Genomic DNA, 83,085 nt, shown 5'->3' on the forward strand with positions numbered 1-83,085 from the left:
CATCCTCGTTGAGGGATACATGGATGTGCTGGCGCTCCACCAGGCCGGCATCACCTCAGCCGTGGCATCATGCGGGACATCACTGACCCGATACCAGGCCAGAATCATAGGGCGCTACGCCAAAAGCGTGCTCTTCGTCTACGATGCGGACCCTGCCGGAAAGAAGTCCATGATGGCGGGCATCGACATCCTGCTTTCGGAAAACATCACCCCCGTCATCCTCATGCTGCCACCGGGAGACGACCCTGACAGTTTCGTCAAAAGGGAAGGCAGGGAGAAGTTTCTGGCGTTCGCCAGAAAAGAAAGCCTCAGCTTCCTGGATTTTCAGATCCGGTTCCACCAGGATGCAGGCGCATTCAGGACCCCGGAACTGAAGGCCGATGCGATCGGCAGCATGGCCCGAACCATCGGACTCACTGGAGACCCCGTCCGCCGGGAGCTATACCTGCAGGAACTTTCCGAAAAAATCGGGATCAGCCTGCAGGCCCTCCACGAAGTGCTCCCTGCCGGAAATTCCGGAAAAAGAGAGAGCGCTCCCCCGCCGCCGCCCGGGCGAGCGAAGCAGGTGAAACCGGTTAACACCGGCCCTATTTCCGTGCTTGAGAAGACCTTTGTGAAAGCGCTCCTTGAAAGCACGGCATACGGCAATGTCGTCCTTGAGTTCGCCGCATCTCACGAAGCGATGCTGACACTGCGGAACCCGGCCGCCCAGCATATTTTCCTGCACATGATCCGCCGCTACCACGAAATCTCCGCCGACCCGGATGCCCGCATCGACGTGGCGACCGAAATCGGCCTCTTCGGCCGGCCGGATGCCGAAGACCTGGCCACGGGACTCCTCATGGACCAGCCGGTAAGCAATAAGTGGCTTGAAAAAACCGACCTGCACGGCGACAGCGCAAGACGGTGCCTCGGGATGTTTCTCGATGCCTTCAAAAACCTGATCCTTGAGCCGCTGCTTGACGAAAAGGACCGGCTGACGGAGGCGATACGGACCGAGGCGGAAACCGAAAAGGAAATCGCCCTTTCCAGGGAAAAAATCACCCTCGACAAAAAGATCCGCACCACCGCTCTCGAACTGAGCGAGATGATCTCCGCCATCCTCGAGCGCCGCCAGTAGGCCCTTCACACATAAAAAAAGCCGCCCCGGTGAAAACCCCGGAACGGCTGTAAGGCTGCAGAAGGAAATGGGGCCTCAGGGAGTCACGCCATAGCCTTCAAGCGGGTTTTGGAGGCAGAGCGAACGGATCTCAGCCTTCACCTCTTTGCAGGTCGCAGCGATAGTGCTCCCGGCTGCTCCGGTGATCACCCGGTCGATGAGTTCGGCAATGAGTGTAGCATCGGCTTCCTTCATGCCCCTCGTTGTCATGGCGGCAGTTCCGATGCGTATGCCACTGGTCACGAAGGGGGACTTGTCGTCGAAAGGCACCATATTCTTGTTGACCGTGATGCCCGCATCGTGCAGGAGGTTCTCGGAAACTTTGCCATTGACATCCTTGTTGCGCAGGTCAAGCAGCATGAGATGGTTCTTTGTGCCTCCGCTGACGATATTGTATCCGAGGGAAGTAAAGCGCTCCGCCATCGCTGCGGCGTTTTTGCGCACCTGCACGGCATATTCGCGGAATTCGGGACGAAGCGCCTCACCAAAAGCGACCGCTTTTCCGGCGATGATATGCATAAGCGGACCGCCCTGGATGCCGGGCATGACCTCGGCGTCCATCACCTCCGACATCATCTTCACCCTCAAGCCGTTCTTCGTCTTGATGGTGATGCCCATCGGGTTCTCAAAGTCCTTGCCCATCATGATCATCCCGCCACGGGGACCACGGAGGGTCTTATGAGTGGTGGTGGTCACGAAATGGCAGTGCGGCATCGGGTCCGTAAGCAGTCCTGCGGCAATGAGACCTGCAGGGTGTGCGATATCAGCCATGAGGAACGCACCGACCTTGTCGGCGATGTCGCGGAAGGCCTTGAAGTCGAACCCCTGGGAGTAGGCACTTGCACCGCAGATGATCATGCGAGGCTTGAACTCAAGAGCCATCTCCTCGACCTTGTTCATGTCGATGATGCCACTCTCACGGTCCACCCCGTATGAGCGGGCGTCGAACATCTGGCCTGAAAAGTTCACGGAGCTGCCGTGGGTCAGGTGGCCCCCATGGGAAAGATCAAGGCCCATGATGCGGTCGCCGGGCTTCAGAACGGAAAAAAGCACCGCCATATTGGCACTCGAACCCGAATGCGGCTGTACGTTGACATACTCGCACCCGAACAGTTTCCTGGCACGCTCACGGGCCAGATCCTCGGCGATGTCGACAAACTCGCATCCGCCATAGTATCGCTTGCCGGGATAGCCCTCGGCATACTTGTTGGTCATCACCGAACCACAGGCCTGCATGACCGCACGGCTGGTGAAGTTCTCCGAGGCAATCAGCTCGAGAGTTTCCATCTGGCGGACCGTTTCACCGGCAATCGCATCAAAAACCTCACGGTCCTGCATCTTCAGGATATCGGTGTCCATCGTGTATCGTTCCTTTTTCCGTTACGGAAGTTTATGGTTGAATTGAAGTTTCAGTGGCCTTTGTGGCATGAGCAGCTGATCATGTGACCCATCTTGTCCCGCTTGGTCTCCAGATAGAACTGGTTCACTTCGTTCGGGGCAATTTCAAGCGGTACGCGCTCGACGATCTCAAGCCCGTAACCCTCAAGGCCGATGACCTTCTTGGGGTTGTTGGTAAGGAGGCGCATCTTGCGGACACCGAGGTCCTGAAGAATCTGGGCACCTATGCCGTAATCGCGAAGATCGGCCTTGAAACCAAGCTGCTCATTAGCCTCGACGGTATCGAACCCTTCGTCCTGCAGGTTGTAGGCCTTGAGCTTGTTGATGAGGCCGATCCCCCGTCCTTCCTGCATGAGGTAGACCAGCACCCCGCGACCCTCTTTTTCGATCATGCGGAGTGCCGAGGCCAGCTGGTTGCCGCAGTCGCAGCGAAGCGATGCGAAGGTGTCCCCGGTCGCGCACTGCGAGTGCACCCGCACAAGCACCGGCTCGCCGCTGGAAACATCGCCCTTCACGAACGCCATATGGTTGTGGTGGTCGATGAACGACTCGTAGGCGATCAGACCGAAATCTCCATAGGCGGTCGGAAGCTTCGACTCGACGGCGCGCTCGACGAGTTTATTGCGCTGCATACGGTAAGCCACCAGATCCTTGATGGTGATGAGCTTCAAACCGAACTTCTCCTTGAACTTCAAAAGCTCAGGAAGGCGGGCCATGCTGCCGTCGTCGTGGAGGATCTCGCAGAGCAGTCCGACAGGGCTGCAGCCGGCAAGCCGGGCGAGGTCTACAGCCGCTTCGGTATGGCCGACCCGGCGCAGCACCCCGCCATCCATGGCACGGAGCGGGAAAATGTGTCCGGGACGTGAAAAGCTGTCGGCATGCGAGGCCGGGTCGCCGAGCATCTTGATGGTCATCGCCCGGTCGTATGCGGAGATCCCTGTAGTCACCCCTTCGGCAATGGCGTCAACGGATACGGTGAAATTGGTTTCATGCTGCGAGGTGTTGCGCTGGACCATAGGATCAAGCTGGAGCTCCCGGGCCCTCTGCATCGTGACGGCGACGCAGAGCAGTCCGCGTGCCTCGCGGGTGATGAAATTGATCATCTCCGTTGTCACATGGTCAGCCGCGGCAATGAAATCGCCCTCGTTCTCCCGGTCCTCGTCATCAATGACAATAACCAGTTTGCCCTGCCTGATATCATCTACCGCCGACTCTATCGTATCGAATTTGATGGTGTCCATGTGGGGTTGTACGCTGTTGGTTCTGGCCGTCGGCCTGTAAAAGTCCCTGTAATGTAAAAAAAATCCCCGTCCATTTTCAGCCTGCAGCCCTCCACTTTTGTTATCGGACCGCATTTTCGTATACTCTTCGGGCTTTATTATAAAGCACTGAATCATTACCTTTACCGTCAGCCCCGTCTAAGAGCCATTAAACCATTCGAGACTGCATGAGCACACACGCTTCCGCCCTCAGCGCCGAGGTTGCCGCACTGGCGGCGAAACTCCCTCTGGACCGTCTCCGCAAAGCCAAGGAACACGGTTTTTCCGATACCCAGATCGCCAACATATTCAGCACTGAGGAAGCCGTTGTTCGGCAGCTCCGAAAGCAGTACGGCCTCGACTCGGTCTTTAAAACCGTCGACACCTGCGCTGCGGAATTCGACGCAAAAACTCCCTACCACTACTCCACCTATGATCTGGAGAACGAATCCATCTCTTCAGACAGGAAAAAGGTGATAATCCTCGGCGGCGGCCCGAACCGCATCGGTCAGGGCATCGAGTTCGACTACTGCTGCGTGCAGGCGGTCTTCGCCCTCAGGGAAGCCGGCTACGAGACCATCATGGTCAACTGCAACCCCGAAACCGTCTCGACCGACTACGACATCGCCGACAAACTATACTTCGAACCGCTCACCTTCGAAGACACCATCCGCATCATTGAGCACGAGCAGCCTCTCGGTGTCATTGTCAGCTTCGGCGGACAGACCCCCCTGAAGCTCTCCGGCAGACTGCACGAAGCGGGTGTAACCATCCTCGGCACCTCACCGGAAGGCATCGACCTTGCCGAAGACCGGAAGAAGTTCGGCGCCCTGCTCGACCGCCTCAACATCCCGCACCCTGAATACGGCACAGCCGTCTGCCTTGAGGAGGCCCAGGCCATTACCCGTCGGATCGGTTATCCGGTCCTCGTCCGCCCAAGCTACGTGCTCGGCGGCCGGGCAATGAAAATCATTTACAGCGACGACTCCCTGAAGGAGTACGTCGACCAGGCGCTCTTCATCACTGAAAAGTACCCGCTCCTCGTCGACCGCTTCCTGGAAACCGCCGTCGAGTTCGACATCGACGCCATTGCCGACGAGAGCGACTGCGTCATCAGCGGCATTATGCAGCATGTCGAGGCCGCAGGCATCCACAGCGGCGACTCCACCTCCATCCTCCCCTACCACAACATCAGCCCGGAGGTCATCGCAAAGATGAAGGAGTACACCCGCATCATGGCCCGGAACATAAAGGTGGTCGGGCTCATGAACGTGCAGTACGCAGTGCAGAACAACAGCGTCTATGTGATTGAAGTGAACCCGAGGGCCAGCCGCACCGTGCCGTTCGTCGGCAAGGCGACGGCCATCCCCGTCGTGAAAATCGCAACCCGGGTCATGCTTGGCGAAAAGCTCTCGGACCTTCGCCGCGAATTCGATCTGAAAGACTGCGACGAACTCGGCATGAAACACATGGCCATCAAGGAACCGGTCTTCCCCTTCTCGAAATTCGTCAAGTCCGGCGTCTACCTCGGCCCCGAAATGCGCTCTACCGGAGAGGCCATGAGCCTTGCCGAAGAATTCCCCGAAGCGTTTGCCAAAGCCTACCAGGCGGCAAACATGCACCTCCCGCTCTCAGGCTCTGTCTTCATCAGCGTCAACGACCAGGACAAGAACCACCGCATTCTCGACATTGCCCGTTCGCTGTACCGGATGGACTTCGACCTCGTCGCAACGGAAGGCACCTACCGGTTCCTGAAAGACAACGGTATTGAATGCAAAATGGTGTTCAAGGTAGGCGAAGAGGGCCGGCCAAACATTTTTGACATCATCAAGCACGGCAAGATCAACTTCGTCATCAACACCCCGAGGGGTGAGCAGGCGCTCCACGACGAAGAGGCCATTGGTGCGGCCTCGGTGCTCAGCAACGTGCCGTTTGTCACCACCATAGAAGCTGCTGAAGCCTCCGTGCAGGCAATCGACTGCATCCGCCATCAGGAGTTCGGAGTGAAAAGCCTCCAGGAATATGCGTCCTACCGCAATACCAAATAAACCATCAGGGGCCATGAAGGAAACCTACCACCGGCATCTGGACGAGTCGATCCAGCTTGAGCTCAATCTGGCAAAGCTCTATACCCTCTACCACGACGCATCGGAAGAAGATGAAGACTTCTGGTGGCAGCTTGCCATGGAAGAGCGTGGCCACGCCTCGCTCCTGCAGCAGGAAAAAAAACAGCCGCAGCCTGAGACGTTCTTTCCCGGAAACCTCCTCGCAAAAGACCTGGAGGTTCTCCAGAAAGCCAACAACCGAATCAAATCCCTCATAGACGCATTCCAAAAGCAGCCCGTCCCGAGAGCAGAACGATTTATGGCGGCCCTTGAGCTTGAGCTTTCAGCAGGTGAATCACACTATCAGGAATTTCTCGACAGCCCTACTGAATCAGCTGCGGCAAGCATATTCAAGCAGCTGAATCAGGAAGACCGCGACCATGCCCTGAGAATCAGGGAGTACATGGAAGGAAACGGGCTTGGAGCCTGATCCCTCCGTTTTTTCAGGACATCACCACAAACCGCTGGGAAAACTCACCCGAACCCGCAACCTCGAGCAGACTGTAGCGCTCGGGGCTGTAGCGGAAACTTCCCCCGTTGATGAACCGGACGCCGCCGAGAGTGTAGGACTGGAACCGGTGAAAATGTCCGTGCAGCACAACCTGCGCACCTATATCGCGCATAACACCGAGAAACTCCTGACGGTTCTTCAGCTCCATCGTCCAGTCGAACGCCTGGTCAAGCAGCGAGTCGGTGCCATATACTTTCAATGCATGATGGCAGAGGCCGAGGGTAAAACACCCATCAAGCGCCTTCTTGACAGCAGGAGAGCTTACCGCCCGCAGCTCTGAAGGCTCTATGTACCCTCTTGAGCCGAGCGGATTATCCGTCGCCGACCATGCGTTGACGGAATTGAAGGCGGCAATGGCCAGTTTGAGGGTGGGGAATCGCAGGACCTTGATGAACGGAAACGCAGCGTCACCAAGCTCGTCTCCCGTCACCAGCTCCTGGAAAAAACGGCAGAACCGTGCAGCCTTTGCAGTGCAGGCACGATGCCGCATGCCGGGAAGAGGATTCAGGGCATTGTAAAACCGCATCTCCTCCTCCAGATTGATGATGTCGTGGTTACCGGGAATCACGGTCGTGCGTCCCCAGTGATACCAGCCGTGCCGCAGAAGAAGCTCCCTTACGATTTCCCAGTCCGCCTCTTTAGCCCGGTCGGAAAGGTCTCCGGAAATGACCAGATGGTCAACCCCTGAACTGCTGAAATGGCCGAGCATCCGGTCGAGATCCTGCAGCTGGCGACGATCCCCCCGCCCAGCAATGTGCAGGTCGGAGATATGTGCAATTTTTACTTCTTCACCCATCAATTGCAGAAGATTGCGGTTTTCAATTCTAAAAGAGTAAATTGAGCCATTGAAATTATGAGGCACATAAAAATGCCGTAATAACCCTCACTGCAGGAAGATACTTCCTTTCATCCAATCCGCGGCAGCAATGCCTGCAAAATACCCCACACAACCATGCAAAAAAAGATAATTGCACTGAAAGAGCTCACCGGAAACCTCTGGTGGTCATGGGATACCGAAGCTAAACAGATTTTCGAAGACCTCTCCCCCCTGCTCTGGGAGCGGAACAACCACAACCCGGTCGAACTCCTCCGCCACATATCCAACGATGAACTCGCAGCCCGCTGCCAGTGTCAGCTCGGCGAACGCATTGAGGGCGTGCACGCCCGTTTCTGCGAATACATGGAGAAAAAAGACACCTGGGCCGCACTGAACGCACCGGAACTGACAAAGAACCCCGTCGCATACTTCAGCGCCGAGTTCGGCATCCATGAAAGTGTTCGCATCTACTCGGGCGGACTCGGCGTCCTTTCCGGCGATCACATCAAGTCGGCAAGCGACCTCGGCATCAACTTCGTCGGCGTCACCCTCTTCTATAAAGAAGGCTATTTCCGCCAGTACCTCAACCACGACGGCTGGCAGATGGAGGACTACCCTCTCCAGTACCCTGAAAGCCTTCCGATCGAAAAAGTCACCGGCCCCGACGGCAAGGACCTCATCATCTCGGTCAACATTGCCCAGAGCGAAGTCTTCGCCCAGGCGTGGAAGCTGAAAGTAGGGCGTGCCGTGCTCTATCTGCTCGACACCAACATCCCGGCAAACGAATCGCACTACCGCGACATCTGCTGCAGGGTATACGGCGGTGACCAGAACATGCGCATCAATCAGGAGATCGTTCTTGGCATCGGCGGCGCAAAACTTCTCGGCGCACTCGGCCTGACCCCTTCGGTCTACCATATGAACGAAGGCCACTCGGCATTCCTTACCCTTGAGCTCCTTGCCTCTGAACTTGCAGCCGGAAAGAAAAAAGAGGCTGCCATGGAGGCCGTCCGCTCCCGTTGTGTCTTCACCACCCATACCCCCGTCCCTGCCGGCCACGACCGGTTCTCCAGAGACATGATGCATTACACCTTCGACAAGTACCTCGCCCTGACAGGCATGGACTTCGAAGACCTGATGCTGCTTGGTTCCGAAGACCCGAAAAACACCCAGGGGCTCTTCACCATGACGGTGCTTGCCCTCCAGCTCTCGCGCGCAGCCAACGGCGTTTCAAAACTGCACGGACAGGTGTCACGTGAAATGTGGCAGCACCTCTATGCCGGCAAAAAAGTCGAAGATGTACCGATCGGCCACATCACCAACGGCGTGCATGCTCCCAGCTGGGCATGCGGCTACACCGAAACCTTCTGGAACCGCGTATCGACGGGCATTGAAGACATGACCCTCTCGAGAGAAGCCGCCGAAGCCGCGCTCGCGAAGGTCTCCGACGAAGAGCTCTGGTCGCTGCGCTATACCCTGAAGCGGAACCTGATCGACTTCATCTACCGCTATCTGGCAAACCAGCTCTTCCACCAGCACAGCATGTCGGGCTACAACCAGTACGACGCAATGCGCTCGGACAAGAACACGCTCTCTCCCGATATTCTCACCATCGGATTCGCTCGCCGCTTTGCGACCTACAAGCGGGCCCCGATGATCTTCAGCGACCTCGATCGCCTGAACAGAATCATCAACAATCCGAAAATGCCGCTGCAGATCGTATTTGCAGGAAAGGCCCATCCGCACGACGACGCCGGAAAGGACTTCATCCGCCAGATTGTCGAGCACTCTCGCCGTCCGCAGTTCACCGGCAAGGTCATCTTCCTCGAAAACTACAACCTCGGCGTGGCAAAACGCATGGTCTCGGGCGTCGACATCTGGCTGAACAACCCGGTGCGTCCGATGGAAGCCAGCGGCACCTCGGGCGAAAAGACTGTCCTGCATGGCGGACTGAACTTCAGCGTTCTTGATGGTTGGTGGCCTGAAGCATACAACGGCGAAAACGGATGGTCGATCGGTCACGGCGAAACTTTCGAGAACTACGAGGAGCAGGACCGTTTCGACGCCGAGCAGATGTACCAGGTGCTGGAAAACCAGATCCTGCCGACATTCTACGAACGGAATGCAAACAACATCCCGACCCGCTGGATCAAGAAAATCCGCAACGCAATCGCCACCATCGCACCGGAATACAACACCCACCGCATGGTCCGCGATTACGCAAACCAGTACTACCTGACGAAAGAAGGGAAATGAGCTGTGCCTCACGGGGCAGCTGAACGGAACAGGAAACAGGGGGGCTGCCGGCACATGAACCGGCAGCCCCTTTTGTGTTCTGCCCGAGTAACGGGCATCAACCAGAAACAGCACGACATGGCGAACAAACATGCAACAGCGGCAGCCATCGACCTCGGCCGTGGCCTCTGCCTCAAATCCCCCGTTATGCTCGCATCGGGCACGGTATCTTACGGCGAGGAGCTCTGCCGGCTCACTGATCTTTCCAAAATCGGCGGCATTGTCACGAAAGCCATCTCGCTTGAGCCGCGTGCCGGCAATCCGCCGCAGCGCATCGCCGAAACCCCTTCGGGCATGATCAACGCTATCGGGCTGGCAAACGTCGGCATCGACCGGTTCATCTCGGATAAAGTCCCATTCCTCCAAACACTCGGCACCGCGATCGTCGTCAACATCGCCGGCCGCTCGATCGACGAGTATGCTGAAGTGGTCTCGCGCCTCGACGCCGTCCCGGGCCTTGACGGGTATGAGATCAACCTCTCCTGCCCGAACGTGAAAGGCGAATGCATGATTATGGGGGTCAGCCCCGATGCCACCCGAGAAATCGTCACCGAACTCAGGAGCATCACTGAACGCCACCTCATGATCAAGCTCACGCCGAATGTGACATCAATCAGCTCCATCGCCCTTGCGGCCGAAAAAGCCGGAGCAGACTCGGTATCGCTGATCAATACCCTGGTAGGAATGGCCATCGATTGGAAGGCACGCAGACCGCTCCTGAAAAACGTCACCGGCGGTCTCTCAGGACCAGCCATCAAGCCGGTCGCGCTCGCAAAGGTATGGGAGGTCAACAATGCCGTATCCATCCCCATTGTCGGCATGGGCGGAATCGCATCGTTCGATGATGCGATGGAGTTCCTGGTAGCAGGTGCCGGCGCGGTGCAGATCGGCACCATGAACTTCGTTCAGCCCGATATCGGCGAAAAGATCGCCACAGCGATGGAGGCGTTCTTCGGTAAACCCGGCGCGCCATCCATGGAAGCATTCCGCGGATGTCTCGTCACCGGCTGACAGAGCTCTTCACAATATCGCTACAGACGCATGCTCCGGCGGGTGGAAAGGAACCGGCTCCGACGCCGGCCGCCGGTTTTGGAGCCCATGATCCGGTACTGACGGATGATGCGGTTCTTTGACATGAACGCCGTGTTGGTGAGCTGAGCGATGATGCGTGACTCCGTTTCACTGACGTCGACATCCGAGGGACCCTGATCACTCAGCAGCTTCACAATCAAAGGGGCGCACTCAAGCGCGATGAAGAGCATCGTGATGAACGCAATGGCATTGGCCGATGAACGGCTGGCGTCATCATCGGAGTGAGCCAGTTCCCCTAGAGCCCAATTGCGGTCGGCAAACCCAGCCGTTGCCGCTTTCCCGGCGAGCATCCTTTCAGAAAGCATCATCTGGCTGTTGAGCCCCTCGGCATGTTTCCGACTGTTGAGATATTCCTCAAGCCGGGTGACCTGCACCGCAAGGAATGCCAGTCGCTGCTGCTTGGCCTGCACCACCTCTTCCTTGTTCTTCGCATAGGTACCGTATCCCGGCACGCCTGAGGTGGTGCTGCTGCTTGTGCCGAACACCTCCCGTTTCAGTTCCTCCCGCAGCCGGTCCACATCGTGGGATAGGGTGTCGTACTCTTTCTGGAACCGCTCGAGCTGTCCGGCCTCCATACCGTATTTCTGCATGAAGGCGTCCTGCACCCCCGCAATCTGAGCCTGCTCTGCCGCCAGGTACTTTTCCTCAAGACGCGCCCGTATTTCCTTGTCAAAAATCTTCAATTCAAGCGGACGGGCGATGACGATGGCAATAAGAACGGCAAACACCAGCCGTGGAGATGCCTGATAGAACTGCCTCAGCCCTTTCGAAGTCTTCTTGATGCTTGAAACGATGTAGCGGTCAAGATTAAAAATGGCAAGCCCCCATACCACCCCGAAAAGCACCGCCCAGAGGGAACCGAGCGGGTTGCCGGAAAAAACAAAAAAGAGTGCGTAGCCGCCGGAGAGGGAGGCAAAAAGAGCTGTAAAGAAAATCGTTGCACCGATACCGGTGTACTTGCTGTGCTCGGTGGGGTATTTTTCTATGATCTCAATCGGCGTGCCGGACGCGATACAGAAAAAACGCTGAAGGCGGTATAAGCGGGACATGCTCATGGGACCCTGCATCGGGGGGTGATGTTACAGAAAAGCCCGTGTTCATAAATGTACGTCACCGTTTCGAAAAACCAATCCCCGGTGAGGGTTCTGATATTCACCGATTTATCCTATCTTAAAGGTCAGCTGCAACACCAACAAAACCCCGAAGCGTCATGCGTATTGGAATCGGTATCGATGTACACCCCTTTGCTGAAGGCCGCAAACTCATCGTCGGCGGCGTCGACATTCCCTCCCCGAAAGGACTTGAAGGGCACAGTGATGCCGACGTGCTGCTCCACGCAGTCAGCGACGCGCTCCTCGGAGCTGCCGCTCTCGGAGACATCGGCCTGCACTTTCCCAATACCAGCGCCGAGTACAAGGACATCGACAGTATGATACTCCTGAAGCATGTCGGAAAACTCCTGACGAAAAACGGGTACAGGACGGTCAATGTCGATGCCATGCTGCTTCTTGAAGCCCCGAAAATCGCCCCCTACGTTGCAGACATGCGCCGCAACATCGCACGCTGCCTTGATATTGACACATCCCTTGTTTCCGTGAAGGCGACCACCAACGAAAAACTCGGCTACATCGGCCGTGAAGAGGGCGCAGCAGCCCATGCCGTCTGCATCATCGACACACTCTGAGGTACTGCCCGGAAGGGCACATGCCGAATCTCAGACCTCTCCGCGAAGGACCTGAACCGGCATGTACCGGGTAGCCTTGCGTGCAGGACTGATAGATGAAAGGACTGCGATGAAGATGCCGAAGGCGATCACCAGAAGATGCGCATCGGGTGTTTCAAGGATGTTGATCCGGTCCGCCTTCAGCACCCCGGCCGTCGTCGCCGTAAAGCGTATTGACGACACGAAATGACAGATCACATGACCGATCGGGCTTCCGACAAGGACCCCGAGAATGCCGATCATGAGTCCTTCGAGCATGAAGATTCCGGTGATGCTTCCCGCCTGCACCCCCATTGAACGCATGATGGCGATATCCTTCACCTTCTGCAGCACCACGGTGGTCATCACCGAAGACACCCCAAGCCCGGCAACGATAAAGACAAACCCCACAAGCACAAGGGTGATGGCGGCGTTGCGGTTGTAGAAATCAATCACGTTGCGATTGGTCTCATCCCAGCTTTCGCTCCGGTAGCCTGTTGCAGCCTGGACGGCAGCCGCCGTCATGGAAGCCTGCTCGACATTATCCACCGAAAGACCGATACCCGTCACGGCGTTCGGCGCAACAGACTCCATACGCCGTGCGAGCGGAAGGTTCACAAACGCTTCCCGCTCATCCTTTGCATTGAACCCGCTGCTGAAGCGACCCACAACTGTTGCTGAAAACTCCCTGCCATCACGGTTCACGAGCACGATTCTGTCGCCATGGGATGCGTGGAGTTTTGCGGCCAGAAGGTCACCGAGAATGATGCCCTCAGAAGTATAGGCAAGTTCTGCAAGGGCGTTCACCTCCAGAAGGTTCTTCTCAAGCCCGGCAATATCTGCCTCGAGTGAAGGCACCACGCCCTTCACCACGCAGGCGGTGAACCGGCTCCGGTTGCGGGCAATTACCCTGCTTTCGACAAATGGAGATATCCCCTTCAGGCCGCTCTCACGGGAAATACCCTCGACTACGCCCAGATAGTCCTTGATCACCAAAGGGCGGTCGGGTATCACATTCTTCACCACCATCGACACCCTCCCGGACCCGGGAGGGATGATGTTGTCAGGCACGGCAACCCTCACCCGCTCAGCACGGACGACAACGTTCGGCACCGTATCGATCACTTTCGACACCACATTGGCCGAGGAGCCCTTCGCAACGGAGATGGTCGTCACGAGCATAGCCGAACCCACGGCGACACCGAGCGCGGTAAGGAGGGTCTGACGCTTCCGCTCCCTGAGATGCACCCAGGCAATCCTGAAGAGATCGGTCCAGTTCATGGGAGAATTAGCGTTGAAAAATCACACAAAAAATCTATTTTGACTGCAGTACAGCAGCACCGGCCAATGGAAACGCAGCATTGGCAGATCACATCACAGTATACATAAATCAGGGCATCATAATCCACCCCTAAAGAGACACAAGGAGATCGTTACGGTGAAAAAAATTGGCATTCTCACGAGCGGCGGCGACTGCGGTGGACTCAACGCGGTCCTGAAAGGCGCAGCCCTCATGGCACAGGCGAAAGGCCTTGAGCTCTTCGTCATTCCCAACGGCTACGCAGGCCTTTACAACCTCATAGATCAGGAAAGCCTCGTTCAGCTTGATCAGCAGCGCCTCGATAAATTCGACGCAACATTCGCCGGTTCCGAAGCTGGCCACTCCCGCGTCAAGATCAAAGCGATCAGCAACCCCGAAAAATACAACCGCATCAAGGCCGGCATGAAGAAGTTCGACCTTGACGGCCTCGTCATCAGCGGCGGCGACGACTCCGGCAGCGTCATGGTTGACCTCAACCAGAACGGCATCCAGTGCATTCATGCACCAAAAACAATGGATCTCGATCTGCAGACTTATTCGGTCGGCGGCGACTCCACCATCAACCGCATCACCGAGTTCGTCCACGACCTGAAAACCACTGGCAAGACCCACAACCGGGTACTGGTCACCGAGGTATTCGGACGCTATGCGGGTCATACTGCATTCCGCAGCGGCGTTGCCGCAGAAGCGGACTGCATCCTCATACCTGAAATCCCCGCTGACTGGGACGTCGTATACCGGCACCTCGCCGAGCGTTTCACCCGCAGGATCCGCCAGAGCGATGTCCACAGCGGAACCTACACCATCGTCGTCGCCGAAGGCCTGAAAAATGCAGACGGAAGCGACATTGTCGACGAGTCGGCAGGCATCGATGCATTCGGCCACAAGAAGCTTGCCGGAGCCGGCAAGTTCACCTGCCAGGAGATCCAGAAGCGGATGAAAGCCGACCCGGCAATGCCGCTCTTCATGAAAGAAACAGGCATGTTCGTCGAAGGAATCTACGAGATCCCCGAGGTCCGCGAAATCCATCCCGGCCACCTTGTCCGCTGCGGAAGCTCGTCAGCCTACGATACCAACTTCGGGTTCGAAGCCGGAGCCGCCGCCGTCCTGCTCCTTCTTGAGGGCAAAACCGGTGTGACCGTGTCAAAGGTGAAGGGACGCAAGGTCGAGTACATCGAATCGGAAAAAGCCATCGTGCAGCGACATGTCGATCTCGAACAGGTCGCCATGTATGAGGCACTCGGCATCTGCTTCGGCCGCAATCCGGTTGAGTACGAACCGATCATGCGCGAAGTAGAGGGCGTGTACGAGCGGATCTACTGATTCATTCCGCATTGATTGCAGCCCCGCAGGCGACTGCGGGGCTTTTTTTTGGATTTGTAAAAACCCCGAAACAAAACCTATCTTTGAGCTGATTACTCAGGCAACGAACAAACACACCAACGACCGCATCATGAACAAGTCTCTTAAAATCTGGATGAACGGGGAACTGATCGACTGGAACGACGCGAAGATCCACATCCTCTCGCATGTCGTCCACTACGGGTCGTCCATCTTTGAAGGCATCCGGTGCTATGAAACCGCAAAAGGATCTGCCATCCTGTTTCTTGATGAGCACATCCGCCGCCTTCGGGACTCGTCGAAGATCTACCGCATTGAAATCCCCTATTCGGAAAAAGAGCTGAAGGATGCAGTCATCAGCACCATTCACGCCAACAGCCACAAGTCCTGCTACATCCGCCCGATCGTATACCGCGGCCAGGGCGCTCTTGGCGTCAACCCTCACCGCGCCTCAATTGAGGTATCCATCGCCACCTGGGAATGGGGCACCTACCTTGGTGATGACGTGCTTGAAACCGGTGTCGACGTCCGGGTCTCTTCATGGAACCGCGTTGCGCCGAACACCCTTCCCTCGTGGGCAAAAGCCGGCGGCAACTACCTGAACTCGCAGTTGATCAAGATGGAAGCCCTGATGGACAACTACGCTGAAGGACTCGCGCTCGACGTCAACGGCTATGTATCCGAAGGCAGCGGGGAGAACATCTTCGTCGTCCGCGACGGCATCATCCATACCCCCATGTCGGGTCAGTCGATTCTTCCGGGATTCACCCGTCAGGCGGTCATGCACATCGCCGGGGAGCTTGGCTATGAGGTGAAGGAAACCATGATTCCGCGTGAAGCGCTCTATGTCGCCGACGAGGTATTCCTGACAGGAACAGCTGCCGAAATCACACCCGTCAGAAGCATCGACAAGTATCCGATCGGCGATGAAAAACGCGGGCCCGTTACCGAAGCACTCCAGCATCACTACCTGAAAATCGTCCAGACCGGCGAAGACCCTTACAACTGGCTCACCTTCATTTGAGGGGATCGGCAGCATGAGCTGGAACAGGGTCATCGGCCAGAAACAGCAGGTCCGCGTCCTGTCGAACGCCCTTGAAAAAGGGCGTTTGGCTCATGCCTACCTCTTCAGCGGCCCGGAAGGCTCCGGAAAGGAGATGACGGCGCTGGAAGTGGCTGCAGCGCTGAACTGCCGATCACCCGACGCAGTGAGGAACGGCGCCTGCGGGACCTGCCCCGACTGCCTGCAGATCAGGGAGTTCATGCACCCGAACGTTGAATACCTCTTCCCTGTCGAGGCGGCACTGCTCGAAGGGGGTGACTCGCAGAAAAAAGACAACAAAAAGTTCACTGAAGCCCGGGAGCAATTCCTCGCCCTCATCGAAAAGAAAAAAGAGAACCCCTACTTCTCACCTGCAATGGACCGCTCAATGGGCATCCTTACAGAGCAGGTCGTCGCGCTCCAGCAGAAAGCCTCATTCATGCCGCGTGAAGGCACAAGAAAAGTCTTCATCATATCCCAGGCCGAAAAGCTCCACCCCTCGGCCGCAAACAAGCTCCTGAAGCTGCTCGAGGAGCCACCGGCGCATGTCCTCTTCGTTCTGGTGACTTCGCGCCCCGACTCCCTTCTGGCGACAATCCGTTCACGGTGCCAGGAAATCCGTTTCCAGCGTGTCGCAGCAGTTGACCTCCGGAAATGGCTCGAAGAGAACCGTCCGGAGATTGTGGATCCGGAGCTGGGATTCATCGTAAATTTCTCAAGGGGCAACCTCAAGCTTGCATGGGAGCTCATCGCAGGAAAGGATGAGGCCTCTTCAGAGCCCGCAACCATTGCAATCCGCCGGATGGCGCTCGATTACCTCCGTAAGGTGCTTGCACCGAAACGTTTTCACGAGGCCCTCACGGCCTCGGAAGAGCATGCCAAAAACCTTTCCCGCACCGAACTGGTCCTCTTCATCGGAGCCATCCTGCTCTTTCTGCAGGACACCTGCCACCGCAGGATAACACCGGAGTTCAGAAACCTGAACAACCCCGACATCACGGACGCCGTCGACCGGTTCGCGAAAAACTTCCCGAACCCGGACTATCTCGGAGTCTCCACCCTGGCCGAGGAATCCATCCGCGCCATCGAGCGCAATGCCAGCCCGCTCCTCGTCATGGCCGCCTTCACCGCTGCCCTCAGGCCCCTCCTGCAGCGGGCCTGACACCCAATTCCCCGTCCTGCAGCGGGCCTGAGGGCCAACGCGCCCATTCTCTGGCAGACAGGACCCGTTCGCACCGGCTCCTTACAGCTCAATCAGTTCCTTCGTGAACCGCTGCAGGGGTCTTGCTCCATCCGCCTCCATCACCACCGTGTCTTCAATGCGAACCCCGAACCGGCCCTCCAGATAGATGCCGGGTTCAATGGTGAATACCATACCCTCTCGCAGCACCGCCTCTCCCTTCAAGCTGATGCGCGGCTCCTCATGCACCTCTAAACCGATCCCGTGGCCGAGCCCATGGCCGAAAGCCTCACCGTACCCGTGACCGGCAATGAACGAGCGGACAACGGCGTCCAGCTCTCTTGCCTTCATCCCGCACCGGGCCGAACGGATGCCAAGCTCCTGTGCCTCGCGGACGATTTCGTAGACCCGGCGCGCCTCGTCCGGCACCCGTCCGAGACCAATGGTCCTGGTCTGGTCGGAGGCATAGCCTCCCGCCATGCAGCCCATGTCGATGACTACAAGCATCCCCTCCCGGAATCGCTCTCCGGTCGGATGGGCATGCGGCATTGCGGACCGCACGCCGCCAGCGACAATGGGATCAAACGAATCTTTCTCACCGCCATGCTTCCGGTGAAGGCAGGAGATCTCAGTGGCGATATCACATTCACTCACGCGCTCTGAGAGCATCGGCACCACCGCGTCCAGCACCTTCCCGCTGATGTCGGCTGCGTCCTGCATGAGACTCAGTTCAAACGGATTCTTAACCATCCTGAAGTCATTGAAAAAACCCGCCACAGGCTGCAGACGGCAGCACCCGCTGAGTGTATCAATGAAACGAGTCGCCTCAAGCCAGCCGATGCTGTCTGACTGCAGCGCGACCGGTTCCAGTCCCCGGAGCGGATGGCGACCCGAAGCCAGCTCGGAGGCTACCGATTCGGACACAACAACAGTCTCAGCAACAGCAACCTCCCCTCTAGCCTGCTCTGCGTAACGGAAATCCGTGAAAAGGCGACAGACTGTCGGTGTCACGAGCACCCGGGCACTCGAGCCGGAAAAACCCGTCAGCCAACGGATGGTCGAGAGATCGGTTATGATGAACCCGGCAAGCTCCCGTTCCTCCATTGCACTGCGGACGGTGGCGAGCGATGCCTTCCGGTAATCCTCGATTCCTGACATACCCATGGAAACCTGAATATTTTTTAGTGAAAAAGACGTACCCACCCCCCCGATACGCTTGCATAGCCGGCAATTCTTCTTATTATTGGGGATTTACGAATATTTCCACCCATTTGCCAACAAATCAGTGTAATGCCGCATCAGGAATTACTTGAAAAGCTTCAAGCAGGACAGCAGCTGAGCTACGATGAAACGAAACGCTGCATGGACGGCATCATGGAAGGGCTTTTTTCCGAAGAGACCATCATCTCCCTGCTGACGCTCCTGCAGAAAAACGGCATTACCGCCGATGAAATCGCAGGAGCCAGAGACAGCATCATCGAGCGCGCCACCCCTATCCATCTTGACGAGCGCGCCATCGACACATGCGGCACCGGCGGCGACAGCGCGGGCACCTTCAATATTTCCACTGCGGCAGCCATCATTGCAAACGCCGCAGGCGTCAGCATCGCCAAGCACGGGAACCGCTCCGTCACGAGCCGCTGCGGCAGCGCCGACGTACTCGAGGAACTCGGGTTCTGCATCGAACTCCCACCCGAGGCGACCGAAGAGCTCTACGGCAGGACAGGGTTCGCCTACCTGCACGCGCCGCTCTATCACCCTTCGATGAAAGCGGTAGCCGCCATCCGCAAAAAAATCGGGACTCGGACCATTTTCAACATCCTCGGTCCCCTGCTCAATCCTGCCGGTGTCAAACGTCAGATGGTCGGGGTGTTCAATATTGAACTCATGGAGCTATACGCAGAAGCGCTCCGAAAAGCGGGCTGCTACCATGCCCTCATCGTGCACGGTGAAACCGACCAGGGACAGCCGCTTGATGAACCGAGCATCTGCGGCATAACACGGATCATTGAGCTCCACAACGGCGAAACAGCTTCCCACATCGTCCGTCCAGGAGAGTTCCACCTGCATGAATGGCCTCTCGGCGACATCGCCGGTGGAAGCCGTGAGGAAAATGCTGAAATCATCAGAAAGATCCTCAACGGAACAGCCTCCGATGCGCACCAGGAAGCGGCCATCTTCGCCTCCGCCATCGCCTGCTATGTCGGAGGCGTCGCCAACTGCATCGACGAAGGAGTATGCGTTGCCCGGGAAGCCATCAGCCACGGGACGGCAAAACGCAACGCAGAAGCCATCATCGAAGCAAGCCGGGAACTGAACGCCAGATACCGCAGGACGGGCGACTGAAAAGCCATACATTTTTTTCAAAAAACTTGTATACTGTCTTTCATGGCCTTTTTTGATTGACGGTCCATGCTCTCGGGGGGAGTCAGCCGTCCATCAGGGAGACAACCGGAGGCCGCCCATGAACGCTGAAGTGAGAAGAATTGCACCCCATGAACGGTTCCACAATGCCGCAGACCGACATACAGCAACCCCTCAGTGAAAAGCTCCGCCGCTCCGGCATCAGCGATTCTCGCCGGGAGCTGATAGCCGAAGCGCTTGACAATGTAAACCGTCCGGGGTTTAGGATTGAACCGGGGGCAATCCTGCCCCTGATGAAGCCCGTCACCTGGTTTCCCCCCATGTGGGCATTTGCCTGCGGAGTTGTCTCTACCGGTGAAAGCATCACGGACAACTGGTCCATCCTCCTTCGGGGAGTCATCCTCGCCGGTCCGCTCATGTGCGCCATGTCGCAGACCATGAACGACTATTTCGACCGCGAGGTCGATGCAATCAACGAACCCGAACGCCCCATCCCATCGGGAAAGATATCGAAATCAGCCAGCTGGCTGATTACCTTCAGCCTCATCCTCACCGGCTTCCTCGTTGCACTCTCCATCCATCCCTACGTGATGGCGATAGCCTTTGTTGGCGTATTGATGTCGCATGCCTATTCAGGCCCCCCGCTGCGGGCCAAACGCAACGGATGGTTCGGCAACCTTATCGTAGGACTAGCCTATGAAGGGGTGGCGTGGCTGACCGGCAGCTTTGCCATCACTCAGGGCATTCCCTCCGGCGAAACCATCGCTCTGGCCCTCATATTCTCCCTCGGAGCGCATGGAATCATGACGCTCAACGACTTCAAGTCAATCGTCGGCGACAACATCCGCAAGGTGGCCTCCATTCCAGTGCAGCTCGGGGAACGCAAAGCAGCCATCCTTGCCGCAGCCGTCATGGATCTGGCACAGGTCGCGGCGATGGGCATCCTCCTCTACAAAGGATCCACCAGCATGCTTGCCATTGCCGGAGTCCTTCTCATAGCACAGCTTCCGATGCAGCGGATCCTCATCGCCAACCCACGGGATAAAGCGGTCTGGTACAACGCCTTCGGCACCCTGCTCTATGTGCTCTCAATGATGGTGGCCGCCGTTGGCATCAGGCCTTAGGAACATTACTTTTCCTTTTTCTGAAAACAATTAGTATATTCCGGTTCATTTTTTCAACTCCATTAGAGATCGCACTCATGTCCAAAGTCTGTGTACTGACCGGTAAAAGGCCCAAGTACGGCAATACAGTCTCCCATGCCAACAACCACCGCCGCACCCGTTTCGAACCGAACCTCCATACCAAGAGGATCTGGATTGAAGAGGAGAAGCGCTGGGTGAAAGTGAAGCTTTCAGCCAAGGCAATGAAAATCATCGCAAAGACGGGAACCGCCGAACTCGCGAAACTGATAAAGTAACACCAGCCCCGTCCAATCGGGGGATCTCTGTCAAACAGTTCTTGAAAGGCTCAACCGGAAAGGGTTGAGCCTTTTTTGTCGATGCAGAAAAAAATCACCATCTATACCGACGGGGCATGCAGCGGCAATCCCGGCAAAGGCGGCTGGGGGGCCATGCTTATGTATGGCGACGCCGTGCGTGAGCTTTCGGGCTACTCTCCTGCCACCACCAACAACCGGATGGAGCTGACCGCCGCAATCGAAGCTCTCAGGGCGCTCAGGGAACCCTGCAAGGTGGAACTCTTCAGCGACTCAAGTTACGTGGTCAACGCCTTCAGGGAAGGCTGGCTGGAACGCTGGACCCGCAACAACTGGAAAACCGCGGCAAAAAAGAATGTCGAAAACACCGACCTCTGGAAAGAGATTCTCGAGTTGACGGCACGCCACAATGTCACCTTCCACAAGGTCAAGGGGCACAGCGACAACCCCTACAACAACCGCTGTGACGAACTGGCCCGCCAGGCCATCCAAAAGAAACCATAACCAGCCGACAGATGAAAAGCAATCCCGCAGACACGGGTGCACCGCTGAAGCGCTCACTGAAGAAAGGATCCGGGCTCCTCATGGTGATGAGCCTCCTCGGCTTTCTCGGCTTCCTTTCCATCGTACTCTGGATCAACTGGCCGAAACCGCGCCCCGAGCCCGAGCCCCTGTCACCAGCTGTTAAATCACTGATAGAGCGCATCCCGGGCAACTCCGATGCCATCATATACCTGGGCATGAAAGATGTCCGGAAGAGCCGGTTCTGGCAGGAAGTGCTTCCCGACTCACTACGGGACATGCCGCTCTTCGAAGCCCCTGAAACCCTTCAGAAACTGATGACAGCGGCAGCCATCATTCCCGCCCGTGACATCGACACCCTCCTCGTCAGTTTCCGCAAAAGCGGATACCGTGACCAGCATTTCCTCTGCGTGGCGAAGGGTCCTTTCGCCTCCAAACTCTCTCCTGAACTGCTGCGGCGCGCCAGCCGGGAAACTGACATCATTGCCGGGCAGCAATGCTACGGCATCGACAGCACCCTCTGGATCTCCAGGACAGGGCCGGGCGAAGCGGTACTGGCCGACAACAAAACGATGCTCAGTGGCTACCTGAACCCCGAGGGCAGTTTCCTTGCCCGCGACTCGCTTGCCGTAGCCATGATTGAGAAGGTCGCCTATAAGTCACACCTCTGGTTCGCACTCCCCTCGGCAGCATGGACATCGAGTGCACTGAAAAGTTTGACATCGAAAAACACCGATGTCAACGCCCTCGGCAACCTGAACCGCATACAGCACCTGGCCCTCTCGGTACAAATGAATGACGGGATCAAAACCGAAACCGAGTGGGTATACAAAACAAAGCAGGCTGCCTGGTTCGCATCGACCTTCCTCTGGGGCGCAGTGAAGCTCTCCGCCATGTCGACGGAAAGGACAACTCCTGAAACAAGAGCCCTGCTCGAAAAGATCCAGATCCAGCAGAACCTTGAGTCAGTAATCGTCAGGGCCGATCTTCCGCTGGAAACCTTCACCCAAACGACCGAAAGCAGCGACAGGAATAACTGAAACTGATCCCATCCGCCACCCTCAGGACAGCCGGCAAAGGAAACAGAGCCGGCTGTCCTTCCAGAGAACCTCAATCCCTCTCGACAGCTCGACCCTTCTACCCGGCTGCAGCCCGAGAAGACCAGTCAGCCGACTGAGTACTGCACTGTCGATTGAAAGACCGAGCTCCGAAAGTGCCCGTTTGAACACCTCTTTCTGCTCAAAGGCCGTCAACTGCCGGAGAGCTTCCACTCCAAGCCATCCCTGTCCTGTAGAGAGCTCCGGGGTCCCTGCAAGCAGCCGATCGAAATAAAGCTCAAGAAACGCCTCCAGTTCCCCCGACTGCTCCGAGAGACGCTGCATCGAAGACAGGAATCTGCCGTGGAATCGCTCCTCGATGAGGGGGATCACACGGTTCCTGATGAAGTTCCGGTCGTACCGGTCGTCGGCATTCGTAGCATCGGTCCGGTACCCTATCCCCTGCTGCACAAGGTACAGTTCGATCTCCGCCCTGTGCATGAAGAGAAGCGGCCGGATGATACATCCCCGACGGGACCGGATGCCCCGCAGCGAAGGCAGCGTCACACCCCGGAACAGGTTGAAGAGCATGGTTTCGGCATTGTCACCCACATGATGGCCGGTAGCAACCTTCGTATACCCCTCCCTCTCGATGAGTTCCTGGAAATACCCGTAGCGGAGTACCCGGGCCTCCTCCTCCACCGAGCGCCTGCAGGCCCCGGCAGAGGTCAAGGTATCGAACTGCCGCACAAAACAGGGCAGACCCATCAATCGGGCGCGCTCACGAACGAACGCTTCATCGGCATCACTCTCAGCGCCCCGGAGGCCGAAATTGCAGTGGACGACGGCAAGGGTGCAGCCGAGAGCAGGTTGCACCGCAATGAAAAGCGTGAGGAGGGCTATTGAATCCGCACCACCGGACACGGCAACAAGCACCCTGTCGCCCTGTTCGACAAGGCGATGAACGGTGATCTGTTCCAGGAACCGTTTTTCCAGAGTGTTCAATCCATACGTTTTTTTCATTGCCCTGCCGCTACTTCCTGCCAATATACGCAAGCAGTGCTGAAAGCGCGGCGCTGAAAATCCTCCCTCGTTGTTGCGGGGGAACCCGATAAATTCATTATCATGCTACCAAACAGACATCAAGCCCCCCCTGTCATGCTCACACCCTACGGACGCTCCACCATCCTGAAAACCACCATCCTTGCGACAGCCATCGCCGTCTCAGGGCTCTTCTTTCCGCCCGTCGCCACAGCATTCCTCGTCTTCTCGGCCGCAGCCATTCTGGGTTTTGCATTCTGGTTCTTCCGCGACCCTGACCGGACGCCGGCCGAAACCGGCCGAGTCATCCTTGCACCTGCCGATGGCAGGGTGATACTTGTCGAAGAGCACGACCACCCGTTCACCGGCAGCCGTTCAACCCTCATCAGCATCTTCATGTCGCCACTGAACGTCCATGTCAACCGCATACCTCAGAGCGGCAGGATCACCCTTCTCCAGTACCATCCGGGCTCGTTCAACATGGCATTCGACCATAAGAGCATGGAGGAAAACGAACGCATGGACATCGGCATTGAATCGGACAGCCTCAAGGTATTCTTCAGCCAGGTCTCGGGGTTCATTGCACGCCGCATCGTCTGCCCCCTCCGGATGGAAGAGTTGGTGGAGGCAGGAAAACGGTTCGGAATGATCAAGTTCGGCTCGAGAGTAGATATCTTCATCCCGCAGGGATCGACTCCCGCAGTAGCGGTTGGTGGAAAGACCCGCGCCGGAGAAACCGTTATTGCCCGCTGGTGACTACCCTTAGCCCCGGAAGGCCGGAGGAGGGGGAAGGCCCGCAGGAAAATGCTTGTATAAAGCGGCCCTATTGAGTATATAGGTATCTACGGATACAAGATTTACTATTTAACCCCTTGCGGAGGACTGAAGATGTTTGGACTAGGTGGCCAGGAGCTCATACTGATACTCATGATCATTCTCCTGCTGTTCGGTGCAAAAAAACTCCCCGAGCTGGCAAAGGGGCTCGGCAAAGGTATGAAGGAGTTCAAGAAAGCCCAGAACGAGATGGAGGATGAGTTCAACAAGGCCATGGACGACGAGACCCCGAAGAAAAAGGACTTCGGTCCTGACAGGGAATAACGCCAGAAAAAGCCCGACACCGGGCTTTTTCTACCACTCCCATACCCACGAACCATGCTTCACAGCCTGTACATCAGAAATTTTGCACTGATCGAAGAGCTGTCCCTGGAGTTCCAGGAGGGCCTCACCGTCATCACCGGTGAAACCGGTGCAGGCAAGTCGATCCTGCTCGGCGCCCTGGGCCTCGTTCTTGGTGATCGGGCAAGCAGCGAACTGGTGCGGAGCGAGGCCCCCAAGGCGGTCATTGAAGCCGTCTTCCGCCATGACATTCCTGCTGCAATGGCACCGCTTCTGGAGTCCGCCGGCATCGAAGCAATGGAGGAACTCATCCTCCGCAGGGAGCTTTCCGCCACCGGACAGTCGCGGAGCTTCATCAACGATACACCCTGCAACGCCGGCACACTCCGTCTTGCCGGAGACCTCCTCATCGACCTGCACGGGCAGCATGAGCACCAGATGCTCCTCAACCCCGCCACCCACATCGGCATGCTCGACGACTTTGCCCTCACCGCTGCCGAAGCATCAGCATGCACCGCCATGCAGGAAGAGCTCGGCAAACTGCGCCGCCTGTGCCGCGAAATCAGGGAAAATACCGCTGCAATGCAGGAAAAACGGGATCTGCTCGAATTCCAGCAGCGCGAACTCGCCGACATCGGCCTCGGTGCTGGAGAAAGTGAGGAGATAGACCGGGAGATCAACCTGCTGGAAAACGCCGAGACGCTTGCTGAACACACCGAGGCACTGAGCGCCATCCTCTATGAAGGAGACGGCGCCATCTATCCGGAACTCGGCAGGGCCCTGCACATCATCGAAAAACTCGCTGCAGTGGACCCTCGCTTCGAGCCGCTCTGGCTGGAGGCACAAAGCGCCACAGGAATTGTCGATGAGCTGTATCGCTTCAACCGCAGCTACGCATCGTCCATCGACTTCAACCCGACACGACTGGAAAGCCTCAGGGAACGACAGCACAAAATCCAGCGGACGGCAAAAAAATACGGGGTTGCTCCTGATGAGCTCCCCGATATGCTCATGCGCCTTGAAGCCCTGCTTGCCGAAGAAGGAGAAAGCGAAGAACGCCTGAAGGAAAAAGAAGCCCTCGCGGAGGAACAGAAAGTAAAGCTCTCACTGGCAGCTGCAGCGCTATCAAAGAGACGGCAGGAGGCTGCCGGGAGGCTTGAAGAAACCGTCATGCGGAACCTCACGGAACTCGGGATACCGAAAGCTGTATTCCTGACCCGTTTCACCCATGATGAGGATCCCGAAGGGGAGATTACACTTGAAGGAAAGAGTTACCGTCTTTCGGGGGGAGGATACGACACGGTTGAGTTCATGCTCTCGGCCAATCCGGGTGAAGCGCCACGCCCGCTTGCAAAAATCGCTTCGGGCGGGGAAATATCAAGAGTCATGCTTGCCATGAAAAGCGCGCTTGCGGGAATGGCGGAGCTGCCGATTCTCATCTTCGATGAAATCGATACCGGCATCAGTGGCCGTATTGCCCAGAGCGTCGCAAAAAAACTGCAGAACCTCTCCCGCCTTCACCAGATCATTGCCATCACCCACCTGCCGCAGATCGCAGCCATGGGGGAACACCACATGTCTGTCCATAAAGCGGTGGAGAACGGCAGAACCGCAACACGGGTAACCCCGCTTGACCGGGAGAGCCGCCGTGAGGCAATCGCCGCACTCATCAGCGGAGAAGAGGTCACTCCTTCATCACGCAATCTTGCCGACGAGCTGCTTCAGGGCGCCCGGTCCAACCCCCCGAACAAGGATTGAGGGCCAGCCGTTTAGAAAATCGCGAAGATTGCCTTATACTTCGGGCACCCTGAACATTCACGACAGAAAAAAAGAATAGAGCATATGTCCACACGACACCTGAGAGGCTCCGCCGTTGCGCTGGTCACACCTTTCCATAAAGACCTTACGGTCGATGTCGAAACACTCACCCGCCTCGTTGAATTCCATCTGGATGCCGGTACCGACATCATCATTCCCTGCGGGACCACAGGTGAATCGCCGACCCTCACCGAAACCGAGCAGGCCACCATCATCCGAACCGTCCGTGATGCATCGAAGGGAAGGATCATCGTCGGAGCAGGAGCCGGAACCAATGCAACCGTCGAGGCCGTCCGTCTAGCCAAAAACGCCGAGACCGCCGGAGCGGAAGCCATACTTTCCGTAGCACCCTACTACAACAAACCATCGCAGGAAGGCATCTACCAACACTACCGCCACGTCGCAGAAGCCGTATCGGTGCCCATCATCATCTACAACGTCCCAGGCAGGACCGGATGCAATGTCGATGCGGCCACCGTTCTCCGCCTTGCCGGCGACTTCGAAAACATCACGGCAGTCAAAGAGGCCACCGACAACATGCAGCAGATCGCCGAACTCCTCGACGGCCGGCCGGACCACTTCTCGGTTCTCACCGGCGAAGACCCGCTCATCCTCCCGTTCATGGCCATGGGTGGCGACGGAGTCATTTCCGTAGCAGCCAACCAGATTCCGGGAGCAATCAAGCGGCTTGTCGACAGCGTCAGTGAAGGCAATCTGGAAGAGGCCAGAGCGCTCAATCGGAAATACCGCCGCCTCCTTCGGCTCAACTTCATCGAAAGCAATCCCGTTCCGGTGAAATACGCCCTTATGCGAATGGGCATGCTGGAGGAAACATACCGTCTCCCCCTCGTTCCCCTCTCAGCGGCGTCAAAAGCCGCAATGGACCGCGAACTCGAAATCCTCGGACTGGTCTGAAAACGCAAAAAATGACTAATAAAGAAAGGCCAGCAGAACCGGCCTTTCTTTATTGGGTACGTCCATATCGCCTGTAACCCCGGCCTCAGCCAAGTTCGCCAAGCGCATCGGCAAACATGTCGAGCTGTGCTTTCGTGCGTTTTTCAGTCACCGCGACAAGCAGACCCTCATCTCCAAACTCCCTGAGGTCGCAACCGGCAAATACTTTTTTCTCCAGCATCTGTCGAACCACCTCGGAGGGCGCAATGGGCGTATTGACGACAAACTCATTGAAGAACGGCGCATTATAGCGGATCGAGAATCCTGGAATGGCGGCGATCCTGCCGGCAAGGTAGTGCGCCCGTGAGAGCGACTGACCGGCAACTTCACTCAGGCCCTGTTTTCCGAGAAGAGACAGGTAGACCGCTGCCTGCAGGGCGTTGAGTGCCTGGTTTGAACAGATGTTCGAAGTGGCTTTCTCCCTGCGGATATGCTGTTCCCGGGTCTGGAGCGTCAGAATGAATCCGTCCTGCCCGTTCGAGTCCTTCGTCATGCCGACGAGCCTGCCGGGAAGCTTGCGCACGAGTTCCTGACGGACGGAAAAGATTCCGAGGTACGGGCCGCCGAAACTCTGTGAACTGCCGAGGGGCTGGCCCTCGCCGACCGCGATGTCGGCTCCGTATGCGCCGGGAGCCTCAAGCACGCCGAGCGAGACAGGATTGGCAGAGACGATGAAAAGCGCCCCGTGCTCATGGGCAATTCTTCCGATGGATGCAACGTCCTCCAGGCATCCGTAGAAATTCGGCTGCTGTACAACAACGGCAGCAACCGTTTCATCCATGAGAGCCCGGAGGGCATCGACGCTGCCGACGCCGTCTTCCACGGCATTCTGCACAACGGCACTGTGACCCGAGGCCTCAAGATAGGTTTTGAGCACCGAACTGTTCCAGGGATGCAGCCTGCCGGCCACAACCACTTTCTGACGGCCATTGACGTTCATGGCCATCAGCACCGCTTCAGCAAGAGCCGTAGCCCCGTCGTACATCGATGCATTGGTCACATCCATCCCATAGAGGCGGCAGATGAGGCTCTGGTATTCATAGATGGCCTGCAGCGTCCCCTGGGACACCTCAGCCTGATAAGGCGTATAAGCCGTATAAAACTCACTACGGGAGACAATCGCCTTTATTGCGGAGGGAAGGAAATGGTCGTAGGCGCCGCCTCCGAGGAAGCTGACATAGTCAGCCGTGCTGCGGTTGGCGGCTGCCATGCTTTCGAGCATGGCGCGGACATCCATCTCATCGGCAGCGGGTGCGAGTTCAAGAGCTTTATTGAGGCGGACTTCACGGGGGATGTCGACGATCAGCTCATCGAACGAGAAAACCCCTGTGGCATGGAGCATCGACTCCCTGTCCGCATCGGTATTAACGATGAATGGCATGTCGCTTACCCTCCGATCAGTTCGCGGTAGGCGGCAGCGTCGAGAAGGGTCCCGACCGAGGCGGGATCGGCGAGTTTCATCTTCACCATCCAGCCGCTGCCGTATGGGTCCTGATTCACCGTTTCGGCGCTGTCAAGTCCGGCGTTCACCTCCAGGATCTCACCGGCCACGGGAGCGAAAAGATCGGCAACTGTCTTGACTGCCTCAACCGTTCCGAAAATCTCATGTTCCTTCAGGGCCGTACCTGCAGGCTTCAGTTCCACAAACACGATATCGCCAAGCTCCGACTGGGCGAAATCCGTGATGCCGACAAGCGCGGTTGCGCCATCGTCGAGCAGCTGTATCCATTCATGGTCTTTGGTATAGCGGAGATCGGCTGGAACGTTCATGACAGAAAAGGTTAAGTGATTGAAAACAGCTGATGCGTAAGGATTAAGTTAATACTTTTTTTCAAACAAATGCGACGAGGGCCGCCCCCCAACATCTCCTCAGGACAGGCGCTGGCGCATGGCCTCATACAACATCACGCCCGCCGAAACGGAGACGTTCAGCGACTCAACGCAGCCAGCCATCGGAATGCGCACCACCCGGTCGCAGAACTCCATGGCTTCGGGAGCAAGTCCGGAGCCTTCCGCGCCAAGAACTATGGCGGTTGGTTTCCTGAAATCGGCATCGGTATAGTTTGTTTCAGCCTCCATGTCGGTGGCAAGCACCTGAACCCCCTCGCGGTGGAGAAGCTCAAGGCATCGCACCAGGCTTTTCACCTTGGCAACCCGCATGTGCGACAGTGCACCGGCCGAAGCCTTATGTACAACGGCGTTGACCGGGGCGCCCTTGCCTTCAACGAGGATGACCCCGTCAGCCGCAACTGCCTCGGCGGTCCGGATGATAGCTCCGATATTGTGGGGATCGTCGAGCCCCTGCAGGACGACAAGGAGGGGCGCACTGTTACGTGGTGTCGAGAGCAGTTCCTCGGCGCTATAGTAGGTGAGGGTGCTGACAAGGGCGGCAACCCCCTGATGCTTCGTAGTCCCGGCGATGAGCGAAAGCTTCTCCAGACGGGCCTTTCCCGTCACGATCTTCTGGCGCCGGGCAGTGATGAGAATCTCCTTCAGCTTCGGATGAGAAGTATTGAACTGGAAATAGATCTTCTCGATGCTCCCGGGCTTTTCGCGGAGAAGCTCAAGAACAGCGTTGCGTCCGTAGACGATATTTTCGGGATATTCCCCTTCAATCATGAGTCTGAAAAATGGCAGAATTATGCAAAAGAATCGGCCCGCAAAAAACGGCCCGAAATGAGCCCCCGCAAGCGGGAGAGGGACACCTGAATGTAATTAAATTCAGCAATATCAGATTTTTTTTCTATCTTGTCATTCGCCTCGAAACGATTTTCTCCCCGGCGGAAGCAACTAATTCCACTCCATCCGCAGTTGTTTCTGTCGTACAGTACTTGTACATGCCTTTCATTAATTACAAATCCAGTGACTGCCAGTATGAGCCGGACATATAAAACCATGGAAGGAAATGAAGCACTCGCTTACGTCTCCTACCGCACCAGCGAAGTAATCTGTATCTATCCAATCACACCGGCATCACCGATGGGCGAGTATTCGGATGCCTGGTCAGCCGAAGGGAAAAAGAACATCTGGGGTACCGTTCCGAAAATCGACGAACTGCAGAGCGAGGCAGGTGCAGCTGCCGCAGTGCACGGCGCACTCCAGACCGGCTCACTGACCACCACCTTTACTGCATCGCAGGGGCTTCTTCTGATGATCCCCAACATGTACAAGATCGCAGGCGAGCTCACACCCTGCGTCATCCATGTCTCGGCCCGTTCACTGGCAGCCCAGGGCCTCTCCATCTTCGGTGATCACAGCGACGTCATGTCCGTCCGCGGCACGGGCTTCTCGCTTCTGGCTTCAAGCTCGGTTCAGGAGGCCATGGACATTGGCCTCATCTCCGCAGCCGCGACGCTTGAATCGCGCGTCCCTGTCATGCACTTCTTCGACGGGTTCCGCACCTCTCATGAGATCGCAAAAATCGAGGTCGTTTCCGACGACGTCATCAAGGCGATGGTCCCCGAGGATCTCGTCATCGCACACCGCAGCCGCCGCATGACCCCCGATGCCCCGTTCATCCGCGGCACCTCGCAGAACCCCGACACCTATTTCCAGGGCAGGGAGACGGTGAACAGCTACTACACGGCAGCATCAGACATCACCCAGCGGATGATGGACAGGTTCGGTGAGCTGACCGGCCGCAACTATAAAATCTACCAGTACTACGGTGCGCCTGACGCAGAGCGCGTTGTCGTGCTTATGGGCTCCGGCGTCGAAACCGTCCGCGAGACCGTTGAATACCTGAACAAAAACGGCGAAAAGGTCGGCGTCATCAATGTCCGCCTGTTCCGTCCGTTCGATATCGAACGCTTTGTCGCGGCATTCCCCAAGACAGTCAAGTCCGTTTCGATCCTTGACCGCGTCAAGGAACCGGGCAGTGCAGGCGAGCCGCTCTACCTCGACGGCGTCAACGCCCTCATGGAAGGTGTCTCCAAAGGTCTTCTTCAGGCCATGCCGAACGTCACCGGAGGCCGTTACGGTCTCTCCTCGAAAGAGTTCACCCCCGCCATGGTCAAGGGCGTGTTCGACAATATGGCCGCAGCCTCGCCGAAGAACCACTTCACCGTCGGCATCATTGATGACGTCACCAACCTGAGCCTCGACTACGACCACGGGTTCTCGATCGAGCCGGACGAAATGTTCCGCGCACTTTTCTACGGCCTCGGATCCGATGGTACGGTCGGCGCCAACAAGAACAGCATCAAGATCATCGGCGAAAACACCCCGAACTACGCTCAGGGCTACTTCGTCTACGACTCCAAGAAGGCGGGATCAATTACGACCTCGCACCTTCGCTTCGGACCCAAAGAGATCCATTCGACCTACCTCATCACCGAAGCCCAGTTCATCGGTTGCCACCACTGGATCTTCCTGGAGATGATCGATCTGGTAAAAAACCTCAAAAAAGGCGGCACGCTTCTCCTTAATTCGCACTTCGCCCCCGAAGAGATCTGGGACAACCTGCCGCGCACCGTGCAGGAGCACCTGATTGCAAAAGAGGCGAAGATGTACACGATCGATGCTTACAAAGTCGCCGGTGAGAGCGGCATGGGCCAGCGCATCAACACCATCATGCAGGCCTGCTTCTTCGCCATCTCCGGTGTTCTTCCCCGTGAGGAGGCCATCCTGCAGATCAAGCACGCCATCAAGGTCACCTACGGCAAGAAAGGCGACGAGATCGTCAACCAGAACATCAAGGCAGTCGACAATACGCTGGCTAACCTGCATGAAGTCGCAATCGGCGCAGTCGCCGACAGCAAGAAAACACTCCGTGCACCAATCGTCGGAGAAGCCCCCGACTTTGTCTGCAACGTTCTGGCCAAGATCATTGCGGGCGAAGGCGATGAAATCCCCGTCAGCGCACTTCCGGCAGACGGAACCTATCCGAGCGGAACTGCGAAGTTCGAAAAACGCAATCTGGCATCGCATATCCCGGTCTGGGAACCCGACCTCTGCATCGAGTGCGGAAAGTGCGCCATGGTCTGCCCCCACGCCGCAATCCGCGCAAAGGTCTACGACCCGAAATACCTCGAGAACGCCCCCCGCACCTTCAAATCGATGGAAGCCAAGGGCGTGAACTGGGAAGGAATGAAGTATACCATCCAGGTGGCTCCGGAGGACTGCACAGGATGTAAGGTCTGTGCACACATCTGTCCGGCCCGCGACAAGGCGAACCCCGAGCGCAAGGCGCTCAACATGGCGCCCCAGGAGCCGCTCCGCGAAACGGAAGTCGACAACTGGAACTACTATATCAACATCCCGGAATTCGACCGTACGAAAATCAACCCGAAGCTGATCAAGGAACAGCAGCTGCAGGAACCTCTCTTCGAATTCTCCGGCGCCTGCTCGGGATGCGGCGAGACCCCGTACGTAAAGCTGATGACCCAGCTCTTCGGAGACCGGCTTGTCATCGGCAACGCCACCGGCTGTTCATCGATCTACGGCGGCAACCTGCCGACCACCCCATACACATGCAACGCTGAGGGTCTCGGACCGACATGGTCCAACTCCCTGTTTGAGGATACCGCCGAGTTTGCTCTCGGATTCAGGATCTCCATCGACAAGCAGCAGGAATATGCGTCTGAACTCCTCCGGAGAATGTCCGGCACTGTCGGCGATACCCTCGTCGGCGAAATCCTCGATGCCCGTCAGGTGAGTGAACCTGAAATCTTCGAACAGAGGAAACGCGTGGCGGTACTGAAATCGAAAATTGCCGGTATCGGTTCATCCGATGCTAAAAACCTGCTCTCGGTTGCAGACATGCTTGTCAAAAAGAGCGTCTGGGGCGTGGGTGGAGACGGTTGGGCCTATGACATCGGATACGGTGGCGTTGACCATGTCACCGCAGGCAACAAGAACGTCAACCTTCTGGTACTCGATACGGAAGTCTACTCCAATACCGGCGGACAGGCCTCAAAATCCACCCCGAAGGCGGCGATTGCAAAATTTGCTGCTGCCGGCCGGCCGGTCACCAAGAAAGATCTCGGCCTCATCTCGATGAGCTACAGCAGCGCCTATGTCGCATCCGTCGCCCTTGGTGCCCGTGACGAACAGACCCTCAGGGCGTTCCTTGAAGCTGAGGCATACGATGGCCCCTCGATCATCATCGCCTACTCGCACTGCATTGCGCACGGCATTAACATGGAACACGGCCTTGACAATCAGAAAGCTGCCGTCGATTCGGGTCACTGGCTCCTCTTCCGCTACAACCCTGACCGCCTCAAAGAGGGACTGAACCCCCTGCAGCTTGACTCGAAGAAGCCGAAAATCCCCGTGGCGCAGTTCCTCAACATGGAGAACCGCTTCAGGATGCTCAAGAAAAGCCACCCGGATATTGCCGATGCCTACTTCGAAGCAATCCAGAAAGAGGTGGACGCCCGCTATGCTCATTACGAGTACCTGGCAGCACGCACCTTCGAGGCAAAGTAAAGTCGCTCTCTTCAGAGTGATAAAAAGAAAACGGCGGGAACCCCCGCCGTTTTCTTTTATCTGTTCCAATATCCCATACTCATCTGCCCGCTGCCGGAAGAGCGCGTTTGAGTTGGAGCTCTTCGACCTTCTTCAGCATGGATTCCGACTTTTCCGTTTCTACTGCTGCCTTATAGAGTTCAGCAAGATGTCGGACAATCTCTGGCTCAAGAGGCTCCAGCTCCATAGCCCGCTCAAGGCGACGACGAGCTTCCGCAAGTTCTCCCTGACGATAAAGGATCCATCCGAGCGTGTCCAGATAAACCCCATTGTCAGGCTCTTTCAACACCGCCGATTCTGCCAGCTGACGCGCCCGCTTTATGTCGACGCCTTCCATGACGAGGCTGTATGCCAGATTGTTAAGAACCAGGGGGTTACCCGGTTCAAGAACAAGCAACTGCTCATACAACGGCATGCTTTTAGCTGATAACCCCAGGGTATCGTATGCAAATGCCAAGGTACTGAGCGCTCTGGCTTGCAATGCTCGCTGTTCTGAAATCCCCCGGGAGCGAAGCGCCTGCTCAAGCAAGGGCACAGCCTGCCGAGCCTTACCCGACTCATAAAGCGCATAGCCCTCCAGTATCTGGAAACGCAGCCGTTCGGAAGGGAAATCCTGTCTGGCGCGAAGCACGACCTTACGGGCAGAAGAGAACTGGCGGGATACAAGAAGGGCGGACACCAGGCTCTCACGCAAATCGCTGTTTTTCAGGTCCAGCGGCACCGCCGCCCTAAAATCGCTCACAGCACCACCGGGATCATCTTCGCGCATGCGCACCCATCCTCTCAGCATCAGCGGCTCGGCGCTCTTCGGATGGAGGCGGCAGGTTTCATTGAGCATGATTTTTGCCGGGATGCGGTAGAGGCTGTCAGATACCGACTCCGAGAGATAAAATCGGGTCAGTTCAAGTTTTTTTGGAAGGACAGGATGCAGCGTATCATAGAAGCGCAAAAGATCGGAACGGAACGAAATCATGTCCTTCGAGCGGACAGAGACCTCAAAGAGCGCCAACCAGGCAGGAATGAAACCGGGCGAGGCGTCAATGGCCTCCCGGAAGGTGGCTGCCGCATCGGCGTAATCACCAGTGCGAAGGTACAGCCCGCCGAGCGTGAACCTGAGCCGTTCGTCCCCGCCGCCACCCTTCGTCATTTCCCGAAGCGAAGCGATGGCCTCAGCATAGCGGTGCATCCTGATCTGGAGCAGAAGTACGTGCGAACGGGCCGCCTCATTACCGGGATCAAGGCTTAGCACCCGCTGAAACACCGAAAGAGCCTCTTCGGGCTGTTCAGCCGAAAGGTGTTCCATGGCAAGCCACGTCAGTAGCTCCGTATTGCCGGGATCCATCCCGGCCAGCTTCCCGTAAAGCTGCACCGATCGCTCCATGTCACCCATCGCATGGGAAACATCGGCAAGCAGGCCTAGTGCATGGCGATTGGAAGGGTTCAATTGAACGCAGCGCTCTCCATACACCCTCGCCGAATCGAGCTCTCCGAGAGAAAGAAAGGCCTTTGCAGTTGAAAAGTAAAGCGCAGCATTCTGCGGTTGGCGGCGGAGCAACTCCCGGTACCCTTTTATGGCAGCGGAATAATCACCCCTGGCGTCAAGGAACGATGCCTTCAAGAACTCCCGCTCCATCACGGCATCAAGGGAATCACGGCGGGCTTCCAGCTCGGCCCTTCGCACGGGAGCGGAGCTGCAGGACACCATAAAAAGCAGAATGAAGAGGAGCAGCCCCACCGCCCCCCGAGCGCTACGCGGAACCTCGGGCTCATAGCGCCGGAACACTTCAGGCATGATCCGGCCCATCGAACAGGGTCCCCCGTAATCTGGAGCTTCCATCCGAAAACCGGAGCAGCGCCCGCTGTGTCGCCACCCGTCCGCGGGGGGTGCGGGAAAGATAGCCAGCCTGAATGAGATAGGGTTCGTAGACCTCTTCAATGGTGTCCGGCTCCTCACCGACCGAGACAGCGAGCGAACTGACGCCGACAGGACCGCCACTGAAGCGGTTGACGACAGCATCCATGATCTTCTTGTCCATCTCATCGAGCCCCTCCTCGTCGATTTCAAGAGAATCGAGAGTCTTCATGGCTGTCGGGCGGCTGATAATCTCCATGCCGTCGACCTGTGCGAAATCCCTGGCACGACGGAGCAGGCGGTTGGCAATCCGGGGGGTACCGCGTGACCGGCCTGCGATTTCTGAAGCCGCATTCTGCTCAATACCGATACCGAGAATGGAGGATGACCGCATGAGGATTGTTTCGAGCAACTCCGGTGAATAATAGTCAAACCGGCTGCTGATACCGAAGCGAGCCCTGAGCGGAGCAGTCAAAAGACCTGAACGGGTCGTCGCACCGACGAGGGTGAAGGGCTCAACCTTGAGCTGCACGGCTCTGGCCGAAGGGCCGCTGTCGAGCATGATGTCGATGCGAAAATCCTCCATGGCCGAATACAGGTACTCCTCGACGGCCGGAGGCATGCGGTGGATTTCGTCTATGAAGAGCACGTCGCCCCCCTGCAGGCTGGTCAGAATCCCGGCCAGATTCCCTGCTTTGTCAAGCATCGGTCCCGAGGTCGCTTTCAGTGAGCCGCCCATCTCTTCGGCAATGATGTGAGCCAGGGTCGTTTTGCCGAGTCCGGGAGGACCGGAAAGCAAGACATGGTCGAGGGCGTCTCCGCGCATTCTGGCCGCGGAAATGAACACCTTCAGGTTGTCTGTCAGCCGTTGCTGGCCGGTGAAGTCTTCCATCCGCCGCGGGCGGATCTGGTCTTCAATCCGCAGTTCAACAGCATCAGCGGGGGTATTGAGCAGTTCTGTTCTCAAGTGGCTCCCTGGTTTCACAGCTTGATCCTGGGATCAACAACAGCGTAGAGCACATCGGCAATAAGGTTGCCGAAGACGATGAGGATCCCTGAAATGAAAGTATTGGCGATGATAAGCGGATAATCCCGCGCAAAAATGGCTTCAACCGTCACCCTGCCCATCCCTGGAAAGGCGAAAATCACCTCAATGAAGAGAGCTCCGCTGAAGATGAACGGCAGCGAACTGCCCATGAGTGTGATGACGGGAAGCAGGGCATTGCGGAGCGCGTGACGGAAGATGACCAGGCGTTCAGGAAGCCCCTTTGCCCGCGCGGTGCGGATATAGTCCTGGCGGATCACCTCGAGCATGCTCCCCCGTACGTAACGGGCAATACCGGCCGCTCCGTTTATGCTGAGCACCGTAACAGGCAGAACCAGATGCCAAAGCCGGTCCATGGCAAATCCAAACGGGCCGAACCCTTCAGCTCCCACCTCATTAAGGCCTGAGGCGGGAAAAAGCGGAAACTTGAGGGCAAAGAGGATGATCATCATGAGAGCGAACCAGAACTCCGGCATGGAATAGAAAAAGAGCGCCGTCACCGTCAGGAACCGGTCGATGAAGCTGTTCTGGCGAACGGCGGATATCACGCCGATCAGGATGCCGAAGGTGAAGTTGGCTATGAGGGTAAGCAGAGCGATGGTAACGGTGATCGGCAGCGCACTGGCGATGACCTCCAGCACCGGTTGCTGGGCACGGCTGAAGCTTCGACCGAAATCTCCCTGCAGGACATGGCCAAGCCACTTCACATACTGGATCGGGAGCGGGTCGTTCAGACCGTACTGCTCCCGTATCTGCATGGCGACGTTCGGGCTGATGCCGGGCTGGATGAAAAAAGCCGCAGGATCACCCGGCGCAAGACGGATGATGAAGAAGGTCAGGGTCAGAACCCCGAAGATGAGCGGAATGGCGATCAGGAGCCGTTTGAAAATATAGGTCAGCATGCGGTTCTATGGCGCAAGGGTTCGGGAGGGACTGAGCGTCCAGTCATCGATGTTGTAAAATACTCCGGAAATGTTCAGTTCCTCACCCTCTATCCTGCGGCTGAACCCCTGAGTCTCCCGAATCCAGTAAAGAAAGGTGACAGGCTGATCGCGGTGCAGGATTTCCTGATACTCCAGCCAGTAGGGACGAGCGTCCAGCGGGTTCATTTTCTCCTTGGCAAGGGCGGAAAGCCTGTCAACCTGAGGATTGCGATACCCCATGAAGTTGAACCGGCTTTTCTCGAGATCCGAACCCCAGACATCCATCGGATCGATCTCCAGGCCGATCGACCAACCCGCCATCCAGGCTCCGAGGCGGCGGTTCTGCAGGTTGTCGAAAAAGACATTCGACTCCTGAACCTCGAGCTTGCACTCGATGCCTATCCTGCGCAGATTCTGCTGGATGATGACGCTTGCATAGTTGCGCCGGGCATTACCCGCATTGGTGTAAAGGGAGAAGCTGAAACGGCGTCCGTCTTTCTGGAGGATTCCGTCAGGTCCCGGCACCCACCCCTCAGCCTTAAGCATGGAAAGGGCTCTCTGCGGGTCGAAAGGATAGGGCTGAATCTTCTCGTTGAAGGCCCATTTCAGGGACGGGGAAATATCAGTTACTGCGGGAACCCCGTACCGGCCGAGGTAGCCGTCGATGATCGACTGACGGTCCATGGCGAAGGTCAGCGCACGGCGCACGGCCGCGGAACCGAAAAGCGGATGCGGCACAGCGCGGCCGCTTTTGAGGTACTCGTCCTGATCGATGTTCGACCAGCCGACATAATCATAAACCCTCAGCCCAACATTCTTGATATCAACAGGGTTCTTCGATGACATAAGGCCCTGAAAGTCCTCAGGCTTGATGTTCTCAACCACGTCCACAGCCCCTGTCTGCAACTGGGCGAGGCGGACGGTATAGTCGGGCACTACCCGAAATGAGAGCTGCGGTATATTGCCGGGCTTAGGCAGGTTGGAACGGTGATTGCTTTCGAGCACCAGTTCCTGCTGAGGCTTCCAGGACTTCAGCCGGTAGGGTCCGGCACCGAGGGGTTTGCGGTTGAGCGGGGAGTTCCGGAACTCCTCAGGCTTGACGTTGTGCCAGAAGTGCTCCGGCATCGGTGTCAGCGAGGTATGAAAGAGAGCCAGATATTCAGGCACAGGTTTGTGAAACCGGAACACAAGGGTGGTGTCGTCTGGCGCCATAACCGCCCGCGAAAAGTCTATCTCCCCTTTCTCGGCTCCCTCGAGTTCGGCAAGGTACTGCTGGCGAGGGCTGGCTATCACAGGGTTGCCGTAGAGGCGGTAAGCAAAGAGTACATCGCCTGCGACGATCGGCTTGCCATCGTCCCAGTATGCATCGCTGCGCAGGGTGTAGGTGATGGAGCGATGGTCCGGAGCCATCCGCCAAGTTCTGGCGAGGGCCGCTTTCGGGGTTTTGGCCGTATGGCCGGAGGGTGACGAACGAAGCTGCTTCTCCAGTGCCATATAGTTGAGCAGTCCTGTCGTGGTGTCAAACTCGCTCTGGAGCAGCGAAGGGTAGATGAGACCGAAAATGTTGGACGATGTGACTGAAGCACCGATGACCGGGTTGAGGTAGTCGGCATCACCGAGCGAGGTTATGACAAGGGTCGAATCCATGGCCGTTCCGCCAGCATGCCCATCTCCGCCTTTGCTGCAGGCGGTTGAAAAAAGCAGGAGCAGCATGAAAGGGAGCTGCAGTATCCGGCAAAGGCCGCTATGGGCCCTGCATCGTTCAGACAAGGATATCACCTTCGGTTCTGTCGTCATTGTTGATCACCTTTTTTATCCTGTCAGTCAGTGCTTCAGCTGCCACATAGTTCGAATAGCGTTTCAGAAGGAAGTTCAGAGCGACCACCTCGATAATCACCGTGATGTTCTTTCCGGGGAAAATTGGAAGCTGTACCAGCGGCACATCGACGCCGAGGATCCTGATCGTCTTCGTATCCAGACCGAGCCGCTCGTATTCCATTTCCTTGTTCCACTCAAGGAGCTCTACGACCACCAGCACCTCCTTGACGTCACGGATGGCACGGATGCCGAAATTCGCCTTCACATCGACCACACCGAGGCCACGGATCTCCATAAAATGGTCAATGATGTTGTTGCGCGATGCACTCAGCTGCATGGTCTCCCCTTTCCTGCGGATCACCACCACGTCGTCAGCGACGAGACCGTGGCCCCGCTCGACGAGATCAAGGGCGATCTCCGACTTGCCGAGGCCGCTCTTGCCGGTTAAAAGGACACCGACACCGTACACATCAACCATGGAACCGTGATACTGCTGGTAGAGGGAGAACTGGTCGTCGAGGAAATCCGTAACAAGGTAGATTGCCTTGGTGGACGACTGGCGGGTCACGTAGACGGGTATCCCGGCCTCCGTAGCCATGTCGAGCAGTTCGGGCTGGAGCTTGTTGTTGCTCGTCAGGATGATGCAGGGCACCTTGAATCGCGTAAGGTTGGCGAATGCCGCCTTACGTTCCTCTTCGCCGAGATGGTTGAGGAAACGCGTCTCGGTGTTGCCGAGAATCTGTAGCCGCTTGTAGGTAAACAGGTTTGTAAACCCCGCCAGCGCCAGCCCCGGTCGGTGCAGGTCCCGCTCGAAAATCCGCCGTTTCTGCTCATCGACGGCATTCATCCGCCTGAGCCGGATGTCATGGTTCTTGCCGATGTTGTTAAAAAAATAGGCGACCGTCACTGATCGCTTTTTCAAGCCTTTTTGGTCGAGGGTCATGAATCGGGCATCGAGGGTGATGGAAACTCCTGCGGCAGACGGCGGCCCGTAGATCAGCGGAGGCTATGCCCCCGCCGATCCATCGGGACCGTGTTCAATGCATTTTATCCTTGTACTTCAGAAGCTGCCGACCAAGCGCATCCACGCAAGCATCGATGCACAGCTCATAGGCCGTTCCGGACTCCTTGGCAATAAAGTCATGCTGCGGCACATGCAACGTTATTTCAGCGTTCTTGTTCCTCTCAAAATCATTATTCTGGTGGTCGAGGATGACGTGGCACGTAAGGATTGCCGGATAAAGCTTCGTGAGCGACTGTACAGCACTGCGGGCATACTCCTCTATGGCATTGTGGTTATTGGAATGGCGCAGGGTGACTTTGATGGTGGGCATCTCGCTGCCTGTATCTTTCGTCATAACAACCTCCCTAGGATATATGGGTGAAAAGAATGAAGGAACAAGGTCCGGGCAGGAAAAAGCGCCGGACCGTCAAAGCCTCATGCCTTCGGGTGAGCTTTACTGTAAACCTCCCTGAGGCGTTCAAAAGTCACATGGGTATAGATTTCAGTCGTCGAAAGGTTGCTGTGGCCGAGCATTTCACTGACGCTCTGAAGATCGGCTCCGCCGTTCAAGAGGTGGGTGGCGAAAGTATGGCGCAGCGTATGCGGGTTTTTCTTCTTTTGCTCGGTAACCGCAGCAAGGTACCTGCGGGTCATCCTCTGGACAAGCATGGGATAGATCTGTTTGCCTTTGTTGGTCAGGAACACATAGCCTGACTCCCCAGCAGCCCCGTCTAAAGATATTCTAAAGAAGTTTCGCCGGACTTCAAAATATTTTTTGAGGGCAGAAACGGCCGGTGCACCAAGGGGAACGATCCTCTGTTTACTACCCTTTCCGGTTATTTTCACATACCCTCCGACCATTTCCAGGTCGCTCTGGCGGAGGCCTGTCAACTCAGAAATCCGGAGCCCGCATCCGTAAAGCATCTCAAGGATAGCCGCGTCGCGAAGAAGGGTAAAATTCCGTTGCAACTCCGTGCCGCTGGCGAACCCCTCCCGGTGCGTAGCCATTGGAACAACCTCCAGAAACAGCATTGATGCTTCTGGTTCGGTAAGAAAAGAGGGTATGGGGCGGCTGTAGCGAGGCATGGAGACGGCCGACAGTGCGCTCTCACTCAGGAGACCCGATTCATGGAGATAGCGGAAAAAGCTTTTGACGGAAGCCAGCTTTCTGGCAATTGATCGCTGCTGCAGACCCCGACGGAGAAGGTCGCCCATGAACATCCGGACAAGGGAGGGGGTAACTACTGAAGGATCGAACTCCCCGGAACCGGAATGACGGGCGAGAAAGCAAAAAAACTGGCGCAGATCTGCCCGGTAGGCTACGATGGTCGTTCTGGACAGGTTCCTCTGTCCACGGCCCGAGAGCAGAAAATCCTCAACGAGGCGTTCGGACGATGGTGCCGGCTTATCCTTCACAAATTGGGAGGCAAGGTTCGACTGCAATGCGGGACAGGAGTCAGGAGAGTGTAAAGGCGACCAGTTCCCGTTTCTTTTTAATGTAGTACAATTTATCCCCCCTGATCAGGAAATTGTTACGGGCAGGCATGCTCCCGCCCTCCTCCATCACGTCGCAGTATACCTCAATGCCATCTATCCAAAGGCGCAGGATTGAACGCCATCCGTCCACGGTCTTTTCATGGACGGAGAGCGCGACAACGCTGCCACAGACAATCGACTCCCCGCCCCCGCTCCCATCGGGCAGGCGCTCGGCAGCCTGGGGCAGTAGCACCTTCTGGCGCTCTTCCTCCCCCATGGCCGAAGCCCTGAGGCTCGATGCATCCTCGCACGCACTCTCCTTCCCCGTCAATGGATCCAGAAGGACATAGCTCCGTTCTGGAAATCCAGCAAAGGAAGTCTGTCGGCAAGCAAGCAGGCCGGCATCGGTGTGAGCGACATACTCCAAGCCCGGCTGCGACCAGATGATTGATCCTGTCCGGGCAAGAACGGCCCATATCCCCCTGTGCAGCGGACTACCCTCCTGCCAGGCATGGAGATAGACCAGGTCACGGTGGGTCGACTCTATCCCCGTAAACCACCCTCCGCCGAGCGGAGAATCCAGGGCGGGATCGAGCGGCTGAAAATCATCAATCAGCACCCGACCCTCATCGGGATCAACTGCAAAAAAGAAGGCCCGGCGGTTGGAAGGAAAGCGCTTCTGGCCGAACAGCGTGCCGGAACCGGTAAAGGATAGCTGCCAGAGGACAGCCCCATCTCCGCCGTCATACCGCCAGGCCTCGCCAAATGGCTTTAGGGCATCCATATCAGCGCGTCAGCCTGTAGATATTGACCGCGACGGGTTTACCATCCCCCCGATGCTCACGCGCATGTGCCTTTACTGAAAACCCGTTCTCCGCGGCAAGCTCAAGGAACTGCTCGGCAAGTCGGCGGCGGGGGTCGGCGATATAGGCGCATCCGCCCGGCTTCAGCAACCGTTCGATAGAAAGAAGGATCGGAAGCAGGTTTACCCGTTCGTAAAGCACATCGGCGGCAAGAAGCATGTCGAAGCGCTCTTCCTGACGAACATTGCGCCAGTCAAGCTGTTCGATGTCGATCCGGGTAGCGTTCTTCAGGGCGTTGCAGCGGATGAAGCGAAGCGCCTCGGTCGAGTAGTCGGTGGCAAGCACACTCGCACCAAGAGAAGCCGCAACCACCGAAACGAGCCCGGTGCCTGCACCGATCTCAATGATACGGACACCATTAAGCGGCACGGATTCGGAGAGAAACTCCGAGAGGGCCAGGGCGGATGGCCAGATTTCAGCCCAGTAGGGCATCTGTTCATCGCGGATGAACTCTTCAGGCGAAATCCTGTCGAGCAGGGCATAACTGTCGCTGACGCTTGTAAAACTGAACGCGCGGCCACCGATCTCGCAGTGTGTATCGAGCAGGTCATACTCCCGGGCCAGTTCCGCGGCCAGGCGGCCGGCATCACCGCGGATCTCTTCAGCCGAATGCATCATGAGCGGCAGTCTTGAGGGTCATTTGAGGTATGAGGATCATAAAAAAATCAAACTGAATGTACTGAAAATCACTCTGGATTTCTATTTTTGAGCGTTCAGGATAACAGAGCGCCACGAGCCCGAAACAACCCGATAAAAAAACGGCCCCATGAAACAAGAGATTCTGGAAGTCTTCGACAACACCTACCCTGACCGCGACTACACAATCGAGATCGTCAACCCGGAGTTCACCTCGGTCTGCCCCAAAACGGGCCTTCCGGACTTCGGAACCATCACCGTCAGCTATGTTCCCGATAAAACCTGCATCGAACTCAAGTCGCTCAAATACTATTTCCTTGAGTTCCGCAACGCCGGCATCTTCTATGAAAATGTCACAAACCGCATCCTCGACGACCTCGTCGCCGTTTCAAACCCCCGAAGCATGACCGTCAGAACGGAGTGGAAAGCCCGCGGCGGCATCACCGAAACCGTCACCGTCAGCCACAACGCTTCGGCCTGAACGCCAGAAAGCCCCGGAGGAACACTTCGGGGCTTTCAATGCTAATCTATGGGTATGGAGCAGAAGCTCCGCCTGCCCTCAGTACTTCTCGGTCAGGTAAATCATGATATCGTCTGCATCAGCATCAGAAATGCCGGAACCGGGATAGGCCTGCATACGCTTGACAATGATGTCAATCTTTCCGGTCTTCTTGAACTTGGTACGCAGCGCATCTTCGACCGAACCGAGGGTATGGCACTTGTTGCAGCGACCGTCGGTCAGGTCCTTTGCAGCAGCAAAATCAAAACCTTCGGGTGCAGGAGGCACATTGGTGGTGGCTGCCGGCTGGTTGAGAAAGGCATTCAGGTCGTCAACAGTCCGGATATAGTCGCCCTGAAGCGTCGTGGTGCGACCGGTAGTGGAAAGCAGGATGCCCGAAGGCCTCAGCCATAGAATGGCGAACATCACGGCAACAATGGCGATAATGGTAAGAGGAAGGCTCAGGAACCACTTATCGCTGACCCTGCCGGAGATTTTACCGAACCCCCTGATGATGAGCGAGGCACACAGGATAAGCAGGAACCATCCGGTAAAGGAACGAAGGGGGGTAAGGACCGAAGATATGTTCTCCGCCGGAACCTTGAAACCGGTCAGAAACGACACTCCGAAAAACAAAGCCCCCATTAAGGCCGCTCCACCAAAAGCAAGGGCGATAAGCTTACCGTTTGATTTGTTGTCCATGACTGGTAATGAGTTAGGAGTTAGTGGCTTACCATAAAATTATTGAGTAAGATAAACATAAAACATAAAGGCGGCAAACATTAACCGAAAATAGCCCGATGAGCCGGAAATCCCCGTACGTTGTTATTTTACGTCCGATACCCCCCTCCCTGCAACCATTCCAAGCACCTGCCCCATGATCAGCACGACCAGCAGCATCATCGACTTTGAAAAAGCAGAACGGGATGCCGGGTTCCTCATCAGTTGTTTTCAGGAGATGCTTTGCAGTCTCGGTGAAGAGTCTCTGGCCGCCCGTCTCCCGCGCGGAGGCCGCGGGATCGAACTTGGGCACTACCCCGACACGGAGCGGGCGCTGCAGGCCTACTCCATATTCTTTCAGCTGCTCAATATGGCTGAGGAGAACTCGGCGGCACAGAACCGCCGGACGCTCGAATCCGAACATGGTGCCGCATCTCTTGAAGGGCTCTGGGGCCGGACCCTCCTGCTTATCCAGCAGCAGGGGCTTTCGGAGAAAGAAGCCCGGGGCGTGCTCTCAAGAGTGCAGGTCCATCCCGTCCTGACAGCGCATCCGACAGAAGCGAAACGAAAAACCGTACTGGAACTCCACCGCCACATCTACCTTCTTCTGGTCAAGCGGGAGAACCAGATGTGGACCCCTGCCGAGCAGCATGATATCCGCAGGGAGATCATGGCCGCGATGGAAACGCTGTGGAGGACCGGCGAAATCCTTTTCCAGAAACCATCTGTTGCCGATGAGCGGGCGAATGTTGCCCATTATCTGGAGAACATTTTCCCCGACGCCATCACCATGATGGATCGCCGCCTCATGAAAGCGTGGGAGGCTGCAGGATTTTCAGCCCGTTCACTCCAGGTCCCTGATGATCTCCCCTCGATCAGCTTCAGCAGCTGGGTGGGAGGGGACCGTGACGGGCACCCCCTCGTCACCGCAGAGGTTACCGCTGAGACGCTCGGTGACATGCGTCTGAAAGCCGTCGGGCTCATCGATTCCGCCCTCCGGGACCTCGGCTCCAAGCTCAGCCTGTCAGATCGCCTTCAGGATCCCGGAGAGGCACTCCTGCGGCGTATGGACGCCCTCAGGAAAAAACACGGCAAACGTGGTATGGAAGCCGTTCGCCGCAATGAAAGAGAGCCCTGGCGGCAGTTCATCAACCTTATGAGAATATCGCTCCCTCCGGCCATCCGGGGATCAGGATCAGGATCGGCATTCCGCTACCGCTCGGCAAGAGAACTCCTCGGAGATCTTGCCATCCTCACCCGTTCACTCGAAGGAATCGGAGCGGAAAACATTGCCCGGGAGTTCGTATTTCCCCTCTCACGAACCGTGCAATCCTTCGGTTTCCACCTCGCATCGCTCGACATCCGCCAGAACAGCCGGGTCCACGATCTGGCGCTCACCGCACTCGTCAGGGCGGCAGGAAACGGGGAACAGGATGAAATCCCATACATCGACATGTGCGAAGAGGAAAAGCGGACGCTGCTTGAGCGCGAACTCCGCTCCCCCCGCCCGTTCACACGCCCCGACATGCATGCCGGACCTGAAGCCGAATCGGTGCTCGACTGCTTCAGGGTGCTTTCGGGTCATATCCGATCATTCGGCACAGAGGGTATTGGATCGATCATTGTCAGCATGACCCGCAGCGTCTCCGATCTTCTCTCCGTCTATCTCTTTGCGCGTGAAACCGGGCTCATGACTTCCATACAAGGAAAAAGCGCCTGCGTCCTGCCGGTCGTACCCCTCTTTGAAACCATTGGCGATCTTGAAAAAAGCCCCGACATTCTCGAGGCCTTCCTCAGCCACCCTGTCACAGAGAGCAGCCTCGAGTACCAGCGAAAACGCGATGGCGCAAAACGCAGGGTGGTGGAAGTGATGATCGGCTACAGTGACAGCAACAAGGACGGAGGGCTTCTGACCAGCGCCTGGGCGCTCTACAGGGCAGAAGAAGCAATGCTGGAAGTGGGCCGCCGTCACGACACCTGCATCCGCTTCTTCCACGGCAGGGGCGGCAGCATCAGCCGCGGTGCCGGGCCGACACACCGGTTCATCAGAGCCCAACCCTACGGGGCCTGCAACGGCGGCATGCGATTTACCGAACAGGGTGAAACCATCGCACAGAAATACGCAAACCGCATCAGCGCAGTCTACAACCTGGAACTCTTCATGGCAGGCGTTGCCGGCTCGCTCATCAGGGAGAGCAGGCATGAAAATAAGGCACACCACCTCGAACCGGTCATGGACCGCCTCTCCGGCGCATCCTACAGCACCTACCGCAAACTCATTGAAACAGAGGGGTTTGTGACCTTCTTCCGTCAGGCGGCTCCCGTCGACATCATCGAAGCAAACAGGATCGGCTCACGCCCATCGAGGCGCACCGGCGGAGACAGCCTGGACGACCTGCGGGCCATTCCCTGGGTGTTCAGCTGGAATCAGGCCCGGTTTTCGCTTTCAGGGTGGTACGGAGTTGGCTCTGCGCTCGAAGCCCTCAGTGAAAGCGACCCTGAAGCATTCGAGGACATCCGCCTCCGATCCCACGAATGGCCTCCCCTGCGCTACATCATCAGCAATGCCGACACCGGGCTGGCCGCCGCTGACCTTTCAATCATGGAACTTTATGCCGGGCTGGTTTCCGATGCGGGACTGCGGGTCAAGATCATGACAATGATCGAAGAAGAGTATCGGAAAACAAAGCGCTTCATCGATATCCTCTACAGCAAGCCATTGGCTACCCAGCGCCTCAATGTCAACCGTTTCATCGAACTCCGGCGCGAAGGACTCGGCTTGCTGCACCGTTGGCAGGTAAAGCGCATCGCCGAGTGGAGGCTGCTGATGGATGAGGGTCGGAAGGAACAGGCCGATGCCATGCTGCCGGAACTCTTCCTGACCGTAAACGCCATCTCGGGCGGCCTTCGCACGACCGGCTGAAGAACCCATGCCGCATCCTGGTGGGAGGCGGGAGATTTCACAATTGCAGGGGGATGGCTATATTACGGACTTTATCCCGACTAGTCCATGCAACAGCAACACCCGACCCCATGACACTGAAGCATACCCTCACACCGCTGCTCCTTGGCGCAATACTCTTCATGTCGGCAGCTCCGGCGCCCGCAATGGCTGAGGGAAGCCTCGAGGAGCGCATCGTCCGCCTTGAGGGTGAGATTGCCGAACTCAAAGCCCTCCTGCAGGCACGACCGGCCGCCACGACCGAAGCCCCCGCATCTTCTGCACCCGAACCCCAGGCAGAAAAACCACCCGTTACTGCCGCACCGGGCGTCAAGCTGCGCCTTTACGGATTTGCCCGGTTCGATGGTGCCTACGACACCGGCCGGCTTTACCCCGGAAACATCGCACTCTATGCAACACAAGGCAGCGATGGCGACGCCGAATGGAACCTCACGGGCAATGCAACACGTATCGGCATGGACCTCTCCGGACCCGACACGGAAGCAATGAAGCTTTCTGCAAAAATCGAGTTCGACTTCTTTGGCGGAGGAACTGAAAACGCCGCGAACCCCCGCCTTCGTCACGGCTACATCAAAACATACTGGCCCGGGTCCGACCTCAGCATCATAGCCGGACAGACCTGGGACCTGAACTCCTCGCTCATTCCGTTCGTCGACGATGCAGGACTCATGTGGGATGCCGGAAACATAGGCGGGCGTCATCCTCAGGTACGGCTCACCAAAGGCTTCAAGGCCGGCGACAAAGAGCGCGTGGAAATAGCGGTAGCCGCGGCACGGAACATCGGTGAAACGGACAGCATAACCGGCGCCGCATCCGATACGGGCAAGGATGCCAACCTGCCGACCATCCAGGGTCGACTGGCCCTCTCCACCCCGCTACTGGTTGCCGACAGGCCGGCCACGATCGCTGTTTCCGGTCATTACGGCCAGGAGCAGTGGGATCTGGACGCATCGAACACCCACATAACCGCTGACACCTGGTCAGCCTGCCTTGAGCTCTCCATGCCGCTTAGCCAGAAACTGCTGTTTGCAGGCGAGTGCTTCACCGGATCAAACCTTGAGAACTATTGGGGAGGCATTGGGCAGAGCCTCGGCTCAACAGGCAATGAAACGCGGGCGCAGGGTGGCTGGGCAGCATTGCGCTACAGCCTCTCGCCCTCCACAGCGGTCGCGCTCGGAGCCGGTGTCGACGATCCCGAAAACAGCGATCTTACCGCAGGCAGCCGCTCCTTCAACCGCACCATCTTCGCCAACGTGATAGAAAGCATCACACCGAACTTCATCCTCGGGCTCCAGCTCTCGCAGTGGAAAACCGGGTACATCGGCGCCAGCGACAGCGACGTCTGGAGAACCCAGACATCCCTCACCTACACATTCTGACGAGAGACGAACATGTCTACGAGCCCCGGTTTCACCGCCGGGGTCCGCAGTATTTCAGCGCAATGCCTGCCTGCTTTCAGCGGATGATGATGTCGCAAGGCATCACCGTCAGCACCTCACCACCGTGATCTCCCGACAGCAGTGGATACAGGGCCGCCGGAACCGGCCCCATGCCTGGCATGAGCCTGCCGATGACACGCCCTGCAAGGGAGCTTTCCACCCTTGAGCCAATTGCGGAGAAGTCGCCGCTATAAAGCAGCTCCAGCCAACTCTTTTCTCTGGGGTAAAAGACTATTTCCGGTTGGCGGGCGCTGTCTATGCCCCCGAGACGCTGAGCTTCGACCAGTGCATCGAAAAGCCCTCCAAAGTGATCAACGAGGCCAACTTCAAGCGCCCGACGTCCGCTCCATACACGGCCGCCGGCAAGCGAATCGACACGACCGGAACTCATCTTCCGGGCCCGGGCAACCTTCGCAACGAAATCGCGATATACCTCCCCTGAAGCCTCGACGAACTTCGAATACGCCTCCCCGTCAAGCGGTTTATAAATGGAGTTCGCATCTGCATTGCGACCCCTGGTGACAACGCTGCGACCGAGGCCGATCTTCTGGACGAGACCGCTGATTTCTGGCTTCAGGGCATAGACACCTATGGAACCGGTTATGGATAGCGGTTCGGCGAAAATGGAATGCCCCGAGAGAGCCGCCATATACCCTCCTGATGCAGCCACCCCGGACATGGATACCACGAGGGGTTTGCGGACGGCGGCTGAATCGAGCATTTCAAGCATGTCGGAAGAGGCCAGAGCATCACCGCCGGGGCTGTCGATCCTCAACACCATGGCCTTGACCCGATGGTCTTTGAGGGCTCCCTCAAGCGAGCGCCGCACTGCCTCAACGTCCACTCCCGAACCAAGCCCGAGCGCCTCCTCGCCCGTCGTGCGGACAATGGGACCAGACATGGTTATAAGGGCGATACGGTCCTTCGTGTCGGCCTTCATGGGCCACTCCATCGAGTCCCGGTACCGGTCGGCGCCAACAAAGAAACCGCTTTCAGGATCAGGCTCTTTCCCCGTAAGGCGCCGCTCCAGCTCCCGGCGGAAGCGCCAGGAAGAAGCAGCGCCGTCGGCAAGGCCCAGCCGCACGGCCTCACGAGAGGTCATGAGCGTCACGTTGTCAATGATGGAGCGGAGGGAATCGGGTGTGATGTGGCGCCGACGGGACACATACCCGATATAATCCCGGTAGACCTCGTCAAGCAGTGCCGACACCTCTTCTTCTGCCTCTGGGCTCGGGCCGGTGCGCACGAAAGGCTCGATGCCGCTCTTGTACCGCTTCCACTGCGCGGCCTGAAACGACATACCGATCTTTCTGAGCGGGGTCGCAAAGTAAAGAGTTTCGGCACGCAGACCATCAAGCAGCATGAATCCTCCCTCCTCGACAATGACAGAATCGCATGCTGCGCCAAGCATGCAGTCGCTGTCCTCCGGACTATGAAGGAAGGCGAAAACCTTTTTGCCGCCGGTGCGCACCCGCTCGATGGCCCGGCGAAGTTCCGAGATCTTTGCCGGAGTGGTGCGCACGGCATCGATGTCGAGCAGCACGGCAGCCACCCTCGGGTCAGACGATGCATGGTGGAGAGTGAAAAGCAGGTCCTGCAGGGATAAAGGGCCCTCAGCAGAGGCAAATGGAAGCCCGGAAGCAGACGGTGCCCGCTCATCAAGGGATCCACTGAGGGGAACTGAAAGCACGAAGCGATCAGGCAGGGAACGGCTGGCATGGTGAAGCCACAGAATGAGGGCAAGGCAGACGAGCGGGAGGAGTACCGTAAAGAGGCAGCCCCGCTTGAGGCAGCCGGTTTTCGAACGGATCTGTTTCATTGGGCAGGAATCGTTGATTCGCTAACTGTTGAGCAGACAGCTCACCCGGTGCCCGGGGTTTCCCCCGAGCGGCAGGAGAACCGGTGCAGTAACGGAGCACTCCGGCATAACCGAAGGGCAGCGGGGATGGAATCCGCAGCCCGGGGGGATGTTCATGGGGCCAGGCTGGTCGCCCCCGAGAATGATGCGCTCACGCTTCCGGCCGGGCTCAGGGTTGGGAATTGCCGAAAGCAGCGCTTTGGTATAGGGGTGGGTGGGATTCGTATAGAGCTCCCGGGAGCTGGCGACCTCAACGATCCTGCCGAGGTACATCACGGCAACACGGTCGGAAATATGCTCGACCACGGAAAGGTCGTGCGCAATGAAGAGATAGGTCAGCCGAAGGTCACGCTGCAGGTCTTTTAACAGGTTGATGATCTGCGACTGGATGGAGACGTCGAGCGCCGAGACCGGCTCGTCGCAGATTATGAAGCGGGGATTGAGAGCCAGGGCGCGGGCAATGCCGACCCGCTGACGCTGACCGCCCGAAAACTCATGCGGGTAGCGGTGATGGTACTCGCGCGGCAGTCCTACCACGTCCAGAAGCTCCGCGATGCGCCGCCGGGCGTCGGGTCCTTTGGCGAGGCCGTGCACAAGAAGGACTTCAGACAGCATCTCTCCGACGGTGAGGCGGGGGTTGAGTGAGCCGAACGGATCCTGAAAGATCATCTGCATCCGGCTGCGCAGCTGTCGGAAATCCCGCGCACCGAGTGTGGTGATTTCACGTCCCTCAAACTCGATCGAGCCGTGGATTGAACCATGGCCGAGACGGATCAGCGCACGGCCCAGCGTGGTCTTGCCGCAACCGGACTCACCGACGAGACCGAGCGTCTCACCCTCAGCAATGCTGAACGATACACCGTCGACCACCCTGAGGGGAAAAGGGCGTCCGAAGCCGCTGCCCCGTTTCACATTGAATTCCACCCGCAGGTCCTGGACCCGGAGCAGTGGTCGCGCTTCAGCCATCGCCATCCTGCATGTTTTTTTGGGGGTGCCCTTTCTGTTATTTTGACTATATACTAAAAGCATTCTGAATCTACCACAACAAAGCCCATCCCTGGGGAGACCCTCCGGCCCTTGAGCACCGAAACGCACCATACCGGCACCCTTTACGTCGTAGCCACCCCGCTCGGAAACCTCGGAGACATTACATTGAGGGCAGTCGACGTGCTGCGTCAGGCCGATGCCGTTGCCTGCGAAGACACCCGCCGCGCATCGATCCTGCTCCGTCACCTCGGCATAGAAGGCAAAAAGCTGATCAGCTACCACAATTTCAACGAAGAGCAGGCCATCAACCGCGTAGCCTCACTGCTCGAAGAGGGCCGCAATGTCGCCCTCATCACCGATGCCGGCACCCCGGTCATCAGCGATCCGGGCTACGGCATGATCCGCGCGCTCCACCAGCGGGGCATCGGAGCCATCCCGGTGCCGGGGCCATCGGCACTCACCGCAGCCCTTTCCGTCTGCCCCCTTCCGGCAAACAGCTTTTATTTCGGAGGGTTCCTGCCGCACAAGAAGGGAAGGAAGAGCCGGCTCGAGGAACTTGCGGCAATGGAGTCGACCTTTGTCCTCTATGAATCACCCTTCCGCATCCACAAACTCCTCGACGAACTCGAAGCCCTCATTCCCGATGCGGAGGTGTTCATCGGCAGGGAGATGACCAAACTCCACGAAGAGTACCTTACAGGAAGCTTTGGCGAGCTGCGAGCTGCACTCCCTGAAGGAAAGACAAGGGGAGAGTTCGTAATTGCCGTCCACCCTCCCGCACGCAAAAAGAACACCAAAACCGGAGACCGATATGCAGATCGTCACTGACCCCGCTGAAATGCAGGTCATCGCGGACAAACTCCGCTCAGGGCGTCAGCTCATCGGAGTCGTCATGACCATGGGTGCCCTTCACGAAGGACACCTCAGTCTGGTCAATCTGGCACGGGAGCATGCCGGCACCATCATCATGACCCTCTTCGTCAACCCCTCGCAATTCGGACCAGGAGAGGATTTCCAACGATACCCCCGCCCCTTTGAAAAAGACGCAGCCATGGCCCGATCCGCCGGCGTAGACTATCTCTTCGCCCCAACAGCCGAGGCCATGTACCCTGAAGGATTCCAGACAACGGTTTCCTGCTCTGGCATCACAGGGCGATTCGAAGGTGAGCGGCGCCCCGGTCATTTCGATGGAGTGGCAACCATCGTCTCGAAGCTCATGAACATTACCCGTCCGCATATCGCCGTGTTCGGTGAAAAGGACGCCCAGCAGCTCGCACTGATCCGGCGCATGAACCGGGACCTCGACATGGGCGTCCGGATCATTGCAGCCCCGACCGTCCGGGAAAACGACGGCCTGGCCGTCAGTTCCCGCAACATTTACCTCTCAGGCGATGAACGAAAGGAGGCTCCGGCCATCCACCGCGCCATCATGCATGCAGGAGGGATGCTGGCCGCCGGAAAGAAGGACCTCAAGGCAGTCGCGGCCGAAGCCGGCCGGATGATAACAGAAGAGACGCGCTTCAAGCTCGAATACGCGGCATTCGTCGATGAAGAGAGTTTTGAGCCCGCCGAAACAGCTATGAAAGGGCGCGAGTACCGCCTGCTCATCGCCGCTGCAGCAGAGCGGATCCGCTTGATCGACAACCAAAAATTCCTTGCATGAAGGGGGCCCCCGGGCGATACCGTAAACAACTTTTTTTGTACTATATTCAAAGACAGGCTGCAATACCATCCCTCATCCAGGAAAATCAGCCACCGACAGGGAATCCCCCGACCGGACCCCGTTTTTTCATCACCAATCACAAGCGATTTTTATGATTATCACGAAAGAAATCAATCTCGGACAGGGCAAAACAATCTCGATTGAAACCGGCAGGATGGCCAAGCAGGCAGACGGAGCCACTGTGGTCCGCATGGGAGATACCATGGTTATCGCCACCGTCGTATCCAGCCGCAAAACTCCTTCTGTCAATCAGGACTTCTTTCCGCTCCAGGTCGAATACCGCGAAAAATATTATGCCGCAGGCAAGTTCCCCGGCGGATTCTTCAAGCGTGAAGCCCGACCCTCGGAAAAAGAGATCCTTTCTGCACGCCTCATCGACCGCGCACTCCGCCCGCTGTTCCCGAACGGCTACTACCATGAGACTCAGGTCATCATCAACGTCATCTCCAGCGACCAGCAGAACGACGCAGACGTGCTCGGCGGACTGGCCGCCTCGGCCGCAATCATGGTCTCCGACATCCCCTTCGAGAACGCCATGTCAGAAGTCCGCGTCGGCAGGGTGAACGGCCTGTTCATCATCAACCCGACCATCGACGAGCTTGAGGGCAGCGACATCGACATCAGCATCGGTGGCACCACCGACACCATCTGCATGCTCGAGGGCGAGATGCAGGAGATTTCCGAAGCAGAAATGCTTGAGGCCATCAAATTCGGCCATGAAGCCATCAAGAAACTCTGCCAGCTCCAGAATGAACTCGCTGAAGAGGTTGCAAAAGCCAAACGCCCCTTCACCCCGCTTCAGGTACCTGCAGAACTCTCGGAGTATGTGAAGAGCGCCTGCGAAAGCAGCCTTAAAGAGCTGGCCTACAAGCCGCTTGCAAAGGAAGTGCGCGCCGATGAGACCAAGGCGATTTACAGCGAAACCGTCAAAAAGGCCATTGAGCATTTCAGTGCCGCCTTCGGTCCTGAAGCACTCGCTGCCGACCCGTCCAAAGCGCTCTGCCTTAACGAGCACATCATTGAAGAAGAGATCCACTCCGTTGAAAAGAAAGTCATGCGCCGCATGATCCTCGACGACGGCAAACGCCTCGACGGCAGAAACCTCGAGCAGGTCCGGCCCATCACGATTGAACTCGGCGTCATCCCGAGAGCCCACGGCTCGGCTCTTTTCACCAGGGGCGAAACCCAGGCGCTTGTCGCCGTCACCCTCGGCACAAAAAAAGACGCGCAGTCTGTCGATACCCTCACCAACAGCGCCGACAAGCGCTTCATGCTCCACTACAACTTCCCGCCTTTCTCGGTCGGTGAAGTCGGCAGGCTTGGCTCCACCGGGCGCCGCGAAATCGGCCATGGCAACCTTGCCGAGCGATCCATCAAGATGGTCGCCCCCGGCGAGCAGGAGTTCCCCTACACCGTCCGCATCGTCTCCGAAATCCTCGAATCGAACGGCTCGTCCAGCATGGCTTCTGTCTGCGGCGGCACCCTCGCACTGATGGATGGCGGCGTGCCGCTGAAGAAACCTGTCTCCGGTATCGCCATGGGCCTCATCAAGGACGGCGAAGAATACGCAGTGCTCTCCGACATCCTCGGCAACGAGGACCATCTCGGTGACATGGACTTCAAGGTAGCCGGCACCCGGGACGGCATCACCGCATGCCAGATGGACATCAAGATTGACGGCCTCGACTACCACATCCTCGAAAATGCGCTGGCACAGGCTCGCCGCGGCCGCTTCCACATCCTCGACAAGATGGAAGAAGCCATTCCCGCATCGCGTGAGGAACTCGCACAGTACGCTCCCCGTCTCACCGCAATCCAGGTTCCTGTCGAGTCCATCGGGCTCATCATCGGCAAGGGCGGCGAAACCATACGCAGCATCACCGAAGAAACCGGTGCAGAGATCAACATCGAGGATGACGGCACCGTCACCATCGCATGCTCCAGCAATGAGGGCACCAAAGCTGCCGTCGAAATCATCAAGGCGCTCATCGCCAAACCTGAAGTCGGCACCATCTATGTTGGCAAGGTTCGCGATGTACGCGACGAGCTCGGCGCATTCGTCGAGTTCATCCCGAAGACCGACGGCCTCGTCCACATCTCCGAGATTTCCAAGGAGCGGGTCGCCAAAGTCAGCGACCACCTCAAGGTCGGCGACCGCATCAAGGTCAAGCTCGTCGACATCCGCAAGGACCCGAGGACCGGCAAAACCCGCTTCGCCCTCTCGATGAAGGCGGTGGATGAAGAGCCGGCCAACGGCACCGAGGCTGGCGCCGCCCCTGAAAACAACTGAGCTCGCTGAACAAGTAAAAGCAGTGCAGAAACCCTGCACTGCTTTTTTTATTCCCGTTATTACTCGTTATTCCAAAAAAACCCGACAATACCCAGCAACCAGACCGAACCCGACAGCCCCACGATGAAGTACGATTTTTCGCATACCGAGAAGAAATGGCAGGCCTACTGGCAGAAACATGGCACATTCCAGGCCGAAGAGGGACAGGAAAAGCCCAAATACTACGTCCTCGACATGTTCCCCTACCCCAGCGGATCGGGGTTGCACGTCGGCCACCTCGAAGGCTACACCGCCTCTGACATTGTCGCCCGCTACCGCCGCAGCCGCGGCCATAATGTCCTCCACCCTATGGGCTGGGATGCCTTCGGCCTTCCAGCCGAACAGTACGCAATCAAGACCGGAACCCACCCGAGCCTTACGACCGAAAGCAACATCCGGAGCTTTCGCGAAACCCTGCAGGCGATGGGGTTTTCCTACGACTGGTCTAGGGAGATCAACACCACCGACCCCGGTTACTTCCGCTGGACACAGTGGATCTTCCTGAAGCTATACGCAATGGGGCTTGCCTATCAGTCGGAGGTAGACGTCAACTGGTGCGTCGAGCTCCGCGCCGTCCTTGCCAATGAAGAAGTGGAGGAGAAGATTGCCGAAGGGCTCACGGTCGTGCGTCGTCCGCTGCGCCAGTGGGTGCTGAAAATCACTGCCTACGCCGAGCGCCTCCTTTTGGACCTCGACGGGCTTGACTGGCCTGAAAACGTCAAGCAGATGCAGCGAAACTGGATCGGCCGCTCGGAGGGCGTCGAAGTGGACTTCGAGCTCCGCTGCCACCGAAAGATGCTCCGGGTCTACACCACCCGCCCCGACACGCTGTTCGGGGCAACCTACCTCGTCATATCTCCCGAGCACCCAATGGCCGAGAAACTGGCCACCGCCCCGCAGCTGGTGGAGGTAAAGAACTACATCGCGAAAGCAAAGCTGAAAACCGAACTCGAGCGGACAGGCCTGCAGAAAGATAAAACCGGGGTATTCACCGGCTCCTACGCCATCAACCCTGCAAACGGCGAAGCGCTTCCAGTATGGATTTCCGACTTCGTCCTCACAAGCTACGGCACAGGTGCAATCATGTCAGTCCCTGCACACGACAGCCGCGACTGGGAGTTTGCAAAGAAGTTCGGGCTCCCGATCGTTGAAGTCGTCAAAAGCCCCCACGACGTACAGGATGCGGTTTATGAGGGCAAGGATAGCACGGCTGTCAACTCCAGCAACAGCGAAATCAGCCTCGACGGGCTCGCCTTCCCCGAAGCGTTCGAACGGATGGCCACCTGGCTCGAGTTGAAAAAGTGCGGAGAGAGGAAGGTGAACTACCGCCTCCGCGACTGGATCTTCAGCCGCCAGCGCTACTGGGGCGAACCCATTCCCGTCAAGCACTATGAAGACGGCTCGCTCGGCACCGAAACAGACCTGCCGCTCCGTCTTCCCGAAGTCGAGGCCTACCAGCCGACCGAAACCGGCGAGTCGCCCCTGGCCAACATCCCCGAGTGGCTCTACGGAACAGACGGAAAGGGTGCGTTCCGCCGCGAAACCAACACCATGCCGCAGTGGGCCGGAAGTTGCTGGTACTACCTCCGCTTCATCGACCCCCGTAATGAAGAGCATCTCGTCAATGCTGAAAAAGAGCACTACTGGATGAATGTCGACCTCTACATCGGAGGCGCCGAACATGCCGTGCTGCACCTGCTCTATGCACGCTTCTGGCACAAGGTGCTCTACGACCTCAAGGTCGTCACTACGAAGGAGCCGTTCCAGAAGCTGTTCAACCAGGGGATGATCCTCGGCGAAGACGGCGAGAAGATGTCGAAGTCCCGCGGCAACGTCATCCCGGCAGATCATGTGCTGACAAAATACGGAGCCGACGCTGTTCGCCTGTACGAAATGTTCCTCGGCCCGCTTGAGCAGGTCAAACCGTGGAACACCAACGGGATTGAAGGCGTCAGCCGCTTCCTCAACCGCGTATGGAGGCTGGTCCACCCCGATGCTGAAGGCCCGGCGGCCATCCTTGATGAATCAGCCATGCCCGAGGAGATCCTCCGCCGTATGCATAAGACGGTCAAGAAGGTACGGGAAGACACTGAGAGTTTGAAGTTCAACACCGCAATCGCCGAGATGATGGTCTTTGTCAATGACCTGCACCGCACCGGCAACCGGAATAGAGAGGCAATCGAAACCCTCATCCTCCTGCTCGCCCCCTACGCGCCGCATATCGCCGAAGAACTCTGGGAATCGCTCGGCCACCCCGAATCGATCGCCCGTGCACCCTTTCCCACCTTCGAGCCGGCTCTGGCTGCGGACGACATCCTCACCATCGCCGTCCAGGTCAACGGAAAACTGAGAGGGACGTTCGAGGCCGGAAAAGGCACCTCGAAAGAAGAGATGCTCGAAGCGGCAAGGGCGGTAGAATCCGTCAGAAAGTTCCTTGAGGGATCGACTGTCGTGAAAGAAATCGTCGTACCCGGCAAACTCGTCAACTTTGCGGTAAAATAGCGCGATCAATCCGGCAACGCTCCATGCTTAGTGATACGGGCAATTGCCAAGAATATTTTTTTTATGTAAAATTCATATTCGACCTTTTAGGCGATGACGAAGCGGCGCAGGGTGCCGCAAAAGGGACTTTTTTTCAACACCTTAAATCCGGGATCAATGGCTACAGACGACAAAAAAACAGCAACGGGGCAGGATGCCTCATCGTCTCCCGCAAACGACTCAATCAGCTCCGTCCTGTCTGAAAAGCGCAAGTTCCCGCCTCCGGCCGCTTTTTCCTCGAATGCCCGGATCAAGTCGATGGAAGAGTACGAAAAGCTCTACAGTGACGCAGAAAAAGACCCCGACGCCTACTGGGGCGGCCTGGCCGAAGAGTTCCACTGGTTCAAGAAATGGGATACGGTCCTCGAATGGAACACCCCGTATGCCAAGTGGTTCCAGGGCGGCACGACAAACATCTGCTACAATGCAGTCGACGTGCACGCAAACAGCTGGCGCAAGAACAAGGCAGCCATCATCTGGGAGGGCGAAGAGGGAGAGCAGCGCGTTCTGACGTACGGTGAACTCCACCGTCAGGTTTCGAAATTCGCCAACGTCCTGAAAATCGCCGGCATCAAACCCGGTGACCGTGTCGGCATCTACATGGGCATGGTACCCGAACTGGTCATCGCAGTCCTTGCATGCGCAAGGGTAGGCGCTGTCCACAACGTCATTTTCGCAGGGTTCTCGGCCCATGCCATCACCGAGCGTGTCAACGATTCCCGTGCAAAACTGCTCATCTGCTGCGACGGCACACGGCGCCGCGGAGGCTCAATCAACCTCAAGAACATCGTCGACGAAGCCATCGTCAACACCCCCTCTATCCGCAGCGTCATCGTCCTGAAGGTCACAGGGGAGAACATCAGCATGCACGACGGCATGGACCATTGGTGGCATGACCTCATGGGCCTGGCCTCCGACGAGTCGGAGCCCGTCGCGGTTGAATCCGAACACCCGCTTTTCGTGCTTTACACCAGCGGCTCAACCGGCAAGCCCAAAGGCATCCTGCACACCACGGCCGGCTACATGGTCCATGCCGCAAGCTCATTCCGATACGTTTTCGACATCCGTGACGACGACATCTACTGGTGCACGGCAGACGTCGGCTGGATCACCGGTCACAGCTACATGGTCTACGGCCCGCTCCTCAACGGCGCGACCCTTCTCATGTATGAAGGCGCACCGAACTATCCCCAATGGGACCGCTTCTGGGACATCATCAACCGCCACAAGGTCACAATCCTCTACACGGCCCCGACCGCAATCCGCGCCTTCATCCGCGCCGGCGACGAATGGGTCACCAAGCACAACCTCAGCTCGCTGCGCCTGCTCGGCACGGTCGGCGAACCAATCAACCCCGAAGCATGGATGTGGTACCACAAGGTAGTCGGGCAGGAAAGATGCCCGATCGTTGACACCTGGTGGCAGACCGAGACCGGCGGCATCATGGTCTCTCCCCTTCCCGGTGCGACCCCGACCAAGCCCGGTACAGCAACCCGCCCGCTTCCCGGCATCATGGCCGACGTCGTGCAGAAAGACGGCACACCCTGCGGTCCGAACGAGGGCGGCTACCTGGTCATAAAGAAGCCCTGGCCATCCATGCTCCGCACCATCTACGGCGACAACAAGCGTTACGAGGAGACCTACTGGTCGGAGTTCCACGACATGTACTTCACCGGTGACGGCGCCCGCAAGGATGAGGACGGCTATATCTGGATCATGGGCCGCGTCGATGACGTGGTGAACGTCAGCGGCCACCGCCTAGGGACAAGCGAAGTCGAAAGCGCGCTCGTCTCCTATGAGGCAGTAGCTGAAGCCGCCGTGGTCAGCCGCCCCGACGACATCAAGGGCAACGCTCTTGTGGCATTCGTTACCCTGAAAGACGAATACGAAGGCGACATGAAGCTCCGTGAAGCGCTCCGCAACCATGTGGCCAAGGAAATCGGCCCCATCGCCAAACCCGATGAAATCAGGTGGGCAAAGGGACTGCCGAAGACCCGCAGCGGCAAAATCATGCGCCGCCTGCTCCGCGAGCTTGCAACGAGCAACGAGATCAAGGGCGACGTCACGACGCTCGAAGACTTCGGTGTGCTCGAAAACCTCCGCGAGAAGGAAGAGGACTGAGTCCTATCCGCACTCCTTTAAGACCAACAGCAAAAGCCGGCAACCCGGGCTTTTGCTGTTTTCGATATCGGCCATCATGCCTTGATTCAGTTCAAGGCGTAGCGCGCTCAGTTCAGCTGCCAGATGATGAAGTTCAGGTAGGCGGCAAAGCTCACCCAGAGGAGGTAAGGCACGAGCAGCCAGGACGCCAGCGGAACAATCTTCCGGAACTGTACCATCGTCGCAACAATCATCAGCCAGAGCAGCGTGATGACACCAAGAGCAAGCTGGGGCGAGTGCAGGCCGAAGAAGGATGCAGACCAGGCGAGGTTCAGGATAAGCTGGGCCACAAAAACAGAGATTGCGCTCCACGGGAGCCTGCCGCTGGAGTTTCGGGCACTGAGCACCAGCGCAAAGGCGACGGCCATCATGAGGAACAGCAGGCTCCATACCGGAGGGAAAAGCCAGTCGGGCGGGTTCCATGTCGGACGCTGAAGGGTCTGGTAGTACCACTCCGAACCCGGAACAGGCGTAAAAAGACTGCCGGCGTAGGCAAACAGAAAACAGAGGGCGAGTGAGAACGCCGTCTTCAATGCATTGAGCTGCTTCATTGGAAAGGGATTTCTTGTTACGGGTAACTGGGCATTCAGGAAATCTTAACGACAACTGTAACATACACACACCACCCATAATTCCATCCGTAATTAGATCCGTAATTAGATCAGTAATTCCATCCGTATTTCCATTTATAATTCTGCCCGTAACGCTACTCGTAACGATACTCATAATTCCTTCCTCAAAAAGAGGTTGACGCACAAATGGAACGAAGTCGGCCTTGAAATGCTATATTGGACTCACCCGTAACCCGCAACTTCCCCCCTACACACATGGAAAAAACCTCGACAGTGCTGCAGGTTGCCGAAGAGGCCGCCCGAGCCGCAGGAGCCATCACACTCAGAAAATTCGGAGAACTTTCCCACAGAGAGATCCACCCGAAAGAGTTCAGGGACTTCGTCACCGAAACAGACAAGGCGTGCGAAGCCGAAATCGGCAGGATAATAACGGCGGCATTCCCCCGTGACGGCATGCTCTGCGAAGAGGGCACCACCGCTCCGCCCCTGTCAGGACGGACATGGATCGTCGACCCGCTCGACGGCACCCTCAACTTTATCCACTCCTTCCCTGTCTTCTCCATCAGCATCGCCCTGAAAGATGAAGCAGAGGGACTCACCCACGGCGTTGTGTACCAGCCGGTGCTGGACGAGCTCTTCACCGCCGAAAAAGGCAAGGGTGCATATCTCAACGGCCAGAGGATCAGTGTGGCCGACCGGCGTGAAGATGACGGGTGGCTCATCGCCACGGGACTCCCCTTCAAAGAGTACCATTACATGGATGCCTACATGGCCATGCTGAAGGATGTCGTCAAGGTGTCGGCAGGCATCCGGCGTGCAGGGTCTGCCGCTATCGATCTTGCCTACACGGCATGCGGTCGGTTCGACGCATTCTGGGAATATGTCCTCTTTCCATGGGACTTCTCTGCAGGCGTTCTCCTCGTGCGGGAAGCAGGCGGCACCGTCACCGACTTCACGGGAGATGATGACGTCTTCCGCCGCAGAAGCATCATCGCAGGCAACCCCGAAACCCACCCGCTCCTGCTCTCCATGGCGCATAAGCATTTCCCCAAACCCGAATAATGCCCGGGCGATGATTTGAAGAGGACCGGCTACTTTATTATCTTGAGGGTCTTAAAATTCTCTTCCCCCGATGTCGGGGGAATCATTTCCCACACCCTCAGGGGGCGGGAGCAACACCCACACTATGCTCATTCATCAGCGCACACTGCAGAAAGAGGTTTCACTCTGGGGCACAGGCCTCCACACCGGCAAGGAATGCATGATTACCTTCAAGCCCGCCCCGGTGAACTACGGCTACCGGTTCATCCGGACAGACATTGCCGAAAGCCCCGAGATCCCGGCGCTGATCGACAACGTGGTGGACGTCCTTCGAGGTACGACCATTGCCGTCGGTGATGTGAAGGTCCACACAACAGAACACGTGCTGGCCGCCCTTTACGGCCTCCAGATCGACAACTGCCGAATCGAGATGAGCGGCCCCGAGCCCCCCGTCATGGACGGCAGCTCACAGCCCTTTGGCGAAGCGCTGCAGGGAGCCGGCTTCCAGGAACAGGATGAGCCGAAGAACTACCTCGTCATCGACGAAACCATCGAATACCACGATACCCTGAACAGCGTCGACATCGTCGCCCTCCCGCTCGACGACTTCCGCGCCACCGTCATGGTCGACTACAAGAACCCTGCGCTCGGTTCTCAGCACTCCGGACTCTTCAACCTTGAAAAGGAGTTTATGCCGGAATTCTCCTCCGCCCGCACTTTCTGCTTCCTCAGCGAGGTCGAAACGCTGGCCAATCAGGGAATCATCAAGGGAGGAGACGTTGACAACGCCGTCGTCATTATCGACAAGCAGATGGAGAAGGAGGAACTGCTGACGCTCGGAGAGAAACTCGGACTTGCAAGCGACCACCTCATTCTCGGCAAAAACGGCATCCTCAACAACCGTGATCTGCGCTTCCAGAACGAGCCTGCGCGTCACAAACTCCTCGACCTCCTCGGCGACATCGCCCTCCTCGGCATGCCGGTGAAGGCACAGGTCCTGGCTGCACGGCCCGGGCACGCATCGAACGTGGAGTTCGTCCGGCAGCTGAAGAAATACGCTGACCGCAACAAACTTGCCCGCCAGTACCAGCACGAAAAGAAAGCCGGAGTCATCTTCGACATCAATGCGATCCAGAACATCCTGCCACACCGCTACCCGTTCCTGCTCATCGACAAGATCGTCGAGTTCAAGCTCGATGAAAAGATCGTCTCAATCAAGAACGTCACGATGAACGAGCCTTTCTTCCAGGGCCACTTCCCCGGCAATCCGGTCATGCCGGGCGTACTCATCATCGAAGCGATGGCCCAGACCGGCGGCATCATGATGCTCAACGGCAAAAACAACACCAAGGAGAGCGTGGTCTACTTCATGGCGATCGACAAGGCCCGGTTCCGCAAACCGGTGCTGCCCGGCGATACACTTGTCATTGAAGCAGTTATGACCAACATGCGCAGAAGCGTCTGCCAGTTCGATGCCAAGGCGTTCGTCCGCGGCGAACTCGTCTGCGAAGCCTCGCTGATGGCCACCGTGATGGACAAGCCCGAAGAAAAGAAATAGGGGCTGCAACCCCTGGCGAAATGAAAAGAGGCCTCCGTTCACGGGGGCCTTTTTTGTTGCATACAGAAAAACTCCGCCTCAGGCGCCTTCTCAGGCCTTATAGTCGAGACCGTGGTGGATACGGTAAAAGCGAATGCAGTAGAGGATGAAAGAGTAGAGAAGCATGATGGTCGAGAGGTACAGGAAGAACTCCTTGACGGGCCATGCGGTAAAGAGCGGATGCGGCCACACCATTGAAATGAAAAGCATCGAAACAAATCCCACGGCCCACTTCCCCGGCCAGAGCGATGTCGTCACTACCTGATGGTGATGGCGTACCCAGGCAGCACCAGCGAAGATAAAGAGATCGCGGAGCACGGCAAAAAGAACAAACCAGAGGGGCAGTGCACCGATCCAGAGGAAATAGAGCGCCACGCTAGCCAGACAGAGCTTGTCGGCCAGAGGGTCAAGGATCTTTCCCATCTCCGACACCTCATTCGTCCAACGGGCAGCCTGACCGTCGAACCAGTCGGACAGCACGGCGACGATCATGATGACAATGGCGATGTCCGTCTTTCCGGTATGAAAGAACCAGAGGAACCAGGGGATCAGGAGGATCCTCAGGAAGCTCAGAGCGTTGGGTAAGTTGAAGATGTGCCCCTGCACGGCTATCGCTTTAATGGTTCAACAACCAGATCGGGACTGGCTCTCACGAATTCCGCCCATCCGTTCCCCCTTCGGGATGATCCTTTTGCCTGCGCCTTCTGGACGCTTCCCTCCTGACGCTGCAGTTCGCAGAGCGCGACAGCGATGGCATCGGTCACATCAAGCGGCTTCGGCGCGGTTCCAAGCCCGAGCAGGGCGGTGACCATGCCTGCGACCTGTTCCTTCGAGGCTCCACCCCGGCCGGTGACGGCCAGCTTCACCTCACGGGGCGAATACTCCTGGAGCATGAGCCCGCGGCTCACTCCGAGGGCGATTACCGCTCCCCTGACCAGACCGAGCTTGAGGGCCGACTGCACGTTCCTTCCGATGAACGCCGTCTCAATGGACAGCCGCAGAGGCTGAGCCCGGCCTATGAGGCCGTCAAGCGCATCGCAAATTCCTCCGATCCGTTCCGGAAGACTCTGACGGGAACTGAAGCGCAGAACGCCGCATTCAAGAAGGCGGTATTGGCCGTTCTCTCCGGACACCACCCCATAGCCAGTGCAGAGGCTCCCCGGATCAATCCCCAGCACGATCATCCCTCAGTCTTCCAGACTGTTCATTGCACTCTCGCTGATCTCCATATTGCTGTAGACGGACTGAACGTCATCGTTCTCCTCCAAGGCGTCGATCAGCTTGATGACCTTTCGGGCGTCTTCCGCCTCGAGTTCTATATAGTTCTCCGGGATAAGATCCATTTTCGCGTTTTCGAAAGGTATACCCTGATCCTCGAGCGCCTTTTTAGCAGCCTCCAGATCACGCACATCGGTAATGACCGTATAGGTATCTCCGCCGTCATTACTGAGATCCTCAAGACCAGCCTCAAGCAGCGCCTCCATCAGAGCCTCTTCGCTGGCCGCCGACACGGGGACCTCAAGGCTGCCCTTGCGCTGAAACATCCAGCTCACGCTTCCGCTTTCGCCGAGAGAACCGTTGTTACGACTCATGATGTGGCGTAGGTCGGCCACCGTCCTGTTACGGTTGTCCGTTGCGGTCTCTATGATGAGGGCGATACCCGCAGGACCGTAGCCCTCATAGGTGATTTCGTCATAGGTCACACCCTCAAGCTCTCCTGTTCCCTTCTTGACGGCCCGCTGGATGTTGTCCATCGGCATCGAGTTCGAGCGTGCCGTATCAATGGCAAGGCGTAGCCGGGGGTTACCCGAAGGATCCCCTCCGCCCATCTTGGCCGCTATGGTGATTTCCTTGACCAGCTTGGTGAACAGGCTGCCCCGCTTCTGGTCGGTGGCCGCCTTTTTTCTCTTGATGGTAGCCCATTTACTGTGTCCTGACATAATGCAAACTGCTGTAGTGGTTGTTCCTGAAGACGGGTGCGCCGAAGGAGAGCATGAACCATCCTCTCGGATGGGCAACCGGGTCAGCTTCTGGCGCCCTTCCTATGATAATAGATTTATTTTCTTTAAATAAAACCAAATCTGCCGGCTTACGTGCAAGTTAATCACAAGAAAAATCAATGACAAACCTGATAATTGCCTATCAGGGAGAGCCCGGGGCCTACAGTGAAATCGCCGCTCTCCGCCTCGGCCGACCCTATCCCTGCTGCTCCTTTGAGGAGGTATTCTCTGCCGTCGAGGACCGCCGTGCGGATTTCGCAGTCATTCCTATGGAAAACTCGCTCGGGGGAAGCATCCATCGCAATTACGACCTCCTGCTCGAACATCCGGTCGTGATTACCGCCGAAACCTTCGTAAAGGTGGAGCACTGCCTGCTCGGCCTTCCGGGCTCGTCAACCGACACAGCCCGCCGGGTCCTCTCCCATCCGCAGGCGTTGGCGCAGTGCAGAAACTTCTTCAAGACACACCCGAACATCCAGGAAGAGGTCGCATACGATACCGCCGGCAGCGCCCAGTTTATTGCCGGACAACAAGACCCCTCGAAACTGGCCATCGCCTCGAAACGGGCGGGTGAGCTCTACGGACTGGAGATCCTGCAGGAAAATCTGGCCGATGAGGAATGGAACATCACCCGGTTCTTCTGCATCACCCATGCAGAGCACCCCAAATCGCTCGAACACCTTACAGGCTACAGCACAGGCCAGTACAAGACATCCATCGCTTTCACGCTGCCGAATGAGCAGGGTTCGCTTTTCAAGGCGCTTGCCACCATGGCGCTGCGCGACATCGACCTCACGAAAATCGAGTCCCGACCATTCCGCCAGAAGGCCTTCGAGTACCTCTTCCATGTTGACGTCATCGGACACCGCGACGACCCCGCCATAGAGCATGCCCTATCGCACCTCCGGGAGTTCGCCACCATGGTAAGGGTGTTCGGCAGCTACGGGGTGGTGGCGCCATGAACGACCGCCAGCTGGGCATGTTCGACGACGGGGCAGGAATGAACCTGACGGACCCGCCCGTGGCGGCTGCCGGAGCGAAACCTGACCTCTTCCTCATTGACGGCATGGCCCTGCTCTACCGGGCCTACTTCGCACTGCTACGTGCCGGCATGAAAACCCGGGACGGCAGACCGACCGGAGCACTGTTCGGCTTCATGTCTACCCTGCTCCGGATTTTCGAAACGTACCACCCGCGGTATCTGGCCGCCGCGTTCGACAGCCGGGAAAAGACCTTCCGCCACGACATCTTTCCCGAATATAAAGCCAACCGGACCGCACCTCCCGAAGAAATGACCGGCCAGATTGAACCGCTCTTCGAACTTCTCCGGGCGCTCGGCATCCCCATTCTCCGCACGCCGGGCTTTGAGGCTGACGATCTGATCGGCACGGCAGCAAGAGAGTTCGAAGATGCATGCAGCATATACATCGTCACCCCGGACAAGGATCTCGCCCAGCTGGTCCACGACGGGGTCAAGCTCCTCAGGCCTTCAAAGAACCAGAACGAGCTGCAGCTGATGGGGAGGTATGAAGTAGAGGAACAGTTCGGCGTTCCGCCGGAACAGTTCACCGCCTTCCTCACCCTCACCGGCGACACCTCCGACAACATACCCGGAGCCGAGGGCATCGGCCCCAAAACCGCAACATCGCTGCTCAAACGGTTCGGATCTCTGGAGGAAGTCTACCTCCATATCGAAGAGCTCACGCCGAAGGTCAGGAAAAGCCTCGAAACGTTCCGGCCCCGCCTCCAGCTCATCACCGACCTTGTCACCATCCGCACTGACCTGACGCTCCATGTCAACCTGGAGGAACTTCGATGCACCACACCTCTTCGTCAGGAACTGCTCGAACTCCTCGGAAAACTGGAGCTGAAGACCATCGCATCACGCCTCCCGGCAGCGTTCCCCGGTCTGACCGGTGCAGCAGCGTCCGGAGATCCGGCCATACAGGAAGCATCGGAAGTGCATGCAGCTGAAACGGAGGAGCTCGGTGACCCGCGCGACGGAGCAGACTACGGGATGATTGCCACAGAGGACCACCTTCAGGAATTCGTACGGGAGATGCTCCAGACAGAGAAGATCGCCGTTGACACAGAAACCACCTCTCTGGACACCTTCGAGGCCGAACTTGCAGGCATTTCCATCTCGGCGGAGCCATCGAAAGCCCGCTTCATCTCGTTTGCAGGCACCGGGCTCGACCGGGGGCGCTCTATCGAAATTCTACGGCCACTGCTCGAGAATCCGGCCATAACCAAAACCGGACAGAACCTCAAATACGACATCCTCGTCCTCAAGAACTACGGTCTGGAGCTTGGTCCAGTCGGTTTTGACACGATGCTGGCCAGCTACGTGCTCGACCCCGACGGCAAACACAACCTCGACGACATGGCCGCCCTGCACCTCAGGCTCAAAACCACAAAATATGACGAGCTTACCGGTACAGGAAAGAACAGGCTGCACATTTACGATGTCGAACCCGCAAAACTGACCGACTATGCCTGTCAGGATGCCGATCTCGCCCTGCAGCTTGAAGGAGCGTTCGCCAGAAGTCTCGAAACGGAACCCCGTCTCATGGAGCTCTGCCGGGATATCGAATTCCCTCTTGTCAGTGTGCTCGCAAGCATGGAGCATCAGGGCATAAGCATCGACAGCAGACACCTTCAGGAAACCTCCATTGCGGTCGGCCACCAGCTTGAAGCGCTGAGGGAAACCATACACACCACTGCAGGCACCGACTTCAACATCGACTCCCCGAAGCAGCTCTCCCACATCCTCTTCAACGTGCTTGGCCTTCCGACCAAAAAAACGACCAAAACGGGGTTCTCGACCAATGTGGAGGTACTCGAGGAACTCGCGCCCCTTCACCCCGTGGTCAGCGACCTGCTTCAGTACCGTAGCCTGCAGAAGCTCAAGACGACCTACATCGATGCACTCCCGAGGATGGTGAACCCCCGCACCGGCAGGGTGCACACATCCTTCAACCAGCACGTCACGGCCACCGGACGGCTCTCCTCATCCAACCCGAACCTGCAGAACATCCCCATCCGCACTCCGCTCGGACGGGAGATCCGCAAGGCGTTCATCCCCACAGATCCCTCGAACCTGCTCCTCTCGGCCGACTACTCGCAGATCGAACTCCGCATCGCCGCGGAGATCTCCGGGGACCCCAAGCTCATTGAGGCATTCCGTAACAGCGAGGACATCCACGCCGCAACGGCAAGGGTCATTTTCAACACCGAAGAAATCACCCCTGACATGCGCCGCAAAGCCAAGGAGGTCAACTTCGGCGTCCTCTATGGCATTCAGGCGTTCGGGCTCTCAAGGCGCCTCAACATTCCGAGAAACGAGGCCAGGGAAATCATCGACACCTACCGCGAAAAGTACCCCGGGCTCTTCACTGCGCTTGAGGAAATCATCGTAGAGGGAAGGAAAAACGGATTCGTCACCACCCTGCTCGGTCGCCGGCGCTACCTCAGAGACCTCACGAGCCGGAACACGAACGTGCAGAAAGCCGCCGAACGCGCAGCGATGAACACCCCGATCCAGGGTACCGCGGCCGACATCATCAAATGCGCCATGAACCTCTGCAGCAGGCGGATCAAGGCGGCATCCATGCAGTCCGTCATGCTCCTGCAGGTACATGACGAACTGGTTTTTGAAACCACCGGGACGGAACAAAACGAACTCAGGGCGCTGGTCGAGGGAGCCATGATCGAGGCTGCTGCACTCTGTGGCCTGAAAAACGTCCCCGTCGTTGTCGACATCGGAACAGGGAAGAACTGGCTCGAAGCGCACTGAATAGAGAGGCTCAATTACCTGAAGAGGGGGCTCTGTTATACAGAAATAATTTTTTATATTCCAGAAATAGTGCTGAACCTCCCGCTTGAAACACTGTATCAAGACACCGCATGTTCGTGAACAAACGGCCTAATGTCCTCCGAGGACATATGAGAACCCTGCAGGCATTGTTGCCGCAGGTCCCGTCGTTCACCCATGCCGCCCTGGCACTCTTCATCACATGCTCTGTTCTCTTCCCCCCCGCCTCCCTGCTTCACGCTGAAACCCCTGCTCCCGGTGGACTCCTGACGGGAACTGAGCTGATGATCGAACAGATGATCCGTCAGATGGACGGCACTGAACCGCTGGCATCGTCATCGGCATCAACCGAACTGGAAGGCGAGGGATCGCCTTTCCTCGCATGCATCCCGAACATCCGTCCCGTCAACGGGTCGGTGACCAGCGAGTTCGGGTACCGGAAACACCCGATCTACAAATCAAGGATGTTCCACACCGGGGTTGATTTCGCAGCATCAGAAGGCTCCCGTGTCGAGGCAACCGGCAATGGCACCGTCATATTTTCCGGATACGAGAAAGGGTACGGCCAGAAAGTGGTCATCAACCACGGGTTCGGTTTCATGACCGCCTATGCGCACCTGTCAAAGTCTCTGGTGCGCCAGGGCCAGAAGATCCGCCGCGGCGAAGTCATCGCCCTTTCGGGAAACACCGGCATCTCCACTGGTCCGCATCTCCACTATGAGGTCTATAAAGACCGGGTCAGAGTCGACCCTGCGGCATACTTCTTCGATGCATCGAACCCTGACAGGTTCATCACCATACAGCAGCCTTCGGAGGACGGCCCCGACTCAAACTCCTAACATGAACAACACAACAGACTGAGTATGTACTGGAATCTGGATCTTGCCCGTTACATCGCTGACGCCCCATGGCCGGTGACAAAAGACGAACTGATCAATTATGCCAACAGGACTGGCGCCCCGCAGCAGGTCATAGACAACCTGCATGACCTGCCCGAAAGTGACGAAATGTACGAAAGCATCGATGAAATCTGGCCCGACTACCCGACCGATGAAGACTTCTGCTACGGAGATGAAGAACTCCTCACATAGAATGAAACACCGGCAATTATTTTTTTTTAGCCCGCCCCCAAGTTCTGACGGCGGCCGTATGCCTCATGATGCTCATCATGCTGGCATCGGCCGGGAGTCCGATTCACGCTGAAACATCCAGCCCGCCACCAGCCCCGGCCGAAAAAGCGCCCTGTGTAGGAGAAGTCCACTTCACCGGCAACCGCGCTGTAAGCGATCAGGAACTGCAGCAGGTCATCATGACCACTCCGGAAAAATCGCTATTCGGCATCGGCATTTTCGCCCGGAGACGCCAACCCTTCAACATGGAGGATTTTGAAAAGGATCTGATCCTCCTCAGAAAACTCTACACCTACAAAGGTTATTTCTTTGCAGAGCTTGATCCGCGTTTCAACTACAAAAGCAGCGGAAGGAAAGTCGACATCGACATTCATGTCAAAGAAAACGAACCAACGAGGATCGACTCCCTCGCCTATCAAGGAATCAGTACTGCCCCCGATTCGCTCCGGAAGGAGTTCCTGCAGCGGAAAGTCCTCCACACGGGAGACATTTTTTCCGTCGAGCGCCTCATTGACGAACGGGACCGAAGCATTTCTTTCTTCCGCGAGCACGGCTATGCGTTCTTCAATGAGGACAGCCTCAGAATCCGCATCGACACCGTCGGAACCCGTGCAGGGGTTCTGATGCAGCTCCGCCTGCCGATACGCCTCCACTACGGCGGAGTGACGGCTGTCGTCCACAACCCCCTCTCGCGAAAATCCTCAAAAGAGGCCAGACTCATTGAAAGGGACTCTCTCAAGATCAGGATCGCCGGGGGGCAGAGCATATCGCCGATCCTCATCACCTCAGCCATCGACTTCCGCCCCGGCCTGCTCACACGCCAGAGCCGGGAACAGAAAACCCTGCAGAACTTTGGTGCAACCAACATCTTTTCATCGATATATATCCAGCAGGACTCCGTGAAGAACAGGAAGTTATACAACACTATCCATCTTGAACCGGCCCCCAAGCACCAGCTGGAACCGAAAATTCTTGCCGACAACCGCTACGGATCGCTTTTTCTCGGCGGGGCTCTGGCCTATGAGAACAAAAACCTCTTCGGCGGTGCCGAGCAGCTCCGAACCACTACTGAATACGGTACGCAGATCGGCTCGAGCAGCACGCTTCTCAGCAACCTTGATGCCGGCGATTACGATCCTGTGGTCCCCTATGAGCTGCGCATGAAAAACACCCTGCTTCTGCCGGTCCTTAAAAAGCCCGGCAACTTCTACAGTGCTTCGGCAGAATATTCCCAAAGCCGGCTGCCGGTCCTGCTCACCAATACCAATGCCCTCGTAAGGGGCAGCTACAGCGCCGCAAGCGGCGAAAAGGGACGCATGGATTTCGACTTCTTCGATATCGAGTGGGTACAGAAAGATTCCCTCAGAGGGTTCAGCAAGCTCTTCCGGACAGATTTGGCCAACAACATCGGCATTGACACCAGCAATCCTGACGATGTAAGCGCAGGACTGGACAGCCTGCTCGACGCCCATGTCAACCAGACGTTCCGCCTCCGCTACAGCCATTCAAACCGCGACCCCCTCCGGCCGGAGAAAACAATCTGGAAAACCAATGTACTCCTCGAGCATGCCGGTGCCATTCCCTGGCTGATAGACGAATATATCGATACCAGTCCCCACACCGGCTTTACCGACAGTGATCCGCAGATCTTCGGCACCACCTATTCTCAGTACGTCAAGGCCGACACCCGGGTCACGTTCGATAAACGGCTCACCGACAAAAGCAGGTTGGCAGGAAAGGTCGACGTAGGATGGATGGCACCATACGGCAAGGCAGAAGACACGCCGGAAGAGCGGAGGTTCTACGCGGGCGGATCAAACAGCATGCGGGGATGGCTCTTCAACACCCTTGGTCCAGGCAGCAGCTCGAGCGAAGCAGTGGCCAATTTCGGTGCGGATGTCAAGGTGGAGCTCGCTCTGGAATACCGGATTAAATTCTTCCGGCTCTTCGGCCAGGAATCCGGCATCACCGCTTTCAGCGATCTCGGCAACATATGGAACCGCACCGGACCCTACGCATTCAGCCTCAACTCGCTGACCCGCGACTTCGCATGGGACTGGGGCCTAGGCCTCAGGGTCGGCTCACCGATCGGCCCCTTCCGATTCGACTTCGCATGGAGGCTGCACGACCCCTCATTAGCCGATCCCTGGGTCTTTGGCGACGGAGGCCTGACCTTCAACTTTGGAATTGGCGAAGCGTTTTAAACAGTTGACAACTCTTTTCCGTTACCCTAAACAGCAGAGACATGCCCTCACAATCCACCCTCATTGCTCCATCCATCCTTTCGGCCGACCTCATGCACCTCGGTGAGGCCCTCAAGACTGCAGAAGCGGCCGGTGCAGACTGGATCCACTGCGACATCATGGACGGGAACTTCGTCCCAAACATCACGTTTGGACCGATTGTCGTTCAGGCCATAGCCAGCAATACAGCAATGGTCGTCGATACCCACCTGATGATTGCCGACCCAGACCGCTACATCGAAGAGTTCGTCAAAGCCGGATCGAATCAGGTAACCGTTCATCAGGAAACCTGCCCGCACCTGCACCGCACCGTTCAGTTCATCAAAAGCCTCGGGGCAAAAGCCGGCGTTTCCCTCAATCCCGCCACCCCGGTCTCGACACTTGAAGAGATTCTCGGGGATCTCGACCTCGTCCTCATCATGTCGGTCAACCCCGGCTTCGGCGGACAGAAGTTCATCCCCGCATCCATCGAGAAAATAAAGAAGCTCGACGCAATGCGCCGTGAGCTCAACCCTCGGCTGGTCATTGCCGTTGACGGGGGAATCACCGAAGAGAATGCCGAAGCAGTGGTTCATGCAGGAGCCGATGCGCTCATTGCAGGAACGGCGTTTTTCAGGGCGGCTGACCCTGCGGCCGCAGCCCTGAAAATCAAGAGTGCATCACGATAAGGAGGGGGTAACGGGCCACGTCAGGCCCGTCAGCTCTTTGCTTGTCTGGAGACCTTCTCCAATGAGCACGGCATGGAAACCGGCATCGCGCAACAGAGCGATGTCGGAAGCCGTTTTCAGACCGCTCTCCGACACCGAGATAGTATCAGGAGGAAAAAAGGGGCGAAGGGCAGAGGAAGTGACGGGGTCGACACTGAAGTCCTTCAGGTTGCGGTTGTTGACTCCAATCAGGGTGGCTCCCGCTTCGGTCGCCATGTCGAGTTCCCTTCGATCATGCACCTCAACGAGCACATCGAGACCCGTTTCACCAGCTGTCTGGAGGTAGTCGCGAAGCTGGCGGGGATCGAGAGCCGCAACAATCAGGAGAATTGCGTCTGCACCCATGAGACGCGACTCGAAAATCTGTGATTCATCAACGATGAAATCCTTGCGGAGCACGGGAAGCTGAACCGCAGCCGAAACCGCCTGGAGATACTCCGGAGAACCCTGGAAGAACTGCCGGTCGGTCAAAACCGAAAGCGCTGAAGCGCCGATCGCCTCGTAGCGGAGGGCGATCCGGACCGGATCGAAATCATGGACAATCACGCCCCTTGACGGGGAGGCTTTCTTGACTTCAGCGATGAGCCGGAGCCTGCTGTCCTCTGCCCGCAGCGCCGCCATAAACCCTCTGGCCGGAGCAAGCGAGTCGCGAAGCTCAAGGTAACGGGCAAGCGGACGCATAGCCCTTACCCCCTCAACCTCCCGAAGCTTCTCTTCGAGGATCTTTGCAAGGTAGGTCATCCCTCTTTCCCCGCTCAGCCGGCTGAGGCCAGTGCCCTCAGTTCGTCCTCAAACTCAACAATCTGGCGGATGTTGTCGAGGAACCATGGGTCTATGGCCGTTGACTGGTAGATTTCATCGACAGTCGCACCAGCCTGGAAGGCGTAGCGCAGATAAAACATCCTGTCAGCTCTTGGAATCCTGATTTTCTCGAGAATATCGTCCTTGGCAAACATCTTCTGCTGCGGGGTCATGTCGATGACGTTCATCAGGTCCTTGCCATCGGAACCGAGCCCGGCACGGCCGATCTCAAGCCCACGCAGCGACTTCTGGAGTGCCTCACGGAAATTGCGACCGAACGCCATCACCTCACCGACCGACTTCATCTGCACGCCGAGGCGGGAGTCCACGTTCTTGAACTTCTCGAAATCCCAGCGAGGAACCTTCACAACACAGTAGTCGATGGCCGGCTCGAAGCTGGCAGGAGTCGACTTGGTTATGTCGTTCAGGATCTCGTCGAGTGTGTAGCCGACAGCCAGCTTGGCAGCAACCTTGGCAATCGGGAATCCCGTCGCCTTCGAGGCCAGGGCCGAGCTGCGCGATACGCGGGGATTCATTTCAATGACGACGATACGGCCGGTACGGGGATGGATAGCGAACTGGATGTTGCTGCCGCCGGTTTCCACGCCGATTTCGCGGATGATGCGAACCGAAGCATCACGAAGCTCCTGATACTGCCTGTCGGTCAGGGTCTGGGCGGGAGCCACCGTGATGCTGTCACCGGTGTGCACGCCCATCGGATCCACGTTCTCGATGCTGCAGACAATGATCACGTTGTCGGCAAGGTCGCGGATGACCTCAAGTTCGAACTCCTTCCAGCCGAACAGGCACTCCTCCACCAGTACTTCGCCGATCGGACTTTCGGCAAGGCCGCGCCGCACTGCCTCGTAATAATCAGCCTTGGTTTCGGCAAACCCTCCTCCCGTACCGCCGAGCGTAAACGAAGGGCGGATGATGATCGGCAGGCCGATTTCCTCGAGGGCATCGCGGGCCTCTTTTTCATTCCGGACGAAAAATCCCTTGGCCATTTCCAGACCGAGCTTCTTCATCGCATCGCTGAACAGTTCGCGATTCTCCGCCTTGCGGATGGCCCGCAGCTTCGCACCGATGAGTTCGACGCCGTTGCGTTCGAGGATTCCCGACTCGGCAAGGCTCACCGCCGTATTGAGCGCCGTCTGACCACCCATGGTCGGAAGCAGCGCATCGGGCTTCTCCTTCTCGATGATTTTCTGCACATATTCCGGGGTAATCGGCTCGATATAGGTGGCGTCGGCCAGCTCGATATCGGTCATGATGGTCGCAGGGTTGCTGTTGACCAGAATGACCCTGTAGCCATCCTCCTTCAGGGCACGGCATGCCTGTGTGCCCGAATAATCAAACTCACAGGCCTGACCGATGACGATCGGACCGGCTCCGATCACTAAAATGGACTTGATGTCTTCCCGCTTTGGCACTGGTATCAGAGGTTAGGATCTTCGAAAGCTTCAATGGTCGGTAATGTACTAAATTTCCCCCACTCATCCACGAAGACAACGCACTTCCGCGCCGCCTCCAATCAACCCCAACTATTCATCGGACTTCGGCTGTTCGTCCATTTCATCGGACTTCGGCTGTTCGTCCATTCCATCGGACTTCGGCTGTTCGTCCATTCCATCGGACTCCGGCTGTTCAATACATCCCTCCGGACTTCGGCTGCGTTACCAATCAATCACTCCACAACACGGATCTGCTCCTGATGGAAGCCGCCGGACTCGCGACGGAGCCATGCGGTGACCTCTTTCGGGCGACCGTCCGAGAAGGAAATAATGAGCATGGTATGGCCAGGCTTAGCAAAATCGACATCGTGCAGTGAAGGTACTGCCGGAGAGTTGATGTGCGAGTGATAGGAGCCGACGATGGCAAAGCCGAGACCCTTGGCCTCCCGCTCCACGTCGGAATATTCCTGATGGGATATCTCGAAACCGTTCTCACGACCGTGATAGAGGCAGTTACGGCAGGGAGCCACCTCATGGATGATGTTCTCGACATTGCCCCGATGGTCAACGTTTTTTATGCCGGCAAACAGCCCGCAACACTCCTGGGGAAGTTCACGGAATGCCTGTTCCTGAATGATTTCAAAAGCTCGACGGGGTATTTTCATACGGCGACAGAAGCAGCAGCGGTTGAATGGATCGGGTAACGATATTCGGAAGTTAAAGGGCCCGGGCTCCGATGTCCCTGCGAAAACAGGCGCCCTCGAAACTGATTGTGCCAAGAGCCCGGTAAGCAGAGTTCAGGCTTTCGCGGAGCGTGGGTCCGAGCGCGGTAACGGAAAAGACCCTGCCGCCGGCCGTGGTAAGACGACTGTCGATATATGCCGTACCGGCGTGGAACAGCATACACTTCTCCATCCCGTAAATGGCGCTGTCGATCTGTACATCAATCCCTGTTGGATAGCTGTCTGGGTAGCCCCCGGAAGCCATGACGACGGTGGATGCAGACCCGGGGTGCATCTCGAACGGAATATCTTCCAGCCCTCCCGAAACGCTGGCCATGAGGGCATCGATGAAATCGCTTTTTAGCAGCGGAAGCACCACCTGGGTCTCCGGGTCTCCAAGCCTGGCATTGTATTCAACAACCGAGGGCTCGCCGCCATCGATCATCAGGCCGACATAGAGGAACCCCGTGAACGGGCAACCCTCAGCCCTCATACCCTCGAGCGTTGGACGGATGACCCGTTCCTCGACTTTCTGCATCACGGCAGGTGTGACCAGCGGGGCCGGCGCATATGCGCCCATGCCTCCGGTATTCTTTCCGGTATCACCCTCTCCGATCCGTTTATGGTCCTGGGCTGGAAGGAACAGGCGGTAGGATGTGCCGTCCGTCAGGGCGAACACGCTCGCTTCCTCTCCTTTGAGAAAATCTTCTATGACAACCTCATCGGCAGCATTGCCGAACACGCGGTCGTCGAACATCTCCTGAACGGCACGCCGCGCACTCAATAGATCGGGAGCTATGATCACCCCTTTGCCGCCGCAAAGGCCACTGGCCTTGAGTACCTGAGGCCATGCCTCAAGAGAGAGCCGATCAAGATAGGAGAGCGCCTCGTCCTTCAGGCGGAACACATGGTAGCCTGCGGTTGGGATGCTGTGGCGGCGCATGAAATCTTTTGCAAATACCTTGCTGCTTTCAAGACGTGCAGCATCGCGGGTCGGGCCAACCACCCTCAGACCCGCGTCCCGGAAAAGATCCACGACTCCGGCTTCGAGCGGCTGCTCGGGACCGACGACTGTCAGATCGACGGAGTTTTCAAGGGCGAAACGGAGCAGCCCCTCAAGGTCGGTCGCCTTCAGGGCAACATTATGCACCTTGCCCTGCATCATGGCGGTCCCGCCGTTGCCGGGAGCGGCATACACCGTCTCCACCCCGGGGTTCCGTGACGCCGCCCATGCCATCGCATGCTCGCGCGCGCCGCTTCCAATGATGAGTACCTTCATGCTGTTCGTGTCTAAGAGGGCGGTTTATCGGCCGGCGAGTGTTACATTACTTCCAGCCGCAAAGCGGATAGCTTGTATATAAAGCAGAGCGGGTAAAAAAAACAATTAAAAAATTTCAAGAGGGCGCACCCCGGACTTCAGGGGATGGCCCGGCCGACCCACATGGCCCTCCCATCGATTATTTCCAGCCGCGTCCTGCCCGCCGCTCTCCGCGTCCTTTACCGTAGCCTCCGGCTGTCGGTCCAGCCGCGTAGCTTCAACCTGCCTGCACCGGGTCAATCCTGCATTTTCGCATTCTGGCATGGGGATATGGCCGTGGGGTGGCTGTTCGTGCGAAGACTATTGCCTGACAGAGATGCATCGGCAGTTGTGAGCCTGTCGGAAGACGGAAGCATACTCTCCCTCGCCCTCAAGCGATTCGGGTTCCGGCTCATCCGCGGATCAAGCTCGAAAGGAGGAGGCGAAGTCCGCGCCGCCATGCAAGACGCATTGCAAAGCGGGGGCCTCGTCGCCCTCACGCCCGACGGCCCGAGGGGCCCCTTGCACCGGTTCAAATACGGGACCGTGCGCATTGCTTCAGAGTCGGGCGTGCCCATCATTTTCGCACGCATCAGCTTTACGGGAGGATGGCAGCTGAGGAGCTGGGACCGGTTCATCATTCCACACCCGTTCTCAAAAGTCACACTTGAACTGCACCGCCTGGACGTGCCGCAATTCAACTCCGAAGAAGAGCTCAAAACTTACTCCGAACTGCTTTCCGACCGCCTTGGCCATGCATGAGCGCCGACTGAACATCATCCTCCGGCCAGCCGCACTCCTCTACGGACTGGTGGCGAGGGTGCGCAACGCCCTCTTCGACAGGAAGATACTGAAGGTGTGGAAATCACCCATTCCCGTGGTCTCCATCGGCAACCTGACTGCCGGCGGTACGGGCAAAACGCCGCTCGTGGACTGGGTCCTGAAATACTACCTCTCCATCGGCTGCCGGCCAGCCGTCGTATCCCGGGGCTACGGGCGAATGTCGAAAGGGGTTCAGCTCGTTTCCGATGGACGGAATATTCTCCTCGGGAGCGCCCAGTCGGGAGATGAAACCGCCATGCTCGCCGCCAATAACCCTGAAGTCATAGTCGTAGTAGCAGAACAGCGAAGCGAAGGCGTGCAGTTCATCATGGAGCAGTTCCGGGGCGAACGGCCCGACGTCATCATCCTCGACGACGCATTCCAGCACCGGCAGCTGGCGCGGGACCTCGATATCGTCGTCATCAACGCCCGGGAACCGTTCGCCGGGGCAAAAATGCTCCCCGAAGGACGGTTGCGCGAACCTAAAAAAGGCATCGGGAGAGCCGACGTCGCAGTGCTCTCAAAAATCACCGATGTATCAAAGGCGGATGCCATCGAAGCAGAGCTGAAAGGAACGGTCGCCCTTGTTGCAAGAACCCGAGTGATCATCGGAGGGCTCACGGCATTCGGCCCTGAAGGCATGGCGACGGAGCCCCCCCCCGAGCCCACAGAGCTCAAGGCGCTGGCCTTTGCCGGCATCGCCTCGCCCGCATCGTTCGTCGAAAGCCTGATGAAAAAGGGGGTACACGTTGTGGAACGACGCTTTTTCCGGGATCATGAGCCCTATACGGAAAATAACTTCCTGCCTCTTATAGAGGAGGCCCGCCGGAAGGGGCTCACGCTCGTCACGACGGAAAAAGACCGCTACCGCCTGGAGGGGGAACCCGGACTGCTCGAAAAAACGAAAGGGGTCCCCTGCTGCTGCCTGAACATTGCGACCGGCTTCACCAGAGGAGAGGATAAACTGCAGGAAATGCTCAAGGCCGTAGTCCGGGATTGAGCGATTTCCCTGAAAGAGGCTGCCTACGCCTCTTTCAGGATGGCCGACACCGCCTTGAACCGATCGGTACCTGCTTGGCGAAGCAGCTCGAACATGGCCATTTCAGTGCTCGAGAGCGCACCCCCGGCTTTTTCGATGCAGCGGATGCCGAGCATCCGGTTCTCTTCAGTCCGCGAAGAGACCGCATCGGTAAGAAGATGGACGTTGTAACCGAAGTCCAGCAGTTCCACTGCGGTCTGATAGACGCACACATGAGTCTCCATGCCGGCAAGCAGGATATCGTTTCGACCTAACGCCCTGAGACGATGCATGAAGCCTTCATCACCGCAGCAGCTGAACGAGAGTTTTTCCACCGGTTGGGCTCCGGGAAGCAGTTCCATAAGAGCGTCCACCGTTCGGCCCAGACCCTTGGGGTACTGCTCCGTGACAAGTACGGGCACTTCAAGAATCTGGGATGCCCGAATCATGCGCCCGAGGGCGCCGATAACAGAATCAGAAGCGTATACGCTCTGGGCAAGGCGACCCTGCACATCAATGACAAGCAGAAGAGTTTCTTCAGGAGTAATCATGACTGATGAGACATTGAAACTGGGAAAAATACCTTTTCGTAACTTTTAAGATACAGTTAATGTCGCACGAAATCGGAACAAAAAAACACCACCGACAGGGAAACGCGGAGAGCATCTCGTTGCCATCCAGTTCATCCTGATTTTCACGTTCATCATCCTTCCCGATTGGCCGCTGGAGGCCATGGAAGGGACCTCACCGATTATCAGATGGGCGGCCCTCATCGTATTATGGAGCACTGCAGCCATATTCGGAGGGCTCGGCTCCAGCCACCTGAAGGAGGTCCTCACCCCGCTCCCCTATCCTGTTGAGCACAGCCGGCTGATCACCACCGGCATCTATGGCCTCGTGCGCCACCCGCTATACTCGAGCCAGCTATTTCTCGCTGCAGGCTGGACCATCTTCATCATGAGCGTGTCGCACCTCCTCTTCACCGGCCTCGGATTCCTCTTTTTCAGCTACAAGGCCTCACGTGAAGAGTGTTGGCTGACGGAGCGGCACCCGGACTACACAGCCTATGCCAAACGGGTCAAGAAATTCATCCCCTTCATCTACTGAGTCGAGCGGTCCCGAACGCAGCGTACCGACAAACCGAGGCCCCGGGCGACGCTGACCCTGACAAGCCGCTCCGGCTCCCGCGAGGCAATCTCCATGTCCCAGGCCTCGAACGCACCTGAAGAGTCCGCAGTCCAGAAACAGGCTGATACCCCGTACCCGTAGAACGAGCTCAGGCAGTTTCTTGTTCCGCAGGGAAGAACGCCGATCGAGCGAAGGCCTCCCGGTACCAGGGAGAGCCGTTCCCACTCATCCTCCATCGCGACATGCCACCCCTTCGGCGCAAGCCCGCGGGGGTCATGTACCGCATGCCAGCTGTAGAGCCTCCCGCACCCGCCAGACGGCCCTGCGGCCCCCTCATAGCGGCACCATGCACCCTCGCCCTTTCCGGCAGCCTCGTGCCACTCCTCTTCCGTACGGGCTTCCCGGACCGGGTCCCCGTTCCGATAACTGGCTACGTCCAGATTGGAAGCACTCCACTCCATGCCGCCAACCCGCACAACCTGAAACTGGGCTTCATTCTTTTCCGCGCAACCAGTGATGAAGAAGAGAGCCAAGAGGACAGCCCTCATCCACCTCCGCCTGCTTTGCCGTGCTGTCCGCATAGACTGCGCCTTGAAACGATGCAACTTAATGATGAAACCCGTACCTTTTCTCTAACATCTCTTTTTCCGCCCTTCAGGGCAAACAATACAACGCTGCCGCCATGAAAAAACGAATCGGCGTCATCCTTTCAGGATGCGGATACCTCGATGGATCGGAAATCCAGGAAGCCGTCCTCACTCTTCTGGCAATCGACCGGGCCGGAGCCGAAGCGGTCTGTCTTGCCCCCGATATTGCCCAGCACCATGTCGTCAACCACCGGACCGGCAAGGAAGAAGCAGGAGCAGCGCGCAATGTACTCGACGAATCCGCCCGCATCTCCCGTGGAGAGATCACTGACATCAAGCTGCTCGACACCCTCCATCTTGACGCCCTCGTGATCCCCGGAGGGTACGGTGCCGCAAAAAACCTCTCGACCTACGCCTTCAAGGGCGCGGAGTGCACCGTCGATTCCGGTGTCGAGCAAGCCATCCGAAGCTTCCACGATGCCCTTAAACCCCTCGGCTTCATCTGCATAGCTCCGGCCATAGCCGCATGCGTGCTCGGCAGCCGGAAACCGGAACTCACCATAGGCAACGATCCGGCGACCGCGACCGACCTTGAAACGATGGGGGCCCGGCACGTCGAATGCGCGGTCAATAACGCCCATATCTGGCAAAAGGGAAAGGTCGTGAGCACCCCCGCCTACATGCTCGGGCCCTCGATCTCGGAAGTATCAAAGGGGATTGACCGGCTGGTTCAGGCAGTGCTCGAGCTAGCTTGAAACCCCGCCTTTCCTGAACGGCACGCCCACTTCACGCGGAGGGCGGGAACGTTTTCCGAATCCGGCAAGCACCAGCAGGGTAACAACATAGGGCATGGACTGGACCACCTGTGAGGGAAGCCAGCCGCCCTGGGTCCAGATTTCGAGTGACTCAGCCGAAGCAAAAAAGAGACTTGCAAAGGCTGCTCCGAGAGGGTTCCACCGCCCGATGATCATGGCGGCAAGCGCCATGTACCCGCGGCCAGCCGACATGGAATCGGTGAAGGTATGCTGCTGAAAGACAAGAAACGCTCCACCGAGAGCCGCAAGCACACCCGATATCAGGACCCCTGAATACCGCATAACCGATACGCTTATCCCCGCGCTGTCCGTTGCAGCGGCGTCCTCCCCTGCTGCGCGCAGCCGAAGGCCGTAGGGGGTATGGAACAGTAGATACTGAGCTGCGGGCACGATGGCAACTGCCGTAAGGAAAAGAGGGTCAAGAAGAACTGAAGCAGCACCAAACCCTGCGATGCGTTCGGAGTTCATGGCGCTGCCATACAGCAGCACGAGTCCGAAGCGGGTCCCGCCCATCATGAGTATA

The 83,085-nt window shown here is 57.5% G+C and carries 72 protein-coding genes (1 of these 72 only partly in view); 39 read left to right on the forward strand and 33 right to left on the reverse strand.

What is annotated here, in order from left to right:
• Positions 1–1,120: the 3' portion of a DNA primase gene (dnaG, locus tag A3K90_RS07100; RefSeq protein WP_303681886.1), read on the forward strand. 779 nt of this gene lie to the left of the window's left edge; 1,120 of the gene's 1,899 nt are visible here — the last part of the coding sequence; the start codon falls outside the window, past its left edge; its stop codon occupies positions 1,118–1,120.
• 75 nt (positions 1,121–1,195) lie between these two features.
• Here the strand turns inward: dnaG and glyA are convergent, their stop codons facing one another.
• Together glyA and A3K90_RS07110 are read right to left on the reverse strand one after the other, a co-directional pair.
• Positions 1,196–2,518, reverse strand: coding sequence for a serine hydroxymethyltransferase (gene glyA / locus A3K90_RS07105; protein ID WP_303681887.1), 1,323 nt, complete (start codon positions 2,516–2,518; stop codon positions 1,196–1,198).
• A gap of 50 nt (positions 2,519–2,568) precedes the next feature.
• A complete protein-coding gene (locus A3K90_RS07110) occupies positions 2,569–3,798 on the reverse strand; it encodes a bifunctional 3,4-dihydroxy-2-butanone-4-phosphate synthase/GTP cyclohydrolase II (RefSeq protein ID WP_303681888.1) in 1,230 nt (409 codons plus the stop codon).
• Between the two features lie 206 nt (positions 3,799–4,004).
• Here A3K90_RS07110 and carB (A3K90_RS07115) point away from each other — a divergent pair, with 206 nt between their 5' ends.
• Together carB (A3K90_RS07115) and A3K90_RS07120 are read left to right on the forward strand one after the other, a co-directional pair.
• Positions 4,005–5,864 (forward strand): carbamoyl-phosphate synthase large subunit, encoded by a 1,860-nt coding sequence (gene carB, locus A3K90_RS07115; RefSeq protein WP_303681889.1) that lies wholly within the window; start codon positions 4,005–4,007, stop codon positions 5,862–5,864.
• Positions 5,865–5,877: 13 nt separating this feature from the next.
• Positions 5,878–6,351 carry a rubrerythrin family protein gene (locus A3K90_RS07120; protein WP_303681890.1) on the forward strand — a complete coding sequence of 158 codons (474 nt, stop codon included), beginning with the start codon at positions 5,878–5,880 and terminating at the stop codon, positions 6,349–6,351.
• Positions 6,352–6,364: 13 nt separating this feature from the next.
• Here the strand turns inward: A3K90_RS07120 and A3K90_RS07125 are convergent, their stop codons facing one another.
• Entirely contained in the window at positions 6,365–7,228 is an 864-nt protein-coding gene (locus A3K90_RS07125) for a metallophosphoesterase (protein ID WP_303681891.1), read from the reverse strand.
• Positions 7,229–7,384: 156 nt separating this feature from the next.
• On the opposite strand from A3K90_RS07125, the gene glgP reads away from it, so the two are divergent.
• Together glgP and A3K90_RS07135 are read left to right on the forward strand one after the other, a co-directional pair.
• Complete coding sequence (gene glgP / locus A3K90_RS07130; RefSeq protein WP_303681892.1) at positions 7,385–9,505, forward strand: alpha-glucan family phosphorylase; 2,121 nt, start codon at positions 7,385–7,387, stop codon at positions 9,503–9,505.
• A gap of 117 nt (positions 9,506–9,622) precedes the next feature.
• Positions 9,623–10,555 carry a dihydroorotate dehydrogenase gene (locus tag A3K90_RS07135; protein WP_303681893.1) on the forward strand — a complete coding sequence of 311 codons (933 nt, stop codon included), beginning with the start codon at positions 9,623–9,625 and terminating at the stop codon, positions 10,553–10,555.
• A gap of 20 nt (positions 10,556–10,575) precedes the next feature.
• Here the strand turns inward: A3K90_RS07135 and A3K90_RS07140 are convergent, their stop codons facing one another.
• The gene (locus A3K90_RS07140) at positions 10,576–11,685 is read right to left on the reverse strand and encodes a DUF4407 domain-containing protein (RefSeq protein ID WP_303681894.1); all 1,110 of its coding nucleotides are present in this window, start codon (positions 11,683–11,685) and stop codon (positions 10,576–10,578) included.
• Positions 11,686–11,846: 161 nt separating this feature from the next.
• On the opposite strand from A3K90_RS07140, the gene ispF reads away from it, so the two are divergent.
• Positions 11,847–12,320, forward strand: coding sequence for a 2-C-methyl-D-erythritol 2,4-cyclodiphosphate synthase (gene ispF / locus A3K90_RS07145; protein WP_303681895.1), 474 nt, complete (start codon positions 11,847–11,849; stop codon positions 12,318–12,320).
• A 30-nt stretch (positions 12,321–12,350) separates the two neighbouring features.
• Here the strand turns inward: ispF and A3K90_RS07150 are convergent, their stop codons facing one another.
• Positions 12,351–13,619: an FtsX-like permease family protein gene (locus A3K90_RS07150; RefSeq protein WP_303681896.1), complete on the reverse strand. Its 1,269-nt coding sequence runs from the start codon at positions 13,617–13,619 to the stop codon at positions 12,351–12,353.
• A gap of 157 nt (positions 13,620–13,776) precedes the next feature.
• Between A3K90_RS07150 and A3K90_RS07155 the strand changes: the two genes are divergently transcribed.
• The 3 genes from A3K90_RS07155 (at position 13,777) to A3K90_RS07165 (ending at position 17,204) form a co-directional block, all read left to right on the forward strand.
• Positions 13,777–14,982, forward strand: a complete 1,206-nt coding sequence (locus tag A3K90_RS07155) for a 6-phosphofructokinase (protein WP_303681897.1) — start codon at positions 13,777–13,779, stop codon at positions 14,980–14,982.
• A gap of 130 nt (positions 14,983–15,112) precedes the next feature.
• Entirely contained in the window at positions 15,113–16,024 is a 912-nt protein-coding gene (locus tag A3K90_RS07160) for a branched-chain amino acid transaminase (RefSeq protein WP_303681899.1), read from the forward strand.
• 13 nt (positions 16,025–16,037) lie between these two features.
• Positions 16,038–17,204 carry an ATP-binding protein gene (locus A3K90_RS07165; RefSeq protein ID WP_303681900.1) on the forward strand — a complete coding sequence of 389 codons (1,167 nt, stop codon included), beginning with the start codon at positions 16,038–16,040 and terminating at the stop codon, positions 17,202–17,204.
• Between the two features lie 81 nt (positions 17,205–17,285).
• Here A3K90_RS07165 and A3K90_RS07170 read toward each other — a convergent pair whose 3' ends face one another.
• Positions 17,286–18,386, reverse strand: a complete 1,101-nt coding sequence (locus A3K90_RS07170) for a Xaa-Pro peptidase family protein (RefSeq protein ID WP_303681901.1) — start codon at positions 18,384–18,386, stop codon at positions 17,286–17,288.
• A 126-nt stretch (positions 18,387–18,512) separates the two neighbouring features.
• On the opposite strand from A3K90_RS07170, the gene trpD reads away from it, so the two are divergent.
• From trpD to A3K90_RS07195, 5 genes are all read left to right on the forward strand, one after another.
• Positions 18,513–19,568: an anthranilate phosphoribosyltransferase gene (gene trpD, locus A3K90_RS07175; RefSeq protein ID WP_303681902.1), complete on the forward strand. Its 1,056-nt coding sequence runs from the start codon at positions 18,513–18,515 to the stop codon at positions 19,566–19,568.
• A gap of 149 nt (positions 19,569–19,717) precedes the next feature.
• Positions 19,718–20,710 (forward strand): chlorophyll synthase ChlG, encoded by a 993-nt coding sequence (chlG, locus tag A3K90_RS07180; RefSeq protein ID WP_303681903.1) that lies wholly within the window; start codon positions 19,718–19,720, stop codon positions 20,708–20,710.
• A gap of 77 nt (positions 20,711–20,787) precedes the next feature.
• Positions 20,788–21,006, forward strand: a complete 219-nt coding sequence (rpmB, locus tag A3K90_RS07185; RefSeq protein ID WP_303681904.1) for a 50S ribosomal protein L28 — start codon at positions 20,788–20,790, stop codon at positions 21,004–21,006.
• Positions 21,007–21,087: 81 nt separating this feature from the next.
• Positions 21,088–21,528, forward strand: coding sequence for a ribonuclease HI (gene rnhA / locus A3K90_RS07190; protein WP_303681905.1), 441 nt, complete (start codon positions 21,088–21,090; stop codon positions 21,526–21,528).
• A gap of 11 nt (positions 21,529–21,539) precedes the next feature.
• Positions 21,540–22,586 (forward strand): hypothetical protein, encoded by a 1,047-nt coding sequence (locus tag A3K90_RS07195; protein WP_303681906.1) that lies wholly within the window; start codon positions 21,540–21,542, stop codon positions 22,584–22,586.
• A 21-nt stretch (positions 22,587–22,607) separates the two neighbouring features.
• Here the strand turns inward: A3K90_RS07195 and tilS are convergent, their stop codons facing one another.
• Positions 22,608–23,606, reverse strand: a complete 999-nt coding sequence (gene tilS / locus A3K90_RS07200) for a tRNA lysidine(34) synthetase TilS (RefSeq protein WP_303681907.1) — start codon at positions 23,604–23,606, stop codon at positions 22,608–22,610.
• 135 nt (positions 23,607–23,741) lie between these two features.
• Between tilS and A3K90_RS07205 the strand changes: the two genes are divergently transcribed.
• The 4 genes from A3K90_RS07205 to dapA all read left to right on the forward strand — a co-directional run bounded on the left by A3K90_RS07205 (position 23,742) and on the right by dapA (position 27,473).
• Positions 23,742–24,380 (forward strand): phosphatidylserine decarboxylase, encoded by a 639-nt coding sequence (locus A3K90_RS07205; RefSeq protein WP_303681908.1) that lies wholly within the window; start codon positions 23,742–23,744, stop codon positions 24,378–24,380.
• A gap of 132 nt (positions 24,381–24,512) precedes the next feature.
• Complete coding sequence (locus A3K90_RS07210; RefSeq protein ID WP_011358337.1) at positions 24,513–24,722, forward strand: twin-arginine translocase TatA/TatE family subunit; 210 nt, start codon at positions 24,513–24,515, stop codon at positions 24,720–24,722.
• A 54-nt stretch (positions 24,723–24,776) separates the two neighbouring features.
• Entirely contained in the window at positions 24,777–26,498 is a 1,722-nt protein-coding gene (recN, locus tag A3K90_RS07215; RefSeq protein WP_303681909.1) for a DNA repair protein RecN, read from the forward strand.
• Positions 26,499–26,582: 84 nt separating this feature from the next.
• A complete protein-coding gene (gene dapA, locus A3K90_RS07220) occupies positions 26,583–27,473 on the forward strand; it encodes a 4-hydroxy-tetrahydrodipicolinate synthase (protein WP_303681910.1) in 891 nt (296 codons plus the stop codon).
• An 85-nt stretch (positions 27,474–27,558) separates the two neighbouring features.
• On the opposite strand, the gene gcvPA is transcribed toward dapA, so the two are convergent.
• From gcvPA to rlmB, 3 genes are all read right to left on the reverse strand, one after another.
• Positions 27,559–28,893 carry an aminomethyl-transferring glycine dehydrogenase subunit GcvPA gene (gcvPA, locus tag A3K90_RS07225; protein WP_303681911.1) on the reverse strand — a complete coding sequence of 445 codons (1,335 nt, stop codon included), beginning with the start codon at positions 28,891–28,893 and terminating at the stop codon, positions 27,559–27,561.
• Between the two features lie 5 nt (positions 28,894–28,898).
• Complete coding sequence (gene gcvH / locus A3K90_RS07230) at positions 28,899–29,282, reverse strand: glycine cleavage system protein GcvH (protein WP_303681912.1); 384 nt, start codon at positions 29,280–29,282, stop codon at positions 28,899–28,901.
• A gap of 99 nt (positions 29,283–29,381) precedes the next feature.
• The gene (gene rlmB / locus A3K90_RS07235) at positions 29,382–30,131 is read right to left on the reverse strand and encodes a 23S rRNA (guanosine(2251)-2'-O)-methyltransferase RlmB (protein WP_303681913.1); all 750 of its coding nucleotides are present in this window, start codon (positions 30,129–30,131) and stop codon (positions 29,382–29,384) included.
• A gap of 255 nt (positions 30,132–30,386) precedes the next feature.
• On the opposite strand from rlmB, the gene nifJ reads away from it, so the two are divergent.
• The gene (gene nifJ, locus A3K90_RS07240) at positions 30,387–33,941 is read left to right on the forward strand and encodes a pyruvate:ferredoxin (flavodoxin) oxidoreductase (RefSeq protein WP_303681914.1); all 3,555 of its coding nucleotides are present in this window, start codon (positions 30,387–30,389) and stop codon (positions 33,939–33,941) included.
• A gap of 79 nt (positions 33,942–34,020) precedes the next feature.
• On the opposite strand, the gene A3K90_RS07245 is transcribed toward nifJ, so the two are convergent.
• The 9 genes from A3K90_RS07245 to A3K90_RS07285 all read right to left on the reverse strand — a co-directional run bounded on the left by A3K90_RS07245 (position 34,021) and on the right by A3K90_RS07285 (position 43,578).
• Positions 34,021–35,817, reverse strand: a complete 1,797-nt coding sequence (locus tag A3K90_RS07245; RefSeq protein ID WP_303681915.1) for a tetratricopeptide repeat protein — start codon at positions 35,815–35,817, stop codon at positions 34,021–34,023.
• The gene (ruvB, locus tag A3K90_RS07250) at positions 35,765–36,799 is read right to left on the reverse strand and encodes a Holliday junction branch migration DNA helicase RuvB (protein ID WP_303681916.1); all 1,035 of its coding nucleotides are present in this window, start codon (positions 36,797–36,799) and stop codon (positions 35,765–35,767) included. The genes A3K90_RS07245 and ruvB overlap by 53 nt, the downstream gene beginning before the upstream one ends.
• 14 nt (positions 36,800–36,813) lie before the next feature.
• Positions 36,814–37,779: an ABC transporter permease gene (locus A3K90_RS07255; RefSeq protein ID WP_303681917.1), complete on the reverse strand. Its 966-nt coding sequence runs from the start codon at positions 37,777–37,779 to the stop codon at positions 36,814–36,816.
• Positions 37,780–37,785: 6 nt separating this feature from the next.
• Positions 37,786–39,513 (reverse strand): peptide-binding protein, encoded by a 1,728-nt coding sequence (locus A3K90_RS07260; RefSeq protein WP_303681918.1) that lies wholly within the window; start codon positions 39,511–39,513, stop codon positions 37,786–37,788.
• A gap of 49 nt (positions 39,514–39,562) precedes the next feature.
• The gene (gene hprK / locus A3K90_RS07265) at positions 39,563–40,561 is read right to left on the reverse strand and encodes an HPr(Ser) kinase/phosphatase (protein ID WP_303681919.1); all 999 of its coding nucleotides are present in this window, start codon (positions 40,559–40,561) and stop codon (positions 39,563–39,565) included.
• A gap of 94 nt (positions 40,562–40,655) precedes the next feature.
• Positions 40,656–40,976 (reverse strand): HPF/RaiA family ribosome-associated protein, encoded by a 321-nt coding sequence (locus A3K90_RS07270; protein WP_303681920.1) that lies wholly within the window; start codon positions 40,974–40,976, stop codon positions 40,656–40,658.
• A gap of 80 nt (positions 40,977–41,056) precedes the next feature.
• Positions 41,057–42,037 (reverse strand): tyrosine-type recombinase/integrase, encoded by a 981-nt coding sequence (locus A3K90_RS07275; protein ID WP_303681921.1) that lies wholly within the window; start codon positions 42,035–42,037, stop codon positions 41,057–41,059.
• A 40-nt stretch (positions 42,038–42,077) separates the two neighbouring features.
• Positions 42,078–42,881, reverse strand: coding sequence for a DUF4905 domain-containing protein (locus A3K90_RS07280; RefSeq protein WP_303681922.1), 804 nt, complete (start codon positions 42,879–42,881; stop codon positions 42,078–42,080).
• 1 nt (position 42,882) lies between these two features.
• Positions 42,883–43,578 (reverse strand): methyltransferase, encoded by a 696-nt coding sequence (locus A3K90_RS07285; RefSeq protein WP_303681923.1) that lies wholly within the window; start codon positions 43,576–43,578, stop codon positions 42,883–42,885.
• Positions 43,579–43,726: 148 nt separating this feature from the next.
• Here A3K90_RS07285 and queF point away from each other — a divergent pair, with 148 nt between their 5' ends.
• Entirely contained in the window at positions 43,727–44,077 is a 351-nt protein-coding gene (gene queF, locus A3K90_RS07290) for a preQ(1) synthase (RefSeq protein WP_303681924.1), read from the forward strand.
• 78 nt (positions 44,078–44,155) lie between these two features.
• Here the strand turns inward: queF and A3K90_RS07295 are convergent, their stop codons facing one another.
• Positions 44,156–44,797, reverse strand: coding sequence for a photosystem P840 reaction-center cytochrome c-551 (locus A3K90_RS07295; protein WP_303681926.1), 642 nt, complete (start codon positions 44,795–44,797; stop codon positions 44,156–44,158).
• Between the two features lie 175 nt (positions 44,798–44,972).
• On the opposite strand from A3K90_RS07295, the gene A3K90_RS07300 reads away from it, so the two are divergent.
• Complete coding sequence (locus A3K90_RS07300) at positions 44,973–47,738, forward strand: phosphoenolpyruvate carboxylase (protein ID WP_303681927.1); 2,766 nt, start codon at positions 44,973–44,975, stop codon at positions 47,736–47,738.
• A gap of 110 nt (positions 47,739–47,848) precedes the next feature.
• Positions 47,849–49,156 carry a hypothetical protein gene (locus A3K90_RS07305; protein WP_303681928.1) on the forward strand — a complete coding sequence of 436 codons (1,308 nt, stop codon included), beginning with the start codon at positions 47,849–47,851 and terminating at the stop codon, positions 49,154–49,156.
• 76 nt (positions 49,157–49,232) lie between these two features.
• On the opposite strand, the gene A3K90_RS07310 is transcribed toward A3K90_RS07305, so the two are convergent.
• Together A3K90_RS07310 and A3K90_RS07315 are read right to left on the reverse strand one after the other, a co-directional pair.
• Positions 49,233–51,035 (reverse strand): S49 family peptidase, encoded by a 1,803-nt coding sequence (locus tag A3K90_RS07310; protein WP_303681930.1) that lies wholly within the window; start codon positions 51,033–51,035, stop codon positions 49,233–49,235.
• A gap of 21 nt (positions 51,036–51,056) precedes the next feature.
• Positions 51,057–52,040, reverse strand: a complete 984-nt coding sequence (locus tag A3K90_RS07315; RefSeq protein WP_303681931.1) for an ABC transporter ATP-binding protein — start codon at positions 52,038–52,040, stop codon at positions 51,057–51,059.
• 111 nt (positions 52,041–52,151) lie between these two features.
• On the opposite strand from A3K90_RS07315, the gene rsmI reads away from it, so the two are divergent.
• From rsmI to acs, 5 genes are all read left to right on the forward strand, one after another.
• Positions 52,152–52,889, forward strand: coding sequence for a 16S rRNA (cytidine(1402)-2'-O)-methyltransferase (gene rsmI, locus A3K90_RS07320; RefSeq protein WP_303681933.1), 738 nt, complete (start codon positions 52,152–52,154; stop codon positions 52,887–52,889).
• Positions 52,873–53,724, forward strand: a complete 852-nt coding sequence (gene panC / locus A3K90_RS07325) for a pantoate--beta-alanine ligase (protein ID WP_303681934.1) — start codon at positions 52,873–52,875, stop codon at positions 53,722–53,724. Before rsmI ends, panC begins: the two co-directional genes overlap by 17 nt.
• Before the next feature lie 151 nt (positions 53,725–53,875).
• Positions 53,876–56,074, forward strand: a complete 2,199-nt coding sequence (locus A3K90_RS07330; protein ID WP_303681935.1) for a polyribonucleotide nucleotidyltransferase — start codon at positions 53,876–53,878, stop codon at positions 56,072–56,074.
• 123 nt (positions 56,075–56,197) lie between these two features.
• The gene (gene leuS / locus A3K90_RS07335) at positions 56,198–58,615 is read left to right on the forward strand and encodes a leucine--tRNA ligase (RefSeq protein ID WP_303681936.1); all 2,418 of its coding nucleotides are present in this window, start codon (positions 56,198–56,200) and stop codon (positions 58,613–58,615) included.
• 156 nt (positions 58,616–58,771) lie between these two features.
• Positions 58,772–60,775: an acetate--CoA ligase gene (gene acs, locus A3K90_RS07340; protein WP_303681937.1), complete on the forward strand. Its 2,004-nt coding sequence runs from the start codon at positions 58,772–58,774 to the stop codon at positions 60,773–60,775.
• Between the two features lie 107 nt (positions 60,776–60,882).
• On the opposite strand, the gene A3K90_RS07345 is transcribed toward acs, so the two are convergent.
• The gene (locus tag A3K90_RS07345) at positions 60,883–61,365 is read right to left on the reverse strand and encodes a TspO/MBR family protein (RefSeq protein WP_303681938.1); all 483 of its coding nucleotides are present in this window, start codon (positions 61,363–61,365) and stop codon (positions 60,883–60,885) included.
• Between the two features lie 276 nt (positions 61,366–61,641).
• On the opposite strand from A3K90_RS07345, the gene A3K90_RS07350 reads away from it, so the two are divergent.
• On the forward strand, positions 61,642–62,448 hold the full coding sequence (locus tag A3K90_RS07350; protein ID WP_303681939.1) for an inositol monophosphatase family protein: 807 nt from the start codon (positions 61,642–61,644) through the stop codon (positions 62,446–62,448).
• A 124-nt stretch (positions 62,449–62,572) separates the two neighbouring features.
• Positions 62,573–63,985: a bifunctional UDP-3-O-[3-hydroxymyristoyl] N-acetylglucosamine deacetylase/3-hydroxyacyl-ACP dehydratase gene (locus A3K90_RS07355; protein ID WP_303681941.1), complete on the forward strand. Its 1,413-nt coding sequence runs from the start codon at positions 62,573–62,575 to the stop codon at positions 63,983–63,985.
• A gap of 90 nt (positions 63,986–64,075) precedes the next feature.
• Here the strand turns inward: A3K90_RS07355 and A3K90_RS07360 are convergent, their stop codons facing one another.
• From A3K90_RS07360 to A3K90_RS07370, 3 genes are read right to left on the reverse strand one after another with little or no spacing between them, the layout of a single operon-like run.
• A complete protein-coding gene (locus A3K90_RS07360; protein WP_303681942.1) occupies positions 64,076–64,630 on the reverse strand; it encodes a CDP-alcohol phosphatidyltransferase family protein in 555 nt (184 codons plus the stop codon).
• A gap of 2 nt (positions 64,631–64,632) precedes the next feature.
• A complete protein-coding gene (gene ruvC / locus A3K90_RS07365; protein ID WP_303681943.1) occupies positions 64,633–65,208 on the reverse strand; it encodes a crossover junction endodeoxyribonuclease RuvC in 576 nt (191 codons plus the stop codon).
• Positions 65,209–65,211: 3 nt separating this feature from the next.
• Complete coding sequence (locus A3K90_RS07370; protein ID WP_303681944.1) at positions 65,212–65,964, reverse strand: YebC/PmpR family DNA-binding transcriptional regulator; 753 nt, start codon at positions 65,962–65,964, stop codon at positions 65,212–65,214.
• 179 nt (positions 65,965–66,143) lie between these two features.
• Here A3K90_RS07370 and pheA point away from each other — a divergent pair, with 179 nt between their 5' ends.
• From pheA to rpe, 6 genes are all read left to right on the forward strand, one after another.
• Positions 66,144–66,986 carry a prephenate dehydratase gene (gene pheA / locus A3K90_RS07375; RefSeq protein WP_303681945.1) on the forward strand — a complete coding sequence of 281 codons (843 nt, stop codon included), beginning with the start codon at positions 66,144–66,146 and terminating at the stop codon, positions 66,984–66,986.
• Positions 66,983–69,820 (forward strand): DNA polymerase I, encoded by a 2,838-nt coding sequence (gene polA, locus A3K90_RS07380; protein ID WP_303681947.1) that lies wholly within the window; start codon positions 66,983–66,985, stop codon positions 69,818–69,820. The genes pheA and polA overlap by 4 nt, the downstream gene beginning before the upstream one ends.
• A gap of 149 nt (positions 69,821–69,969) precedes the next feature.
• Positions 69,970–70,677: a M23 family metallopeptidase gene (locus A3K90_RS07385; protein ID WP_303681948.1), complete on the forward strand. Its 708-nt coding sequence runs from the start codon at positions 69,970–69,972 to the stop codon at positions 70,675–70,677.
• A gap of 24 nt (positions 70,678–70,701) precedes the next feature.
• Positions 70,702–70,929 carry a DUF2795 domain-containing protein gene (locus tag A3K90_RS07390; protein WP_303681949.1) on the forward strand — a complete coding sequence of 76 codons (228 nt, stop codon included), beginning with the start codon at positions 70,702–70,704 and terminating at the stop codon, positions 70,927–70,929.
• Positions 70,930–70,994: 65 nt separating this feature from the next.
• Positions 70,995–73,172, forward strand: coding sequence for a sorting and assembly machinery component 50 (locus A3K90_RS07395; RefSeq protein WP_303681950.1), 2,178 nt, complete (start codon positions 70,995–70,997; stop codon positions 73,170–73,172).
• Between the two features lie 41 nt (positions 73,173–73,213).
• Positions 73,214–73,879 carry a ribulose-phosphate 3-epimerase gene (gene rpe / locus A3K90_RS07400; RefSeq protein ID WP_303681952.1) on the forward strand — a complete coding sequence of 222 codons (666 nt, stop codon included), beginning with the start codon at positions 73,214–73,216 and terminating at the stop codon, positions 73,877–73,879.
• Here the strand turns inward: rpe and trpC are convergent.
• The 4 genes from trpC to purD all read right to left on the reverse strand — a co-directional run bounded on the left by trpC (position 73,871) and on the right by purD (position 78,174).
• Positions 73,871–74,659 carry an indole-3-glycerol phosphate synthase TrpC gene (gene trpC, locus A3K90_RS07405; protein WP_303681953.1) on the reverse strand — a complete coding sequence of 263 codons (789 nt, stop codon included), beginning with the start codon at positions 74,657–74,659 and terminating at the stop codon, positions 73,871–73,873. The genes rpe and trpC overlap by 9 nt on opposite strands.
• Positions 74,660–74,673: 14 nt before the next feature.
• Entirely contained in the window at positions 74,674–76,152 is a 1,479-nt protein-coding gene (gene carB, locus A3K90_RS07410) for a carbamoyl-phosphate synthase large subunit (protein ID WP_303681955.1), read from the reverse strand.
• Positions 76,153–76,406: 254 nt separating this feature from the next.
• A complete protein-coding gene (locus tag A3K90_RS07415) occupies positions 76,407–76,838 on the reverse strand; it encodes a M67 family metallopeptidase (protein ID WP_303681957.1) in 432 nt (143 codons plus the stop codon).
• Positions 76,839–76,890: 52 nt separating this feature from the next.
• Positions 76,891–78,174, reverse strand: a complete 1,284-nt coding sequence (purD, locus tag A3K90_RS07420) for a phosphoribosylamine--glycine ligase (RefSeq protein WP_303681958.1) — start codon at positions 78,172–78,174, stop codon at positions 76,891–76,893.
• 162 nt (positions 78,175–78,336) lie between these two features.
• On the opposite strand from purD, the gene A3K90_RS07425 reads away from it, so the two are divergent.
• The gene (locus A3K90_RS07425; protein WP_303681959.1) at positions 78,337–78,954 is read left to right on the forward strand and encodes a lysophospholipid acyltransferase family protein; all 618 of its coding nucleotides are present in this window, start codon (positions 78,337–78,339) and stop codon (positions 78,952–78,954) included.
• Positions 78,947–80,014, forward strand: a complete 1,068-nt coding sequence (gene lpxK, locus A3K90_RS07430) for a tetraacyldisaccharide 4'-kinase (RefSeq protein WP_303681960.1) — start codon at positions 78,947–78,949, stop codon at positions 80,012–80,014. The genes A3K90_RS07425 and lpxK overlap by 8 nt, the downstream gene beginning before the upstream one ends.
• Before the next feature lie 23 nt (positions 80,015–80,037).
• Here the strand turns inward: lpxK and A3K90_RS07435 are convergent, their stop codons facing one another.
• Positions 80,038–80,583 (reverse strand): hydrolase, encoded by a 546-nt coding sequence (locus tag A3K90_RS07435; RefSeq protein WP_303681961.1) that lies wholly within the window; start codon positions 80,581–80,583, stop codon positions 80,038–80,040.
• Positions 80,584–80,764: 181 nt separating this feature from the next.
• Between A3K90_RS07435 and A3K90_RS07440 the strand changes: the two genes are divergently transcribed.
• Positions 80,765–81,139 (forward strand): isoprenylcysteine carboxylmethyltransferase family protein, encoded by a 375-nt coding sequence (locus A3K90_RS07440; RefSeq protein ID WP_303681962.1) that lies wholly within the window; start codon positions 80,765–80,767, stop codon positions 81,137–81,139.
• Here the strand turns inward: A3K90_RS07440 and A3K90_RS07445 are convergent.
• Positions 81,133–81,708, reverse strand: coding sequence for a fibrobacter succinogenes major paralogous domain-containing protein (locus tag A3K90_RS07445; protein WP_303681964.1), 576 nt, complete (start codon positions 81,706–81,708; stop codon positions 81,133–81,135). The genes A3K90_RS07440 and A3K90_RS07445 overlap by 7 nt on opposite strands.
• A 134-nt stretch (positions 81,709–81,842) precedes the next feature.
• Here A3K90_RS07445 and elbB point away from each other — a divergent pair, with 134 nt between their 5' ends.
• Complete coding sequence (gene elbB, locus A3K90_RS07450; RefSeq protein ID WP_303681965.1) at positions 81,843–82,502, forward strand: isoprenoid biosynthesis glyoxalase ElbB; 660 nt, start codon at positions 81,843–81,845, stop codon at positions 82,500–82,502.
• Here the strand turns inward: elbB and A3K90_RS07455 are convergent.
• A partial coding sequence (locus A3K90_RS07455) for an ABC transporter permease (RefSeq protein WP_303681966.1) occupies positions 82,494–83,085 on the reverse strand: 592 nt, incomplete at its 5' end. The genes elbB and A3K90_RS07455 overlap by 9 nt on opposite strands.

The organism is Pelodictyon luteolum, from assembly GCF_001622165.1.
Taxonomy (GTDB): Bacteria; Bacteroidota; Chlorobiia; order Chlorobiales; family Chlorobiaceae; genus Chlorobium; species Chlorobium luteolum_B.

Excerpts from the sequence above, each read along its gene's own strand:
- glyA (WP_303681887.1), bottom strand. The coding sequence starts at position 2,518 with ATGGACACCGATATCCTGAAGATGCAGGACCGTGAGGTTTTTGATGCG.
- A3K90_RS07110 (WP_303681888.1), bottom strand. The coding sequence starts at position 3,798 with ATGGACACCATCAAATTCGATACGATAGAGTCGGCGGTAGATGATATC.
- carB (WP_303681889.1), top strand. The coding sequence starts at position 4,005 with ATGAGCACACACGCTTCCGCCCTCAGCGCCGAGGTTGCCGCACTGGCG.
- A3K90_RS07120 (WP_303681890.1), top strand. The coding sequence starts at position 5,878 with ATGAAGGAAACCTACCACCGGCATCTGGACGAGTCGATCCAGCTTGAG.
- A3K90_RS07125 (WP_303681891.1), bottom strand. The coding sequence starts at position 7,228 with ATGGGTGAAGAAGTAAAAATTGCACATATCTCCGACCTGCACATTGCT.
- glgP (WP_303681892.1), top strand. The coding sequence starts at position 7,385 with ATGCAAAAAAAGATAATTGCACTGAAAGAGCTCACCGGAAACCTCTGG.
- A3K90_RS07135 (WP_303681893.1), top strand. The coding sequence starts at position 9,623 with ATGGCGAACAAACATGCAACAGCGGCAGCCATCGACCTCGGCCGTGGC.
- A3K90_RS07140 (WP_303681894.1), bottom strand. The coding sequence starts at position 11,685 with ATGTCCCGCTTATACCGCCTTCAGCGTTTTTTCTGTATCGCGTCCGGC.
- ispF (WP_303681895.1), top strand. The coding sequence starts at position 11,847 with ATGCGTATTGGAATCGGTATCGATGTACACCCCTTTGCTGAAGGCCGC.
- A3K90_RS07150 (WP_303681896.1), bottom strand. The coding sequence starts at position 13,619 with ATGAACTGGACCGATCTCTTCAGGATTGCCTGGGTGCATCTCAGGGAG.
- A3K90_RS07160 (WP_303681899.1), top strand. The coding sequence starts at position 15,113 with ATGAACAAGTCTCTTAAAATCTGGATGAACGGGGAACTGATCGACTGG.
- A3K90_RS07165 (WP_303681900.1), top strand. The coding sequence starts at position 16,038 with ATGAGCTGGAACAGGGTCATCGGCCAGAAACAGCAGGTCCGCGTCCTG.
- A3K90_RS07170 (WP_303681901.1), bottom strand. The coding sequence starts at position 18,386 with ATGGGTATGTCAGGAATCGAGGATTACCGGAAGGCATCGCTCGCCACC.
- trpD (WP_303681902.1), top strand. The coding sequence starts at position 18,513 with ATGCCGCATCAGGAATTACTTGAAAAGCTTCAAGCAGGACAGCAGCTG.
- chlG (WP_303681903.1), top strand. The coding sequence starts at position 19,718 with ATGAACGGTTCCACAATGCCGCAGACCGACATACAGCAACCCCTCAGT.
- rpmB (WP_303681904.1), top strand. The coding sequence starts at position 20,788 with ATGTCCAAAGTCTGTGTACTGACCGGTAAAAGGCCCAAGTACGGCAAT.
- rnhA (WP_303681905.1), top strand. The coding sequence starts at position 21,088 with ATGCAGAAAAAAATCACCATCTATACCGACGGGGCATGCAGCGGCAAT.
- A3K90_RS07195 (WP_303681906.1), top strand. The coding sequence starts at position 21,540 with ATGAAAAGCAATCCCGCAGACACGGGTGCACCGCTGAAGCGCTCACTG.
- tilS (WP_303681907.1), bottom strand. The coding sequence starts at position 23,606 with ATGAAAAAAACGTATGGATTGAACACTCTGGAAAAACGGTTCCTGGAA.
- A3K90_RS07205 (WP_303681908.1), top strand. The coding sequence starts at position 23,742 with ATGCTCACACCCTACGGACGCTCCACCATCCTGAAAACCACCATCCTT.
- A3K90_RS07210 (WP_011358337.1), top strand. The coding sequence starts at position 24,513 with ATGTTTGGACTAGGTGGCCAGGAGCTCATACTGATACTCATGATCATT.
- recN (WP_303681909.1), top strand. The coding sequence starts at position 24,777 with ATGCTTCACAGCCTGTACATCAGAAATTTTGCACTGATCGAAGAGCTG.
- dapA (WP_303681910.1), top strand. The coding sequence starts at position 26,583 with ATGTCCACACGACACCTGAGAGGCTCCGCCGTTGCGCTGGTCACACCT.
- gcvPA (WP_303681911.1), bottom strand. The coding sequence starts at position 28,893 with ATGCCATTCATCGTTAATACCGATGCGGACAGGGAGTCGATGCTCCAT.
- gcvH (WP_303681912.1), bottom strand. The coding sequence starts at position 29,282 with ATGAACGTTCCAGCCGATCTCCGCTATACCAAAGACCATGAATGGATA.
- rlmB (WP_303681913.1), bottom strand. The coding sequence starts at position 30,131 with ATGATTGAAGGGGAATATCCCGAAAATATCGTCTACGGACGCAACGCT.
- nifJ (WP_303681914.1), top strand. The coding sequence starts at position 30,387 with ATGAGCCGGACATATAAAACCATGGAAGGAAATGAAGCACTCGCTTAC.
- A3K90_RS07245 (WP_303681915.1), bottom strand. The coding sequence starts at position 35,817 with ATGGAAGCTCCAGATTACGGGGGACCCTGTTCGATGGGCCGGATCATG.
- A3K90_RS07255 (WP_303681917.1), bottom strand. The coding sequence starts at position 37,779 with ATGCTGACCTATATTTTCAAACGGCTCCTGATCGCCATTCCGCTCATC.
- A3K90_RS07260 (WP_303681918.1), bottom strand. The coding sequence starts at position 39,513 with ATGCTGCTCCTGCTTTTTTCAACCGCCTGCAGCAAAGGCGGAGATGGG.
- hprK (WP_303681919.1), bottom strand. The coding sequence starts at position 40,561 with ATGACCCTCGACCAAAAAGGCTTGAAAAAGCGATCAGTGACGGTCGCC.
- A3K90_RS07270 (WP_303681920.1), bottom strand. The coding sequence starts at position 40,976 with ATGACGAAAGATACAGGCAGCGAGATGCCCACCATCAAAGTCACCCTG.
- A3K90_RS07280 (WP_303681922.1), bottom strand. The coding sequence starts at position 42,881 with ATGGATGCCCTAAAGCCATTTGGCGAGGCCTGGCGGTATGACGGCGGA.
- A3K90_RS07285 (WP_303681923.1), bottom strand. The coding sequence starts at position 43,578 with ATGATGCATTCGGCTGAAGAGATCCGCGGTGATGCCGGCCGCCTGGCC.
- queF (WP_303681924.1), top strand. The coding sequence starts at position 43,727 with ATGAAACAAGAGATTCTGGAAGTCTTCGACAACACCTACCCTGACCGC.
- A3K90_RS07295 (WP_303681926.1), bottom strand. The coding sequence starts at position 44,797 with ATGGACAACAAATCAAACGGTAAGCTTATCGCCCTTGCTTTTGGTGGA.
- A3K90_RS07300 (WP_303681927.1), top strand. The coding sequence starts at position 44,973 with ATGATCAGCACGACCAGCAGCATCATCGACTTTGAAAAAGCAGAACGG.
- A3K90_RS07305 (WP_303681928.1), top strand. The coding sequence starts at position 47,849 with ATGACACTGAAGCATACCCTCACACCGCTGCTCCTTGGCGCAATACTC.
- A3K90_RS07310 (WP_303681930.1), bottom strand. The coding sequence starts at position 51,035 with ATGAAACAGATCCGTTCGAAAACCGGCTGCCTCAAGCGGGGCTGCCTC.
- A3K90_RS07315 (WP_303681931.1), bottom strand. The coding sequence starts at position 52,040 with ATGGCTGAAGCGCGACCACTGCTCCGGGTCCAGGACCTGCGGGTGGAA.
- panC (WP_303681934.1), top strand. The coding sequence starts at position 52,873 with ATGCAGATCGTCACTGACCCCGCTGAAATGCAGGTCATCGCGGACAAA.
- A3K90_RS07330 (WP_303681935.1), top strand. The coding sequence starts at position 53,876 with ATGATTATCACGAAAGAAATCAATCTCGGACAGGGCAAAACAATCTCG.
- leuS (WP_303681936.1), top strand. The coding sequence starts at position 56,198 with ATGAAGTACGATTTTTCGCATACCGAGAAGAAATGGCAGGCCTACTGG.
- acs (WP_303681937.1), top strand. The coding sequence starts at position 58,772 with ATGGCTACAGACGACAAAAAAACAGCAACGGGGCAGGATGCCTCATCG.
- A3K90_RS07345 (WP_303681938.1), bottom strand. The coding sequence starts at position 61,365 with ATGAAGCAGCTCAATGCATTGAAGACGGCGTTCTCACTCGCCCTCTGT.
- A3K90_RS07350 (WP_303681939.1), top strand. The coding sequence starts at position 61,642 with ATGGAAAAAACCTCGACAGTGCTGCAGGTTGCCGAAGAGGCCGCCCGA.
- A3K90_RS07355 (WP_303681941.1), top strand. The coding sequence starts at position 62,573 with ATGCTCATTCATCAGCGCACACTGCAGAAAGAGGTTTCACTCTGGGGC.
- ruvC (WP_303681943.1), bottom strand. The coding sequence starts at position 65,208 with ATGATCGTGCTGGGGATTGATCCGGGGAGCCTCTGCACTGGCTATGGG.
- A3K90_RS07370 (WP_303681944.1), bottom strand. The coding sequence starts at position 65,964 with ATGTCAGGACACAGTAAATGGGCTACCATCAAGAGAAAAAAGGCGGCC.
- pheA (WP_303681945.1), top strand. The coding sequence starts at position 66,144 with ATGACAAACCTGATAATTGCCTATCAGGGAGAGCCCGGGGCCTACAGT.
- polA (WP_303681947.1), top strand. The coding sequence starts at position 66,983 with ATGAACGACCGCCAGCTGGGCATGTTCGACGACGGGGCAGGAATGAAC.
- A3K90_RS07385 (WP_303681948.1), top strand. The coding sequence starts at position 69,970 with ATGAGAACCCTGCAGGCATTGTTGCCGCAGGTCCCGTCGTTCACCCAT.
- A3K90_RS07390 (WP_303681949.1), top strand. The coding sequence starts at position 70,702 with ATGTACTGGAATCTGGATCTTGCCCGTTACATCGCTGACGCCCCATGG.
- A3K90_RS07395 (WP_303681950.1), top strand. The coding sequence starts at position 70,995 with ATGATGCTCATCATGCTGGCATCGGCCGGGAGTCCGATTCACGCTGAA.
- rpe (WP_303681952.1), top strand. The coding sequence starts at position 73,214 with ATGCCCTCACAATCCACCCTCATTGCTCCATCCATCCTTTCGGCCGAC.
- trpC (WP_303681953.1), bottom strand. The coding sequence starts at position 74,659 with ATGACCTACCTTGCAAAGATCCTCGAAGAGAAGCTTCGGGAGGTTGAG.
- A3K90_RS07415 (WP_303681957.1), bottom strand. The coding sequence starts at position 76,838 with ATGAAAATACCCCGTCGAGCTTTTGAAATCATTCAGGAACAGGCATTC.
- purD (WP_303681958.1), bottom strand. The coding sequence starts at position 78,174 with ATGAAGGTACTCATCATTGGAAGCGGCGCGCGCGAGCATGCGATGGCA.
- A3K90_RS07425 (WP_303681959.1), top strand. The coding sequence starts at position 78,337 with ATGGCCCTCCCATCGATTATTTCCAGCCGCGTCCTGCCCGCCGCTCTC.
- lpxK (WP_303681960.1), top strand. The coding sequence starts at position 78,947 with ATGCATGAGCGCCGACTGAACATCATCCTCCGGCCAGCCGCACTCCTC.
- A3K90_RS07435 (WP_303681961.1), bottom strand. The coding sequence starts at position 80,583 with ATGATTACTCCTGAAGAAACTCTTCTGCTTGTCATTGATGTGCAGGGT.
- A3K90_RS07440 (WP_303681962.1), top strand. The coding sequence starts at position 80,765 with ATGGAAGGGACCTCACCGATTATCAGATGGGCGGCCCTCATCGTATTA.
- A3K90_RS07445 (WP_303681964.1), bottom strand. The coding sequence starts at position 81,708 with ATGAGGGCTGTCCTCTTGGCTCTCTTCTTCATCACTGGTTGCGCGGAA.
- elbB (WP_303681965.1), top strand. The coding sequence starts at position 81,843 with ATGAAAAAACGAATCGGCGTCATCCTTTCAGGATGCGGATACCTCGAT.